This is a genomic window from Bacillus sp. NMCN1 (genome assembly GCF_002998085.1).
Classification (GTDB): domain Bacteria; phylum Bacillota; class Bacilli; order Bacillales; family Bacillaceae; genus Bacillus.
In genome coordinates this window covers 403,701-519,043 of sequence record NZ_PVQL01000002.1, presented here as the reverse complement: position 1 = coordinate 519,043, position 115,343 = coordinate 403,701, and the positions used below count along the sequence as shown (strand labels likewise).

The following is a 115,343-nucleotide window of genomic DNA, read 5'->3' as shown; positions in this document are numbered from 1 at the left end:
AAGGCTTTTTTCGTATCACCCGAAAGACTCTTACTGTTTGTATAAAGAACTGGTCCATTTTTTTGGTGTGCAAGTGGAATCCCTGCTGTTGCATCTGCATACGCAGTTTTCCCTACTAAAACGACTGTACTTGCAGTTCCCCATCCCTTTTTCGCTACGTTTGCTGCTACAGCATATCTGCTTCCGCCATCAATTCGTGAGACTGAATTATCTGCTGAAGCTGTCGGAACAATAACGAAAATGGCGATGAGGCTGAGGATGGCTGTTTTCATGATTGAGCGCATCATCTATGTCCTCCTTTAACCCTTTAATAGTTTGTTAGTTTTGTACCTGGATAGTAGAACGAAAGTATGGAAGAATATGAGTTTCCAGATTCCGCTCTAGCTTTGGCTCCGTATTGGCTCATGCCAATGCCGTGACCATATCCTTTTCCTGAAATCGTAAAGTCATTTGTATTGTTTTTGACTGACGCAAATGTGCTTTTCACCTTTGTTGCGCCCATGACGGATCTAAACTCGGTCATTTTCATACTTGCCGTTGTGCTTTTGTTTACTGCATACGTGCCTGTTTTATTTTTCAGATGATATGTCAACTTGATCGATACCGTCTTCGCACGCTGTCCTTTTGTTTTTCCTGAGAACGTCAGGCTTGAAATTGAGGCAATCTTCATATCAGATGCAGCAGTTTCTTTGTTTTTGAGTAGCCATGATTTGAGACCAGCAAGGTCCGCTGCGTTTGTCTCTTTTGCCTTAGACCACTGAGATGCTGCTGTGCTAGCAGTCAATGTTGTGCCTAGTTGTTTTTTAGAGAGTTTTAGTGTCCATGGATTGACTGGATCTTTTGTATCCTTTTTGGCCACTAAGTATGGCAGTGCATTTCCCCATACTTCTTCACTTGCCTCTGTATAGCCGCCATTGCTAGAGTAATAGGTTGCTGAAATGAGCTGATTGTTGTATTTCAGAACCTTCCCTTTTGTAGCATCGACAGCTTTTGTCGAATTTGTGTACCAGTTATATCCTCCATATACTTGGAAGGCAGTTGTATCAGGTACGTCTTTTCCAATACTTTTCACTGAATACGTTCTAGCGGCAACTGCCTGTGCTTTTAGTGCTTCAACATGCCAGCTTGCAGGCATTTCATTTGGTACTACGCCTTTTAGATAGTCTTCAAATGGAATATTTTCGAGAGTCGGCCTGATATAACCTGATTCAATTGCAAAGTTGACGTTGCCTAAGTACGGCTTCCCTGCAATTTGAAGGACATTTTTCGTTGAATATTTCTCAGGAACAACTCTTACTGTGTTATACGTCTTTATGCCTTTTAATGAAATTTTTCCGTTAGAAATATTCAATTGGTAGTTTTGATTTTTTTTCAGATAGACTTGTTTGGCTAATGAGTTTTTCAAGCTATCTTTAATCGCACTTGTGCTACCAGCAAGGTGATAAGCATATGTACCCTTTTCTTTCAGCAGTGCTTTTAGTGACGCTGTGACAGAATCCGGTTTCACATACACAACGGTACTGTTAGACTTTGCAGCCAATTGAGACAGCGGCATAGCATAAATATAGCTAGAGGCTTTTGCCAAATAAACTTTATCTGCATTGATATTTAATTTCTTCATAATATTCACAGATAGTTCATAGCGATTGGCACCACTGATTCTTGTCACCTGTGACGTTTTTTTAATTTGATTCTCTACTTTTTGTCCCGTACTTTTCGTACTGCCGATGATGATGACTTTACTTGGCAGCTTGTAAGTCGGAATGGAATCTTTTTTTGTTAACAGGATTGGGTATCCCTTTCTCGATGCATAGGATGCAATCGCAATCCCATTCATAAATGAGTTTCCGCCGACAACGACAGCTTGCTTATAGTTACCCATTTCTTTAGCGATTTTTTGGGAGATTTCAAACTTGTCTTTTCCACTAATGCGTCTGACTTTGCCATACTTTTTAATAGATTTCTCAGCAGCTGTTGAAATACTTTTCGTGTTACCGACGATCAGGATGTTATCCGGCTTCATTTTCTTCAGCTGGTTTTCAGTTGTTTTTGTCAGTCTTTCAATGTTCGTATACAAAATTGGTGCGCCTAGTTTGTAAGCTAACGGTGATACAGAAATGGCGTGATCAAATGCATCACGGCTCACAATGACAACAGTTGATGGATTCTTCCAGCCGGCAGACGCGATGCTATTGGCAACTTCGTAGCGATTTTTGCCATCATATCTTTTCGTGACAGCCACATTCGATCCTGACAGCTTGTATTCTCCAGCTGTGGATAGATCCATCGTTTTTTTATTTCCGATATAATTAGACAATTTCACTGAAATTGTCGAGCTAGCCATGGCAGACTGAAAGGGTGCGATTATTAGAGTCAGTGTCATGAGAACAATAAGTGTAACGCCTGTTTTCTTCAATTTTGTTCATCCCGCCCATCTTTTTTACTTCTGTTTTTCAATCTTTTGAATTTCCTTTTGACCACTGTCATTGATAAAGTAAGAGATTTCTACTTTGTCTCCTGGTTTGAATTCATTTAACACATCTTTAAAATTATCCGTAAATTCATAGCTTAAGGTCGTATTCACTTTTTTCACTTCGACTGTATGTGCATCAGCCATTCCAATAAATTCAGCTTTTTCTTCCAGCACCTGAGGAGTTGAACTGCTTGTCTTGTTTTCTCCCGAGGACTGCTCAGCCGTTCCACATGCTGTGAGCACGATACCAAGTAGTAGTATTAAGAACGGTAAAACGACGATTTTCTTCATTTTTTTCACCTCATGTCTTTGTATCGTCTTATAACTTATTATTTTAAGGTAAATTTAAGGTTTTTTGAAACCTTTTTTTTGTTACAACGTCTATATCTAGGTTCAGAGTAAAAAAATAACTTGTTTATCAACATTCGTAAACCTATAATCATGGAAGAATCATAGAAAAGGTGAGGGACATTATGAGAGCTGAAAGAAAACGAAAGAAGAAAAAGGTTCTTTGGATTGTTTTATCGATTATTGGCTTATTCGTATTAGCAACTGGCGGATATGCATATCATCTTTGGAATACAGCAGCATCAACCGTGGCAGGCATTCAGGAGAATTTAAAGAAGTCAGATAAGCGTGACAAAGATGTCGATTTAAATAAGAAAGACCCGATTTCTATTTTAGTCATGGGTGTTGACGAAAGAAAAAATGACCGAGGCCGTGCGGATACATTAATATACATGACCGTTAATCCAAAAACCAAAACGACCGAGATGGTGAGTATCCCGCGTGATACGTATACGAAAATTGTCGGAAAAGGCACAATGGATAAAATCAACCACTCCTATGCATTCGGCGGCACACAAATGGCAGCTGATACAGTAGAGGAATTGCTTGATGTACCTGTTGATTACTTTGTGAAAGTCAATATGGAAAGCTTTAAGGATATTGTCGATACACTTGGCGGCATTACAGTCAACAGCACATTTGCTTTCAGCTATGACGGCCATTCATTTGGTACAGGAGAAATTAATCTAAGTGGTGATCAAGCTCTTGCCTACACAAGAATGAGAAAGCAAGATCCAAAGGGTGACTTCGGACGTCAGCAAAGGCAGCGCCAAGTTATTGAAGGCATCATTGCAAAAGGGGCGAACATTTCATCTATTACGAAATTCGGCGATATGTTCAAAGTCGTGGAAAACAATATGAAGACCAACATGTCATTTGACGATATGTGGACGATGATGAATGACTATCGTGATGCAAGACAGCATGTGGAGCAACATGAACTGAAAGGAACGGGAGCACGAATCAATAATATCTATTATTATCAGCTTGATGATAATAGTTTGGCTAAAGTGAAGAAGGAATTGAAGGAAAGTTTGGAGCAGTAAAAAAGAAGACTACATGACTGTAGTCTTCTCAGATTGTTGACAAAGGGCTAAAATGGTTTTTATTTTAGCTCTTTGTCTTCTTTTTTTATGATGTAAATGGGGCAGGTTTTTCTTCACTTAATCCAAAACGATGGAGGAGCTCTTCGACAATTCGTCTCGATGCTTGTCCGTCACCATAAGGGTTAGACGCCTTCGACATGCTGTCATACTCTTTCTGATCTACTAGCAGCTCTTTTGCCATTTTGTAAATGGTCTCTTCATCTGTACCTGCAAGCTTAAGCGTGCCGGCTTTCACGCCTTCTGGACGTTCTGTTGTATCACGGAGCACTAATACTGGCTTCCCTAGTGAAGGCGCCTCCTCTTGTACACCGCCAGAATCCGTTAAGATAAAGTACGAAGCGGCAGCGAAGTTATGGAAATCAACGACTTCAAGCGGTTCAATTAAGTGTACACGATCGAGACCGCTAAATTCTGTCTGAGCTGCATCACGTACAGCAGGGTTTAAATGAACAGGATAAACGACCTGAACATCTTCAAACTCTTCTACAACACGTCTAATGGCTCTAAACATATTTTTCATCGGCTGTCCAAGATTCTCTCTGCGATGGGCCGTTAACAAGATCATTTTATCGGTGCCTATCTTCTCTAAAATAGGGTGTTGATACTGCTCAGTAACCGTTGTTTGCAGGGCGTCAATCGCTGTATTCCCTGTCACACAAATGGTCTCTTCTTTTTTATTTTCAATTAAAAGATTCTGCTTCGCTTCGTCTGTAGGAGAGAAATGAATATCGGCAATAGTGCCTGTCATTTGACGGTTCAATTCCTCTGGGAACGGCGAGTACTTATTGTGTGTTCTCAATCCCGCTTCGACGTGACCGACTGAAATTTGGTGATAAAATGCAGCCAAGCTTCCTGCAAAGGTCGTTGTAGTATCCCCATGGACAAGAACAATATCAGGTTTTTCTTCTTGGAATAATTGATCTAGCTTTAACAGTGCATTTGATGTAATTTCAGATAATGTCTGGCGCTGCTTCATGATGTTTAAATCATGATCTGGCGTAATCGAAAAAGCCTCAAGAACTTGATCAAGCATTTCTCTGTGCTGGGCTGTTACAGTGACAATTGAATTTATCTGTGGATGTTTATTTAATTCAAGGACAAGTGGTGCCATTTTGATTGCTTCAGGTCTAGTACCGAAAATAGTCATTACATTTAGTTTTTTCACTTGTTTATGCCTCTTTCCTAGTATAGTACTTTCAATTATACACAATTGGGAGGATAAAATTAATGATATAAAAAAAGAAATTTACATTGAATTAACGTTAAATTTCTCTTTCCTTTACATTTAACATATAAAATATGAATTATCTAAAATTCATTTTAGTGAAATCATTTGTCTTTCCTATGATTTGTAAGTTACACTTTAAACAGACGACCAAGAACAAACATTGAAATATGAAATCGGTTATCTATGTAAGGAAGGTGCAAAGTTCATTGAAAAAAGTACGTAAAGCCATAATACCAGCTGCAGGTCTTGGGACACGTTTCCTCCCTGCAACAAAAGCGATGCCTAAAGAAATGCTGCCAATCGTTGATAAGCCAACCATTCAATATATTATTGAAGAAGCTGTTGAATCAGGAATCGAAGACATTATTATCGTCACTGGAAAAGGAAAAAGAGCCATTGAGGATCATTTTGATTTTGCACCAGAGCTAGAGCGCAACCTGGAGGAAAAAGGGAAGAGCGAGCTTTTAGAAAAGGTGAGAAAATCCTCTAACATTGCTGACATTCATTACATACGTCAAAAGGAACCTAAAGGACTTGGACACGCGGTTTGGTGCGCACGCAACTTTATCGGTGATGAACCTTTTGCCGTTTTATTAGGTGATGACATTGTTCAAGCCGAAACACCTGGGCTTCGCCAGCTGATGGATGAATACGAAAAAACGCTTTCATCTGTGATCGGTGTTCAGCAAGTAGCAGACAGCGATACGCATCGCTATGGGATCATCGACCCTCTTACACAAGAAGGACGCCGCTACCAAGTCAAAAACTTTGTTGAAAAGCCGCCGCAAGGAACAGCACCATCCAATCTCGCCATCTTAGGGCGCTACATTTTCACGCCAGAGATCTTTATGTACCTTGATCAGCAAGAAATTGGTGCAGGCGGAGAAATTCAACTGACAGATGCCATCCAGAAGCTGAATGACATCCAGCGCGTATTCGCCTATGATTTCGAAGGAAAACGATACGATGTCGGCGAGAAGCAAGGCTTCATCGAGACAACGTTGGAGTTTGCCCTTCAAGATGAGGATCTGAAAAAGAAACTCATTCCATTTATGAAACAGCTTCTCGAAAAAGAAGAAGTGAATTAAAAAAAGCTGCCGGGATCGGCAGCTTTTTATTTGATCACTGAAATCGTCAGTGTGTGCTGTTCATTATCAATGACAAACAGGTTGTTTTCGCCTTTCACTGCGAATTTCGTTTGTTTCTCATTCATCCAAACGTTCTGTTCTGTCAGTCCAAGTGTTGAAGGAGAGATTAACATGATCTCACGGAATACCATCGTATTCGCCTGTCCATTTTGAATCACATAATCAGTTTTCTCCGTGGTCAGCCGCTCAATAGCAGCACCTTGTTCACTTTTGATCGAACTCAGGGTTTGCATTCTTTGCTTAAGCACAGATTCTTCTTTTCCAAGGAAAGAAAGTAAATACTCATATGAGCCTGCAGATGCAGGCGATACATAGGAATTGAACTGACCTGGTCCAATGGATAATGACTTTAATTCCTCTGCATGTTGAAGCCCATCAGGTTTGACAAAATACGTCTCTGATGCTGTTTTGATTTGAACGGTTTGTTTATTTTCAGCGACAGCTTGTACCTCTTGCCCAAATGGCAAAGTGACATCCGCCTTTTTTTTCATGGCTTGATCTTTGTACACCGCGAGTGAATCTGCTGTGACAATTGCCTGTCGATCCACCTTTTTCATATCAGGTGCCCCCTTCGTCTGCGGGTTCTTTGTATGAGACGTTTCTGTCTGATCTGATGGGATTGCACCAAATGTCGCCAGTGTACGAAGCGGGCGATCCGAAAACATAGATAAAGCAAGTAAGATAGTTAAAACAGCAATAATCGTCACTTGAAAGGCTGGTCCAAAAAATGAACGTCGTTTCCCACTTTCTTTATAACGGGTGACTTTTTCTGTCTTTTGTACACCTTTTCTACCTTCCTTGTGTTCCATTTGGTATTTTTGTTTCTCTTTTTTGGAAAGCTTGTTAAACCAGTCGACAAACTCCTTATACTCTTTTACGACTTTGTTCGTATCATCAAACATACGAAGCTCACCATAATGCATCCAAGCCACTCGGTCACAGATTTTTTGAATTTGGCTAATGGAATGGCTGACAAAAAAGATCGTCTTCCCTTGTTCCTTGAATTCTGTGATTCGATCCACGCATTTTTGATAGAAGGTTTGGTCACCAACAGACAATGCTTCATCAATAATGAGGATATCTGGATCGATATGCGCTGAAATGGCGAAGCCAAGACGTGATTTCATTCCGCTTGAGTAGCTCTTGACAGGCTGATCAATAAAGTCACCAATATCCGCAAACTCTACGATTTTTTCATAAAGCTCGTCTATCTCTTTATTTGTCAGCCCCATCATTAAACACTTGAGGCGAATGTTGTCTTTCCCGCTCAACTGATTGTTCAGCCCTGCCGCAATGGCAATTAACGAAGGCTGTCCATCCATATCAATTTCACCACTTGTTGGTGGAATGATTTTCGCTAAGAGGTTTGACATCGTCGATTTCCCAGATCCGTTGATCCCTACAAAACCAATCGTCTCACCTTCATATACATCAAAGGACACATCACGAACAGCAAAGAAACCTTTTTCATTTTTATTAGGAAAAAACAGCCCTTTAATTTTATCTGACTGCTTTTTATATAGGACGTATTGCTTGGATACGTTTCGAAACGAAACCTTTAGTTTCATCGTATAATCTCCTTACTTTTTAAAGAAAATCGACAAATTTATCCCTAAATTTCATATGAAGCAATGAACCGACTGTTAAAAGAAGCAGCGTGATCAGCCAAAAATAAAGCGTATATTTCACATCATGGAAGAACCATTCTCCCTTTAACAAGCTATTTCTAAAACCATCAATAATGTAGAAAAGAGGATTCAATCTTAATATATCCCCGATCCATGCTTTGTCTCCAGTAAGCTTCTCTGAGATATTCCAAAAAATCGGCAACAAAAAGAAAAGTAAACGTGTCACTGATTGTAAAAGAAATTGATAGTCTCTCACGAGTACGCTAATCGTGGAATTAAACAAACTAAACGAAAACATAAACGCGATCATACAAATAAAATAGTATATAAATTGCAGCCAGTGCGCATCAGGATATATGCCATAGGAAATGAGCACAATCAGATAGACACCCATCATCACAAAGTAGCTGAACAAGTTGGACATTATCACTACAGACGGCAGCGCACTAATCGGAAAATTCATTTTCGATACCATATTAATGCGTTTAAACACACTGTTTGATCCATCAAGTATCGTCGGACTAATGAAGAACCAAGGGATTAATCCCGCAAGCATCCAGATGATAAATGGAACTTCCATCCCTCCAATGACAATTGGCTGTCCTCCGCGAATTCCCAGACCAAAAACAAACCAGTAAGCCAGCATTTGAATCAATGGATTTAAAAACTGCCATAAAACACCTAAATAATTCATCTGATATTTTGATTTTGTTTCATAAACAGCAAGTCGCATAATCAGCGGAAATGAGCTGATTTGCTCCTTTAGTATCGTCAACATTGCGTTCATTCTAATCTTCCTTAGATATAAGTTTTTGGGATTACTTTTTTAAAAAGCACCGCTCATAATTGTAACAGATAACGATGCACATTTCACCTTATAACAAAAGTCATGCAAGTCAAACTAAAAAACAAAAAACCCCTGAATCCTTTCAATCGTTGATTCAGGGGGTCCTAACATATTAGATAATTTGATGCTCTTTTAAGAAATCCGTAATTCTTTTCGTATTCTGATTATCGTTAAAGCTGTTGATTTTCAGATATTTTTCTTTATATTCATCTTCCACAACATACTGACGATCGATCGCATGTTTAACAATCTGAATCAGCTCTTGTGTATTATATGCTATCGGTCCTGGTGCATTTTCATCGTTTACAGGAGGAATCGCCTTATACTGTCTAATCAAATAATCTTTTTCTTCCCAATAAAAAATAGGGTAGGCACCTCTATATTGTGCATCATAAATAGCAGAAGAATAATCAGTGATAAACACTTTTGACACTTTTAGCGCTTCCGATGGGTTATCAGAAATAATATGTTTATACTGAGGCAGGTTTTGATAAACGTACTGAGAAAATTTGTTATGCGGTACAATTAACAGACGATCAAGAAGACCTGCTTCTTCAAAGCTTTTAATGATTTTGATCAGGACTTTATAGTAAGATGTTTCTTCAATTCTATTCGTATAAATAAGCCCCTCTTCCCAATATCGGTAAGTTGGCATAAAGGCGATCTTATCTGCACCATCTACTAATTTGGCATGATCAAAGGTTGCCAGCCCTGTCAAAATCAAATCCTCACGGTCATATTTCATTTTGTAGAATTCACCAGCCTCTAGTTCAGAGCTGATGACTGATTTATAAATATTATATTGGTTCTTGTCTTTATGGAATCCAAAGGCCATTGGATTATCAACCGGTTTTGCAAACATAATTCCATGCTGCAAAAAGACAAGTGGAACACTCATAATTCTCTCTCTAAGGTGATCAATATATAATCTATCATTCAGAACATGGTTAGATAACTCACTTGAAATAAAATAGCTGGCATTAAAGATACTTAAATAATGTCTGAGACTATATTTCGGTATGATACCCTTTCCATATTTCGCTTTCAATGCTGGATAAGCACTTGATTTCTTATTAAGAATAAAGTAATTTTTTGAGTCTGTTTGACAATTGTCCTGTACGTAGTCATACACTCTAACAGCTGATTCATCTGCTTTATCACTCTTTTTCTCAAAAAACAAATTCACACCATACTTCTTGTCTTTATAGAATGATGATAAGATACTCGCTATTTTTATTTTTACTTTACTAAATAAAGAATATTCCTGTGAATAAGGAATAATGGTTGATGTCACATTTCCAAATAGATTTGTTCTTAGTACTTGAAGCTTGTCCCCATTCTTTTTCGTGATATATGTTTTGACCTTTTTATCCCTCTTTTTCAACCTTAAACTATGGATAATTCGGTGATCATTTCCTACGAACAAGTTATTGTGGATTCTGCTGTCTAAATCAAGATCATTTAACGAAATTTTAAAGAAACCATATCTTTTCAATAATTTAATCTTTCTAAATGGTCTTATAAATTTCGCCAGCTGGTGCTCAGAGTTTCTAATGTAAAGATATTCATATTTTTGGTCTGAATTATACGCATAATGCGTCAATCTTCCATAAACATAAAAACTATTAAACATACTAAAGATGCGTAATCTCGACGTATGTTTTGTAACGAGATATGGGTTTCCTCTCACTAAGTAAACGCCATTCGTTCTGACATAGATGTAATATCTTTGCTTATTAATCACCAAGATATTGAGAATATTGTCATCTTTGAACTGCTCTAAGGTATCTTTACCAAAAACCTTAAGCGGCTGATATCTAGGTACGAGTCTAAAGTTGACGATTTTCTTTTGATCCGTCACTTTATTTAAAATTTTGATTTGATTACGATTATTCACAGTCACTTCAATATCTTTATGTTCCTGTATCACATCAAACAAAATTTTCCTTACATTTAGTTCTTTATTTTGACAGTCATAGGTAATCACAAAGTGGAAAGCACTGTATTTAATAAAGGAGATATCCTCAAATCGTCTATCTGCCTCTTCGATAGCCAAATCTATTTTATAATTTTGATTGATCTCATCTACATTCAGCAGCCCTGAAAATAATAACAGTTCCTTTTCGCCGCTGTATAAGCCATAGCGATCTAACCCTAATTGCTTGACATAGATATCCTCAAATTGATTATTAATTTCAATGGGAAGTACTTGATCTGGCTGGATCATGTCTAAGCTTTCTTTGACAATATATAAGTGATGATCCTTAGCATAGAGATAGATCATTTCATTAGAATTGTCTATTGTGGATTGAAAAATCATCTGATCCTTTACATCAATTTCGCAAATCCACTTTGATTTATTTACATTTAGCTCTTCAAATTCAAAAGTGCACAATTTCTCTATGTTATCAATATATAAAACTAACTTGTGTTCATCTAAATTAAGAATTTCTAAAAAATTATGATAAAGTTTATACATTGAAGCACCTCTATATTATTTTCAGCAAATTTACATTACCGGATAATCTTATCTAAATTTAGCATGTTTAATGTTAAATTTCTATGTTTTTTTATTTTTACCATAACTTTTAAATATGTGTACATTGGAATAATAAACACAAAAAAGTACCGTTCAAAAGGCGAAGAACGGTACTTTTTAAACTATTTTTCAGAAAACACTACTTCCACCACACGCTTCGAAGACTCCCCGCTCTCTAAATAGCAGAATTTTTCATAAAACGGTGCGAATGACGCTGGCAAAGTAAAGGTTGGCTGTTCTGTTTCTCTTACCCAGTCAATGACGCTGGCTGTCTCTTTTACAAGAGGTCCTGGTGCTTCTTGTTCAAAGTCGAAGTAGAAGCCTCTCAGCTTGTCACGATATGTTTCGATGTCTGGCACATAGAACAGCATCGGACGTTTGAGGTTTGCATAATCAAAGAACACGGATGAGTAATCTGTAATGAGCAGATCAGAAATCATATACAGGTCTCTAATGTCTTCATAACTAGAGAAGTCATAGGCAAAGCCTTCATATGGTCCTAAATCAAAGTTTTCAGCGACTAGATAGTGCATACGCAAAATGATGATATATTCGTCTCCGATAGCTGCTCTCAGCTCATGCAAATCAAGGTCTAAATCAAATTTATACTGCCCTTTTTTATAAAATTGATCGTCTCTCCATGTCGGTGCGTATAAGATCAATTTTTTATCAAGCGGCAGGTTCATCTTTTGTTTGAGCGCTCTCATCGTTTCTTCATTGTTTTGATTATGAAGGAAGTCATTTCTCGGATATCCTGACTCAATCATAGTCTTTTGAAATTGGAATGCACGTGTGAAAATTTCAGTCGAGTAAGCATTTGGAGAAATGAGATAGTCCCAATTCGATGCTTCCTTCGTGAAATTCTTTTTGTATTTCTTCGTGTTTGTTCCAGGCATATGCACCTCGTCCATATCCATCGCCAGTCGTTTTAATGGCGTACCGTGCCATGTCTGCAAGTATGTTGTATGCTCTGGTTTTGGAATCCACAGCGGCAAACGGCTGTTGACGACCCAATACTCGGCTCTTGCCATCGCAAGAATCCATTTCAGTGACAGACGATTGATATAGTAGATGTCCTTTTCCTTAAACGGTGCTTCATGCCCTTTTTTCACGCTCCAGATCAGCGTATATTCAGGATGATTTTCTTTCATATACTCATAGATCCCACGCGGATTACAGCTGAATTGTTTTCCATTAAAGCTTTCAAAAATAACGGTTTTCTTTTTTACAGACAGCTTACTCGCCAGCTTAAAGGTTGTTTGGAAGGTCCTTGTCACAAGGCGGTTACGGACTTTTTTTATTTTGCCGATTTGCTTTTTGAACTTCTTCCACTTGCTTTTGACGTAGTACTTCGCACGTGTTTTCATTGTGTAATCATTAATGCGGATGCCAAGCGTTTGTCTTTTTTTCTTTCGGTACACTTCATATCGAATGGGTACATCGTTTCGTTTATGAATTTGAACAAGTCCTTTGAGTTTGTTCGAGCGGTCTCCAAGGACTAAAGAAGTGGTCGTTAAAGTCTCCTCTACTCCACCTATATCGCAAATAAATTCAAAATAGAAGCGATATACTAAACGTTTGTTTAACGAATAGGTCAATTCCTTTAAAGGAACTTCTGTTAAAAATCCATAAAGCTGTGGTACCTGTTGATCATCACGGTATTTGACCACTTCCTCTTTTATTGGGGTCATATTTATCGGAAAGCGATGCTCAATTGGTTCTTCACCATTTCTCTTCAATAGAAGCTTTACTTCTTTGATCTCATAAGGATGCTCTGCGCTGAGAACGCCTGCATACCCAGATAAAGATAACGTACATTCTTTGTTGAGCTCGATATGATTGAATTTCACAACCTTTAGCTCGCGCTTGATTTTAAACGATGCATTCCCTTTGTCTGTGCGATACGGGATGACATACAGCATCGCGTCTTTATTTTCTAAAAAAGTCAGCTCAGGCTTCTCTATTTCCATTTTTAAACGGCGTTTATAGTATGGTGTCTTCTCTTCTACTTCGGCGTTATCCGTTTCTTTTAGTTCTTCTTCCTCTTCTTCTGAATCAGAATCATAGGCTGAGTCCTCAAGCTCGTCTTCATCCTCTTCTTTGTTTGCGCTGAGATAGTCCGTGACATACAGGTTATATGTCTGGCCCTGCTCTAACGCAAGCGGAAGCGATGATTCACTCAATACGAATTTGAATAGATTCTCTTCTTGATGAACAAGCGGAAGGAAAAGCTCTTGTTTTGATACCCTTTCCCTCATAAACAAATAAAATTCTCTATCTGTTAATGGCATGTCATCGTCGATGCGAATAAGCATTTCTAGTTTCTCATGATGATTTTTTAACCCTTCAACGACACTCTTCTTATGAATTCCCTCTTCAATCATTAATCGTTAATCTCCTCTGTTCAGAAATCTTACCATTGTGTTGTCACGCTATTTCATTTTCCAAGAATAGTTTCCTTGTTTCGTTTGATACGACCATCCATCGATTGACGACGGTTTATTGGTGAGCAGCTCTCCCTCTACTTCTAGACGCTGCAAAACTTCCTGAAGTTCTTCTGTTTTAAAACGAATGTAAAAATCAACGTATTTTGTTTGATTGGTTTCAATGTTTTTCTTTGTTTGAAAATGGCCAATTGGGAAGCTGACTAGATGGTTTTCGTCGATTGTTTGAGCGATGATTTCAGCTCCATTCACTCGATCATATCCTGCGAAATCGATTTGCACATGATCCGCATGACTCATTTCGTCCTTCAGCTCAAGCTGAAGATGAAGAACATGATGTTCAGAGCTTAGATCACGCAAAACCCATTTCGTACGGTCTACGATCCTTCTCAGTTCATCTTTACGCCCACGATTTTCGAGCATATGATGAAGTGATGTATTCCAAAGAGACATTTCATCATAAGGCACAAGATAAAAATAGGCTTGTTCTCCCAATACCTTCTCAACATCTACCTTATGCTTAGTATCTCCAAAGAAGACGGCATCGACTTGCTGTTTTCTTATTTGTTTAAATAATTCTCCGTAATGAGAATAGAGTTGATGCGGATCTTCTTCATAATGTGCGTCATGTACAAATGCAGCGTAATACGTTGTTTCAAGCTGATCGATTTTAAACAGGTGGCGGTCCTGTTCCCGGTCTTCTGTGATCATCAGTTTTAAACGGTCATTTTGTGTTTGAATACTAGATAACCATAGTTGCTTTATATCTGTTTTCTTTGTAAAAGTTTGAACTCCTGTTTTTTTATACCAATTAATATGCCGAACTGGATTCTTTTTTGCATCTCCAGAGTAGATGATCTCCATATAGATATTGCCATCGTCACTGATTAGTTCCTCCAAGTATAGAGCACCTGTATGAGGAACAAAGCTTTGTACTCTGCACAAGTAGCCCTGCCAATTGTACTCTTCCCTCTTCACTAATTGCTGCTCTTCATTATATTGATCAATAAAACAAATAGGTGAAGAAGGCAGTTCATATCTCGTCACCTGCACTGTTGATTCATCTGCTGGCAACACTGCTTCATTGATCGAATGAAAGGATTTACCGATGATAAATTCCGAGTATCGTCTTTTACTTCCGCTTTCCGGTAGAATATAGTGTTCAAATACATTCAAGATGTCAACTTGGCGAAGAAAGGTCTCCTCCAAGCTATGAATATGTTCTTTCACATTTGCATCATAATTCAAAGTTAATATTGCCGTACGTTTATGTTTGTCAGCCAATGGCTTTAATCTCGTTTTTAAAGACTTCGTTAAGCGCTCATCCTGTTTTGGTACATCACCCATGATAAAGTAGTAGTCCATATCAGGCATGTCAACTGATGTCATTGTTTCATGTTGTTCAGGTTGATCCAATGTGTGTTCAACTTTTTTCTTCATCCAATTTTGAAACAAAGGAAGCTCTCCTTAAAAATAATGATAACTTGCTCATTGTATTTTACATGAAAAAGTACTTCTCACCAAAAGATAAGAAGTACTTTTTTTCGATCTATTAAAGTCCAGCAATTTCTTCCTTAATTTGTGTTGTCGAGATGCCTTCTGTTCTTTTCAAGTACACGACTTCGCAATGCTCTTTTAAGAAATCGAATTTACCTTCCCAGTCATCTCCCATGACAAACACATCAATATCGTGCTCTTGCACATCACGGACTTTTTGATCCCAGCTGTTTTCTGGAATGACTTCGTCAACATAACGAATCGTTTCAAGAATCAGCTTTCGATGCTCGTAGCTATGATAAGCTTTTTTTGATTTTTGTAAGTTAAATTCATCTGTCGAAATGGCCACCACTAAGTAATCTCCAAGCTGCTTTGCACGTTCGAGCAGCTTAATGTGCCCCCAGTGTAATAAATCAAATGTACCGTAAGTAATAACTTTCTTCATTGCAAACATGAACTCCTTTCTTCATTCCTTTTTCAACTGCTTTCATGCAGTAATGTTTATCCGTAATCCTATGATCTTCGTTCGTATTTTTCGCTCTTCGGAACCTCATTATATCACAGCGCCCATCAAACGTTAAGCAGATGTAAAGACAAACTATTTCCAATTTATTGGGCGCAGAAGCGAAAGTCCGAAGAATCAATGTTTCTCGCAGCATCCTTCATATGAATTGATGAAAATGTCATGAAATTTAAAGGTTTGTAAAGTTATTGTTAATATTTCATGGAGCATCTGTGATAAAATGATGAGTAGACGAAGAATGAATTTACAATGAACGTTCATAGATAACAAGATGAAAAAGGAGGTCTAAACAATGCAAACAGAAGTGGTCTCTAACCTTTCTTATGTAAACGGCGACCTAGATGAATTTATCAGCTATATGAATCAGCATCATATTTCTCAAAGAAGAGGCGCCATGATTGCGACTGTCAATCCAGAGATTGGCTATGCTGTTATGAAGGATCATACGTACCATCAAGTCGTCTCTTCTGCGGATTATGTTCTGCCGGATGGTGTAGGCGTCGTCTTGATGTCACGTTTGACACAAAGTCCGCTGAAGTCAAGAATTGCAGGCTTTGATGTCTTCATGTCTATGCTTGATCTAGCAAACAAGCAGTCTAAAAGTATCTTTTTATATGGGGCGAAAAAAGAAGTGCTGGAGGCTGTTAAACAGCGAATTGATACGGAATATCCAAATGTGGTTATCGCAGGCAGCTGTGACGGCTATCAAGCCGATAAACGTTTCGTAGCGAAGCAAATCGCCCGCTCGAAAGCAGATATGGTGTTCGTTGCTTTAGGCTATCCAAATCAGGAGAACTTTATTTATGAATACCGCCATTTATTCCCGCAGGCTGTTTGCATCGGTTTAGGCGGAAGCTTTGATGTATTTAGCGGAACGGTGAAGCGTGCACCACGATGGATGATTAAGACAAATACAGAATGGCTGTACAGACTGATTGTGAATCCATGGAGATGGAAACGAATGTTGAACATTCCTAAATACGCTTTTGCCGTATTAAAAGAAAACAAAGGGAAAAAACGTTACTATCCTGAGCAAGTAAAGGATCAGACGAAGCAGCTGTGAGAGACTGACCAATGATGAATATACTCTCAATGATCATTTCATGCTATGCAGCTTTCGTTTCTTTTATTGGATGGCTGATGAGCGGCGTGAAACCGTGTGAAAACCAGGTGACGCTGCTTGTTTCATTTCAAGAGAATGCAGCTACTCTCATTGATACTTATCAACAACAGGCGAACATGACGATGAAGCTTACTGTCCTCTATACGAAGCATGTTTCTGCGATAGAAAAGGACGAGTCTCATCTGTCATTTCGCTATTTTCATGAAAAAAATCCTCTCCATCTCATTCAATGTATTTACACGATGTTTAAAAGCAAGGTTGTCGTGACAGATAATTACTTTCTCATGACAAGCGTACTCAGAAAACGGCCTTCTACCACCTGTATTCAAGTATGGCATGCCAATGGGGCGTTGAAAAAATTCGGTCTTGAAGATGCATCAAATTCGGAACGAAGTCCTCGTGATATCAAACGCTTCAAACGAGTCTATGCGTCTTTCGATTATATCGTTACAGGCTCAGATCACATGCGCGAGATTTTTAAGTCTTCGTTTGGAGTCAATGATGAACGTTTTTTACCAACAGGTGTGCCGATGACGGATGTGTATTTTGACCAGTGCCCGCCTGCCTTGAAGCCGAAATATTTTCCTAAAGGGAAAAAGATCCTGCTTTATGCACCGACCTATCGAGACTTTGCAATGGACGGTCTTGTCCTGCCTTTTTCAAAAGAACAATTGCAAACAGAGCTAAATGGAGACTATATTCTGCTCGTCAAGCTTCATCCTGCGGTCAAACATTTAGCGAAGGCGGAAACAGACGGTGAATGGATATTTGATGTGTCCGATCAGCCGCTCCATCCATTGCTTTGTGCATGCGATGTCCTGATCACAGATTACTCTTCGATCGTGTTTGAATATGCGCTGCTTGAAAAGCCTGTTTTGTTCTTCACTTATGACTTAGACACTTATCGAGAGAAACGCGGCTTAGTCGATCGGTATGAAGACCTCATTCCTGGAAAGGCTTGTGTCACACAAGACATGCTCTTGAAGGAACTGCTTCATCTAAACGAATCAGACCACCAAGAGCGACTCAAAACCTTCGCTGAGGAATGGAACCAATATTCAAAGGGAAGGTCGAGCGAGCAGCTCTTATCCTTTATTGAACAGCAGCTCTTACACAAAAAACGTCCGGCTTCTCATTAGGAAGCACGGACGTTTTTTTATTTGTTATAAACCGGGATATCGTAATAGAGCGTATAGTTATCAAGTAAGTTATACAAGCTATACATACGAGTAACTTGCTTATAAGCCCAGCCAATATCTGTTGCATATTGGTGAGTCGCTGAACTAGACCAGCGCATTTTATAAATCGTATCTTGCTTGTATGTGGCGTGATTGATATAGCTGTTGCCAATGAATTTTGCTCCGCCAATAATCGCTGCTTCTGGCGTGAACCATTGCTGTTCATACGCATACTTTGCACCGAGGTAATTCGGATTGCTGTCGTATGCGCCAATGCCATACATGTTATATACTTTCTTTCCATTAAACATCGTACCATTCGCTAAAATGGAACCTCCGTTACCTGTTTCAAGCAACGCGTGAGAAATGAGATAAATTTCGTTGATATGATACGTTTTCGCTGCCGTAATAAAGGCTTGTCCTCTACCTGCTAGAATCCCTTTACCTGCTAAAATCTTTGAATTGACTTCTGCCGGATTGAGATTCGCAGCTTCAGAGAGTTTCAGAAATTGAAAATAAGATTGAGTGCCCTCAGCAATATTGGCTGGGTCTACATATTTTTGCACCTCTGCTGAACTTGCATTTCTCCAGCCAAGGCTGATCTTGATCCAGTTTCCTTCTTTCCCAAGCTGTCTTACTTTTGTTCCTTTGTTCAGCTGCGCCACGATGTTGCTCGCAGAGCTCGAATCAGGTGTAGAACGAACATTTAAGCCGTCCGTATTCACAGTTGACGTCGCCGGGTCTACATATGCTGCATAGACATAGGCTGCACCGTCTGTCTGTGGTGACACCTTCATTTGCTTGTTCACCATCTCATTGACAGTGAGGTTGTAGTTCGTTTGCATGACCATTGGGCCATTTTTGATTTTTACGGCTGTGGCTGTCCAGCCGTATTGGCTTTTCACAAAGGCAATCGCCGCATTTACGGTTGATAATCCTGTGAATTGCTGTGTAATGTTGATTTTGTAGGTTGGTTTCGTTGTTGTTTTATAAGCAGCTGGTTCATTCCGTTTTTTGAAAAATGCCATGCCTTGGTCGCGCAATGTAGCTGTGGAAATGACACCGGTTTTAATCTGATATTGACCATAATCAGTTGTACCTGTTTTTTGAGCAGCTGCTTTCATTTTTTGTTTCGTTAAATAACTTAGCGCTTGATTCAGTTTTGTCTGATTCACCGTCGGCTCTGTCGTGATCCGGTATTGCTTAACCGCTTCTGTCAGCGTTTTTGTACTGCTGGCAACGCCATTTTTCTTGATAATTTCTTGAGCCTGCTTGACTTTACTTTGCTCATATACAGGTGTTGTCTTAAGACTATACGTTTTGCTGACAGCTTGTCCCTTACTTGTTGTGATGCTGCTTGTCACCTTCTGCGTTTTTAAATAGGCGGCACCTTTATTCATTTTCGCTTGGTCCGCTGATTGATTGACGACAAGTCGATACGTGCTGTCAGATACTTTACCTGTTTTTTTCGTTGTCGCTGATACCTTTTTCTTTTGGAAGAAAGCCGTTGCTTTTTTCGCTTGATCATCTCCTAATAGGTTTCCAGTCACTACTTGATATGGCTGTGTAGAAGAGATCTTTTTGGATGTGTAGCGCCATTTCTTTTTCTTGAAAAAGGCTAGCGTTTTTCCGTAAGCTGCGTCGTTCAATTGATTGAGCTTCACGATATAATTTTTTGTTTTTCCCACCCGCTGCACAGTACCTACAGCACCGGTTTGTTTCTTGATCTGAGCCGCAGCTGAGGCTGCTTGTTTGTTGTCTTTGAAATAGCCTGATTCCAAGCGATAAACATTTTTTAAAGCGCCTGTCTTTTGAATCTTCCCGCTGATCTTCGCTTCTCTTTGCAGCTGGGTAAGGAGCGTCTGTGCTTTCGACTGGTTGGCTTGTGCAGCTGATGTGACGACGTAATATGGCTTGCCTGCTGTCACCGTTTGAAGCGCTGCTTTTAAACCAGAGGCCTTTTGAAAGCCTTGCAGGATGGTATTCGCCTTACTTTGTCCAACGATACCGCCTGAAATCAGCTGATACACAGTGCCAGCTTTGTTTTCAGTTTGGTATGTACTGGTGACACCTGCCTGCTTTTGTAATTCGGTTTGAATATTTTTGACTTTCGTTTCAGAATCAATGGTTCCTGATATGACCTGATAAGAAGGTCTGCTTTGATTGATGACTTCATAGGTGCTATTGAGCCCTGATGTTTTCGTTAGCTCGAGCGAGAGCTTTTTTGCCTGAGCTTCATCATTGACGGGGTCAGATACGACCTTTTGTAAAGGAAGGCGGTCACCTACTGGAGACACCGTACCGCTCATGCCCGTTTCTTTTTTTAATGCAGCTGCACTTGCACTCGCTGCTGCTTGCGACTCATATCCTGAGGCAGTGAGCTGATAGGTCGACGTGTTTCCTGAGGTTTGATAAGTGGCTGTCCACTTTTTGTCCTTCTTCAATGTTTCTACTGCTTTTTTCACTTCTGATTCTGTTGTAAATACCTTTGAGGTGTTCATCGTATAAATGGATTGATCGACATAGGAGGCTGCTTGTGCTTCTTTGCCCGTCTGTACTGTCATACCAAAGGCAGCTGCGAGTAACATAATCTTGATGGTTTTTTTCACGTTCCCTGTCCCTCTCTTAACTTTGCATAATAGTCTACTAATCTCTTTATCGACAAAAACAAGTACTCTTTCAAGTCATTTATGCAATAGAAAAATAGAGGACCCCTTCGAAGTCCTCTTTTCCTTTATATATGCGACACAATCAGTTCACAAGTTCCTTCAATTGAGAAGCTCCCTGTTTCAGCCGGCAGGATAAAATGAGCTCCTTTAGGCAGTGGATATGTATGTCCCTCATGCGTTAAAGCCCCTTCTCCATCAATCACACTGCACAGCAAAAACGGATAATCTTGCGAAAACTCTACTCGTTGATCAATTTCCCATTTATACACAGAGAAATACTCTGCTTCAACAAATGTTCGAATGGTCAGCCCTCGGCGTGTTTCGACTGATTCATCTGCATAACCGTCTACATGAGGAACCGTTGTGACATCAATGGCTTGCGCAAAATGCAGTTCACGTTCATTGCCATTCTGATCTTTTCGTTCATAGTCATATACCCGATAGGTTGTATCTGAGCTTTGCTGTGTTTCAAGGACAAGCGTTCCTTCGCAGAGCGCATGAATGGTTCCGCTTGGCACATAATAAAAATCACCAGGCTTAATCTTCACACGACGCAAAAGACCTTCCCAATCCCCACTATTCATCATGGTCACAAGCTCAGTTCTTGTTCTTGCATTATGCCCATAGATCATTTCTGCTCCTTCTTTGCAGTCAATGATATACCAGCACTCTGTTTTTCCAAGCTCTCCATTTTCATGTCTTTCCGCATAATCATCATCTGGATGGACTTGAACGGACAAGTCTTGGTTTGCATCTAAAATTTTGGTTAAGAGCGGGAATCGATCGCCTTCTATTCCCCCGAACAATTCTCTGTGATTGTCCCATAGTTCGATCAGCGTTTTCCCTTTATATGGACCGTCTTGCACGACACTTGGTCCGTTTGGATGAGCAGAAATTGCCCAGCATTCTCCCGTTTGATCAGAAGGAATATTATAGCCAAATTGATCCCTTAAGGCTGTACCTCCCCATATTCTCTCCTTCAATTCAGGCAGTAAAAAAATTGGTGACTGCTTCATTCAGGATGACTCCTCCCTTTGCTACCCTGTGATAATCCTTGCCAAGCTTAATGAAAACTAGCAAGTCTTAACTTTTATTATGACGCTATCTAAAGAGAAGTCAATCCTTTCAGTACACCAAATGAAAACGATAACACGAAAACCATTTCATCCTTTGACAGAGCCTGCAAGAAGCCCTTTGACAAAGTATTTTCCGAGCAGAATATAGACCAAAAGTGTCGGCAGTGCGGCCAATATTGCCCCTGCCATTTGAACGTTCCATTGGACAATTTGACTGCCTGATAGATTTTGCAAGGCGACCATCACCGGCTGATGCTCCGCAGTGGTCATCGTGACTGCAAATAAGAACTCATTCCACACATTTGTGAACTGCCAAATGGCGACAACAACAAATCCTGTGATCGAAAGCGGAAGAATCATATGCCTGAAAATCCCGATAAACCCTGCGCCGTCCATTTTCGCCGATTCAATCATTTCATCAGGGATGCTCACATAGAAGTTTCGAAACATGAGCGTTGTGATCGGGAGTCCATATACGACATGGACAAGCACCAGACCTGGAATCGAATTATATAATCCGACTTCACGCAAAAATTGAATGAGTGGAATGAGGATGCTTTGATATGGAATAAACATCCCAAACAGCATCAGCGTAAAGACCACTTCTGATCCTTTGAAACGCCATTTTGATAGGACATAGCCATTCATCGCACCTAAGACAGCTGACAATAAGGTAGCCGGAATGACGAGATAAAGAGAATTCATTAAATTGGGCGCTAGCTTTTCAAACGCAATTTGATAGCTTGAAAAATCAATTGTTGATGGCAGTGCCCACATTTCCTCGAGAGTCACTTCACCTAACGGCTTCAAGCTTGTGACGAGCATGACATAGACTGGCATCAGAAAAAAGAGACTGCACAAAATCAATAAAGCATAAAGGACTGGGCGGACAAACCACCTGGCTGTCATGAGGAAGCCCCCTTCCGGCTCGACAGGAGATACGGCACGATAAAGACCGCAACAGAGAGCAGCATCACAATCGCAATGGCGGCACCGCCTGCATAATGGTTTCCTCTAAAGGTCATTTCAAACATGTAAACGCCAGGAACATCCGTCACAAAGTTCGCACCCGGTCCTGTCATCGAGTAAATCAAATCGAAAATCTTTAACGAAATATGAGCCATGATGATAATGACACTTGCAGTAATCGGTTTTAATAGAGGAAAAATAATCTTCCGGTAAATCTGCCACTCTGTTGCGCCATCCATTCTAGCAGCCTCTCTTACTTCCTCTGGAATTCCTCTCAAACCCGCCAAATACATCGCTAGAGAAAATCCAGTCATTTGCCAAACAGCTGCAATCACGACTGCAATCATTGCCGCTGGGACACCAAACTCAATTTTCCCCCAGACAAATCCGGCTAAAATGTTCGTATCCGTGTACCACTTAGGTTGGATACCAAGCGTTTTTAAAAACAGATTCACCCCAGTGGACGGGTTTAAAATCCATTGCCAGACGACTCCTGTCACAACAAAGGAAAGGGCCATTGGAAAGAAAAATAAATTCCGAAATAGAGATTCACCCTTGATCTTCTGATCTAGTAATATCGCAAGCGTGAGACCAGAGGCAATGACGGCTCCAATAAAGAATAGAGTAAAAAAGACCGTGTTTCGAAGATCTGACTGAAAGCGGAAATCTTGAAACAGCATGAAATAGTTTTGAAGACCTGCAAAAGAGAAATTCGGAACAAGCGAGGTCCAGTTTGATAATGACACATACCCTGTCCAGCCAATAAAGCCGTAAACAAAGATGAATAATAAAACAGCCGACGGGGCTAAAAATAGCAGCGCAAGCAGCTGATCCCCATTCCATTTTTTCCGAACACGTTTGACTTTGGGTGTTGCTGCTTTTGTGATTGGCGATGTGTCCATGCGCATGAAGCTACACTCCTTTTCAAAAAAGAGGCGGTGCTTAGTCGCCGCCTCCTCGTCTTTATTTCATTGAATCTTTTAAAGATGATACAAACTGGCTGCTGTTTTTTTGCGTGACGAAGATATTGACGGCTTGATTCGCTTTTGTCACAAACCCTTCTTCAGCAGCTGAACCATGTGCGAGAGACGGCGCCAGCTTTGATTCTTTAAATGCCTTCATCGCCGATTTTCCGTATTCATCATATTTTGATACATCTGCATCCACACGTGCCGGAATCGATCCCTTCAGCGGATTAAACGCATCCTGTCCTTCCACAGATCCTAAGACAGATAAGAATTTCTTCACGTTTTCTGGCTGTTTCACGCCCTTTGGAAGTCCAAATGTATCGGTGATTACCATAAAGCTTCCCTCTGTTCCAGGAGTCGCCGCGTATCCAAAGTCTTCATTCACCTTCAGATCCAGATCATTCACAAAATACCCCTTCGCCCAGTCGCCCATGACATTCATTGCTGCTTCCCCTTTTGCCACGAGCTGAGAGGCATCCTGCCAGTTACGTGAGCTGTGATCATCATTGACGTATTCAAGCATGCGTCCAAAAATGTCTGCCGCTTCCTTCACTTTTGAGTCATCCATTTTCATATCGCCAGCCCAAAGTTTTTGATATCCGTCAGCTCCTAAAACGCCCAGCAGCACACTCTCAAACAAATGTGTCGCTGCCCAAGGCTCTTTATCCCCAAGTGCAAGCGGTGTAATCCCTTTTTTCTTTAATGCATCTGCTGTTTTGAAAAATTCATCAAAGGTCGTTGGCGGCTCTAAGCCTGCATCATCAAATACCTTCTTGTTATACCAAAGCACATTGCCTCGGTGAATATTCACTGGTACTGAATAAATTTTCCCATCTTTGCTGACAAGGTCAATCAGTGATTCTGGAAATTTGTCCTTCCAGCCTTCTTTTTCATATAGATCATCCAGCGGCTCCATTTTGCCTGCTGCGACCCAGCTCTCATTTAGCTCCGCTCCGCCATGGACTTGGAATGTAGCTGGCGGGTCATTCCCTTGCATCCGGCTAGTCAGAACAGCCTTTGCATTCGTACCAGCACCACCTGCGACGGCTGCATTTTCAATTGGGATGTCTTTATTTTTCTCTTCAAACAATTGAATGAGTGCTTTCAGTCCGTCCTCCTCACCTGCTCCAGTCCACCAAGAGAAAATGTCGAGCTTCTCTGCTCCGCCCTCTTTTTTTTCATCTGAGCTCGTCGATGAACTACAGGCAGTGATGATAAGCATACAGAGCGCTAACAACGTAAAGCCTAATTTGACCTTCATGATTGATCCCCCATCCCTATTTTGTAAGCGTTATCAAAATAAGTATAATGGCAGATCCTTGCTTTTTTTCAGACAAACTTCTTCACTTTTTTATGAAATTCTTCATTTTTTTATGGTCTGTTTTCGATATTCCTTCGGTGAACAGCCGACCATCTTCTTAAACACACGGCTGACGTAGTTGGGGTCTGTATATCCTGCCTGATAGGTAATTTCTTTTAAACTAAGTGAACTGTCTTTGAGAAGCTTTTTGATTTTATCCAGCCGGCAGGTTGTCACATACTCTTTAAATGTCAGCCCTGTCTCGTCTTTAAACCGCTTTGTGAAATAGGTTGGACTTAAATCAACATAGGCGGCAGTCTGCTCAAGCGTGATCTGTTCACAAAAATGCGTTTTGATGTAGCGTTTTGCCCGCTCAATATCATTCACAGTCTGGGTTCTCGCTTCGTACACGTCAAATAAATGTTCACAGCACTGACGGCATTCAGCTGCGGTGCTGATCTTTAATATTGGCCAGTCTGTTCGGAGCCGTGATTTAAATAAAATCAGCAGCTCTTTTAGTTGTGAAATGGTCGCTCCCTCTAGTTCAAAGGCATCGAATAAAGCCAGCGCATCCTCTCTTCTCCCTTCTTCCATTGCCTGCATCATATCGTCTGCAAGCTCCGGCAGATGGATCAATGGATGGGACTGTTCTTCTGTTTGGTAAAAACCATAACGAACAACGCCGGGACTCTTTTTTCGCTGATAATAGGAAAGCTTCGCCTCTGCTGCACTTTTCTGAAGGTAAAGCGGGTTTGAGACCGGGTGTCCTATGCCAACGACAGGTGAAGGCTGATCGTTTGTTGTGGCAGTTCGAATCGACTGCAGGACATCTGCCTTTAACTGACCAGGCGCTTGGTGACGATAAATGAGACATGTAAACAGCTCACCACTCACCTGAATCGGCACCGTATGAAAAAGAGCAGATGCCTGTAAATCAATCAACAGCTGATCCCCGCCTGTCCGCTGACCAGCGATGACAAGACCTGCTTCATATTCGTGAAACAGTTGTTGAAACTCCATGGAGGTATAGGATTGACCGTTTATGACATGAGCTTCGAGCCACTTTGACTGCTGACCGGCCGCCACTGCCTGCCGCTGAGACGCCTCCTGCTGAATCTCTGCCGCTACCGTTCGAATGGCGGCGATGGTTTCATCTTTGTCAGCCGGTTTGACGAGGTATTGCTTCACCCCTTCCTGCATCGCTTGCTTGGCATAATCGAACGTATCGTATGCTGTCAGCATAATGAATTTTGTATGAGGACTGCTCGCTTTGATTTGCTTAATCGCTGTCAATCCATCCATTCCGGGCATCTGAATATCCATGAGAACAAGATGAACGGGCTTGGTTCGTACGAATTCAACCGCCTTCTTTCCATTTTCAGCTTCTCCTGCGATATGACACTCTGGAAGCCAATCGGTCATGAACTTCCGCATCGCTAGTCGTTCTATTTTTTCATCATCCACAATCAGCACGTTCAGCATGCCGGTCCCTCCTTCATCGGAATAGCCAATTGAATGGTGGTGCCTTCGTTTGGCTTTGAGTCAATTTGAAGGGCATCTTTTACCCCGTAAAACAAATGCAGCCTTGACATCACATTTCGAAGACCGATCCCTGTCGAGTGCCCTTTACTCAAGGTGTTTGGATCTCCCTCTTCTTTTTCTGATAGCAATCTTCTTATCTCTTGTTCATTGATCCCCATCCCATTGTCCTGAATCCGAATCATCACATAGCCGCCTTCTTGATAGATCGAGAGCTCGACAAGCCCGTCTTCCTCCTTTGGTTCAACGCCATGAATAAAGGCATTTTCGACAAGCGGCTGTAAGGTAAGACTGGGGATATGTACAGATAAACACGATTCATCTATGGTCGTTTTGCATGTGATACGATCGGCAAATCTTGTTTCTTGTATATGAAAATATTCTTTGACCACTTTTACTTCTTGCTCCAACGTAACAGATGCACTAAGAGCAGAGAGCGAATACCGCATCAGCGTGGAAACGGATTGGATCAACCTCGATGTGGCATCCGCTGATTCTAAGTAAGCCATGCGCGAGACGATGTTTAATGTATTAAATAAAAAATGTGGATTCATTTGGTTTTGCAGCGTTTTCAGCTTCATGTCTTTGATTTTTTGATCTAAGGCTGCCTTTTGTTTCATCTCTTCAATCATCATTTTCATCTCTTGACGCATTCGCTGAAAGGCCTCATTTAATACAGAAATTTCATCCTTTGAGGTGACATGAAAGTCCGCTCCATCAAAATTCCCTTCTGATACTTCCTTTACGCTTCGAGAGAGATGGACGATCGGCCTTGATATCCCGCCAGCAATCATATACGCCATCCATAATGCAACCCCAATGGATAGCGTAAACAAACATAAGGTAAAGAGCGCATAGGTTTGGTGTCTTTTTTGCAGAGATTGATAGAGCACTTGATACTCAGACAATTCATCATCAAGCAGGGTCATTGTTTGCTCTTGTATGTAGGAGGAGACGGTTCTTACTTCCTTCACACTTGCTGCATATTCTTTGATTTTCCCTTCTTTTACATGTGTCATGGTCGCATCACTTTCATTGATGAGCGTCCGCATCATATATTGGTATTTTTCGATAGAAGGAATGGCCGCATGAAGCCCGGCATCTTTTTGCAATGCCTGATCGTAGGATTTCATTTTCTGTTTTGAAGCCAGATATTCTTTGGCAAACTGCCGATCCTTTTCAATCGCATACGCATTGACCTTTTCATACATCGTTTTTGCCTCTGTCGATATATCATTGAGCAGGAGAAAAGAACGAAAGCTTCTGCTATATTCTGATGTGATATTCGAGCTGCTCCAATAGACGAAAAAAGCGGCCACGTTGCCAATGAACACAAGGATTAAAAATGCCAATAACAGCTTACTTCGAATCCTTCTCATGGCTGCACCCCCTGCTTTCTGTCTGTTTGCTGCAAAGGCAGATCCTCGCGCCGAATCACACTCGTTCCTGTGTACTGGAGTGGTTCTTCTTTTTCACCTTTCTGCAAACGCACAAGCGATTCCACTGCTTGATAGCCCATTTCATAAGGGTGCTGAACAACCACTGCATCAATCTCTCCATCATCGAGCGCCTGAATCGTATCAGGCAATGTGTCAAATGCAAGCACATAAACATCCGTGGACGATCGATATTGTGCTGTTGCTTGAATGATGCCTGCACCATCTAATGCACTCGTGCCGTAAAATGCGGTGAGCTTCGCATGATCGTTTAATAGTTTATACGCGGCACCTGAAGCCCCTGATTTCGTAATGGCTGATTCTTCTATTCCAGCAATATGAATGCGTTTTTCAGCGGCGACGGCATCTCGAAATCCTTTGACGCGCTGCTTTTGATGAACGGCATCAAGTCTGCCTGTGACAATTCCTACATACTGTTCGCCTTTTGTATCTGCGATGAGTGCCTGTCCTGCGATAAAGCCTGAATAATAATTGTCCGTGCCTACATACACTTGACGCTTGCTCCCCTCTGCATCCGTATCAACGGTGACAACATCAATACCCTTATCCCTCGCCTTCTGAAAAAGCGGTTTGTATTTTTTCGCATCAAGTCCCTGCGTCATAATGCCATCGACATGCCCTGCGATCGCCATATCAATGGTTTTCAAATGATCGTCTATATCTGCTTGCTTCGGACCCAAATATTCTAGATACACGCGATGAACGTCTGCCGCATCAACAGCTCCCCTTTGTACCAGCTGCCAATATTCATTATCAAGTTCCTCCGGTACAAGGACAAAGTGATATTGATAGGTTGATGACGCTTTTTCGGAAGCGCTTTCAATTTTAAATAAATCTTGACCTAATAATGTTAGAAAGATGACTGATACGACACAAAAAGTGAGAAATGCGCCCATCCCGATCCACTTTGATACTTTCACCACATCCTCCCCCTTTCTAATATAGCCGCATAAAAAAAGAGCTGCTTATAAGCATACTCTCTCGACCTCTATAATTCCTTTGTCATAAATAAACTGTTTGGATCTTCTTGATATGAATCGAAAGGCGGACAAACATAAAAACCAACACTCTCATATAGTTTTCTTGCTGGCTCGAAGAACGACATCGCCCCTGTCTCTAAGCTGACACGTGTATAGCCTCGCCGTTTTGCCTCTTGGAGAAGATGGTTCAGCATATACCTTGCTACACCTTTTCGCATATGGAGAGCTGCGGTCCTCATTGATTTGATTTCGCCGTGCTCACTTGACAGCTCCTTTAACGCTCCGCAGCCAAGAAGCTCCTCTCCTTCCCGCACACTCCACACTGTGACATCTTGCTTTTTCAAATCAGCTAACGGTAGGGCATGAATGCTTTCTAGCGGGGAATGCTCTTTCATTTCTTCTATATGAGCGGTAATCAGCTGCTCTATTTGTCCACCCGTGAGTGTATCTAGTTGAATGTACATGTCTATCACTCCTTCACGATCATTGTACGTGAAGAGTCAGCATTCACCTGCTGTTATGTCAGATAAACGAACAAACAACCGGCATCCATCTGCCAGTTGTTCGTTTGATCTCAACTATTTATGAAGAAAGTACCGCTTGTAACTCTTCTGCTGTACTGCTTTCAAGCTGACTTCCGACTCCTACTGCCACAGCACCTGCTTTCAGCCATTTCGGAACATCGGCTGGATGAATACCGCCCGTCGGAATAAATTCAATCTCTGGAAATGGGCCTTGTAAGTTTTTCATATAGGATAAACCGAAGGAGCCGCTTGGAAAAAGCTTGAGCAAGCAGTAGCCAGCTCCTTTTGCCTGCATGATTTCACTTGGGGTGAGGACACCTGGTACATAGAGTGTGTCGTGAAATGAGAGATGCTCTCCAATGACAGGGAGATATCCTGGACTGACAATAAATTGTGAGCCTGCTTCAATGGCTGATTGTGCCTGCTCAAGGTTTGTAATTGTGCCTGCTCCTATAATCAGATCTTGCTCATGCTGAAAGGACGCGATGATGCGTTCGGCATTGGGCGTGGTATACGTCACTTCAATGGCACGAACACCTTTTTTCTTTAAACGCTCAATCATCTCAATGCCTTCTGCTTCACTACTCGCTCTCACCACCGCAATCAGCTTACAAGACGCGAGCCGCTCTTTAACGCTCGAACTTGCTGACTTTCCCATATCCTTCATCCCCCTTCATATATTCCCGTCTGTGATATCGTTTGGCTTCTTTCATAAAAGCCTGAAGCTCTTCCCGAGTAGGCAGTCCATCCTTATCGCCTGGAGACATCACCGCAAGAGCCCCTACAGCATTGCCTCTTGTCACAGATTTTTCATATGATAAACCGTCCAATAAGCCGCTGATGACCCCCACGGCAAATCCATCACCGGCACCGACTGTATCAACGACATCCTGCACATGAAATCCGCTCACAATCCCCTGGCTGTCTGCACTTTTATAAAAGGCACCTTCTTCACCAAGCTTAATGACCACAAGCTTGACGCCTTTTTGCAAATAAACATCGGCAATCTCTTCCGGCTCGTGACAACCTGTGAGTCTTTGCCCTTCTGCAAGACCCGGAAAAAACCAATCTACTTGAAAAGCCATTTGATTCACCGTATGAATCATATCTTCCTCCTCTTCCCATAGCTGAAGCCGAAGGTTTGGATCAAATGAAATGGTTTTGCCCGCTTCTTTCATCTTTTGAAGGGCATGAAAAGAAAACGCTCTCATTTCACTGGATAGTGCAGGCGGGATACCTGTCATATGGAGGTGTCCTGCCTGTTTGAAATAGCTGGCGGGAAAGTCGCTTGGACTCATTGTGCTCGCAGCAGATCCTTTACGATAATACGTGACGTCAGGGTCTCCATCCATCACTTTTGATTTAAGTAAAATCCCAGTTTGAGATCCATCATTTGAACGGAGCACTGCACTTGTATCGACCCCTTCTTTTTGAAGCTCTTCTAAAATAAATGTGCCAAGTGAATCTGCTCCGACTTTGCTCATCCATCCCACATCAAAACCTAGCCTCGCCAAGCCAACAGCCACGTTACTTTCGGCACCAGCAAGCGCCTTTTGGAATGTATGCACTTGATGAAGCTCTCCGGCTTCTTTTGCGTAAAACATCGCCATTGATTCCCCAAATGTGACCGCATCCAATGCTTTCACTCATTTCTCCCCTTTCTTGGTACCGGTTTCAAATCAGTTGAAAAAGAGAGAGCATCCACGTATGTATACTCTTCTCTGTTTGTCGTTTATAAAGATTTTCTTACGATGATTTCTCCATCAAGCTGAATGGTTTGGGGCGCACTTTCATCCCCTTCTAGCCGTGTCTTGATTTTTTGCATGGCTGCTTTCCCCATTTCATGAGATGGCTGGGCAACCGTTGTAATTCCAGGCCCAATCAGCTTATACCATTCTGTATCATCAAACCCTGCAATGCCTATCTCCTCTGGAATCTTTATCCCAAGCTCTACAAGCTCACTTATCAGCTTCAGCATGAGTAATCCATTGGCTGCTAAAATCGCTTTTTTCTGTTCGTTTGATTGTACAAAACGGACAAGCTCTTCTCGCAATTGTTCCTTATGCTTCAAATCAATTTCTACAGTGAGCGGCTTCTTATGTTTACTCATGGCTGTCTGTTCATATGCTTCTTTTCGTTCTTCACGAGGACTAATCCCATCGACCGGCTCGGTAAAGAAGGCGATGTGCTCATAGCCTTTCTCATACATTTGTTGAAGCAGCTGGATCGTGATATCACGGTTATTCGTTGTCACTGTGTCGACTTTTAGTTCAGGTAATTTCCGGTCAACAAGGACAATCGGTACACCGTTTTTCTTAAAATCCTGCAAAATGTCATTGTTCTTGCCTGTCGTATTGATGATGAGCCCTTCAATATAATGCGCATTCAGCTTAAGGAGCATTTCCCGTTCTTTTTCTGGACGGTTATCTGTGTTGCACACCATAATGCTGTACCCATATTCATCACAAATTTCTTCGACTCCCCGAAGTGTCGCTACAGAGAATGGATTCGTAATGTCGGCTACAATAAACCCAATGACTTTGCTTTTTCTTACTTTCAATCCTTGAGCGAGCTGACTCGGACGATAATGCATTTCCTCAATGGCTTTTTTGATTTTTTTTACCTTTTCAGTAGAAATTTCATTTGTTTTGCCATTGATATATCTGGATACAGTTGATTTTGAAACACCTGCATAAGCGGCCACTTCGTTGATGGTAACTTTCGTTTGCTTTTTCTCTTTCATTCAAAAAACTCCCACAATCAATGTCTTCTCATTTGTTTCGAAACCGATTTCAAATAACTTAAAAAGATCATATCATAATTTCATGTTTTCCAGAAGATTTTTTTGCATGAAGAGGGCAAAAAATCATCTAAATAAACAAAAAGAAAACGATTTCAAAATAACGGTTGACGACACTCTCTTTTTCCTCTAGAATTTTCCTTGAAACCGATACCAAATAAAACAACAATATTTTGTTTCAGATGGAAAGGGAGGCTTATCTTAAATGGAAAATCGTTATGCTGTACACCCTGAGCAGGTCAAACGTTTTACAACAGAGGAACTTCGTCGTCATTTTCATATTCCTACGCTATTCGTCAGTGGTGAATTAAAGCTCTACTATTCGCATGAGGATCGCGTAGTGATTGGCGGAGCCATACCGGCAGCAGAGCCGCTCAAATTAGATGCCGGAGACTTTTTACGTACGGAGTATTTCCTTGAAAGACGAGAGATCGGCATTGTGAATGTCGGCGGACAAGGAACGGTCACTGTCGATGGTGAGACCTTTGTACTGGAGCATAAAGATTTCTTATATATTGGACTTGGACACAAAGATGTACAGTTTGCTAGTTCATCAGGCGAAGAAGCCAAGTTCTATCTTGTATCAGCCACGGCTCATCAAGCGTACCCTACACAAAAAGCAGCCATCACTAAATTAACACCGAACCACTTAGGGGAAGCGTCTGCTTCAAACGTACGAAACCTGTATCAAGTCATCCATGCAAACGGCATCCAAAGCTGTCAGCTCATGATGGGAATGACTCAGCTGGAAACCAATAACACGTGGAATACGATGCCCGCTCATATTCATGATCGGCGTATGGAAGTTTACTTATATCTTGATATCGAAGAAGATGCACGTGTCTTTCATTTTATGGGAGAGCCATCTGAAACAAGACATCTCGTTGTTGCCAATGAGGAAGCGGTCATTTCTCCTGCCTGGTCTATTCATTCAGGCTCGGGTACAGCGAATTATTCATTTATTTGGGCGATGGCAGGCGAGAACTATACGTTCAAAGATATGGATTTTGTCCCAATGGACCAGCTGAGGTAATGTGATGACGACAGCATCCTATGTAGCGTCCCTCTTTTCTCTTGAAGGCAAAACAGCTCTTGTGACAGGACCTGGAACCGGCATTGGGCAGGGCATTGCTGTGGCGCTTGCCAGGTCAGGCGCAAATATCATCGGCACATACCATCACACACCGCTTGAGGAAACGAAAGCACTAGTCGAACAGACGGGCCGATCGTTTCATGCAGTTCAGGTTGACTTTTCCGATCCTCAAACGGCAAAACAGGCTGTCGATGCCATGTTACAAAAGCATACGATCGATATTTTAATCAATAATGTTGGAACCATTAAAAGAGAGCAGGCCGCTCATTATTCAGAGGAAGATTGGCATACGGTCATGAATGTGAATATCAACAGTCTCTTTTTTCTCACCCAAAAGGTTGGACAGCAGATGCTGAAAAACGGGCAAGGGAAAATCGTGAATATTGCCTCCCTTCTATCGTTTCAAGGCGGCGTCTTTGTCCCCGCTTATACAGCAAGTAAACACGCAGTCGCAGGGCTGACGAAGGCTTTTGCAAACGAATGGGCGAACCAGTATATACAAGTGAATGCGATCGCTCCGGGTTACATTGCGACCAATAACACGCAAGCCATTCGGGACGATGAGAATCGAAATGAAGAGATACTCAAACGAATCCCTGCCGGGCGCTGGGGAAAGCCCGAGGATCTAGCCGGTGCTGCTGTTTTCCTAAGCTCACCAGCCTCTGATTATATGAACGGTCACATTTTAGCTGTTGATGGCGGCTGGCTTGCGAGATAAATCTATCGGGAGAATTCCTATTTTTAGGGATTCTCTTTTTTCTATTTGCATAATTCTCCTCCTTCCGAGTCACTCTATAAAAAAACATGACATGAGGGTGAGGTATTATGAAAAGTCGTATTGAACAAGATATAGCATCCGTCATCAAGCGCGTCAAAAGCTTTGCTGGGAAAAGTGATGATATCGTGTTCCACTCATTTTCATTTGGCCCTTCCGCTATCTCTGCGTGTCTCATGTACGTTGAAGGACTCACAGAATTTGAGATGCTTTCCAAGCAAATCATTTCACCCATGCAAAAGGAACTGGACATCACCGAGGTTGATCCTACTACGCTTTCCTCCCTGTCTAAAACGTTCTTTGGCATACAAAATGACGTGCTGGAGGATATGAACCTTGCCATCGAGCAGTTATATAGCGGCAGGGCTATTTTATTTATAGATGGCGCGGCTCAAGCACTTGCGCTCCAAACGAACCTTTTTCAATTTAGAGAAGTAGCAGAGCCGCAATCGGAAGTACTTGTAAGAGGGCCGCGGATCGGTTTTATTGAAAATCTTGAAAAAAACACGGCTTTAATCCGTGAGCGGGCAAACGACCCTAACCTTGTCATTCAAAAGGTAAATGTAGGTACTCGCAATAAAAAGTCTGCTGTCCTTGTGTACGTTCGTGATATTGTTGATCCCAAATTAGTAGAAGATGTTCTATCACGCATGACCGAAATCAAAATGGATGACATCCCTGAAACCGGTTATATTGAACAGCTGATTGAGGACAGTCACATCTCCATTTTTCCGCAGATTCAAAACACAGAACGTCCTGACAGGGTGATCGCATCCGTGCTTGAAGGCAAAGTCTCCATTTTGCTCGACGGCACACCTTTTGCCCTCATCATGCCTATGACACTTACAGCCTTGATGCAATCACCGGAGGATTATTATCAAAGATGGACAAGTGCGACTCTTTTGCGCCTACTCCGGTATTTTGCCGTACTGTTAACGATTTTTTTACCAGGGCTCTATATCGCTCTTGTCTCTTATCACCCCGGTTTATTACCAACACGAATGGCAATTACCATCGCAGGCAGCCGGCAGAATGTTCCGTTTCCTCCTGTGGTCGAGGCGATTCTTATGTCTTTTACGATTGAGCTGCTGCGAGAAGCTGGCCTTCGGCTTCCTAGAGCCATCGGGCAGACAATTGGGCTCATTGGCGGCGTCATCATTGGTCAGGCGGCTGTCCAAGCCAATATCGTCAGTGCGTTAATGGTGATTATCGTGTCGCTGACCGCCTTAGCCGATTTCACTGCCCCTTCGTATGACTTTAGTTTCCCGCTGCGTATCTTGCGGTTTATGGCCATTTTCAGTTCAGCGATGTTTGGGTTATATGGCTTAATCATGTGTTATTTATTTGTGCTTTGTCACCTGATGCAATTAAAGACCTTTGGTTTTGACTATTTCACACCTGTTTTGTCCTCACCGTTTTCAGATTTAAAGGATACGTATGTACGTTTACCAATTGGTCTATTTAAATCGAGACCGAAAACAGCAAAAATAAAAAATCTCAAAAGACAAGGAGATTAAACGATGTACAGAGCTGAGAAGCTATCATTGTTACAAGTCACCATTCTGTGCAGCTCTACAATGATAGGCGCTGGAATTTTAACCATTCCACGCAGTTCTGCCGATTCAGGGTTCCCTGATGGCTGGATCATTGTATTGATACAGGGAGTCATCTTTGCATTCGTTGCTTTTTTGTTAGGATGGATTGCTGAAAAAAATGCACCTGACACCATTTTTGAGTCAAATACTAAAGGAGCCGGTGCAATCTTTGGCACGTTCTTTAACTTAATGCTGATTGCCTATTTACTAGGCATTGTCGGCTTTGAAGCGCGTGTTCTCGGGGAGGTTGTTCAGTTTTTCCTGCTGCAATCGACTCCTATGGCAGTGATTGTGATGATTTTTCTTCTTGTGGCTATCTATCATTTGAAAAGTGGTATCTTTCCAATAGTGAAAATGGTGACATACATATATCCGATAACGATGATCATTTATATTGGGCTCATGCTGTTTAGTTTGAAAATATTCGATTTTGATTACTTACGCCCGGTGATGGCGCACGGGTTTAAAGATTTCAGTAATTTGTTCTCTCAAACATTTATTCAATTTACAGGCTTTGAGGTCATTTTGTTTGTTGTACCACTCATTTATAAAGACAAATGGTCGAAGGCGAAATGGGCCGCTGCAATCGGGGTCGGAATTACTTCTCTTATCTATTCTCTCACGCTCTTTATCGTGATTGGTTCCATGACCGTTGGAGAAACGAAATCCCTCACCTGGCCCACTGTCTCACTCATTCAAGCACTAGAACTTGAAGGGGTCTTCATTGAACGATTTGATATTTTTTTACTGACGATCTGGACTTGCCAGCAGTTTATTTGCATGCTTGGCTTTTTCCAATTTGCCATTAAAGGGTGCCACACAGTCTTTAAGACGACCAATGTAACGGGACTGCTATGGCTGCTGTTTTTAATTACCTCTGCACTCTCCCTTTTTCCGAAAAATATCAATGAAGTCTTTTACTTCTCTACTTTACTCGGCTACGCATTGTTCGCGATTTTAGCCATTCCTTTTATTACAGCTGTTCTGTTGATGATACGTAAAAAATGGGGAGGTCGTTCTGCATGAGAGGAAAGCGTGTATTGTTCATCTTTTTATCCTGCTGTCTTTTCCTTTTATCAGCAGGGTGCTGGGATTTAAAGGATATTGAGAAATTATCATTTGTGCGCGGCATTGGCATTGACGAGGAAGATCAGCAAGGAATCAAGCTCACCTATCAAAATCTTGTGCCGAAATTGGGCGGGACACAAGAAGCGGATTCTCCTGGCTATGTGAATGTCGTCTCAAAAGGAAAAAATGTGCTGGAGGCTGTCAGTAATGTCGCCTTAAAGGACCCGCCGATTTATAGTGATCATCTGAAAATCTTTTTGTTCGGCAAAAATCAGGCAGAGCATCACGATATTCAAGGAGCGCTCAATCATTTTATACGAGATGATGAGGTTCGGCGAAGCAGCTATCTTCTCGTGTCACGAGATGATGCGTCAAAAGTGATCAACCAAAAATTGAAATCACAACAAAAGATTCCGGTTGAACATATCTTTGAAACATCCAAAAACCGAAGCTTTAACGGAAAGATTTTGCTGCCAACCCGTATTGGCCGGGCATCTGATTACTTCCAGATGGGCGCTAGCTTCCTTGTCCAAAGTGTAGATGCGATAAACGGTGAACTTATTTATAATGGGGCAGGAATTATAGATGGAAAAACACGAAAACTGATCGGTTTCATCCCTGCGAAGGATGTCCAATCTTTAAATTGGGTGATGGACCGAATTTCAGGCGGCGTTGTACCTGCCACCTACAAAGACTTTCCGATCACGTATGAAATTAAGAAAGCAAAAACCAAGGTTGAACCCTATCTGAAAGATGGACATATTTCCTTTAAAATTAATGTCAACACCCAAGGAAAGCTCTCTGAAGATCAGTACCCTGCAGAAAATTCCTTCGATGAGCAGTACATCAAAAGATTTGAGCATATTTTTGCTAACAAAATCAAACAGCGAATTCAAAAAGCGGTCCATCATGTGCAAAAAGAGGTGGGCGTTGATCCCATATTTTTAAGCCGGCAGTTTCGTATTAAATACCCTGACTATTGGGAAAAACACCGAAACGAGTGGGATACGCTCTTTCAAGAAGCGGATATCGAATATGATGTCAAAGTCAGCATTTTGAACTTTGGGGCAGAAGGTGCAACGAAAAGCTTCAAATGGTAATGCAAAAGGCGGTTATCCCGAGGGGGATCCGCCTTTTTTACTCACGACAATTAAAAGCTGATATAGAGTTACTTGTTCAGACAACGCTTTTGTTTGAAAGCCAAGTGACACTCCTACTCTCGCCACCTCGTCAAAAAACAATTGGACGTTTTGATCAATCGGAACATTGATCCGCTGCTCGTTCACCCGTTCAAATAAATGGTCCGGGAAAAGCGAACGCATGGTGTTTGGTGTGAAGAACCTCAGGTGACCTCGGTCTAAAATGCCTACATCTTGATACGTAAAATCCCCTGTCATTAACGGGAGAAGCACCTCCGCATGCATCATGTTGGGCAAGCAGCAAATGATCACGCCGCCCGGTTTTAAAGATGCGTGCGCCTGTTCAATGATGTGCCAAGGATCTGACACATGCTCTAAAACATCCGAAAAAATGATGGCATCAAAAAAGGCCTCTTTCTCTAACCATGGGTACTCATCCGCTTTTGCCTCGATGACTTCTTCGTAATATGCCTTTGCGATTGCTGCTTTTAATGGATCGGTCTCTACCCCGTACATGTCAACAGACTGCCGATTCATTATTTCAAGTCCTGTTGCCCCTTCACCGCATCCCACATCAAGCACACAAGCAGCGTCTTCAGGCAGCAGAGCTGCAAAGTACGGATGAGGGGCCATCAGATTGAGATCAATGCCCCATTTATCTAAAAACCGAAGCCTGTTCTCTGCAAACAGTGTAGAGATGTTCGTTTCTTCATTCGCACGAAAGGTTGCGTGACCGTGATGATGCACAAATGAATCGTGGACGATTTGCAGCTGATATCCCTTGAGCAAGGATCTCAAACAAAGATCGTCATCCTCAAATGATCCATACACGAACCGTTCATCAAATAATCCCACATCCTCGATGAGCTCTCTTTTCACAAGCAGACAAAAACCTACAAGCCGATGTACATATGTTCTCTGACCTTTTCTCTCAGCCGTATAATTCCTCGCAAAGGCCGGGAGCTCTTTCACATCTGTATACGATGGCTCGACCATTTGAGGACCGCTCACATAATTGGAGACTGGTCCTACCATACCAATCCGTTCTGATGCAAGTAACGCCTCTTTTAATGGAGAAAGCCAGTTTTCCGTCACGATCGTGTCATTATTTAAAAAGAGAATGCTATCTCCTGTCGCTTTTTTCGCTCCTTGATTACAGCCCTTTGCAAAGCCTTGATTCTCTGTGTTTTCAATGAAAATCACATCTTTCAGCTCTCTCACATATTCCTTCGTACCGTCGGTTGACGCATTATCAACGATGATGAGTTCATATTGGTCACTTACGGTATGCTGCTTAATGCTGTCGATACATTTTTTCGTTAAATGCAGTTCATTGTACGTCAGCATGACAATGCTCGTTTTTCCTTTCATCTCATTTCCACCTTTCGTCAGCCTGTTCCATATGTATGTCATATGCAGCACGTTCAGAAGATGAGAGATTGTCCTTTCTTAATTAAACGTTTGTTTAACAAAGAAAAACCAGTTGGTCATTGTTCACACCGTTTTTCCTTCGTCACTTGCGATGGCACGGTTCCTCTTTTTTAAATCTTCTTCAATTTCTTCAAGACTTTTCCCTTTCGTTTCCGTCACCAAATATTTCACAAACAAGAAGGTGCCTACGCCGATGACCGCGTAAATGAGGAAAAGATTACTAATACCCATCGCGCTTAGTAAAGTTGGGAATGTAAGCGAGATGATTAAATTCCCTGTATGAAGGAGAAAGGTAGAGACACCTGTACCGATTCCTCGGACATGTACTGGGAACAGCTCAGGAAGCATTACCCAAACGACAGGCCCCCAGCTGACGGCAAAGATGACGATGAAGAGCCCTAAACAAATAATGGTTGTCCACCCTGCAGCTGTTGACCCCTCGAAAAATCGATTGACCACTGACAGGACAATTAAACTTAGGACCATGCCAGCATTCCCAAACAGAAGCAGTGCTTTACGCCCTACCCGGTCAATGATTTTAATCGCCACAAACGTCATGACGACATTCACTGCCCCAATTCCGACGGTTCCTAAAATTGCCGCTGAATTACCAAAGCCAACGCTTGTAAATGTTTTTGGCGCATAGTAAATAATCGTATTGGTTCCGATAAACTGCTGTAAAAAGGCAAGACCGACACCAGCGATTAATGCTGGGCGTACCCATGGCTCAAATAATTCCTTAAAACCGCCTTTTTCTTCACTTTCTGCCTGTTGAATATCTGAAATTTCTTCTTCAACTTCTTGCTTACTCTTTCTGAGATTAGATAATATCTCTTTCGCACGGTCTGCCTGTCCATGGACAAACAGCCAGCGGGGACTTTCTGGCATAAACAAAATCCCACATAATAAAAGCACAGAAGGCACGACCGCAATTCCAAGCATCAGGCGCCATGCCTCTGCATCCGCTAAAGCGTAGTTCACAATATAAGCGAGAAGAATACCAAATGTGATCATGAGCTGGTTTAATGAGGACAGTGCACCTCGAGATTCTTTTGGAGCAAGTTCAGATAAATATAATGGAACAATCGTTGTCGAGCACCCGACAGCAAGCCCTAGTACAATTCGGAATAAGACCATCACTTCCGTATTCGGAGCAAGGGCTGTACCAAATCCGCCGATAATAAACAAAATCGCTGCGGCGATGATGGCTTTTTTCCGCCCGAATTGGTCTGTCAGCTTACCAGAAAGAGAGGAACCAAGCATCGCCCCGATTAAAATCGAACTGACAACAAGTCCCTCTGTAAACGCGTTTAACCCTAAATCCTCTTTCATAAATAAGATGGCGCCAGAAATAACACCTGTATCATAGCCATATAAGGCGCCGCCAAGTGCGCCGAAGAAATAAAGCCATCCATTCCGATTTTTCATGTTCATAACCCCTCTTTTGTTCTGTATGTACTGGATGTTTCTCTATGGAAAATCATTTTCCTCACTTTCTGTCACTTCAAACATTTCAATGTTTTATGACAAATATATTTCATTTGCGTATCATTGAAACTTTTTAAGATAAGGAAACGTCAATTAAGCGTTAGTGGAAAAAATGTCGCACTATATCCCGTTTTAAGGTATATTTGTTTTAGTTTGTAAGCAAAAAGAAGGGCATCTTTACTATAAAAATCATAGCGAGGGTTTAAAATATATGGATCAATCTAGAACGAAACGCAAAGGAAAAAAGCGTTTAAAGCCATGGGTGAAAGTCACTCTGTTTATCATCGGTATTCTTTTACTGACAACCGCTTCTGTCACAGGCTATGCCTACTACAAAGTGACAAATGCTGCCAAAAAAGCGCAAGTATCTCTAGATCGCGGTGCACAATCTGTGAAACGGATTGAAGCATTCGATCCCGGGAAAGACAGCTTTTCTGTCTTGCTGCTTGGCATTGACAGCAGACCGGGCGAAACAGTGAAACAAGCACGAAGCGACGCGATGGTCTTAGCAACAGTCAATCGTACAAATAAAACCGTGAAATTATTAAGCATTCCAAGGGACTCATATGTGAATATTCCAGGGCATGGCTATGACAAAATTACGCATGCACATGCATTTGGCGGTGCAGATTTAACCTTGAGTACAGTCGAAGATTTACTAGATATTCCGGTTGATTTTGTGATCCAGAGTAATTTCAAAGCATTTAAAGAGATCGTGAATGAACTAAATGGGGTTTCTATTAACATCAAGGATGAATATCTTGTCAAACAGGTTCTAAAAGATACAAAGGGCAAGGTACAGCTTCAAACAGGAACTCATACGCTAGATGGTGATCAAGCTCTCGCATATGTGAGAACAAGAAAAGCAGATAGTGATTTAATGCGCGGACAGCGTCAAATGGAAGTATTAAAAGCCATTTTTGATAAATCAAAATCGTTAACGTCTATTCCGTCATATGACAATATCATTGATACACTTGGTGAGAATGTCTCCACCAACCTTTCAATGAAAGAGCTAGTCGGGCTTTTCCCGCTGCTGACGTCATTGAAATCGGTTGATACCATTCAGCTTAAAGGCTCTAATTATCAGCCAAACGGGGTTTATTATTACCAATTGGATCAAAACCAGCTAAACGAAGTGAAGACTGAATTGAAGAAGCAGCTTGAATTATCATAAACAGAAAGCGTCCCAAAGGGGGGCGCTTTTTTGATTGTTGACAAAGGGCTAAAATGGGTTTTATTTTAGCCCTTTGTCTTCTTTTCAGCGTGATAGAAAACCTTTGCACTCTAGGAAGGACGAGCACCGAAGCGGAGCGAATTTAATATTCGTGAGCATCGGCGCACAGGACTGACACCGAATGCGAGGGTTTGTCTACACGCTGAAAGCGTCCCAAAGGGGCGCTTTTTTACTTGTTGACGATGATGAAGATTTTAGCCCTTTGGCTTATTCCCTTGATCATTCGGTCATTTTTGTTTAGCCTTGATAGAGAGGAACAAGCATCCTATTGCTTATGATAATGAAGGAAATCGTACATACTTTGAAGAGGCTATTGCATGCATGAAGGAGGATTTGACAGCGATGAAAAAAATGATTGCGATTGATTTAGACGGTACACTTTTAAATACAAAAAGTGAAATATCTGCTCAAAACCGGGAGGCATTGATTCGTGCGAAAGAAGCGGGATATATTGTCACCATCTGTACAGGGCGGGCGACTTTTGATGTAAAGGAGCTGCTTGGCGATTTGGACATCCCGATTATTGCAGCAAACGGCGGGACCGTTCATACAGAAGGTTACAAACTTTTCAGCCGTATCACCCTTGACCAAGAAGCAGGAAAACGAGCTGCTAAGGTATTAGTAGAACGAAACATTTACTTTGAGGTCTATACGGACGATGCGCTCCTCTCTCCTTTTGATGGAAAAGAGAAGCTGAAAGCAGAATTTGATGTGATCAAAAGTGCGAACCCAAATGAGGATGTAGCTGATTTATGGGAAGGAGCGATGACTCAATTCAAACAATTTGGCATCAAACCAGTAGATGATATTCGCCAGATTTTTGAGTCGAATGAAGCGACCTATAAATTACTCTGCTTCTCATTTGATATGAACAAATTACAGGAAGCACGAGATCTACTCGCGGAAATGCCTGAGCTTTCATTGACCTCTTCTGGAAAACATATCATTGAGGTACTTCCAAAAGAGTCTGGGAAAGGACATGCTCTTAAAAAGCTCGCAGCTTATTATGACGTAGACCGCTCACATATTTATGCGATTGGCGACAGCCCCAACGATCTATCCATGTTTGAGGAAGCAGGCCACCGCATTGCAATGGGGAATGCCGTTGATGTCATTAAAGAAAAGAGCACCTACATCACAAAAGGCAATCATGAAGACGGTGTTGCTTACTTTATTGATTTGCTTTTACAAAATCAATTCCACGAAAAAAAGACGCTTGTCTGATCAGCGCCTAGAGAAAAGTCTAAAAGTCCGATACGAGCGTTAATCGGGCTTTTTCTTTATTTTTTGATTCTAATAGCCGTCTCATATTTATTCTTCCAGTACGTACTTGTTTTCATATTCGTAAGCACGACACCATTTGAGACGGTCATATGAATAACTTGATTTGATCCTGCATAAATCGCCGGCATCAATGACGTGCCACTAAAGAAAACGAGGTCTCCCGGCTTCAGCTCCGAACGTTTCACAGGCGTACCTGCCTTGACTTGACCTGACGCATAACGAGGCAGCTCAATACCAATACCAAGCACTTCTCGATACACGTACTGTGTGAACCCTGCTGTGTCAAAGCCTTGCTTTGGATTCGTACCACCTTTGACATAAGGAACTTCACCAATATACGTAGCGGCTTTTGAGACAATCGGGTCTTCTTTTGCTAATTTCAGCTCTGTTAACCGTTTCGCACCTGTCCATTTCTCGCGCCAATACGATTCAGACAAATAAGAAATCGTGACACTTTCCGAACGGCTCGCATGAATAAAACGGTCGCCCCCAATATACATCCCTACATGAGAAATGCCTGGCTTATATGTGTTGCTAAAAAAGACAAAATCCCCAGGACGTATATCCTCTAATGTCACTTTTTCTCCAACCATCCACTGCTGTTCAGCACTTCGAGGTAAATAAATCCCTAGTGACTTTTCAAATAAATATTGTAAAAAACCTGAACAATCAAAGCCAACCTTAGGGTCTGCTGCACCAAATACATAAGGAATACCTACATATTTCATCGCATCTTTCACAAGACGGTCATCAGAGATTTCCTGCTTGCCAGGCAGTCGTTTGACGGCATAAAAACGGTCCGTCCAGTATTTGCTTTTGCTGACATCTGTTTTCACCACACCTTGACTGAGGGTAATATGGATGACCTGATCGTTACCAGCGTACAACGCCACATGTGTCGGGATATCCTTTGTTTCTTCAAGGCTGCGAAAATATACAAGGTCACCCGGCTGGGCTTTGTCCCATGATACCTTTTTTCCAATCTGATACTGGTCGATCACCTTACGCGGCAAATCAAATGCTCCTGATGTCTTGTACACATATTGAATAAACCCAGATGCGTCAAAGCCCGTTTTTTGATCGGTTCCTCCTTTATGATAAGGTGTTCCAATCAGCTTTTCCGCTTGCTCCAAAGGAGACGATGCTTGAGCAGATACTTCTGATTGAGACATGAACATCAGCCCTACGAGCGCGCACCCACCAATCAAGATTTCTTTCCATTTCATGATCTTTCCCCTCCTTTTTTCTATAGTTTCGACATGACACCTTTCATTTTACACCTTTTTTCGACAAAAAAGAGCACGCAATGCGTGCCCTCTATGCTCTTTAGAGTTATTTACTTGCTTCTGCTTTTGACTGCTTTTGCTGTTCGATTTTCTGCATTTCAACCGAGATCTTTTGTTTTTCATGATCTGTGAGGCTGTCACTAAATTTAAAAGCAGACATAAAGACAAAGACTAAAATTAACGCAACAAACGGCCAGCTTGCTTTTAGGAATTTCATTTCTTCTCTTTCCCTCCGTTTTCTTTTAAGTGTTTAACTTTATCAGCGTGATCTACTTCAAAGAAAATGTGTCCGTCTTTTTCTTTCCAATCCGCATTCGTACCATTTGTCAGCATACGAATAATGGATTTTGATTCAAAAGATCCTGCTTTAACCGGAGCAGGTGTTGCTTCCTTGATGTACATTGGGACAACTTCAAATGTCGCTTTTCCATCTTCATTCAGATGATACTGAACAATTGCAGAATCACGTGTTCTTGACCAGCCTTGGTCAAAAATAAAGTTCCCTAAGCTATAGAAGATCGCCGTGCCGTTATAGACTTCCATTGGCTCAAGAACGTGCGGATGAGCACCGATAATGATATCAGCCCCAGCCTTTGACATCGCTCTTGCCAATTCTCTTTGTCTATCGTTTACCTCATTGTTGTACTCCTGTCCCCAGTGAGCATGAACAACGACGATATCTGCCTTTTCAGCAGCCTGCGAAATCATCGGAATAAAGATAGATGGATCGGCTGGCAAGATACCCGCCTGGCGATTCGTTGCTTTAAAATCTTTCCCATACACATCAGTAAAACCAAGTGTAGCGATTTTGACACCATTTACTTCTTTGTACGAAATGTTCTGCTTCGCATCCTGAAGGTTACGGCCTGCGCCTGTATAATCCATGTCAGCATGTTCAAAGGCACCAATCGTGTTGTTCAGCCCTTTTTCACCATAGTCTGCCGCATGGTTATTCGCAAAGTTTAATACAGAGAAATTCAAATCCTTCAACGCTTTGACAGAATCTTCGTCTGTTCTCAAATGAATATTCTTTTGTGCCGCTTGTTCCCGGTCTGATGCGACTGGATGCTCAAAGTTACCAGTCACATAATCTGACACATCAAAATATGGCTTGGCGTAGCGAAAGAGATGCTGTTTTCCATAACGGTCTGTTACTTTCTCTACGTTTCTTCCAAACATAATATCACCGACAAACGAAGCGGTCAGGATGTTTTCTGGATTCTTTTGTACAGTTGGCACTTGTGCCTTCCCGATAAACGTAAATAGAAATGTACAAGCAATGACAATCGGTAAAGCAATCAGTACATGTTTATTCGTCTTTTTCTTTTGGTTCTTTGTGATTTTCAGCAGCTTTTCCTGAAAGCTCAATTTTTTATTCATCATTGGACACACCTTATCTTAAAATAGATAGTAAACATACATGATGGCAAATGTTGCACCACTTAGAAGTAACGTGCTTCCAAGGGTAATCGTAAGACCTTGCTTTTGAATCGTATTCGCAATCAATCCAGGAACGATAATACCGATTCCGCGGAATTCTGCTATTTCAAACGGAACCACTGGATAGAAGAAATCAAATACAAGCTTTAAGGCAATCCCTGTAATCAGCATCGCAGCAAACTTTCTGCGTCCGTATAAAATCATAAATTTCGATAAACCAAAGCGCACGATGACATACGTAAGCAAGCTGACAGATAAGACAACTAAAATGAAGACTGGCTGGTTAAATACAAGCGCCAGATAACCTGGGACAACGAGTCCAGCTGGTACGATTCCTGTTTTTTCTGCAAAGATTAAACTAAGTAGAACACCTAAAATTAACGAGATATAAAGATCTGATCCGAACATTTTCTATATTTCCTCCTAGCTGACAAGCTGCTTAATTTTGTATTCTTGAATTTTTTCGATTAACGGTTCAGCGGCACCATGAATATTGCCGACTCCATAAACCACTCGATTATGAAGCTTTTTCTTAAGCATGTTCATAATTTCTTCTGTAGATTGATATTCAAGGTTGTGTAAGTGGTCAGCTGGAATTTTTCCATCCTCATATGCCTTCACAATTGGATCTGTTGTTTCACCAATTAAGACAAGATCACTTGCTTCAATATAAGGAAGTACATCCTCCGCAAACTGGATCGTTCTATCTACACGATCCGCACGGCAGTTCATGATAATAATCGGTTCATCTGTTGGATATCCAATTTCTTTCACACGCTTCCAAATGTTCAATGTAGATGATGCGTCATTTGCCGCAAAACCATTTACAAAGTGTCCAGGTGTTTTCGCGTCCATTAATGGAAGAATTCTCATCGCTCCTGGATCAGGCGGTGCATTTAACATTCCTCTGAATGCTGTATCTTCATCAATTCCTAATGCCTGTGCAACACCAAGTGCAAGTGAGGCATTATCTGGGAAGACCATGTACTCAAATTTCCGTAAATACTCATCAGAAATCTTGGAATTATCTGCAACAATGACTTCTGTATTGCGTTTTTTCGCAATCTCTTTAAAAAATTCCGTATATTCACTATCCGTAATAACCAAGTGTCCATTGTAAGGAATTGTCGCTGTAAAGGCTTCTGCTATTTCATCAAGTGTCGGCCCCATTACGTCCATATGATCTTCAAGAACGTTTACGATCACGCCAATATTCGCTTGAAGCAGCTCTTCCTGAAAGATAATTTGGTAATCTGGATTTACCGCCATACATTCACTGACGATGGCATTTGCTCCTCTTTCAACGGTTTCTCTCATAACTTCCTTCTGCTCACCGATATTCGGTCCTTGCGGTTTCCTTTTAATCGGTTTCTCCTCTGGCGTATCCCAATAAATCATTCTTGCATCTGTTCCCGTTGTTTTGCCGACAGTTTTATAACCTGCCTCCATTAAGATACCGGTTGTCAATCTTGTCACGGTAGACTTTCCGCGAATACCATTAATATTGACGCGCACCGGCAGGGCATCGATATTTTTCTGGTGACGCTTCTTTTCAATAAAGCCAATCCCTAACATGATGACACAGGCTATAACGATTAACCACATCGCTTATCTACATCTCCTTTTTTTATGAGTGTGATATGTAAATTCAATCAACAGTATATCTGTTCAGCATAAAATCACAATCGGTATTATGTAACATAATCTTTCACTTCCTCGTATGCCAAATTCCTCTAATCAGAAGGCGAATTTGCCTAGCCCCTCTTTAAATGAAAAGGCCAAAAGGCGGACAAAAATCGGCATGAATTTCGGCTTCTATCGAGAGAAAGCGTTACCATCAAGCATCAAAAAATCTTTTGTCCTTTTCTCCCTAAATTTTTTGACAATTATTAAGATGTATTTCGAATCAATGTTTTAAAGCCCTTTAAACTCTATAAGATCAGTCATATCAGCGCTTTAAATGAATAGTGCGTGTTCTGGAATGTTTTCAATTTTTGAAAGAACAGGTTAGAAAGTCATCCTCATCGGTCAGAACGCTACACGTTGACCTATGACAAAGGTCACCTCTAAAAAAATCAAGTCATATGCTTATTTTCAGGTCACAAAAAATTGGAATAAGATGTAAACTATTGATCATTTCGAAATACCTTCTTTTTACGATATTCACTCCTTATGGCCTAAACAATGAAACATTATTCATTTGTTTTTATCAAGATTCATCATTTCTTAACATTTTTAATATGATTTTAGTTGAAAGTTGTCAATTCATGTCATGCTTTCCCCAAAGGTGACGAATAAAATCAGCTTCTCCGCTTACACTAAGGTTAAAAAATCTGTGAGAGGAGGCTAAAGATGCCAAACAGCAATGAGCAAACACGGTTGCATTTTTTATCAGGCAGCTTCGAGGAAAAAATCCGGATTCTGAAAAAAACATTTCAGCAAAGCGGCGATTTTGAATACCGAGAGTTAATGGTGAATGAAACGAAATCTGTTCTGTTTTTTATTAAAACAAGAATAGATGAAGGCAAACTAAATGATTTCATTATCGGCAACTTGTTAGGTCCTCCTGGAAAGCAGGACTATACAAAGTCTCTTAGTGCACTTGAAACAGGTGATTTGACACTGATCACTGACAGTATTATTGCAGGAAGCATTGCCTTTCTTGATGAAAATTCCTCGCAGATGAAATTGTTTGCTGTTGGACAGCCGCCGCTGCGCTCTATTTCTGAGCCTTCTTCTGAAAGTATTATTGCGGGCGCACATGATGGATTTGTCGAAAGTTTAGATACTAATTTATATTTGCTGCGTTCACACTTAAATGATCGAAAACTGGCTATCCAATATCATAAGATTGGTACAAAATCTGAAACAAAGCTTGCGACTGTTTATATATCTGATATCGCTAATCAAGAAAAGGTAGAAGAGGTAAACAAACGGATTTCTTCTATTAAAGTAGACACGCTGCTAAGTCCTGGCTCTATTGTTGAGGCGATTGAGGATGATTCATTTTCTATTTTCCCGCAGCTTATTGATACAGAGCGCCCTGATAAGGTGAGATCTGCAATCCTTGAAGGGCGAATTGTGGTGATGATGGATGGCAGTCCGATGGCCATCATTCTTCCTGTCACCTTCTTTAGCTTCTTTCAATCACCTGATGATTATAATAGCCGCTGGATTCCGGCTACGTTTATCCGTGTTCTCCGCTATCTTGCCTGTATCATCGCAGTCATTTTGCCATCTTTTTATATCGCTGTCATTGGCTTTCATTATGAGGTCGTCCCAGATGAATTAGCCATAACGATGAAAAATTCAATTATCGGTATCCCATTTCCCCCTTTGATAGAAGCGATGCTAATGGAGATCACCATTGAACTCATACGCGAGGCAGGGGTACGTCTGCCAAAACCAATTGGTCAGACGATTGGAATTGTAGGAGGTTTGGTCATTGGGGATGCCGTTGTAAAAGCAGGACTCATTTCGAATGTTCTTATCGTTGTGGTCGCCGTGACCGCTGTTGCTTCCTTTGTTCTTCCTTCGTTTGAAATGACGTCTACCATCAGGATGCTGCGTTTCCCACTCATGTTCATGGCTTCAATGTTTGGCTTTATTGGCATTTCATTTGGACTAGCCATTGTCCTCATGAATTTATGCCGCCTAGAATCACTAGGTATACCGTACTTATCACCAGTTGCTCCCTTTAACTGGCAGGATTTAAAAGATACTGTGATACGACTGCCTATGTGGATGTACAAACGGCGCCCTGTTTATTTAAATCCGCAAAAGAAAAAACAAATTGAACAATTGAGAGGGTGGGAAAAGAAACATGAAAAATAAAATATCTCCATCTCAAGCGGTCTTTTTTATCATCCAATCTCAAATTGGTGTAGGGATTTTAGGACTTCCTCATCTGCTGATGAAGGATATGGGGCACGATGGGTGGATGGCAATTATTCTAGCCGGATTATTCATCCAAATCATCAACACCATTTTCATTTACATTATTTATAAATATCCTGACACATCTTTTTTCCAAACGTTAATCAACGTATTCGGAAAATGGATCGGTCGTACTTTGATAGTACTCTATACAGTATACTTTGCCTCAGTCTGCATTGTTGTTCTATCGATTTTCACAAGAATTCTTGGAATATGGGTGCTGCCGCTTACGCCAAATTGGGTCATTGATTTATTGCTGATGTTATGTATTGTCTACATCGCAAAGGAAAAGATCACAGCAATTGTCAGGTTTAACTTTATATTGACTCCCTTTTTGCTCATGCTGTCTCTATTGATGATTTATGCATTAAAAGGAACGAATATCGACTACCTCATGCCTTTTTTCCAAACAGATTTTTCTCAATTTCAAATTGGATTGAAGGACGTTGTTCTGTCCATGAATGGATTCGAGATGATTCTTATCATCTCTCCATTTATGAAGGGTACCACCAAGGAACGTTATAAGGTCATGACCATTTCCAATATATGCACAACCCTTTACTACCTATTTATCACATTAATTTGTTTTATGTTTTTCAGCCCAATTGAGCTTAATATCATTCCCAACCCTGTTCTCTATCTATTAAAGACCATGTCATTCGGTGTCATTGAGAGGACAGACTTAATTTTTCTCAGTTTTTGGGTGTTTAACATTCTTGCCACACTTAGCAATTATCTTTACTTTTGTGCAAATGGCGTATCCAGCATTTTGAAGAAAAAAGAGCATAAAAAATATGTCTATTATTTTGCCATTTTGATCTATGTCGCTAGCTGTTTTCTTGCAGAAGATAATTTTAGAATTCAGCGCTTTAATGACTTTACGACTTTTTCTCAATATTCAGTTATTTATACACTTCCGATCATTATGGCCATCACCATCTTGATCAAACATCGCAAAGGGAAGGTGAAATCACATGCGTCATAAGTACATACTGACGCTGCTTATGTGTATTTCTCTTATATTCATGCCTGGCTGCTGGGATCAGAATTTGTTAAAAAACATCTCTCTTGTCTTAACTTCAGCTGTCGATCAAGGAGAAGAAGACAATGCGAAATTCTCAATTACCTATCGAAAGGTGCAGCAGTCTCAAAGTATGGAGCAAGGAAATACAGGCAGCTATTCAACCACTGTTCTTACAACTGAAGCACCGACTTTAAGAAAAGCAAGGACCAACTTTAGCCGGATTGTCGACCAAAAAATTGATATATCGAAAATGCGGGTCATGCTGATCGGCGATGAATTTGCTCAAAATCGCCTTCTTCCCTATTTAGATATGTTTTATCGAGATCCCAAAAGCCCTTTACTCGCAAACCTTGCTGTGGTTCAAGGGGGAAGCTGTGTGGAATTGATCAACCAGCTGCTCAAGGAAAAACTTATTGTGAGCGACTATTTAAACAACTTAATCACTACCGCATCACAGTCCTCCCTAGTAGCACCTAAAAACATTCAAAATGTCCGGTCCAAAATGCTACAAACGGGAGAGGATTTCACACTGCCGTTACTTCACTTCGATCAATCAAAGCAGTTAATTAGTGTAAAAGGTGTAGCCCTATTTGATAATGAAAAAAAGAAAGGCGAACTGTACGGTCAAGATGCGATTCTGCTCACCGTGATGGACGGGAAAATGGGGAGCTATGCAACCTTCACAAAAAAAGTTGGAAGTAACATGAAATCTAAAGAAAACAATTATATTACCATTCAAGTGACAGGTGCTAAGAGAGATATCGAGATTGTGAATCCTGATCATCGAGATTTAACATTTTCTCTCAATTATGAATTCACGACCTCTGTACTCGAGTACCCGAAAGATAACCTAGATACAGATAAGACCATTGAAATGCTCAACAAAAGGCTTTCAGCCATTTTGACAAAAGAAGCCGAAAAAGTCGTTGCTGCGCTGCAAGAAGCAAATTCTGATGTCCTAAGCCTTGGCAGAAAATATCGAGTAAGACATTATGATGAGTATATGAAAATGAACTGGGTAACCGATTATCCAAAGGTGAAAATTATTCCAAAAATCAATGTGAATATTAAAAAAACAGGTATTACTAGCTAAGAAAAGGAAGAAGTCATCTTTCTTTTCTTTTTTTATTTTTTTAAGATTGTCATTTCGATACTTTCGTGATAATCTATCTATGTAAACGGTTACACATTCACGAAGGGAGGCACTCCATTGGCTACAATTAAAGATGTTGCAAAAGCCGCACAAGTGTCTGTTGCTACTGTTTCACGCGTGCTCAACGATACTGGATATGTCCATACAGATACGAAAACCCGCGTGACACAAGCGATGCAGGAGTTGAACTACTTTCCCAATGAAGTGGCTAGATCCCTTTTCAAAAGAGAATCCCGCTTAATCGGTTTGATTTTACCTGATATTACGAATCCCTTCTTCCCTCAGCTCGCTAGAGGCGTTGAGGACGAAATTCATGCGCATGGTTTTAGGTTATTATTTGGAAACAGTGATGAAGATCGAGAGAAGGAAATGGCCTATTTACAAACCTTTAAACAAAATCAAGTGGTCGGTGTCATCGCTGTCACAAACGAACCTGAATCAGATCTATACCATGCTGATGATTTACCGGTTGTGTTCTTAGATCGAACCGTTCCACATGCACCTTCTGTATCTGCAGATGCTGCAGCTGGCGGGAAAATGGCCGCAATGGAATTAATCAGGCGCGGCAGCCGGCAGATCACACTGCTAAAAGGACCTGCTCACCTTCAAACAGCGAGGCAGCGATTCAAGGGCGCACTCGATGTACTGACCGAAAAAGGTGTTGACTTTCATGTGATGTCTAATGCTTCGTTTTCTTTTCAAGAAGCCCGCAAGAGCGCCAAGGCTCTTTTCCAGCTGTACCCTGAAACAGATGGCATCATTGCCAGCAATGACATCGTTGCAACAGCAGTCATACACGAAGCACTTCGATTCGGAAAAACAATTCCAGATGATGTTCAAATCATTGGATTTGATGATATCCCGCAAAGTGAGCTGCTCTTCCCTTCCTTATCTACGATTCGGCAGCCTGCCTATGAAATGGGAAAAGAAGCGGCACATCTGTTAATTAAAGCGATTCAGAAACAACCTATAGATCAACCAGTCATTCAAATGCCCGTCTCTTTTATTGAACGAGAGACCACAAGAAAGGTGGATTCACAATGAGTCATATTGTCGTAGTAGGAAGCTGTTCTATGGATTTAGTCGTCACATCGGATAAACGGCCAAATGCCGGTGAAACAGTTTTAGGCGAATCATTTAAAACCGTCCCAGGCGGAAAAGGCGCCAATCAAGCAGTCGCAAGTGCCAGACTCGGTGCAGATGTATACATGGTCGGCCGGGTCGGTGATGACGCTTATGGTCAGGATATTGTCAGCAATCTACAAGATCAAGGGGTCCGCACCTCATATATGAAACCGGTTACCGAAATGGAAAGCGGCACCGCTCATATCATTTTAGCAGAAGGTGATAACAGCATTGTCGTGGTCAAAGGGGCAAATGACGAGGTCACTTCTGACTATGTAAGAGAGGCACTTTCTACAATAGATGATATTGGGATGGTGCTCATTCAGCAGGAAATACCTGAAGAAACGGTCGAGGCTGTATGCTCCATTTGCAGCGACAAAGAAATCCCTGTGATTTTAAACCCTGCACCTGCCCGCAAAGTCACACAGCAGATCTTAGACCAGGCTGCCTATATTACACCGAATGAACACGAAGCTGTTCTCATGTTTGATGGACTCCCAATTAAAGACGCTTTGCGTCAATACCCTAACAAATTACTGATTACAGAAGGGAAAAATGGGGTTCGATATTTTGACGGATTGAAAGAAGTGCTAGTTCCAGGCTTTCCAGTCGAAGCAGTTGATACAACAGGAGCAGGTGATACCTTTAACGGAGCCTTGGCTGTCGCCTTAACAGAAGGCAAATCTCTCTATGACGCGCTCGCCTTCGCCAACCTTGCAGCATCAATGTCTGTCACAAAGTTCGGTGCACAAGGCGGCATGCCAACAAGAGAAGAACTGGAGAGAAAGAAATGAAAAAAAACGGCATATTAAACAGTCATATCGCCAAGGTACTTGCTGACCTTGGTCATACAGATACAATCGTCATCGCAGACTGCGGTCTGCCGATTCCAGAAGGTCCAGTCAAAATCGACCTGGCGTTATCAATCGGCACACCGTCCTTCCAGGAGGTCACCTCCCTCCTTCTTCAGGAAATGGCGGTTGAAAACATGACTGTGGCTAGTGAAATCAAAGAAGCCAATGAGCGAGATCATCTATTTCTAAAGAAAGCGTTCTCACAGCCAATACATGATGTAGACCACGAGACGTTCAAAGACATGACCAAACAGGCAAAAGCAGTCATTCGAACGGGTGAAGCCACCCCATACGCAAACTGCATTCTTCATGCCGGTGTCATCTTTTAAAAGGAGGAGCCAGATATGAACATTGAGATGCATAACATCCATAAGGCCTTTGGAAAAAACACCGTTCTTTCCGGGGTCTCCTTTGACCTCGTCACAGGTGAGGTCCACGCGCTCATGGGCGAAAATGGCGCGGGAAAATCAACTTTAATGAACCTGCTCACAGGTCTTTATTCATTAGATCAAGGAACGATTCAAATCGACGGAAAAGAAACCGCTTTCAAAAATCCGAAGGAAGCCGAACAACACGGCATCGCCTTTATTCATCAGGAGCTCAACATCTGGCCGGATATGACCGTCTTGGAGAACCTATTCATCGGGAAAGAAATCTATACGAAGTTTGGATTGCTAGACACAAAGAAAATGAAGGTTCTTGCCCAAAGCCAGCTGGATCGATTGTCTGTGAACCTCTCGCTTGATCAAGAGGCAGGCAGCTGCTCTGTTGGGCAAAAACAGATGATTGAAATTGCAAAGGCATTAATGACGGATGCGAAGGTCATCATCATGGATGAGCCAACAGCTGCTCTAACGGACCGTGAGATTGAAAAGCTCTTTCAGGTCATTGAATCTCTCAAAAAAGAAGACGTATCCATTGTCTATATTTCTCACCGTATGGAGGAAATCTTTGCGATCTGTGACCGGATTACCATCATGCGCGATGGGAAAACGGTCGATACGAAAGCCATACCTGAAACAAATTTCCATGAGGTTGTCAAAAAAATGGTCGGCCGTGAATTAACAGATCGATACCCTGAGAGAACGCCTTCTCTAGGAGATATTGTCCTTGAAGTGAAGCAAGCGACAAGAAAAGGACAATTTCAAGATATCAGTTTCTCCGTTAAAGCTGGAGAAATCGTCGGTGTTGCAGGCTTAATGGGCGCTGGCAGGACCGAAATGATGCGGGCGCTGTTTGGTCTTGATCCTCTTGATCAAGGTGAAATCTGGGTCCATGGAAAAAAGGCTATCATTAAAAAACCAAGTGATGCAGTCAAGCTCGGCATCGGCTTTATCACAGAGGATCGCAAAGATGAAGGACTCATGCTGGATGCATCCATCCGAGAAAACATTGGTCTGCCAAACTTAGAAAGCTTCTCTCCAAAAGGACTGATTGATAAAAAAAACGAACAGGATTTTGTCGATCTGCTCATCAAAAGACTGACGATTAAAACGGCTTCCTCTGAAATATCTGCTCGAAGTCTCTCTGGTGGAAATCAGCAAAAAGTCGTCATCGCCAAATGGATCGGCATCCAGCCAAAGGTCTTAATTTTAGATGAACCGACAAGAGGTGTCGATGTCGGAGCGAAACGAGAAATCTACCAGTTAATGAATGAACTGACTGATCGAGGTGTTGCCATTTTAATGGTCTCCTCTGAGCTCCCAGAAGTTCTAGGGATGAGCGATCGAGTGCTTGTCATTCATGAAGGAACCATCAGCGGAGAATTAAATAAAGCAGAAGCAACACAAGAACGAATTATGACACTTGCTACAGGAGGGAAGTAACATGAAACCACTTACTTCAAATGGACGATTTGACAACATCATGCAAAAGCTTGGGCCATTCTTAGGACTCATCATCCTTGTCGCCATTGTTTCTATTTTAAACCCGGCCTTTTTAGAGCCATTAAACATCTTAAACTTACTGAGACAAATCTCCATTAATGCCCTCATTGCCTTTGGAATGACGTTTGTTATTTTAACCGGAGGAATTGATTTGTCTGTCGGTGCCATTTTAGCACTTTCTAGTGCTCTGACTGCCGGATTTATCGTGTCTGGTATGGACCCGATTTTAGCTATTATTGTTGGCTGTATCATCGGCGCTATTCTTGGGATGGTCAACGGTCTTTTAATCACAAAAGGAAAAATGGCCCCTTTTATCGCAACACTTGCCACGATGACAATTTTCAGAGGATTAACACTTGTTTATACAGACGGAAATCCGATTACAGGACTCGGTTCTAACTATGCCTTTCAGTTATTCGGCCGCGGATATTTCTTAGGCATTCCTGTTCCAGCGATCACGATGCTTCTCACCTTTATCGTACTTTGGGTGCTGCTTCATAAAACACCTTTCGGCAGAAGAACGTATGCCATCGGCGGAAATGAAAAAGCTGCGCTCATTTCAGGAATCAAAGTACCGCGCGTAAAAATTATGATCTATTCATTGGCAGGTTTCATGTCTGCTTTAGCAGGTGCCATTTTGACCTCTCGCCTAAACTCAGCTCAGCCAACAGCTGGCACATCCTATGAGCTTGATGCGATTGCTGCTGTTGTACTTGGCGGGACAAGCCTGTCTGGCGGAAGAGGGCGAATTGTCGGCACACTGATCGGGGTGCTCATCATCGGTGTCCTGAACAATGGTATGAACTTACTTGGTGTATCATCATTCTATCAATCTGTTGTGAAAGGGATTGTCATCTTGATTGCAGTCCTACTAGACAGAAAGAAATCTGCTTAAGGAGGCAGCTGCTATGAAAAAATATCTCATTCTCATTCTGACTCTCTCATTATTCATGCTTTCTGCCTGCTCGCTAGAACCGCCAGAGTGGGCCAAATCAACAAAAGATGGGGAGAAAAAAGACATCAAAATCGGGCTGTCGATCTCGACCTTAAATAACCCATTCTTCGTTTCTCTCAAAAACGGTGTGACGAAAGAAGCGAAAAAGCTCGGCATCGAAGTGGTCATTGCCGATGCACAAAATGATTCAGCTAAACAAACAAGTGACGTAGAAGATTTAATTCAGCAAGGGGTCGACGCATTACTCATCAACCCAGCGGATTCATCTGCCATATCAACTGCTGTCGAATCAGCGAATGCTTCAGATATTCCTGTCATCACATTAGACCGCTCAGCAGAAAGCGGTAAGGTAGAAGCACTGGTCGCCTCAGATAATGTCAAAGGCGGCGAAATGGCAGCTAACTTTATCATCGACAAGGTCGGTAAAGGAGCAAAAGTTGCTGAATTAGAAGGTGTACCAGGCGCTTCCGCTACACGTGAGCGCGGAAAAGGATTCCATCAAATAGCGGATAAAGATCTAAAAGTGACAGCAAAACAAGCGGCTGACTTCGATCGGACAAAAGGATTGAACGTCATGGAAAACCTCCTTCAAGGAAACCCTGACATCAAAGCCGTTTTTGCCCACAATGATGAAATGGCACTTGGCGCTCTAGAGGCGATCCAAAGCTCTGGGAAAGACATTCTCGTCGTTGGCTTTGACGGAAACGAAGATGCACTCAACTCGATCAAAGCAGGAAAATTATCTGCAACAGTCGCCCAGCAGCCAGAGCTGATCGGGAAACTAGCAGTCGGCGCTGCAAACGACGTCTTAAAAGGGGAAAAAGTAGAAAAGAACATCGCAGCGCCACTGAAACTAGAACAGAAAAAATAAACATAAAACCCCCGATTTCCCTCGGGGGTTTTTCCTATTATTCTGGTCTTTTCAGCACAAATGACGTCCCTAAATGAGCATAATCATTTCCCGCTAAACGGGCGACTGGCTTCAATTCATGAGTCGAAACATATCCTTTTTCCGCATCATAAACAGCCTCATCTACATGCGCACACACAACCCGGCCAATGATATGATCGACTGTGATCTCCCCTTCATCATTTTGAAAGGTGAGATGCTTTTCGAGCTGACATTCAAAGCGAATGCGCGCTTCCTTTATCCCCGGCACTGAAACGACATGGCTCTTTACTTGATGAAGACCGGTTCGATCCAGCTCACTCTCTTCCTGCGGCAGCGTAGCAGCTGTTTCATTAATATCTTCTATCATCGCTTCATCACTCACATGGACCACAAATTCTTCTCTGTCAATAATATGCTGTGCTGTGTCTTTCATTTGTCCTTCGCGTCGTCCAATAGAAACTGCGAGGAGCGGCGGGTGTCCGCTGATGACATTAAAGAAACTAAATGGTGCGGCATTGACGACATCATCTTTAGACAGACTTGTAATAAACGCAATCGGTCTTGGAACAATAGAGCCAGATAATAATTTATATGCTTCTTTCCGTGACAGCTGATCCACTTGCAACGTAATCAATTCAGACACGCCTCCTTTTGGTGTAACGACATCATACCATACCCTTTTTCTATGCCTTTGATTCCGACTCGGTGCGATGCAGGATATGGTGGACAAGATGAAATAAAGCAGGATTATGATTTTCTCGTCTATAGGAAATCGTCCATTCCGCCAGAAGCTGTTCACCTTCAATGGACCGATACTCAACATCTAGGTTAAATAAACGCCGGGCTGATTTTGGAATGACCGCAATGCCGATACCCGCTGTGACAAGGCCAATGACCATTTGATATTCCGCCGCTTCCTGCACGATATTCGGAGAAAATCCGTACTTTTCACATAGCAGTACAAAGTGCTGATAAAGGGACGGCCATGATTGCTTTGATAAAGAAATAATCGGTTCATGACGGATATCTTCGATTGTGACTGCCTCTTTTTTCGCCAGCGGATGATTTTTCGGAATCGCAAAAATACATTCACTTTGCTTCATCAAACGGCTGACCAGTTCTTCATGCGGAGATGTAGGATGTAAAAAACCGATATCAATCTCCCCATTTAAAAGCGCCCCTAGCTGCTGCGGAACAGAAAGCTGCTTCAGTTCAATACTGACAGAGGGATACAGCTCTCTGAATTCGCGTACAACTGGCGGCAGAATATCATACGTCGCTGTTCCCACAAACCCTATGATAATTTTCCCCAGCTCTCCTCTTGCTGTATGCCGGGCATGATCAACGGCTTTATCAAGCTGCTGCAGCACCCCCCGCACCTCATGTAAAAAGACCTTTCCTGCAGCTGTTAACTCCACCACTCGCTTCGACCGGTGAAACAAAGGAAACCCCAATTCTTCTTCAAACTGCTTAATTTGCTGACTAAGTGGAGGCTGTGTCATATTCAACCGTGCGGCTGCTCTGCCAAAATGCAGCTCCTCCGCTACTGTGACAAAATACTGCAAATGTCTCAGTTCCATCCTTTCACCCCTCGCACACTTATTCGTGAAACATATCAAAACCACGTTAAACATATATTGGAAATCTTACTTTTTGAAATGTATAGTAAATCATATCATGAAAATATATTTTCATAAAAAATTTTACTTGCCGAAAGGAGTGCGGGGTAAATGAATTCTCAAGCACAACCCCTAACAAGACGAGGAGCAGAATTGATTGTCGATACGCTGATTGCTCAAGGTGTGACCCACGTTTTTGCGATTCCAGGTGCAAAAATTGACGCCGTATTTGATGTATTAAAAGACAGAGGTCCAGAACTTGTCCTATGCAGACACGAACAAAATGCAGCCTTTATGGCAGCCGCTGTCGGCCGCTTAACCGGCAAACCAGGTGTTTGTCTCGTCACATCAGGTCCTGGTGCATCTAATTTAGCGACAGGTCTATTAACAGCCAATACAGAAGGTGACCCTGTTGTTGCAATCGCTGGAAACGTCATTCGTGCGGATCGGCTCAAACGAACACATCAATCACTCGACAATGCGGCATTATTCAAACCAGTTACAAAATACAGTGTTGAAGTACAAGACGTTCATAATATACCCGAAGCCTTAACAAATGCTTTTCGCGCGGCACAAAAGGGGCAGGCTGGAGCAGCATTTATCAGCTTTCCACAAGATGTCGTGACAGAACACACCACACAAACACCAGTGTCTGCTCACCCTTCTCCAGAACTAGGTCCTGCACCAGATGCTCTCATCAGTTCGGCCATTGCCAAAATTCAAAATGCACACTTACCTGTTGCGATTGTGGGAATGAAAGCAAGTCGTCCAGCTGCTGCAAACGCCACAAGAACATTATTGAAAACACTTGGGATTCCATTTGTCGAAACGTACCAAGGAGCCGGCGTTCTCTCAAGAGAGCTTGAGTCTCAATATGTAGGCAGAATCGGCTTATTCCGTAACCAGCCGGGGGATCTACTCATTGAACAAGCAGATGTCCTTTTGACCATCGGCTTTGATCCAATTGAATATGATCCGAAGCATTGGAATATTCAGCCGCAGCAGCGCCAGATCATCCATGTGGATGACATGCAGGCAGATATTGATCATTTTTATGAGCCAGCGCTTGAGCTTGTCGGCAATATAGCTGAAACCGTTAAACATCTAGCCCATGACAGTGTTCCACTTTCTCTATGCAAAGAACAAATTGAATTAGTCACTGAATTACAGGAACTGTTATGCGACATCGAAAAAGCACCGAAAAGAGAAAGTCATCTATCTCACCCGCTGGATGTCATTCATACATTAAGACGCCAGATTCCTGATGACACGAAAGTGACATGTGATATCGGATCGCACGCGATTTGGATGTCTCGTCACTTCCGCGTCTATGAGCCAAACACATTTCTCGTGAGCAACGGCATGCAAACATTAGGCGTTGCCTTACCGTGGGCAATTGCGGCTTCCATACTGAATCCAGATGAAAAGATCATTTCGGTCTCAGGTGATGGCGGTTTTCTCTTCTCTGCAATGGAGCTAGAAACAGCCGTCCGCATGAAAACCAATCTCGTTCACCTTGTTTGGAATGACAGCACATACGACATGGTGGCGTTTCAGCAGGAAATGAAATATGACCGCACATCCTGCGTTGAATTCGGGCAGATCGATTTAGTGAAATATGCGGAAAGCTTTGGAGCGACTGGATTACGGGTTAACTCACCTGAAGAGCTTTCAACTGTCCTTCAAAAGGGTATAAACATAGAAGGACCCGTTATTATTGATATTCCGATTGACTATCAAGACAACCCAGACCTCGCCAGTCAAAAATGGCCAGAAGTCTTTCGCGCAAAACACACAATGAACGTCAGATAAGACTTCGATACATTACATTAAAGGAGTGAGCGGATATGGGTATGATGCACCCAATGAATCAACAGAACGACACAAGACAACATGACAAACAGCAAGAGGTTTATCAAGTATCAACGATGACCTCTTTGCTGGAAGCCGTATATGATGGAGATTTCTCCCTTGCACATATTCCTGAACACGGTGATTTCGGCATTGGTACATTCAATCAATTAGATGGAGAGCTGATTGGCTTTGACGGCGCATTTTATCGACTGCGCTCGGATGGAACAGCGACACCGGTTACCGATCAAGACTATTCACCATTCTGCTCTCTAGCATTCTTTGAAACAGATATCGTTCATCGAATTGATGCAACCATGACGAGCAAAGAGCTAGAAGAAGAAATCGACCGCATTTTACCTAGTAAGAATGTTTTTTATGCGATCCGCATTGATGGATCATTCAAAAAGGTTCAAACACGTACGGTCGAAAAACAGAAAAAACCTTACGTTCCGATGGTGGAAGCAGTCAAGTCACAGCCCATCTTCGATTTCGAGGATATTCAAGGAACGATCGCTGGTTTCCGTACACCGCAGTACGCACATGGTATTGCGGTGAGTGGATATCATCTTCATTTCATTGATGACGATCGAAGTGTCGGCGGACACGTATTTGATTACACCGTTGATCAAGTGACCATCCGAATTTCTCAAAAACGTCATATGAATTTACATCTGCCAAATACGCAGGAATTCTTCAAAGCAGACATTGATCGAGCTGACCTCGCACAGCAAATTGCCAGTGCGGAAAGCAGTCCAGATCAATAAAATAAAGACACCTCGGTGATTCCGGGGTGTCTTTTTATGCAAAAAGACTACTTATCATTTCATGTCATTTCATTTCGTTAGTAAATTGAAACTCAATCATTCTATTCGTAATGAAATATGATAAAATATCAACAGAAGAAAGGTGGTCATATGATGTCCAACGACTATAGCATTTCGAACCTAACATTAGATGAAAGGGATAAACAAATTTTATCTCTATTACACGAGGACGGGCGTATGTCCTATACAGATCTCGGGAAACAAGTCGGTCTTTCACGTGTAGCTGTGCAAGCCCGCATTCAGCAGCTGATTGAAGCAGGCGTCATTGAACGATTCACAACTGTCATCAATCCTGCTAAGATCGGCATTCATGTTTCTGTCTTCTTTAATGTAGAGGTTGAGCCGAAATTTTTAGAAGCAGTAGCCCTTCAGCTTGAGCAGGAAACAGCTGTCACAAGCCTTTATCACATGACAGGGCCAAGCAAGCTGCATATGCATGGCATTTTTCAAAATGAACAAGAAATGGAAACATTCCTGACAAAAAAGCTATACCCGCTAGAAGGCGTCGTGAGTGTGGACTGCCAAATGCTCATTAAACGGTACAAAAGCCGAATGGGCATGAAATTGTAGACAGGAGTTGAAGCACTTGCAATCATATATCGAACTCATCATCGCTATGATGCGAACCGGTATTCTCGGTTTTGGCGGAGGTCCCTCCGTCATACCGCTCATTCGCCATGAGGCGGTGGTGAAATATCAATGGATCAATGATGACGAGTTTGGAGAAACACTCGCCATCGCCAATGCATTACCAGGTCCGATTGCGACCAAAATGTCGGCATATCTCGGCTATCGATTGAAGGGTGTATCCGGCGCAATTGTCGCAACAGCTGCTCATATTTTACCGACATGTCTCGCCATGGTGGCACTCGTCACACTTGTCAGCGTCTTAAGCTCCTCACAAATCATTCAAAATATGATTGGCGCCGTGACACCAGTTATTGCCGTCCTGCTCGGGATCATGGCATACGAGTTTGGACAAAAAACGCTGAAAGGCTTCGGAATGATCTTCGGGATCGCTCTGTTCCTCCTTGCCTTTATCGGACTGCAGGTGCTGTCCATTCATCCAGGAATCATTGTCATCATCTTTTTATTCTATGGCGCTTTTCATTTCAAACTGAAACAACGCTGGAATCGAACAAATAAAGAGAAAGGAGTGTCTTCATGATGCTGATTCTCTTTTTATTCTGGGCATTCTTCTTGTCCAATCTATTAGGATATGGCGGAGGACCTGCATCCATCCCGCTTAATTATGAAGAAATCGTCAATCATTTTCATTGGATGACGAACGAAGGGTTCTCCAATATGCTTGCTTTAGCCAATGCACTGCCAGGACCAATTGCTACGAAGATCGCAGCATATGTCGGCTATGACGTCATGGGCTGGCCGGGCTTTATCGTGGCACTGCTTGCAACTGTACTTCCATCAGCCATTGGATTGATTTTATTGCTCAAGCTGATTGACCGCTTTCGCCAATCCCCTGTCGTAAAAGGCATGACCTTATCCGTACAGCCTGTCATTGCGATGATGATGCTTTTATTAACATGGGAAATCGGCGGAGATGCAGTGAAAGCCATCGGCTGGACGCAATCACTCGCCATTGCCGCGATCTCCTTTTTCTTTATGAGCAAATTCAAAATGCACCCTGCCTTCCTCATTGTGGCTGCCTTTTTATATGGCGGATTCATTCTGCCGCATTAAAAAAACCGATAACATGACCTGTTATCGGTTACAAATTGTTGACAAAGGGCTAAAATGATCTTTATTTTAGCCCTTTGTCTTCTTTTCAGTGTGATTGAAAACCTTTGAAGTCTAGGAAGGACGAGCACCGAAGCAGAGCGAATTTGACATTCGTGAGCACCAGCGCGCAAGACTGCGGGCGAATGCGAGGGTTTGTCTACACGCTGAAACCGATAACATGGCCTGTTATCGGTTTTCTTTTACATATATATTGGAGAAACCGGTTTGCGCCCAATCGAATGATACTCGACTCCTGCTTGTTCTGCCGCTTCAAGCGTATGGCAGTTTCGCCCATCAAAAATAAGCGGCTGTCTCATCCATTCCTTGTAGGACGTGAGCGGAAACGTCTGAATCTCCGTCCACTCTGTTAATATACAAACTGCATGGACATCCTTTATCGCTTCTTCAATCGTTTGGGCAAATAAGACTTGATCCGGCAGTTCACGAGCGGCATGGCGTGCGGCAACAGGATCATAAGCCACAAGCTCCGCGCCTAATTGATGGAGTGCATGAGCGATCGGAACCGACGGCGCCTCTCTCATATCGTCTGTATTCGGTTTAAAGGACAGGCCAAGAAGCGCTATTTTCTTCCCTTCAAGATTTGCACCAAGGCGATCCTGAATGCTTCGGATAAAACCAGCTCGCTGCTCATTGTTTACTTTAATGACAGCCTTTAGCAGCTCAAAATCATGGGACACATGCCCTGCGATTTGGACAAGTGCATTTGTATCCTTTGGAAAACAAGAACCTCCGTAGCCAATCCCCGCCTTGAGAAACGAAGCACCGATCCGCTGATCGAGCCCCATCCCCTGCGCAACCCATTCAACATCAGCACCTGTTTTTTCACAAATGGACGCAATCTCATTCATAAAGCTGATTTTGGTCGCAAGAAAAGCATTTGATGCATACTTGATCATCTCGGCACTTTTTCGGTCTGTTCTGACCACTGGCAGGTGGAAATCAGCATACATCTCCTCTAGCCGGTCTAATACAGCTTTTGTTTCAGCCCCAATGACAAGCCGATCTGCCCTCAATGTATCTGAAATGGCAGAGCCTTCCCGTAAAAATTCTGGGTTAGATGCAATAGGTAACAGCTCATTCCTTCCTAATTCTTGATGGATCATCTGTTCGATTTGATCACCCGTTCCAACAGGCACCGTACTTTTCACTACAAGAACCGCACCTGATTTCGCTTTTGTGCCCATCTCCTTTGCAGCTTGAAATACATATTGTAAATCAGCTTGGCCATCTGCCTGCTGCGGGGTACCGACCGCAATCATTAACACATCAGCCCGCGGGTAGGCTGCCTCTCCATTTATGTGAAATTGAATTCGTCCTTGCTCAAGATTGCGTGTCAGCAGTTCTTTTAATCCTAGCTCATACATTGGCGGTTGTCCCTGTTTCAGCTGCATGACCTTTCTCCGGTCAATATCAATACACGCCACATCGTGCCCTGCCTCCGCTAAACACACACCTGTGACCAGCCCCACATATCCACAGCCTGCAATTGCAATATTCATGACACCATCAGCTCCCCATACGCCTTATGCTTGTAATGACATCGTATGCCGGGAGCTTTCGTTCCATTCATAAAAGCATACAAAAACCCCCTGCCATCACTAGCAGGGGGTCACTTTTATGAAACAAGACCATTTCGAATATGAGCAATCAAATTTTCAAGCATTTCTTTTGTGGTGAGATCATTTGAATTCTCACCAATATCATGAGCGTACATCAAAATTTTTAAAAACTCTTCTTGATTTAAACCCTTATTATCCATGTCGGTATCCTTTCGATTCCACTAATTTCATTATTATATGCTGTATGGTTGGTTTATGCAATACTCTAATACATCATTCGACAGCTTTTGAAATTTATGACCATTTTCATGAAAAACTTTTTTATAAATCACCATTGAGCTATAATAAAAGAATTGGAATCTTTTACTTGGTTAGGAGCGGATCAAATGCTTCAGCACAACATCAACGAGGAAGAAATCAAACAAACAGCCGAACAGATCAAAGAACTTCTTCCTGCAACAGATGAAAACAAACAACTCATCAAAAAAGCATTGATTACTTATAGACAGGACAGTGTATATCGTCTCAAGCAAGAATCTGATACGGAATGGTCAGCTTATGTACATGATGTCATGGCAGCAAGAGTCCACCTTCATGTGCTGTTTCCTGTGAGAAGCAGTTGCTCATGTCCGGCAGATGGACTTTGTAAACACATTCTCGCTGTCTTCTTTTCGCTGTACGCTCAAGTGGAGAGTGTGACCGGATTTACTGAAAATTGGTCAGAAAAGGATGAATTACAGCGCAGCAAAGAATTGATTCGCCAGCACTTCCAAGTGAAGCGCCCAGACGAACAATCACTCCAAAGCTGGCTGAATTTTTTCCAAGAGGAATTTAACCTCTGGCTGAAACGGACACCAAAGCACCAGCAAACACCGCAGCATTTGTATTATGGCTATTTATCGATCCTAAAAAAACACGCACCTCATTCACCTGAATTCAAGAGTTTGTATGCGATTCATACGTCGATCGATGTGTGGTTAAGGATTCATGAATTGATCGACCTCGGCCGGCTTGATGCCGAGAAGGACTTTTATTCCATGAATCCATATGTAGAACAGCTCATGAACACCATTTTCGATTCAGTGGATCACTTGAAGACATACGCCCTTTCCTTTTCCCTCGATCCGTTTCTTGAAAACACACCAACTGCCGTTCGGACACTTCTTCAAATAAACGGACCTTTCCAGCATGAACGAGTAGCGGTCTTTATGGAGATTTGGGGCACCATATTAAATAGAGGGAAATGGGTTAAAAAAGAAACAGAATTACTGAAGAACGCTCAGCAGCAAGAACAAACGGTTGAACGTACCATCGGACTGATGCACATGGATTATTTACTGAAAGAAGACGAAAGCCTCTTTCAGCAATTACAGCTGCTCAATGCAGATATGCTACCAAATGTACTCAATTGGCTGAAGGATCTTACAAACCGCAAGGACTGGAAGCGGCTCAAGCTCTGGTATCATGAGATCACCTATATTTTAGAGGAATATTGCCAGCTCGACCTTTCCTATAGAGAACTGCGAGGAGTCGTCAGTGATTTCTTCTTTTATTTAGACGCATACTTTAAGCAGACGAAGGATCATCATTTATATGAACGCTACCTTCAAATCTGCATGCCCTATGCGTTTACTGAATATAGTCAGCTATTATATGCACAGCAGCGTTATGCAGAATGGATTGAGATTCACAGCCTTGTTGGTTTCTCCATCAGTGAACTGGAGAAGGATCTGATCAAACAGATTGCAAAAGAGGAGCCTGAAGCGCTCATTCCATCGTACCACCGTGAAATCTCACAGCTTCTCGATCAAAAGAATCGAAGTGCTTATCGAGAATCTGTGAAAATGCTAAAAAAACTGCGCACGCTTTATCATAAAACGAAAAAAACCGCGATTTGGGAAAGATATGTCAAGCAGCTGCAGGATTCAACGAAACGGCTGCGTGCGTTCCAAGAGGAAATGAAGAAAGGAAAATTAATTGATGACACGCCATAAACAAATTGTCATTCATGCAGAACAAACAGAAGATTTCTCTTTCACCATTTCAGCGCAAGCAGAGGACGGACACCCTGTTCCGCTTAATGAAATGAAGAGGCAGCTTTTCCAATGGCACGAATCGTCTTTTTACGGAACATTTTTAGAAGATGTGAGCTTTATTGGCACACCTGCCTTCCTGCTAAGCCCTTGGATGACCGTTGAGCTGTTAGGAAAAAATTCGTTTAATACCTTTAGTCATGTGACACTAACCGATGAAACGGAACCACTGATGAAGACAGCCTCCACCATTTATGAATTCATCGAGGATGAAGATTTCATTCCCGATTACGAGGCGTGGACAAAAGGTGTGCTTCGTTTTAAAGACAAAGAAGGACTATTAGATGGCTATACGGCTGATTGGTTCTCCTTTGCCGTACAGGATTACATTCAATATGATGATGCCTTACAGCACAAATGGAACCGCATGACAGCACAATCGCCTGCGCTCTCATCCTTCCAAGGACATTTTTTAGATGAGCAGGATTTCTTGGAAACGATTGGCTGGATTGATGACGAAACGCCTTTCACTGTCGGCTTGCGCTTAAATGAACCGGATTTCGACGGAGATGAGTGGAAAATCGAATTATTTTTGCGTGATAAGAAAAACAGCGATCTTCACTTTTTTGAGGGCATCCGTTCATTAAAAAGGTCTTGGCATCCGTATCAAGATAAAATCTCAAGAGAGCTGGAGCGATTCGGTCAAATTGTACCTTGGCTCTCTTTCACTTCTGGCACAACGCTCATGTCAGAAGACGAGGCATGGCTCTTCCTATCTGAAGCAAGTGAAACACTTGTGAATATGGGCATTGAGATCCTGCTCCCATCGTGGTGGCAAATCGTCAAAGAAAGCACCATGATGCTAAAAGCAAGGATTTCCTCTACCCCGCGAGGCGAGTCGCATGTCGGAATGGATGCATTAATGGATTTTAATTGGCGCTTTGCTACAAACGGCATCGAGCTGACAGAAGATGAGTTCAACGAGCTTGTCCAAAGTAAACGGCGCCTTGTCAACATTCGAGGGCAATGGATCAAAATCGATCCAACCTTCATCCAGCAAATGAAAAAATGGATGGAGCGTGCCGAAAATGAAGGGCTTCACATGTCTGATATTTTGTCACGCGAACTGGCAGATCAAGAAGCATCCTCTGAATCGATTCCAGAGCTACTAGACAGCTCAGCATTTGCGCATATTCAATTTGAACTTTCGTCTCAATTAAGAGGGCTTGTCCATCAGTTAAATGATACACATGAGCTGCCTTCCTACGAAATGAGTGAGTCCTTCAAAGGCACACTAAGGCCGTATCAGCAGCATGGTGTCAACTGGCTGTTATTTTTAAGATCTCATGGATTTGGGGCTTGTTTAGCAGACGATATGGGCCTTGGAAAAACGATTCAAATGATTGCGTATTTCACATACTTGAAGGAGCAAGAGCAAAATGCCGCTCCCTCTCTCATCATTGCGCCGACCTCTGTTTTAGGAAACTGGCAGCGAGAGCTTGAAACCTTCGCACCACATTTGAATGTTGCCTTGCATTACGGGCCGTCACGCCCTCAAGGGGAACACTTTACAAAGGCATACGAGTCAACAGATATTGTCCTGACGTCTTACGGACTCTCACATTCTGATCGTGATGAATTAACGTCAGCAAAGTGGGATACGATTTGTTTAGACGAAGCCCAAAACATCAAGAACGCCCATACCAAACAATCGAGAGCGATCAGACAGCTCAAAGGTCAGCATCACATTGCCCTTAGCGGGACACCTATGGAAAACCGTTTGACAGAGCTTTGGTCCATTTTCGACTTCGTCAACAAAGGATATCTCGGCAGCCTGACGAGCTTTCATAAAAAGTTCGTCCTGCCGATTGAAAAAGACCGTGATGAAAAAAGAATTGAACAGCTGCAACAGCTGATAAAGCCCTTCCTATTAAGAAGAACAAAGCAAGATGAAGAGGTCGCCCTGAACCTGCCTGAGAAACTCGAAGAAAAAGAATTCATTCCGCTATCCGCTGAGCAGGCTTCTTTATATGAACAGCTCGTGAAGGATACATTCGAACACATGGCTTCGTTAACAGGAATGCAGCGGAAAGCCATTATTTTAAGTATGCTCGGCAGACTCAAACAGATTTGCGACCACCCGGCTCTCTATTTAAAAGAGAGTGGAACAGATGTGAAACTGCTGAAACGTTCCTTAAAAATGGATAAACTCGCAGAGCTGTTAAAAGCAATACATGAGCAAGGAGAAAGCTGCCTCATCTTTACGCAGTATATTGGAATGGGGAACATGATCAAGCAGCTGGCAGAAAAAATGTTTGGAGAACCAGTTCAATTTTTAAATGGCAGTCTGTCAAAACAGGAGCGGGATAAAATGGTGGACCGTTTCCAGAAGAAAGAATTCAACATCTTAATTCTCTCTTTAAAAGCAGGAGGAACAGGACTTAACCTAACTGCCGCAAACCATGTCATTCACTACGACAGATGGTGGAATCCTGCTGTGGAAAACCAAGCAACCGACCGTGCTTATCGGATCGGACAAAAACGTTTTGTTCACGTCCATAAGATGATCACAACGGGCACGATTGAGGAAAAAATCGATCAAATGCTCGAAACAAAACAAACGTTAAATGATCAAATTATCCAAAGTGAAAGCTGGATTACAGAGCTATCGACGAACGAACTAGAAGATTTATTCACATTAAGTGCCGCCGCTCAATCATCTTAATCCAAGCAAAAAGAGGACTTTTCTCAAGCATGATGAAAAGTCCTCTTTTTTCATTTCATATGAACATAGGTTAAATGTGCAGTTTTTTCAATGCAGATTTCACGTTCATATACGTATTCAATTCACGGAAGTCCTCTTTCATTTCTCCCATTTTCATCGCAAGATTCGGTTTAATTCCTGTCACAATGAGTTCAGTACCAGTCATTAAAATCAAATCGTTCAGCTTAAAGATGGCATCTGCCACAAATGAATCCACTTCTAATAAACCAGACAGATCGACGATAAAATAATCGTCCTTGGATTGAGAGATATAGGTGGAGACTGTTGTGATAATTTTATGAAATCTTGGCGCTGTTAACGTACCAATGATCGGTAACACAGAAATACCATCTTTCACAGGAACAATTGGAACAGAAATATTCAGCACTTCATCAATCGATTGCTCAAGAAGCTCCTGCTGTTCCTTCTCTTTCGTGACATCTTTTTGCAGACCAACGAAATAAAGACGTTTCCCTTCATTTTCGTCAATCCAAAGAGGAGCCACACTTAACTCATTCCAAAACATCTGTCCAGATTTTTTATAATTTTTCAGCTGAACAGTGACAGCCTCTTTGTTCTCAATAGCTGTTCTAATTTGTTGGAGAGCGATTTGCTCAGTTTCATTTCCTTGAAGGAAACGACAATTCTTCCCCAATACTTCGGGTTCTTGATAGCCTGTCATATCTAAAAAGCCCTTGTTCACATATATTAAAGGATTATCAGGTAAAGACGGGTCCGTTACCGTCAGGCCAACCTGTGTATAGTCTAAGGCTTCCTTGATTAAATGCAGATTTTCGGACTTATAAGATTCCAGCGCCATTCGTTTACTCTCCTTAATTTCTTACAAGCGGGTTATGTTCATAATTAAATTATATGATGTTCCACATCAGGTGTAAATAGAAGTAGTTCTGACTTCCTCTTTTGTAGAATGCGCTTTATCCTATGTGATTTATACAACGACATCCGATTCATCTATTTCAAAAGGTGTCGAATCATATACGCCACACCATGTTCATCATTTGTTAACGTGACATGATCAACGATTTCCTTGATATCCTCTCTCGCATTGCCCATCGCAACCCCAACACCAGCTGCTAGAAGCATCGATTCGTCATTTAAACTGTCTCCTACAGCCGCTGTCTGTCTTAAAGGAATACCAAGTCGTTCTGCCAGCCTTGTTAATGCCTGCCCTTTAGATGCGTCCTTTGAACCAATTTCAAAGTTATGATCGGCTGAACTGACCATTGTGACATCTGAATCATCACCAAACATATCCCATCCTGCCTTCAATCTGTCTTCAAAGAAAGAGAAACCTAAGATGTTGTAGAATGAAAGCTTTCGATTCTCACGAAACAACTCTTGATATGTATCAATATAAGAAAAACCTGACTGACTGTATTGAACTTCTGCCGCTTGTTTTAAAACACTTCGATCCGTTTCTGGATTTGCACTTTTTAAACGGTCCATTTCAATTGCAAGAAGCTCTCTGCCGCGATTCGGTGTGAAAATGGCTTCGTTTGTAAAAACTTCATAATAATAATCACGTTCTTCAAGCCATGACAATATGCGTTTGGCCTTTTCTTCTTGTAAAGCAGCTGAATGGTATACTTGTCCAGCCGGATCATGAATCACAGCTCCATTGGCACTAATCACCCATGTATTCATACCAAGCTGATCAAAAATCGACCTCACATCAAAATACGCTCTTCCTGTTGAAACGACAACTTCCATTCCATTCGCCGCTGCTTCCTTTAATGCCTGCTCATTTTCCTGACTCACCTTGTGCTCACTGTTCAATAAAGTTCCGTCTAAATCCGTTGCGATCAATTGAATGTTTGTCATCGTTCTCTCCTTTTTGTCTTTATTTTCGGCTACCATACCGCTGATAAAATCCATCATCATTATGAAATGAGTATCCACAATTTGCAAGAGGTGATCGGTTTATCAGTGAATAAAAGAGTACCCGGCCACGCTACATGACCGGATACCACAAGGGGATTTACAGGGGACACATGACCTATACAAAGAAGCTATGGTTCTATTACGCAGTGTTCTTATGCACAAGGCAGCGTCTATCAGCTTTAGCTAGAGGGGGGCTGTCAGATGCTAGACGTTACCTTTTGATTCAGACCTTGCCTCCTTTCCTTTCAACTACCCCTAGTCTACTGAGAAAGGTCGTATGTGACAAAACATGAAAATGACAAAATGATCTCTCAAATTCTCTATTTCCTCTTTAATTTCTGTTTTTTACCGCTTGAGTATAGAACATCATCTTGTTTTGTTTGATGAAAAACTTATTTTTCATAAATTGATAAAAAACGTCTGAATGAATCCAATTACTAGAAGGCATGTGAATATAATCAGATCCGTCCCACGCAAACCAATAAAAACAAAGCTGCCCGTCATGAATCGACAATTGAAATTCAAAGCAGTCCATTTGATCCTCGGTGACGTATTGAAACGTAAGTGACTCGCCTTCTTCCATGTACACATCACAAAATGAAAGAATGTCTCCCCACGAATAAACGCGCATTGTGCTCTTTGCCTTCTCCTCGCCAATATGTATGTTTCGCAATTGATAGGACTCCATAAAGCATCTCCTTTCCCTCATATGCAGCTAGTTCTAAGCAGGCAGCGGTTTCATTTATACAGATGTTGTATGCTATAATGATACTTACGAATAATGAACGCTTGTGAGGTGATAAATATGAAAACCTTTAGGCTGATTGATTTAAAAATCGAACTCGATCCAAAGCAAGATAAAATGTCCAGCATTCCCCTTCGCGACGGTTTAATCATTAATAAAGAAGATGGTGAAAATCACTGGATGATCGAGGCACTCATTCCAAAGAAACATAGACAGGTGTTTGAGGTGCTCTTTCAGCAGCACACTGAAGTGAAGATTCTTGTGACGATCACAAAAGAAAACAACCGCCCTGTTCATCTATCTGTCCAAGTCAAAAACATTGTTGCCTTAGAAGAAAACATTTCTGTGCTGCTCGATGGTAAAATGATTACAAATCGTTACAGAACAGAAACCGAAGAAGTACTAAAAGACCTCGTCAAAGAGGGGCTTTCCGGAGAAAAATTGCTGGATGCATTTAAACAAAACACATAAAAAAGAGCGGGATTAGCCGCTCTTAGATTGCTGACAAAGGGCTAAAATGAATCTTATTTTAGCCCTTTGTCTTCCTTTCAGCGTGATAGAAAACCTTTGAAGTCTAGAAAGGGCGAGCACCGGAGCACAGACCTGACAACGAATGCGAGGGTTTGCCTACACGCTGAGAGCGGGATTAGCCGCTCTTTTTCTATTGCACATCTTTCGATTGGCTTTGATTTTTCAATAGATCTCTAATTTCAGTTAGTAAAACTTCCGTTTGATCCGGCGTTTCTATAACCTCTTCTTCCTCTACCTTTTTCCGTTTTAATTTATTCAAATAACGAATAAAGATAAAAATGGAAAACGAGATAATCAAGAAATCAATCACTGTTTGAATGAAGCTTCCATATAAAATTTGAGCAGATCCGATCTTAATAGATAGATCGCTAAAATCATGTCCCCCAATAATAATTCCGACGAGCGGCATGATCAAATCATTCACAAGAGAAGTGACAATTTTGCCAAATGCTCCCCCAATGATGACACCTACAGCCAAGTCAATGACATTTCCCTTGACTGCAAATTCTCTAAATTCTTTCAGCATCTTTTATCACCTTCATCTTTTTGTCTAATATGACGTTTTTCTATCAAAAATGCAAGTCCTGATCCGTTCAGGCTGGTCGTTTCCATCTAAAAAGCGATTCATCCTTGATGAACCGCCAGGCAAATCATGATACTTTAGGACCGATAGAAAATGTTAGTTCTGCTTCACATGCCACTTCGCCATCTACGGTAGCTACTGCTTTCCCTTTTGCCACTGGACCTCGGAGACGCGTCACTTCCACCTCTAAACGAAGCTGATCGCCAGGCTTCACCTGTCTTTTGAAACGGCAGCCGTCAATTCCTGCAAACAAACCAATTTTCCCTTTGTTTTCTTCTTTACCTAACATAATCACCCCAAACACCTGTGCAAGTGCTTCTACAATAAGCACACCCGGCATGACTGGGTATCCTGGGAAATGACCATTAAAAAATTCTTCGTTCACTGTGACATTTTTAATCCCAACCGCTCTTTTCTCTCCCTCAACCTCTAAAATACGGTCCACCAATAAGAATGGATAACGGTGTGGAATAATGTCTTGAATTTGCTGAGCATCAAGCATATCTTGATCTCTCCTTTTTTCTATATCGATGATCTTCATTTGATTCCTATAGAAGTATATTATGAATGCTCGTATTTTTCAACGTCTGCTCCGCATATATGGTAAAAAATAGAATCTACTATTACCTATTGTCATCAAATATAATCCACACTACACTCATTGTTTTTTCACAAATATGGTAATATATATTACATCATTGATTGAATAAGAGGGTAAAAATGAATTTTATAAGTGATAAATCCATTAAAAAACTTCTCCATTCGTGGTATACAATGCTGAAGCATCGACATTTTTCGAAGGCTGAAGAAATCAAAACAACTCTATTAAAACATAAACGTAAAATATCAAAAAAACAGGAACTCTATTTACATTATCAGCTGTTGCTTTTTCGCCATCAGCTCTGGATGAATCAGACAGAGGACTTAGAAAAAATCAAACATGAACTGATGCAGCACAAAGATGATATGAACGAAGAACTGGCCTATTACTTTTACTTCTTTCTCGGGCTCTACGAAGCTTTAAACAGCGATCAAAATGATGCGATCTACTATCTCGAAAAAGCGGAAGAACGACTGCCATTCCTTAACGATGAGCTGGAGGAAGCAGAGTTCCATTTCCGTACAAGTGGTGTTTATTATAACAACCGCTATTCGTTGTTATCGATTCGTCATATTCAAAAAGCCATGGATATCTTTGCAAAGCACGGGGATGACCATAGCCTCTATCGTTGTAAAATTGTGCTCGGCCTTAATTATAGCGACCAAAAAAAATATGAGGAAGCAGAAGCTATTTTTATTGAGATCATCGAATACGTGAACATCATTGATGATCAAGAATTGCTCGGTATCGTTTATTATGACGCTGGCTTTATTCAATCTAGACAAAATCGTCACAAGGAAGCGCTGGATTACTTTAGAAAAGCACTTCGTCTCCCAGCATACCGGAAGGCAGCACACTCCTATGTGTCGTGCCTCTACGAAACGGTGCGTTCCTGTTATAAAGAAAATTTAACCGATGAAGGAATGAAGTATATTCAAAAAGGATTAAAAGAGGCCGTTGCTTCTCAGTTTGATATATTAAGAATCAAGTTCCAAATCTTATTTCTTCTCTACAGCCAAACGCCAAAGGCAGATGAGCAGATCGCAAGACTCGTCACATGTCTTGAACGAAAAGAAGCTTGGATTGATCTTGAAGATCTGCTTGCCGATGTCTCAGATTTTTATAAAAAAAAGGGCGACTTTGAGAGAGCCGCCTTTTTTATCATGAGAGGCTGATATCAGCCTGCTCATTATCGAATTGTATTCACTAATCCCAGCATCTGATCACCCATCGTAATCGTTCTTGAGTTCATCTGATAGGAGCGCTGTGTTGTCATGAGATCTGTTAATTCTTTAGACATGTCCACATTCGACGTTTCAAGTGCACCTTGCTGAAGCTGAATCGCTTGGCGGTTTGCTCCATTTAGTGCCGTTAATGCGCCTTGATAAGTACCGTCAACTGAGAACAAATTATCTCCTTCAGAGACGAGTGCTGAAGAGTTATTGACTTGTACAACACCTAGATTCACCTGCTGATTCGGTTGATTATCTCTTGAAATGGCTGTAAGACGTCCTTTTTTATCAATTGAAATATCACGGAAATTCGCATTTAAGACGATTTCATTTCCGTTTTCATCAAGAATCGGATAGCCTTCGCTAGTGACAAGCTGCACTTGATTACGATTATTGCCTGGCTGTAAGTAAAGAGAACCATCTCTTGTATAACGGATATTACCGCCGGCATTGACCTGCATATACTGCGATGGCGCTCCAAATGCAACATCAAGATCCCGTCCTGTTTCTTTAATCGAACCTTGGAGCGAATTAATGGACGCATTGACCATCGTTCCCGTACCAAGACTTAGCCCATCAGGTGTCAGACGACTGTTTGCCACCTGCTCATTTTTTTCATCTACCTGATTGAACTGTTGTCTGATCAGCTCTGAAAAACGGGTATTTTTCGCGCGGTACCCTGTTGTTTCACTGTTTGCGATGTTGTTGCTGATCATATCAAGTTGCTTTTGCACTTCGTTCATCGATACAGCTGCATTAATCATCGTTCTAAGCATGATAATCCTCCTTTCTTTTTCATTTCTTGATTAGTACACTCTGCCAATTTCATTTACTGCTTTTTCTAAGCTTTTATCATACGCCTGAACCACTTTTTGGTTTGTTTCAAATGCACGATAGGCGGTTGTCATTTCTGTATATGATTTCGTCACATCCACGTTCGACAGCTCCGATACACCTTGACTTAACGTATAGGACATTTGACCGTTATTGACTGCACTTGGCAGAGGCTGGTTATCAGCTGTACGGTATAAATCATTTCCTTCTCTCGCTAAGTTCCTTGTATCCATCGCAACACGTACATCGATTTGCCCGAGATTTTGTCCATTTTCACTCACAGTACCATCTGCATTCACTTTGAAATTCTCACTCTGAACCGTAATCGGCTGACCTGTCACGGAAAGAAGGGCACGGCCACCAATGGTCAACTGATTTTGTGCATCCAATGTAATGGAGCTGCTTTTCGTATAACGAACGCCTTCTGGTGTATTGACCGCATAAAAGAGCGCTGATTTCTGATTCGTCTCCGGGTTGATCGGCACATTATTTTCGACTAGTGCGACATCCGTTGTTTGATCTGTTGTTTTTAAAGTTCCCTGTGTAAATTGAGGGATCAGTTCCTGCATATATGTCCCCGTATTAATGCCGCCAATCGGCGTTTGCTGAGGAACACTAAAACCTTTGCCTGAGGATGTGTGGAAACGTCCTGATTCCATTCGGCTTAGCAGCATTTCCGGAAATGCCCGCATGGTTCCCTCATCCGCTTTATAACCTGGCGTATTCGCATTTGCGATATTATTTGAAAGCATTTCTGTCCGCCGCTCTTGAGCGATCATGGCAGATGTTGCGGTGTATAGTCCTTTTAACACGTGCTCACCTCATTAAAATTCTTTCACATGACCTAAACACAATCTTCTATGAAATATATCGGCATATTTGCAGGGTTCTTTAATAAAAATCCCCCATTCTTTCGAAAAAGAATGAGGGACATCATTAGCTGAGTTTACGCTTTGGCAGCTTGTCCATATTATCAAGCATGACGCCAGTACCAACAGCTACACAATCCATCGGATTCTCGGCAACGAAAACTGGTACTTTCAGCTCTTCTGCAAGCAATTGATCAAGCCCGTTTAGAAGAGCTCCGCCACCTGTAATGATGACGCCGCGATCAATAATATCAGCTGATAATTCAGGCGGTGTTCTCTCAAGAACTTGCTTCGCAGCCTGAACAATCGCAGATACAGATTCACGCAATGCTTCTTCTACTTCTTTGCTTGTGACGGTAATCGTTCTTGGTAATCCTGTCACCATGTCTCGTCCACGAATTGAAATCTCTTCATGACGTGCGTCTGGGAATACCGTTGCAACTTGGATCTTAATATCCTCAGCCGTGCGCTCACCGATCAACAGCTTGTACTCTTTTTTAATGTAGTTGAGAATTTCCAGATCAAATTTGTCTCCAGCCATTTTAATAGAAGAGGCGGTTACAATGTCACCCATTGAGATGACAGCGATATCTGTCGTTCCGCCTCCAATATCTACGACCATGTTTCCACTCGGCTGAAAAATATCCATACCAGCACCGATAGCTGCTACTTTTGGCTCTTCTTCAAGAAATACATGCTTACCACCGCTTTTTTCAGCAGCTTCTTTGATCGCCTTTTGCTCAACAGATGTAATGTTTGTCGGGCAGCAGATGAGCATACGCGGCTTAGAGAACAGCCCTTTCACATTTAATGAGTTAATAAAATGCTTGAGCATCGCTTCAGTTACTTCAAAATCAGCAATTACGCCATCTTTTAATGGACGAATCGCAACAATATTCCCAGGCGTACGTCCAACCATACGTCTAGCCTCTTCTCCAACAGCCAGAACTTTCCCGCTGTTTTTGTCAAGTGCTACAACAGATGGTTCATTTAACACAATTCCTTTTCCTTTGACATGAATCAGTACATTGGCAGTACCAAGATCAATTCCAATATCCCTAGCAAACATCTATATATATCCTCCTTGAAAATCTGTTTCCATAGCAAATACCACATTCTGCCCTAATTATATATTCTATCATAATTTGCAGAAAAAAAGATATTTCTTTACAAAAGTCTTTACAAAATTTGTGGTTAGAAACTACCGATATGAGGAAGATATATATATCATGTTTATGAACAAAGAACTAAGCTTACTGTTTCACAGGCTCGCCTTCTAAAATTTCTTCTTTTTTGTACTTTAATTTAGTGGCTTCTCCCCCTCGCAAGTGTCGGATTGATTTATGATAATCCAGTATCTCCTTCACTTCATTAGCCAGATCTGGATTAATTTCTGGCAGCCTTTCTGTTAGATCCTTGTGTACAGTACTTTTAGAGACTCCAAATTCTTTCGCAATTACACGAACGGTTTTCTTTGTCTCCACGATATACTTTCCTATCTTGATTGTTCGCTCTTTGATGTAATCGTGCACACCACTCGACCTCCCTAAAATGGATGTGAGAAGTGTGAAATGAGATCCGTATAAATATTATCCATTTTCAGCGCCGCTTGTTCGTCTTAATTTCTCATCCATTAGGTAGTAAATGCCAAACACGATCCCTCACCTCAAACACTCTCTTTGTCAGGTTTGTAACAGTGTATTAGCATTGCATAGGGAATATGCTAAAAATGAAGATGGGACAAGGGATTTATCAGAAAATGCAATCATTTCGAGTGGCGAAAATTTTTACTTTACAAGGTTGGGTCAAGCACGTAAAATAGAAAAGGTGATTTTATTTACCTAGCTAAATATTTAATAAAGGTGAGCATATGGATACGTTAAATAGAGAGTGTTTACATCAAATACATCAAGGCGCACGACTGCTGTCTAAAAAGGCGAACGAAGCGCTTGCTGCTTATGACTTGTACATGTCCCAATGGACTGTACTTTTTTGTTTGGATACATTCGGCCCGAAAACCCAAAAAGACATTTGGACATATTTGAACGTCGAAGCCCCAACCATTACCCGAACCGTCACCCGTCTAGAAGCAAATGGCTGGGTGAAACGTGTACAAGGAAAAGACAAACGTGAAAATCTGATCGTGATGACAGATGATGCTAAGGCCCGATTTGAAGAAATCAAACGCACGATGGAACAATTTGAAGAAGAATGTCTTTCAGATTTCACCCACGAAGAAAAACAACTCCTCCATACACTTTTACACAAATTATCAACTGAATAGGAAGTGACATAACATCATGAACGAACGCATTTGGACGAGAGACTTTATTATGATTGTCCTGGTGAATTTATTTACGTTCACCTCTTTTTATGCCCTTTTGACATTACTGCCCATTTACACAATGGATGAACTAAATGGAACAGAATCACAGGGCGGCCTCCTTGTGACGGTCTTCTTATTGTCCGCCATTGTGACAAGACCGTTTTCTGGAGCCATTATTGAGAAATTCGGTAAAAAACGGATGGCGATTTTCTCATCAACGGCATTTGCCTTACTCACTTATTTATACATCCCAATTGATCAATTCCAAACGCTTCTCATGCTGCGTTTCGTGCAGGGGATCTTTTTTAGCATTTTGACGACAGTAACCAGTGCCATTGCGGCAGATATGATCCCAAAACATAAACGCGGGGAAGGGCTCGGCTACTTTGTGATGTCCATGAACCTCGCTGTTGTCATCGGTCCATTTATCGCACTGAATCAAGTAGGAAAAGTAGGGTTCCATTCATTATTCCTTCTCTTTTCCATTATCGTTACCATTGGTGCAGCTTTTACGATGCTGATCAGACAGCCAGAGCTTGAAGATGGGGGAAGTGTCGTCTTCCGATTTACTTTTTCTCACCTGTTTGAAAAAGGCGCATTAAAAACAGCGGCAGTCGGCATCATTATTTCCTTCTGTTATTCGCCGATCATTTCATTTATTTCAGTCTATGCCAATTCCCTTCACTTGATGGGTGCAAGCAGTTATTTCTTTATTGTGTTTGCTGCAGCGATGCTTGGATCACGTCCATTTACAGGCAGACTTTTTGACCGAGTAGGACCTCACATTGTGATCTATCCTTCCATTGCTCTTTTTGCGATTGGTTTATGGATGCTGACAGCTACACATTCAGCTACAATGCTTCTTCTATCAGGTGCTGTCATTGGACTTGGCTATGGATCGCTAGTGCCATGTTTACAAACACTTGCCATTCAGCACTCACCAGCTCACCGTACAGGCTATGCGACGGCTACTTTCTTTACCTTATATGATACGGGTATTGCTGCTGGATCATTTGTATTTGGCCTTCTTGTCAGCTTCACAGACTTTTCAAATGTATATCTCATTGCAGGTATTGTTGTCTTGCTAAGTATGGTTGTTTTTTATTGGAGCGAACGAAAGCCCCAAGAAGCAAAAGCACAGAAGGTCTCCCTATCAAAATAGGATACTATTTTAAACTTCATCGGAAACATGCTAAAATATAGGATATTTCAAATAGACGATTATTTGAAAAATAGTTGGCATTAAGCAAAGGTATAGGTGATGTTTTGAATTACGAATTGTTTAAAGTCATACATGGGATGGCTCATCATTCTGAGTTTTTAGATCAGGCCATGATTTTCATTACGAAAAAGGCCATTCTTGTGTATGCCCTTGTCTTATTGATTTGCTGGTTTTTAGGTAATCACAAATTTAAGAAGCACGTCTTCTTTTCCGGTGTAACGGGCATCGCGGCACTCATCGTCAACTTTGCGATTACACTGTTTCATTATGAAGAGCGGCCGTTTGTGGCGCATAAAGTCGACACACTCATTCCGCACTCAGCAGACGCTTCCTTCCCAAGTGACCATACAACAGGTGCACTGGCTCTTTCACTTGCCATTCGATCTCGTAATAAAAAGCTTGGCAACATCTTGCTCGTCTTTGGATTACTCACAGGATTCTCCCGCATCTGGGTCGGTCACCATTATCCATTTGATGTCTTAGGCAGCTTGGTCGTATCGATTGTGGTTGTCTTTATCATGAATAAATTATGGAAGTTCTTTGACTCTCCAATTGATCGCATCGTCACTTTCTATGAGACAATTGTAGGGAAAATATTCAGAAGGAAGCAAAAGGATCAGGGCTCTGACCTGTCCAACTCTTAAGCGGCTTGCGATAACGTGATGAAGATTCTTCTTCCACTTATCGCGCCGCTTTTTTTATTGGCTGTCCCCCTCTGACCTTATTAGAAAAATAAAGACTAACACCAATGCCGGTTAGGGAAATCATGATCAACGTCCAGCCTAACTGCTCAAAATGAGGACCAGCAATTTCATCCCCAAACAGCATACCGAGGACAGCAGACGACAGAATAGAACCAAGGTAGCGGCATGTTTGAAAAAGCCCAGAGGACGTGCCAATCATATGCTGAGGACTTGCCTTGAGCATCGCAGCTTGCAGCGCAACATTCCCAATCCCGTAACTCAGTCCAAGCAGCGCTAGAACCACCCCTTTTCCCCATAATGGTGCCGGAATAAAAAAGAAGGTCATCGCAGATGCTCCAGCCAGCATCAATACCGCACTGGCTAATACCGGATGGCGTTCATCCCCGCGATCCACCCACTTTCCTGTCAGCGGCGACACAATGATGCTCACCCCAGACATACACAGCATAAAAAGACCCGTCATCTCCACACGCCAGCCTAATTCATCCTGGAAATAGCTCGGCAAACCAAAGAAAAGACAATAGAAAAAAATATTTAAAATGATAAATTGCACATACACGAGTGACAGCCGCTGCTCCTGTCTGAACATCCGAATTTGAATAAACGGTTCATCCACCTGATACTCCCACCAGATAAAAGCGCCTGCACTCACGAGACAAAGAATCCCCTGTACATATTGAATGCCATTACCTAGTGATAATAAAAACGAAAGCAGCAGAACAATACAAACTGTAAAAAGAAGCATCCCTGGCAAATCGAGCTTCCGTACCGTTTCACCTATTCGAAGCTTTCTCTTTTTCTGCTCCTTTGGAAACAAAGATAGTCCAAGAAAGAAGCTGATCAAAATAAAAGGCAGGTTCACTAAAAAGATAGCCGGCCAGCCGCCGATTGTCATCAAAAAGCCACCAAGCGTCGGTCCAAGCGCCGTCATCGCCGAAGCAAAGATGGACAATACCGCTAATGCCGAAGCCTGCTTTTCCTGAATATGATCCCGAATGAGTCCGACACCAGAAGGATAAATGGCACTGCTCCCAATTGCCTGCAACAGCCGGATTACAATCAGCACCGCAAACGTTGGGGCAAACGGTGCACAGATGGCTGAGACCGCCACAAGACCCAGTCCGAATAAAAATAAAGTTCTCCGGCTCATCACATGATCCCCAATCCGGCCGCTCACTGGCTGCGTCACTGCACTGGCTAAATAAAAAGACGAAATCAGCCAAGATACAGTCGTAAATGACAAACCGAATTCATGCTGAATTTGATGCAAAGCCAAAGAAATCATCGAGGAATTCAACGGATTTAACATCGTCCCAAAGGCAATAGCAGTTAAAAAGACTTTTCGGTTGTCTCTCCACTTATTCATACACCGACCCCCTTCTTTGTGATCTGGCATGTTTTTTGCCAATCCTTCCGTTATTATGAGATTCATTTCCCTTTTTTACCCTGACCAATTCAAGTTCTCTCTTGGAAAAGCAAGACATACATTTTAAAAAGGGCGAGTGTTAGAAAAACACATATAAAATTGAGAATATGAGGAACAAATGGTAAGATGCTACACATATTTAAAAGCCTACTTTCTCCTTATATGGAGAACGGCTGAAAAGGAGGAGAAGCTTATTATTAAAAAAAGACGGTTTTGGGTCCCAGCCCTTTTCTCGGTTGCAGTATTACTTCTGTCTTCGTGTGGTTCAAATGAAACAAATGGGAACGGAGATAAACGTAATTCTACAGCGAAAGGGTCGCCAATTTTGGAGGATGGAAAATTTATATTTGCAGCATCAGGTGAATTTCACCCGTTCAGTTACATGGATGGAAACCAGATGTCAGGCTTTGATATCGATGTAGGCAATGCGATTAGTGACAAACTAGGTCTTGAGCCTATACAGAAGAAATATAAATTCGCAGGCATCGTCGAAGGTGTGAAATCAGGGAAATTTGATGCGGCAGTTGCAAGTCATACCATCAATGAGGAACGAAAAAAACACGTCCTTTTTTCTAAGCCCTACTACTACTCTGGTCCGCAAATTTTCACAAGACCTGAAGCAGACATTCAACATGCTGATGATTTAAAAGACAAAGAAATCGCTGTATCAAAAGGCTCGTCCTACGCTGATATTGCAAAGAAACATAGCGGGCAGGAACCAAAATATTACGACAGTGATGTAGTCGCTTTAGAAGCACTAGCCAACGGAAAACACGATGCAGTTGTGACGGATTTCGCCACAGGTGCAGAAGCCATGAAGAAAAAATTAAAAATAAAGGCACAGGAAAGACTCGGACAAAGTGAGCAGGCAATCGCTGTATCAAAAGAAAACGAACAGCTCATCGAAGAGATTAACGATGCGATTGACGCACTAAAAAAAGACGGAACATTAAAACAAATTAGTGAGAAATACTTTGATGAAGACATCACTGTTAAACAAGATTAAAACCACGATTGTGCGCCTTTCTTAGGCGCACTTTCTTCAAATGGAGATGATTGTTTTGCCTACCCTAACACACTTTTTTCAGACGCTAATTGATTCTAGAGGCATTTTTTTAGAAGGAATGCTGCTCACCTTACAGCTCACTGTGATCAGCATCTTCATCGGCATGTTCATCGGGCTCTTCTTTGCTCTATTGAAAATATCACGCGTGGCTGTCTTCGGTTATATCGCCAATGCCTATATCTTCCTTGTACGCGGAACACCACTGATTGTTCAAATTTTCATCCTATATTTTGGACTGACGGAATTAAATATTCCCGACTTCTGGGCTGCTTCCATTGCGCTCGCCTTTCATAATGGAGCGTATATAGCAGAAATATTCAGAGGCGCCATCCAATCAATCGATCAGGGGCAAAAAGAGGCTGGACGCTCTCTTGGCATGGGACGTTTCCTAACAATGAGACGCATTATTCTCCCGCAAGCGATGCGGCGCGCCCTCCCCCCTCTTGGCAACCAGTTCATTATCGGCTTAAAAGATTCATCACTCGCCGCCTTTATCAGCGTCAATGAACTATTTAACGTTGCCACGACTCAAGGCTCCAACAGCTTTGACAATATGACCTATTTACTTGTTGTAGCCGTCTATTACTTAGTTCTTGTCCTGCTGTTAACATTCGCTGTCCAAACCTTTGAGAAGAAACTATCGGTCAGTGACCATTAGGAGGAGAAGCATGACAGAATCAAAGGAACTCATTCGTGTTGAAAAACTCAATAAACACTTCGGAGAATTGCATGTTTTAAAGGATATCGATCTCACTGTTTATGAAAATGATGTGGTCGTCTTAATTGGAGCCAGCGGCTCTGGAAAAAGCACTTTGCTCCGCTGTATGAACTTTTTAGAAATTAAAAATGCTGGAGAAATCATCATTGATGGGAGTCCTGTTCATCCAAAACGCGATCAACTAAACAAGATGAGGCAAAAAATCGGCATGGTGTTTCAGCATTTTAACCTCTTCCCGCATAAAACTGTGCTTGAAAACATCATCGAAGCGCCTGTTATGGTGAAAAAAATAAAAAAGGCTCAAGCTGTATCAGAAGCAAACGTCCTGTTAGAAAAGGTCGGACTTGCGGATAAGGCCAACGTATATCCTTCTAAATTATCAGGTGGTCAAAAGCAGCGTGTGGCCATTGCAAGAGCTCTCGCCATGAAGCCAGATGTCATGTTATTTGACGAACCTACGTCTGCCCTCGATCCAGAGCTTGTAGGCGAGGTACTGCAAACAATGAAAAGTCTCGCAAAAGAAGGCATGACGATGGTCATTGTCACACATGAAATGGGCTTTGCAAAAGAAGTCGCCGATCGTGTCGTCTATATGCACGAAGGCCGCATCGTCGAAGAAGGCACCCCATCAGAATTGTTCGATTCTCCTCAAGAGGAACGAACCAAGCTGTTTCTCAGCTCCATTTTATAGGTCAAACGCCCTTTATTCTTCGTGTTCAACACGTTTTCTTCTCATTTTTTACGAACTTTTCATCCATTTATATTGAATATAACCAAAAACTATGTAAGATTAACTTACATGAATATGTTATATATGACTTTTCTCTCTATAATGAAGAATTAAGAAATCAATTAATTCTGAATGATTCGGGGGAATGCAGCATGCAAATGGGTGATACAGTATTTATGTTCTTCTGCGCACTACTCGTGTGGTTAATGACACCGGGTTTAGCCTTATTCTATGGAGGACTCGTGAGAAGTAAAAACGTCTTAAGTACAACCATGCACAGCTTAACTTCACTAGCGATCGTCTCCATCGTATGGATCTTGTTTGGCTATTCCTTGGCTTTTGCTCCAGGCAATGCATGGATCGGAGGCTTAGACTGGATTGGACTAAAAGGTGTTGGCTTTGAACCTGGTTCCTACAGTGAGACCATTCCACATTCATTGTTCATGATGTTCCAAATGACCTTTGCCGTCTTAACAACAGCCATCATCTCAGGTGCCTTTGCTGAACGAATTCGCTACTCAGCGGTCGTCGTGTTTACACTCCTTTGGGTCACATTTGTATACGCGCCAGTCGCACACTGGGTATGGGGCGGCGGCTGGATTGGCGAAATGGGTGCGCTCGACTTCGCTGGAGGAAACGTGGTTCATATTTCATCTGGTGTTGCGGGTCTAGTCGTGGCGATTGTTCTTGGGAAGCGTAAAGAAGCAGCAAGCTCTTCTCCTCATAATTTGATCTATACACTTCTTGGCGGAGCTGTCATCTGGTTTGGATGGTTTGGTTTTAACGTTGGAAGTGCTCTTACATTAGACAGTGTCGCGATGTATGCCTTTATTAACACCAATTCAGCTGCTGCTGCGGGAATCATCGGCTGGCTGTTAGTAGAGTGGATGGTCAACAAAAAGCCGACCATGCTCGGCGCGATTTCTGGAGCCATCGCAGGTCTTGTCGCGATTACACCTGCAGCAGGTTTTGTCACACCATTTGCTTCCATTATCATCGGAATCATCGGCGGAATTGTCTGTTTCTGGGGAATCTTCTCACTCAAAGCCAAATTTGGCTATGATGATGCACTGGATGCATTCGGGCTTCACGGAATTGGCGGGACTTGGGGAGGTATTGCAACTGGACTTTTTGCAACAACCTCTGTCAATGACGGCGGAGCCAATGGCTTATTTTACGGAGATCTCAGCTTACTTTGGAAGCAAGTAGTTGCTATTGTTGCCACCTATGCCTTTGTAGCTATTGTGACATACGTGATCATCAAAGTGGTTAATCTCTTCTTCAAGATTCGCGCAACCGAAGAAGAAGAATCAGTGGGCCTTGATTTAACCATGCACGGGGAAAAAGCCTATCAAGATTAAAGAAAAAGGGGTGTCTCGATGAGCAAAATGTATAAAGTGGAGATTGTTACACGTCCAGCCAATTTTGAAACATTAAAGGTGGAGCTTGGAAAGATTGGCGTCACCTCAATTACCTTTTCGAATGTGCACGGCTGCGGCTTACAAAAGGGACATACAGAGCTATACCGCGGCGTCAAAAAGGAAAGCAATGTGTACGAACGTTTAAAGATTGAAATCGTCCTAAGCAAAGTACCTGTCGAACAGGTCGTTGAAACAGCTCAAAAGGTACTTCGTACAGGCGAACCAGGGGATGGGAAAATTTTTATATATGAGATAGAAAATACAATCAACATTCGGACAGGTGAAGAAGGGCCTGCCGCCCTATAATCCATCCTCCGCTGAGTGCGGGGGATTTTTTTAAGACAGAAAAAAACCTCTGCATAATTCATATACAGAGGTTGCAAGACTTAAGATTGTTTTGTTTCTTCAGATTGACTGCTGTCTTTAGAGGAATCAGAAGACTTTTCTTGATCAGAAGATTTCCCCTTCTCATCAGACTTTTCTTCAGATTTTTCTCCAGCAGGCTCTTTGGCCTTATCTTCAGCAGCAGGTTCCTTCGTTTTTTCATCAGCTTTTGGCTGAGCAGGTTCTTTTGCTTCTTCCGTCACTTCTTGCGCAGCCTTTTCAATAGTAGAAACAGGCTTGTCAATGAAGCTAAGTGGATTGAGCGCTAAACCTTCCATACGAATTTCAAAATGCACATGGTTGCCGCTTTCAGCACCATAAAGATTTTTACCAGAAGCACCGATGACATCATTCTGCTTAACTTCATCGCCTTCTTTGACACTCACTTGTGACAACGATTGATAAACAGTCGATAATCCATCTTCATGTTCAATTTCAACGACGTGACCGAGAACTGGATCTTTTTTCGCTTGAACCACTGTTCCACTAAGAGCAGCTGTGACATCAAACACTTTGCCATCTTTATCTGCAAGATCAATACCTTTGCTCAAGGTATAGGTGTTATTATAGTTTACAAGTGCTGCTTCTTTTTCTTTTTGATCAGCATCTGCTTCATAGAACTTTTTCACGACAGAAACATTATCAGAATTCTGGACCGGCATTGCAACATTTTCAATTGGCTTTCCAACTTCAACGGCATCATCACGCTGTTCTTGCCCTGCTTGATTTCCATCAGATAGTTGGTCTTTCACATCTTTTGATACAGCTTGGTACCAAAGAACGGCTGTTAACACGACCGCTGCGCTGACCAAGTAAATGGCAGGGAATACCCAGCGCTTACGGAAAAATTGCTGAACTTTTGTGATTTTGGAAGTACGTTTCTTTTCTTCCTCTCTCATTTTTCATCACCTCAGCAACATTCTGAACACTTTTCAAACAATATATACACACGAAATCATTTTTCTTTTTATTTTGCGCAATCGCATCAATAATATGTATGATGAATGAAAAAAAGATGGGGGACTTTATTGTGAAAACTTTCAACCGCATAGCAACAGAAGATGACCTCAAAGCGATCGTTGATATTTACAATTCGACCGTTGATTCAAGAGAAGTAACCGCCGATACAGAACCAGTTTCAGTTGAAGACCGCCGGCAATGGTTTTTGAATCATTCAGAGAAAAGACCTCTCTATGTGAAAACAGATGAGGATGGACATATCTGCGGCTGGCTCAGCTTTGAAACGTTTTATGGAAGACCTGCATATAACGGGACCGTTGAAATGAGTATTTACTTAAACCAAGACTATCGAGGGAAAGGCTTAGGGTCACTTTTCTTACAAGAGGCCATTGAGTTGGCACCTTCATTAGGCATTCGAACGTTACTTGCCTTTATTTTCGGGCACAACGAAGCCAGCATTCGATTATTTAAAAAGCACGGCTTTGAGACATGGGGTCACCTGCCACGCATCGCAGAAATGGACGGCAGCAGGTACGATTTAGATATTCTAGGAAAAGAATTATAAAACGAGCGCCTCTCCAACAAAGAGACGCTTTAGATTGTTGACAAAAGGCTAAAATAATCTTTATTTTAGCCTTTTGTCTTCTTTTCAGCGTGATAGAAAACCTTTGAAGTCTAGGAAGGGCGAGTACCGGAGCGGAGCGAATTTGACATTCGTGAGCACCGGAGTGCAGACCTGACAAAGAATGCGAGGGTTTGTCTACACGCTGAAAGCGTCTCTCCAAAAAAGAGACGCTTTTTTATGAAGCATGTAACAGCTGTTCGAACTGTTTCACATTTTGAAGAGATTTTCTTTGCAGGATGATGCCATGTTCATCCATCAGAATCGCTTGCGGAACAACAGTTACCCCATACAGCTCCATGATTTGAGAAGAGCGCACATACACAGCTTGATCAGGCAGCAATTGAAGGAGCAATGCATCATCTCCTTGTTCATCCCCATTGATGAAGATGAATTGAGGATCATTGCTAGAGATGTGCTGACGCATATCAGACAAAATGCTTTTGCATGTCATACAAGTGGTATTTACAAATAACAGCATCACGGCTCTTCCGCTCTGTAAATACTCCTTTAAAATGACCTTATCTCCTAAATGTGTATAGCTTCGAAATAACGGCGCAGCATCACCAACATCCGCTTCCTTTAATTCAATTCCATCAAGTGTTTTAATTTTACTCATAAATTTTCCGATAAAGCGGGCAAGCAAAAACACCACAGCCAGCTGAGCAATAACAATGAATAACACAATAATTAGTAGAATATCTGTCATTTCACTTGGTCTCCTTCTATAAATGATTCAAATTGATTCATCCACTTTCTTTTGAACATCATGATGTCTTTCCCCACCGCTATAATAAAGCAGACAGCCACTGCAATCAGAAAACAAATAATATGAAATTGCCATGGAATTGTTTCTACATAGGGATGCACATAAAACAACCCAATCACAAGAGCCAGCATCGACACATTACGAATCACAATTCCCCAGTGAAGACGGTCATTTTCAAGCAAACCTCCACACCCGCATGAAATATCACGATGTCCTCTCAATAAATTGAAGGTGACCGCTCCAGTATAAATACATAAAAGTGCTGTAAGACCAATCGCAGGTACAAGAGACATGTCCCATACGAACAATAGACCCGTACAAGCCAATTCAACAGTCAAAAACAAATAAAACATTGGCGCCGTGAGCGCAGGAGGCAGCAGCCGATAAGCATTCATCTGCTGCATATGCGCCGTTTGTTTTCTCACTTTATCAAGCCATGCACCTGCAAAGATGATTCCTAAGAAATAGACACCTATAAAATAAAAGACACTCACCTTACGCCATCTCCTTTTGTTGAAATAGTTGAGATTGTGCCTCATAAAGCCTTTTGTACTCTCCATCTAGCGCCATCAGCTCTTCATGGTTCCCCTCTTCAACGAAAGCCCCATCTTTCATCACGATAATGCGGTCTGCTAAGCGGGCCGCTCCCATACGATGAGTGATAAACAAGACCCCTTGATCCTGCGTATGATTGAATAGCTTTCGTATGAGTGAAATCTCTGATAGCGGATCAAGAGCAGAAGTCGGTTCATCTAAAATGATAAAATCACTCTCTCTAAAGAATGTTCTCGCCATCGCAAGCTTTTGCCATTGCCCGCCAGACAGTTCATGACCTTCTTCAAAAAACCGGCCAAGCTGCGCATCGTATGTTTCTTCCATTTGATGAATTCTTTTCTCTATACCTGCCTGCCGCGCAGCTGAGACCATGCGCTCTTCGTTATCTATTTCGTCGATACGGCCAAATCCAATGTTTTCTTTCACAGTGAATTCGTACTTCATAAAATCTTGAAAAAGAACAGCCATTCTCGCATGATATGATTTTTTATAAATGGTCGAAATAGACTCGCCATTGACCTTTTGCATATTCGGTTGATCTGGATCATATAAGCCGGTCAAACATTTGATCAAGGTCGTCTTACCTGATCCGTTATCCCCCACCAATGCAATGTGTTCACCTTTATTGATATGAAAATGTATATGCTCAATGGAAGGCGTTTTCATATTCGGATAAGTAAAAGAGAGGTTTTCTAGTGTAATGGACTGAATACATTCAATCCTCCGAAGCGATGCCCCTTCCTCTGTCTGGTCATCAATTTCTTCTTCTCTCTTTTGAAAAGTTCTCATTTCATCAATATAGAGACTCGTTTCATATAAACTAGAACATTCCCTCGTTAAATCCTGAAAACCACTTTGAATATTTTGCACAGCTTGCAGCACAGCGACAAACGTTCCCGCAGCTAATTTTTTTTGAAAGATAAGAAAGACAATAAAAAGACCGCAGCACACGTAGGCAAATGTCATAAGCAATCCGCCTGCCATCTCCCAGCGAACCTGACGCTTTAGTAATTTATATTTTTCATCTGCACTTTTTACATAATGACCTTTCCATTTTTGAAGAAGGTAATTTCCTATTCCATATAAACGGATTTCCTTCAATGAATCTCGCTGTGCAACAAGGTCGGACACATACATTTCTCTTCGATCATTGGCAGTTAACATGCGGTTTAATTGATACCGCGCGCCTCCAAAGAAGAGCTCAATCCACAAAACAGGCAGGGTAAATAAGATCAGAATGACCGCCAAGCCCCAATGGATACCAATCATATAAATGAGAAGTGATACAACAGTAATCAATGCGCTCATGATTGTAAAAATACTTCTAACCATACTCAGAACATGCTGATGACTGTTCATCACACGTTGACTTTCATTATAAAAAGACGGGTGTTCAAATGTAATATATGGAAGCCTGGTCGCCTTTTGAAGCAATTCACCCTTCAAATGCAAACCAATCAAATTTGTCGCTTTCTGCTGACTAAGCTGAAGAATGAATTGAAGCCCATATCCTAAAACCACAATGACCATTTGCAACCCAAATAACCTTAAGACCTTTTGAATGTCTCCTGAAGAAGTCATGAATAAAATAATTTCATTAATCAATGTTTGAATAATCCAGACACTGGCCAAAGGCATAAAACCAACGATCACTTGGATCAATAGAGTTAACAGAAGATATGATCGACTTCTTTTCCAAGTATAGGAGATTGCATATAAACAATGGTTCACTGTACTCATCAAACGCTCCACCTTACACCATTTAGTATAATTGACATATTTTTGATATTTGTATTATGATAGCTCTGCGTAACTTCATTCTGAGAGGACGATATACGATGAATTCAATCTTACTTTTACAGGTCACTCTTATTCTTTGCAGCCTTTTATTGACGATCGGAATCATCATCTATTTAAAACACCAAATGGAATTGATCGTCTTACCGATCCAGCATGCCGGACAAAAACTTGTTCATCCGCTTCTTGAAAAATCATCGCCTATTCGAATGAATGATTTGCTGCAAACCAATCACAAGCAACAGCTGCTTATATTCACTGACACAGCATGTCCGCACTGCATTCCATCACTTGAACAATTTCTAGAAACGAAAAAGCAGCGTCAATTAGACATTTCTTTTAGTGTTTTGCTAAAGAATGGACAAGAAAAGGATCGAGAATTATATCGCGATAATCAAACTAACATACGAATAATCTCAGTGGACGAACAAATGACAAGCGTATTCCAGATTGAAGAGTTTCCGTATTACATCATGGTAGAAGAAGATGAAACAATCTCATATGCAGCCCCTTTTCCGGATGGACTTTATTCAAGGATTCCTGCAAAATAAACATAAATGAGGCATGTGAACGATCTAACACATGCCTCATTTTTTTATTGGTGTGGTTCTGGCTGAACATCCTGATCCTTTTCCATTGCAGTGATTTCACTCGCTTCACTTGAAGCTGACGCTTGTTCCTCAGCTTGTTCAAACTCACTGCGAGCCTCAGTTGAAATGTCTACTTGGTCACCATGCTGATTCACAGTAACAGACGAAGAAGACGCCTCTTTTTGAACCTCTTTCTCTAGTTCCTTTAATTTAGACACATGAAGCTCTAAATCTTTTCCTTGCTGAACTAAAGTCAGTTGTTGAAATAATGCCTTTCTCTCTTCTGGAGAATGGTCGCCTTGAACAATTTTCGCAGCTTGGTTTAAAAAAGAATTTGATGTTTGGCCCGCTTGACGATTGTTTGACGTCTGCATAGCATTTGTTAAAAATGAAATTGAAGATATGCTCATGCGTTCACATCCTATTAAATAAAATCATTCAATTTAGCAGCCGCATCTAATGCGTTCTTGGCTAGTACAAATCTCACCTGTATCACGATCCACGTAGTAACGGAAAGTTCCAACACCTTGAAGGAAACATGTTGGTGCTGATTTGCATGAAGTGACTAATTTTTGCAAAATACATCTTGAAGCTGCAGGTTGAACATTGGTCATTTTGTTTAAGAAACGATCTAACATATGAATACCACCTTCCAATTTTTATGGTAATACAAAACAATAATAACCAATTATAAGACAACTAACAACATATTTTGATAATTTTACTAATTATTTTTAACTACCAATCTTGTTTATGACATAATTTTTCGTTAAAATTTATAGTAAATGTTACTTTTTTCTTATTCAGAGATAATTTATTTATCCATAAATAGTAAGCTGAAGATGGAAATATTTATAATTATTCTACATTCACTCTTCCTAAAGTACTACTGGCTCAAGTATGATAAAGAGTGAATACATAAAGGAGTGAACACCATTGCAACAAACTGAGAAAATCATTCAATCTCTTCATTCGATCACAAAGTGGGGAAAAGTTGGTAGTATCTTTCTCTATATTACAGGCGGTCTAGCTATTCTGATTGGTTTTTGGCTTGTTCTTCCTGCTGCCCTTGGCGTCTTCCTCATTATGATGGGAATACACGTACAAAAATCTGTAAACGCAGCTGAACAATTAATCCAAGCTCCTGATACTTCTTATGAAGAGTTATTAGAACAATATGCTAAGATGATGAAAATGCAGACGCTGTTTGCCATATCAACTATTGTCACAGCCATTCTCTCATTTATCGCCATTATTTTGATACTGATATTAGGCGGCCTAGCATTTCTCCAAGAAATTCCTAGCGACTTTCAGCAATACGAAGGTGAATACAAACAAGAGCCTGTTGACTTTTATTAATGGAGAGGGGTATCAATGAACATTCGATACCCCCTTTTGTTTGATCATTTGATTGCTCATCCTGTTAAGCTTGACATTCCGTCTAGATCATTTTAAAATACAAATCGTAACTATTACGAATTAAAGGAGGATCCTATTACTGATGCGCGTAAAAATTACCTTAGCCTGCACTGAAACAGGTGACAGAAACTATATCACAACAAAGAATAAAAGAACGAATCCGGACCGGCTGGAGTTAAAAAAATATTCTCCTCGGCTAAAGAAATATACCCTTCATAGAGAAACAAAATAATTTTTAAATTTCAAATCGTAATGATTACTTTTTAAGTGAGGCGGAAATCAAAATGAGTATTGTCAAAAGGACAGAAACAAATGAATAAGCGAATACCTGTTACAGTATTAAGCGGGTTTTTAGGTGCAGGAAAAACAACAATATTAAATCATGTTCTGCAAAATCGTAAAGGGTTAAAAGTAGCTGTGATTGTCAATGACATGAGCGAAATTAATATTGATGCAGAACTAGTCAAACAAGGTGGTGAGCTCTCTCGATCAGATGAGAAGCTAGTTGAATTATCTAATGGTTGTATTTGCTGCACATTAAGAGAAGATTTGTTAATCGAAGTAGAGCGCCTATGTAAGGCTGGCCATTTCGATTATATCGTCATTGAGTCAACAGGAATTAGTGAACCAATTCCAGTCGCGCAGACTTTCTCTTATATTGATGAAGAAATGGGGATAGATTTGACACGTTTTTGCCGGTTAGACACGATGGTCACTGTTGTAGATGCGAACCGTTTTTGGACCGACTTCCAGTCAGGAGAAAGTTTATTAGACCGTAAGCAAGCCGTTTCCGATGATGACGAACGAGAAATTTCCGATTTACTTATTGATCAAATTGAATTTTGTGACGTGCTGATTATAAATAAGTGTGATCTAGTATCAAACTCAGAATTAGACCGACTTGAGCGCGTGCTGACCACACTTCAACCAGAAGCATCTATCATCAGAACCTCAAAAGGGCAAGTAAAGCCAAGTGACATTTTAAATACTGGTTTATTCGACTTTGAAAAATCCAGTGCTTCTGCTGGCTGGATCAAAGAAATCAACGCCGGGCATTCTCAACATACGCCAGAAACAGAAGAATACCGAATCTCATCTTTTGTTTATGAAAGAAGACTCCCCTTCCATACTGGCAGGTTAAATAATTGGTTAGATCAGATGCCGGAGCAAATAGTTCGCGCTAAAGGATTTACATGGCTGGCCACACATCATGATTTAACCATTTTAATTTCACAGGCCGGAAAATCTGTTGCGATTGAACCAATTGCATACTGGATTGCTGCCTTGCCTGAGCCAGAAAAAGCACGGATATTAAAGCAAGAACCAGAGCTTCTTGATGAGTGGGATGCAGAATTTGGTGACCGGCATACAAAACTTGTGTTTATTGGCGTAGATTTGCCTAAAGCAGATATCATTCGCACACTAGATCAATGCTTACTCACACCTGAAGAATTTGATCAAGATTGGACTACATTTGAAGACCCCTTTCAATGGAAAATCCAACATTAAACCAGGAGGGTTTTAAATGGCAAAGAAATCTAAAATTGCTAAAGAAAAAAAGCGGCAGCAGCTTGTATTGAAATATGCAGAATTAAGAAAAGAGTTGAAAGAAAAAGGTGACCATGAAGCTTTGCGGAAATTACCTAGAGACTCTTCCCCTATCCGCTTAAAAAACCGCTGTGAATTAACCGGCCGTCCTAGAGGTTACTTACGAAAATTCAAAATGTCTAGAATTGCTTTTCGTGAGCTTGCCTATAAGGGTCAAATCCCAGGAGTAAAAAAATCGAGCTGGTAAAGATTGAGTTGATCTTATCACAGCTCTCCTAAAAGTAAAGCAGTAAAAAATGTTTAAAATTCTATTTTCTAGGCATATCTCAATCTTTTTGAGTCACAAAATAACATTTTAAAAACCAGCGAGTTTCTGCTGGTTTTTTATAATGACTGGATTCATAAGATGAATAGACCTATTTCCAAAAAAGGATTTTCAGCAATGATTATGACTTTTTCTCTTCTTTTCAAAAATACATGATCATGATACTTTGTTGTCACTACCCACCGATATATGACATTTCAACTTTTTTCTGATCTTTCTTCTGCTCTCTCTCGGCTGAATATTGATCATGTCTATTCGACCATAGTTCCTTCAATATGTTCTTTATATCTTCATTATCTTTTGTCGAGCGAATCACCCGTTTTAGATCAAAACCCGATGATGCAAAAAGACATGTAAACAATTCGCCGCGAGCAGAAAGCCTCGCTCTGTTACATGTTCCACAAAAAGCATCTGAAACAGAAGAAATAATGCCTATCTCTCCTGAACCATCTTGATAAAAGAATCGGTTGGCTACTTCACCTGGATATTGAGGAGGTTCTGGTTTGATAGGAAATGTTGAATCAATTAGACCAATAATCTCTTTCTTTGTCATGACATGCTCTAGATTCCATTTGTTCGTATTTCCGACATCCATAAACTCGATAAATCTGAGAACATGTCCTTCTTTTTTAAAGTAAGCTGCCATTGGTAAAACATCCTGATCATTCACACCTTTTTGAACAACCATATTGATCTTAATAGCAAGTCCAGCTTTTTTTGCAGCCTCAATCCCATCAAACACTTTTTGGATAGAAATATTCCTTCCGTTCATTTGCTTAAAACGGTCAGGATTTAATGAATCCAAACTAATGGTGACTCTCTGAAGACCTGCTTTCTTTAACTTATCAGCATATAAAGGTAAAAGCGTTCCATTGGTTGTCATAGCAATGTCTTCAATTTCTGGAATTTTTGAGAGCTTTTCTATTAAAACAGGCAAATCTTTCCGCATTAAAGGTTCTCCACCCGTGATGCGTATTTTCACCACACCTAAGTCCTTTGCAAAAAGGATAGCAAGCTGTTCAATTTCTTCGAAACTAAGCAGTTCTCCTTTATTCAAAAAAGGATAATCTGGTCCAAAAATTTCAGCAGGCATACAGTACGTACATCTAAAGTTACAGCGATCTGTTACTGATATTCTTAAATCGCGCAATGGTCGATGTCTCTTATCCAATATACTGTCCATACTTTGCCTCCTATTCTGTAATACGCTGATGGTGAGTGTAGATATTAAAAGATTCTCCTCTGACAAATCCAACTGTCGTGATATTTAATTCTTCTGCCATTTTAAGCGCCAGCTCAGTAGGTGCTGATTTTGAGATGACGATCGACACTCCTAGTTTTGCTGCCTTCAATAGAACTTCTGACGATATCCGGCCGCTAAACACAAGAATTTTATCTCTAAGTGGAATTCGATGAAGTAAACAGTATCCATAGATTTTATCTAAAGCATTATGTCTTCCTATATCAGTTCTAGTGATGAATAGCTTCTCTGAGTCACACAGTCCAGCATTATGCACACCACCAGTATGTTGAAATAATTGGCTTTCTTCTTGTAAACATTTCATTAGACGCATACAAGTTTCAGCAGAAATGTTGATTCGATCAATGGCTGTTTTTGCCGTTTTCACATCTTGGAGAAAATAAAAGTGTCTTCCTTTCCCACAACAAGAACCAATCACCCGCTTTGTAAAATCTGATGACTGAAATCCGCTTGAGTGAACTAAATCAACATAGGCAAAGCCCATACTTTCATCTATTGTAAACCTTTTAATCTCATTTTCAAATCGAATGACTCCTTCTGAAGCTAAAAAACCGATAACCAATTCTTTCAAATGATCTGGAGAACAAACAAGTGTCACAAATTCCTCTCCATTCACGATCACAGTTAAAGGGAATTCTTCTACAACTTCATCTGTTTTGCAAGTAAATTGGCCTTCACGGTATTGGTGTATGACTCGTTTCTTTTTAACAGAAGGATTCATTGTATGATCTTCCTTTCAGCACAAATTTAGTTATATGATCCAATCAAATTATGATATTATTTTAAAAAGTCATAAAACTGTAACATATTTCTATCTTATCAAACTTTTTGATTGCTTTATATGGGGGGAACAAAATGAACAAATCGAAAAATCGCTGGCTCATTGCAACAAGTGCTGTGGGAATTCATTTATCTATTGGGTCTGTTTATGCTTGGAGTGTTTTTACGAATCCTTTACATCAAGCCTTTCAGTGGTCATTGACAGAAATAAGCCTGACCTTCAGTATTGCTATTTTATTTTTAGGATTATCTGCTGCTTTCATGGGGCATTTCGTTGAAAGGTATGGTCCAAGGGCATCAGGGCTCTTCTCAGCTATTTTCTTCGGTATCGGAATGACAGGGTCAGGATTTGCTGTCCACATGTCCTCACTCCCACTCCTCTATTTATTTTATGGTGTGCTCGCTGGAATAGGATTAGGGGTAGGTTACATTGCACCTGTATCAACTTTGGTGAAATGGTTTCCGGACCGAAGAGGACTTGCAACCGGCTTAGCTATTATGGGTTTTGGATTTGCGTCTCTTATTTGCAGCCCAATTATCCAATATCTCATTGAAAAAGTGGATATCGCAAATACCTTTTACATTCTTGGAATTTCCTATTTTATGATCATGGTGATCTCATCTCTTTATTTATCAACACCAACATCTGAAGACGTCAAACAATTTGACGTGTTAAAAACAAATCAAAGAAAAATCCCTCAGGATTTATCACAGCTTACAGCAAATGAAGCGATCAAAACACGACGTTTTTATTATTTGTGGCTCATGCTCTTTATTAATATCACATGCGGAATTGCCATTATTTCAGTAGCATCGCCTCTTGCTCAAGAAAGTGTTGGATTCACTGCAGGTGCTGCAGCTACCCTTGTTGGTATTTTAGGTGCTTTTAATGGTTTAGGGCGGATTGGCTGGGCTTCCTTCTCAGATTATATCGGAAGGCCGAATACGTATACAATCTTCTTTGGTATCCAGCTTATTGCCTTTCCTTTACTCCCCTATTTAAAAGAACCGCTCGTCTTTTCAATCGTGATGGCGATCATTTATACGTGCTATGGAGGAGGGTTTGCCTCAATTCCAGCATATATTGGGGATTTATTTGGCACGAAACAACTTGGTGCCATACACGGTTATATTCTGACTGCCTGGGCAGCTGCTGGTTTAGCTGGACCTTTATTTTCATCCTTTATTCGAGATATAACAGGTAACTACACGCAAAGTCTGATGGTGTTCTCTGGCTTATTTTTCATCGCTTTTATCATATCTCTTCTCATACGGAAGGATATTCAGCAGCTTAGAGAAACAAACCTTACTGCTACTTCATCTGTCTCAGCCCGACCTTAATTTGAATTTGACAGAATCACAATCTAAAGGTAATTTTTAGATATGAAAACGCTTCATAAAGTAATAGGAGGGTGATGATATCATGGGGAAAACAAAACATAAGGGACCTATTAAGCTTAATAAAAAACCCTCACCAAAGCTATGGGCCTCTTTTGCGCCTATGGGACTTGGAAAAGTAAAGCCGAAACACATTCGAGATACGATGAAAGTGGCGTGGGAGAACAAGGATAATCTCCCCTATGCATATCGTATTTTAACGCAGGGCGTGTGTGACGGCTGTGCCCTTGGAGTTTCAGGGTTATATGACCAAACGCTCGCAGGACCTCATATATGCACCACAAGGCTAAATGTACTCCGTCTTAATACAATGCCAGCTATTGACCCAAAATGGTTCGAAGATATTCAACAGCTCAAACAAATGGACAGCACCTCTCTTCGCAAACTTGGCCGTATTCCTTATCCACTGATTCGAAAAAAAGGTGACAATGCCTTTATGCGTATTTCCTGGGATGATGCATTAGATCAAATCGCAGCTAAAATTAAATCAATTGATAAACGGCAGCTCGCTTTCTATTTAACGGCTAGAGGAATTACAAATGAAGTCTATTATACCGCGGCGAAGGCAGCCCGATTTATCGGGACAAATCATATTGATAATGCTTCTCGCATTTGTCATTCACCGAGCAAAACCGCTCTTAAACGATCCCTTGGTATAGGAGCCTCCAGCTGTAATTACAACGATTGGATCGGAACGGATGTCTTAATTTTTTGGGGATCTGTCGCAGCAAACAACCAGCCTGTTTCCACTAAATATATGTACGCGGCTAAAAAGAAAGGAACCAAAATTATTGTCATCAATCCGTACAAAGAGCCTGCCATGGAAAAGTATTGGGTTCCCTCTATTCCAGAAAGTGCTTTATTCGGCACAAAAATCGCGGATGATTTCTATCAAGTCAATATAGGCGGCGATATTGCGTTTATGAACGGCGTCATCAAACATTGGTTTGACATGGAGCAGCATGCGCCCCATTCCGCCCTTGATCATGAATTTATTCAAGCCCATACTACCGGCATACAGGATTTAAAGCAGCATGTCGCACAGTTGAAATGGGAGGACCTAGAAACATCATCAGGCTTATCAAAAGAAAGAATGAAAGAATTTGCGATCCTTCTTGCCAATGCCAATTCAGGCGTTTTTATTTGGAGCATGGGTCTTACCCAGCACCGCTTTGCAACTGATAATATATCACAGGTCGCCAACCTTGCTATGTTACGTGGATTTATTGGCAGGAAACATTGTGGTGTCATGCCGATTCGAGGGCATAGCGGTGTTCAAGGTTCTGGTGAAATGGGTGCTGATCCATTCGTTTTGCCGGGCAGTGATTTTGATGAAGAGAATATTGAAAGAATCGAAAAGATTTGGGGGTTTGACATTCCGAAATGGCTTGGTGACACCATTGGGCAATCCTTTGAGAAAATGGCTCTCCCAAAAGAACATCCGCAAAAACTCAAAATGCTGTTTACGAGCGGCGGAAACTTTTTAGAAACGATGCCAAATCCAGATGCGATCGAAAAAGCATTATCTGAGCTAGAACTCCGTGTCCATCAAGATATCATTTTGAACACCTCTACACTTGTAGAGGCAGAAGAGACGGTAATTGTTTTGCCTGCCATGACAAGGTATGAACAGCCAGGCGGCGGTACATCCACTAGTACGGAACGCATGGTATATTTCAGTCCAGAAATTGAAGGACCTCGGATTGAGGAAGCCAGAGCAGAATGGGACATTTATATTGACCTTGCAAAAAGAGTCCGGCCTGAAGATGCTGAACTAATTCATTTTGAAACGGCTGAAGACATTCGTCGTGAGATTGCGGTCGTAAATCGAAACTATGATGGCATCCAGCATTTGCGTCATAAAGGAGACGTTTTTCAATGGGGTGGTGCCTGGCTTTGTGAAGATGGGGAGTGTCCAACACCGGACGGCAAAGGACATCTTCTTCCTGCCCAGCTGCCTCAATACCGAAAAACCGAGGGACATTTTAATATCACGACAAGAAGAGGAAAGCAATTCAACTCCATGATCTATAGTGAAAAGGATGCGTTTAATGGCGGGAAGCGTCATTCTATCTTGATGAATGCCGAAGATGCAAAAGAACTTTATGTCCAAGAAGGTGATCCAGTAGTTTTGTTTAATCAATATGGGTCCTATCAAGGAGTGGCTCAATTTGGGGAGTTGAAACGTGGCAATATCGCTGTTTATTGGCCTGAAGGGAACGTTTTAATTCCTAAGGGTGTGTATGAGAGCTACTCACAGATTCCCGAATATAATACGGCGGCCATATTAGAAAAAGCCGAAACCTTTCATGCAAGAAAAGATCAGCACTACGTGGAGAAACGAATTGATGAATTAGAAACCACTTTGAATTGATCTCCAACTAAAAAACAGCTGGGGAAAACAATCCCCAGCTCCCATTCACATCCTACTGACCAAAAGCGCGCGCTTCATTTTGTAGAATGTGATTCAATTCTTCGGCATTCGCAGCCGGTTGATATTGTCCACCACCCGCTTTTGCAACAGACTTTAGACTTTTTGCTTCTTTTTCATTCACGTCAAAGCCGATGATATTGACGATGGTATCAATTCCGTCTTCATGTAATTCCTTTGCTGCTTGTGAAGGGCTTCCTCCACAAGTTTCTTTACCATCACTGACGACATAGACAATATTTTTCCCTTCAGCCTGATGATCTTCAAAATCTTGTTTCGTATCTGTTAATGCTTTTGCAAGTGGTGTCCAGCCGGTTGGCTTATACACATTCAGTGCTTGCTGAAATGTTGACGGCTCATATGACCCAAATCCATAAACGGCTTCAGAGCTTCCACAAGAAACTGCTTTTCCTGCATTTTTATTGGTTCCTTCATGACCAAACACACGAAGCAGGACTTGTGTATCTTCTGATAAAATACTTGCGAAGCTTTGAATAGAACGTTTGGCGATATCGATTTTCTTTTCGCCTTCAACTGATTGCGCCATGCTGCCGCTTAAATCGAGTAATATCACCACATGAGCTGGCTCCTGTTTTTTTATCACAGCATGAGCTGGTGAAGAAAGAAGCAGGACAAGACTAGCCAAAATGGTTAATACAATATTTCGTTTCATTCATAAAAACCTCCCTTTTTACATTTGTACAGAAAAAGAGAAACGAAAGCATACATCAATCGTTTCCCTTTTGTTCAGCAAGTTATTCGTGTAGTTTTAATGATTCTGCCGACAAGATAGAACCCATTTCTTTACCAGTGCTTGCTTGGTAGTAATGGCCTTTACCCGCTTTGGCTACTTGCTTCAATTGACCTTCATAGCCATCGTTAAAGTCTAATCCAATCACATTAACAACAGTCGATCCTTTTGAGTTATGCAATTCTTTTGCTACTTTTACTGGATCTCCGCCACAAGTTTCTTCACCATCAGTGATTAGGTACACAATATGTTTTGTTCCATCATTAAGCTGCTCATCCGTTTGCTTTGCATTTTCAAGAGCACGAGCAATTGGTGTCCAGCCATTTGGTCCAAGTCCGTTTAAAGAGTTTTCAAAGCTTTCTTTTTCGTAAGGCTGTACGCCATAAACGCCTCTAATGACTTCACATGATTGAGCTTTACCTGAATTTTTGTTGTTTCCTTCAGAACCAAACAAGCTCATACGAATTTTAGCGTCTTCCGGAAGTGACTGAGCAAATTTAAATACCTCTTGTTTTGCGAGGTCAAATTTGCGTTCGCCCTCTACTTTTCTTGCCATGCTTCCACTTGCATCAAGTAAGATGGTGACTCTTACATCTTTGTTATGTTTTTTGACTGTAGATGCTTTTGCAAATACTGGTGAAGAGATTGACATAGATAATGTCAATACAGCTAAGGTTACGAGTGTAAATACTTTTTTCAACATCATTTTTCCTTCCTCCTTATGTATTTAATTGAAACATCTTAATCGTAAAATATTCTGTCTTGGAATGGTATAGGACTCGGTCCCTTTTTCTCTTTCATCAAAATCACTAAAAATCTGTCAGTTGTCTAGATATATTCACCTAACACATCATTTTTTCTCTTGTTTTCTCCTTCTTTCGAGGGGCTTTGTATCGGCCATCGGTTCTTGTCGGGACGTAAATGTTTAAGTTTTCCTGAGGTGCGTCTTAAGTCGCAATTTGACACATTCTGTTCAAACCTCTTGGAACACAAAAAAAAATGCCCCATTTCTGAGGCACCTTTGCTTTATTTTTTAGCCATATACGTGTTGAGAAAACGATCAGCTGATTCAATTTGAATCCCTTTATAATAATGTTTCACGATAGCATCTACTTTTTTGCCTGACTGTGCCATATAGTGCGCACCATACTGACTCATTCCAACACCATGGCCATACCCTTTTGTCGTAATGATAATTTGCTGGCCCTGTCGTTCCCATGTAAAGTCCGCTGAATGAAGTGCTAGTGACTCTCGAATGTCTCTGCCTGTCAGTGTTTTACCGTTTATTACGGCTTTCGCTACTTGATTTCCTGGCGTCCGTTCTACTATCTGTCCTACCTGTGCCTGCTGAGTGAGCGTCACACCTAATTTTTGCTGAAATTCACTAACTGTGATGGTTTTCTTGTTTTGAAATTTTGGCGATTTTTCGTCCCATTTACTTGAGACACTTTTCAAATATGGGATTTCGTTTTTCCAATAAGCTTCGGCATTTTCCGTTTTTCCGTTACTTGTTGAAAAGAATGAGGCATCAATTGGTTTCTCATCATAAGTCAGCACTTTTCCTTGTGTGCTAGCGACAGCTTCTGTGACTTTTTTTAACTTCCAATTGTACGCTTTCCCCCAAATTTTCTTGAGTTCCTGCTTGTTTTTATAAACTTGGAACATTTGGGTGTCATCTACAAGAGAGCCCTTTGGTGATTTGACAGTCTTATCGATGATCATTTGTCTGACGATATACGTTCTTGCGGCGAGTGCCTGTGCCTTGAGTGCTTCCATTTCAAAATCAGCTGGCATTTCAGACGCTACGACACCGATCACATACTCTTCTAAAGGGATGTTTTCTACCTGCTGATGAGCTGAACGATAGACGGGGATGGCGACGGGTGATTGCTTTAATTTGACTGTACCCTTCACTTCTTTTTTAACTGATGGCTCCGCTGATACCTGCTGGCTTGCCTCCGGCTTCCCTTGAAACGTCGGCAACACAAGTAAAGTTGGAATCATTAAAATAATGATGCATATTCCTGCGATTGTCCATATCATTGGTTTCATATTTGGCTGCCCCCATTTGTCATTGAATCTCTTTTATCCTATGGGCGGGGACAAGCTAATATGACAGCTTCTTTCATTCAGTGGACAAGTCTTTGGATGAAGATATGAGGCTGTTTATCAACTGATTTTACTGTTCGTCTTTATGAATAAAATTTAAGATGGTTGGATACACTAATGATAAGCTTTCAAAATAAAGCATTCTATGATTCTAAAAAAAAATCAGCATGCCTCATGGACACACTGATTTCTTTATGATTACGCGTTCAGATCTGATACAACTTGTTCTTGTGTCACATCTGCTGATTCATCGTTTACTCTTTCAATATCTGCACCGATTGCTGCAAGCTTTTGGTGGAAGTTCACATAACCACGGTCGATATGCTTCAACTCTGTGACACGTGTATGACCTTCTGCTACTAATCCAGCAAGTACAAGTGCTGCTCCTGCTCTTAAATCAGTCGCTGACACTTCAGCACCTTGAAGTTGAACCGGCCCGTTGATAATCACAGAGCGACCCTCAATTTTAATATCGCCATTCATGCGGCGGAATTCTTCAGCATGCATAAAGCGGTTTTCAAACACCGTTTCTGTGATCATGCTTGTTCCGTTTGCACGAAGCAATAGCGCCATCATCTGAGATTGCATATCCGTTGGGAAACCAGGATGTGGCATTGTTTTTAGATCGATTGGCTTGAGCTCAGATGGTCCAATGACTCTTAAACCTTCTTCTTCTTCAATGATCTGAATACCCATTTCTTCCATTTTTGCTACAAGTGATGTCATGTGCTCTGGCACTGCGCCTTTTACAAGAACATTTCCTTCTGTAATGGCTGCTGCCACCATGAAAGTACCTGCTTCAATTCTGTCAGGGATGATGTTGTGTTTTGCACCGTGGAGTGTTTCCACACCTTCGATTTTGATTGTACCAGTACCAGCTCCGCGAACCTTACCGCCCATGGCATTGATGTAGTTTGCCAAATCAACAATTTCAGGTTCTTTTGCTACGTTTTCTAAAATCGTTGTTCCTTCAGCTAATGCTGCTGCCATGATGATGTTTTCAGTTGCACCAACACTTGGGAAATCCAAATAGACTTTCGCACCTTTTAAACGGCCTTTTACTTCAGCCTCGATGAAACCATTTCCTACTTGAATTTTAGCTCCCATTGCTTCAAAGCCTTTTAAATGCTGGTCAATTGGTCTTGAACCAATCGCACAGCCTCCAGGTAATGCAACTCTTGCATGACCTGTTCTTGCTAAAAGTGGGCCCATGACGAGCACAGACGCTCGCATTTTACGGACATACTCAAACGGAGCCTCAGTTTCTAGTGCATGAGATGCATCCACTGATACTTCGTTATTTTCAAAATGTACTTCTGCTCCTAAATGACGTAACACTTCATTGATTGTATATACATCGGAGAGCGTAGGTACATCACAAATTACGCTTTTTTCTGTACTTGCTAACAAAGATGCAGCGATAACTGGTAAAACGGCATTTTTTGCGCCTTCTACTTTAACTGTGCCGTTTAACTTTTGACCGCCGCGGACGATAATTTTTTCCAAGGTCTTCCCCTCCGCGTCCCAAATTCTCTATATTAATATTCAGTCGTTACGATTGGTGTGCCAACCGTAATCGTATGATTTTCGTTCATTTCCGAACTTCTGATGGCAATTTGAACATTCATTTTATCATTTGAAGTCATAATGAACTGTTCCCACTTATCTGTGTAAGCGGAAAGCGACACAAAATTAGACTCAACGAGATACTCAACTGGTTTTGCTTGAAATTCATTTGCTAATGTTTCAGCTTTTTTTTGCAAAACAACATCCATCATACCATTTACATGACCATCGAGACAAGTAAAAATTACAAATTTCTCTTGTAATATGCTTTTTGCATGACGTACGAACTGATCATATGTATGCTCCCAGGTATTCAGTGGGCGAGCACCTTTTTGCTCATATAATAAATACGACTTTTGATTGGATTTTGTGTCGGTCTTCACGAGTAAAATTTTCGATAATGTATCATTTTTTTCATCTTTGTAAATTCCTGTGACTTTGGTGACATGTTTCTCTTCTTTTTCGGTCCACTCATACTGTCGTAGTTCGTCTTTCAAACGTTTCACTTTTTTTGAAAATTGTTCAGATGAAATGTCTACATTTGTTTTTGCGTGAAGAGTCCATCCATCTACTTCAATTTGCTGGTTTTTCAGACCTTCTGCTATTTGGGCGAGCGGAGAAGATTCTTCCGCACGAACACCTTGAATCATCAGAACAAAAAAAAGAATAAACGCAAATAATGGCCAACCTTTTACATACTTTCTCACTTGTCATTCCCCCTTGCTACAAGTGTTGCCGCAAGGAGGTGTGTGCATACGTGGAAAAGTCATCAAGGCCATATTTTTGACATTTCTTTTTACGTTCCCGCATAAGACAGTGACCAAACCTTTTATGTTAGAACATATAAGGAATTTGTCTGGAAAAATTTAAGTAATCAAGGAAGAAATTGCTGACTGCAGATGCGATGGCAATGGTAATGAGCATCATCAGCAATCTTGCCTGAACGATTTTCCCTTTTTTAATCAGTGGATCAATATTTATGGCAAGCAATGCCCACCATGTAATCGCAATAAAAAATAGGTGGATCACAATACTCACGATTGCTTGTTGTCCTACGTCTTCCATACAGTTGAATCCTCCTTTTATTTATTTCTGTAAAGGAAAACTCCCTTTCATTATATCCTCGAAAATCGGAAAGATGAATCATTTGGAAAAAAGAGCTACATTTAGAGTAAATCCCCTCTTATCCTGGTGCCAAGGAGATGATATACTGCGTGTGGAAGGAGCTGAACACATTGAAAGATTCTTTTCCTGACTTTGTTGATTTGTACGGAGAACTGGTTCCCTCATTTGATCATGAATGGGAGGCCATTGCTTTCTACTTTGATTATAGACAGACACAGCTAGAAGAATTAGCGCAATTGTGTCATTTTCATAACATTTCTTTGGATTACTCTGAGGAAAGCCTGTATCAGTTAGAATCACTATACTTTGATGCATTTACCAAGCAGCTGTTTGCTGAGTGGAAGATGCCAATAGATGCATTAGAAGCGATGATGAGTGTGTATATGGGAGAGGTTGTCCTCCGTCATCATTCAGATGCTGACTGGGTGGTACGGCCTTATATGGACTCTCCGCATCAATATACGCTTGGTTTGCGCCGGCACAATAAAACGTGGCATAGTACGCAGTTTTGCGAGCACTTATATCTTGAAAAACAGGATTCTCACCCGTATGTGTCGATGTATCAATCTCTCATGTCATTCTAAAAAAAATCCTTCTTATCATTGTGATAAGAAGGATTTTCTGTTTTATTTCCCTGCTACATTTAAACGGTTTAACGCCCGTTTTAATGCGAGTTCCGCCCGGCGTACATCACTTTCATTCGGGTGGTTCAAATGCTCTTCAGCACGCTGTTTCGCTGATTTAGCACGATCGACATCAACTTTTTCTGATGTTTCAGCGGCCTGAGCAAGAATGGTTACTTGTTCAGGGCGAACTTCAACAAATCCGCCACTTACTGCAACCAATTCAGTTGATCCACTATGTTTTAAGCGAACTGCACCGATTTTTAGCGGAGCAACCATTGGAACGTGGCCAGCTAAAATACCAAGCTCACCGCTTTCTGCTCTGACACTGACCATTTCCACATCCGCTTGATACACTGGGCCGTCGGGAGTAACGATATTGACTTGAACGGTCTTCATGCTTTTACCCTCCTAAGGACCAGATTAGGCCTCTACACCCATCTCTTTGGCTTTTTCAACCACTTCTTCAATGCGTCCAACTAAGCGGAATGCATCTTCTGGAAGGTGATCGTATTTACCAGATAAGATTTCCTTGAAGCCTTTAACAGTTTCTTTCAATGGCACGTAAGAACCTTTTTGGCCAGTGAACTGCTCTGCTACGTGGAAGTTTTGAGATAGGAAGAATTGAACACGACGCGCTCTGTGTACCACAAGCTTATCGTCCTCAGATAATTCATCCATACCTAAAATGGCAATGATATCTTGTAGTTCTTTATAACGCTGCAATGTTTGCTGCACTTCACGCGCAATGGCATAATGCTCTTCGCCAACGATCTCAGGTGCAAGTGCACGAGATGTTGAAGCAAGAGGATCAACCGCTGGGTAAATACCCATTTCAGTCAGCTTACGCTCAAGGTTTGTCGTTGCATCAAGGTGAGCGAACGTTGTTGCTGGAGCTGGATCCGTATAGTCATCCGCAGGTACATAGATCGCTTGAATCGATGTAACCGATCCTACGTTTGTAGACGTGATACGCTCTTGCAGCTGACCCATTTCTGTTGCAAGTGTCGGCTGATAACCTACCGCTGAAGGCATACGTCCAAGAAGGGCTGATACTTCAGAACCTGCTTGTGTAAAACGATAGATGTTATCGATGAAGAACAATACGTCTTGACCTAGTTCATCACGGAAATGCTCTGCCATTGTCAAACCAGTTAGGGCAACACGCATACGTGCACCTGGTGGCTCGTTCATTTGACCGAAGACCATGGCTGTTTTTTCGATTACGCCAGAATCTTTCATTTCGTAGTAAAGGTCGTTTCCTTCACGTGTACGCTCTCCAACACCAGCGAATACAGAAATACCGCCGTGTTCTTGTGCGATGTTGTTGATCAATTCTTGAATCAGAACGGTTTTACCTACACCGGCTCCACCGAATAGACCGATCTTTCCACCCTTGATGTAAGGAGCAAGAAGGTCAACAACTTTAATACCCGTTTCAAGAATTTCAACTTCTGTAGAAAGTTGATCAAAAGAAGGCGCTTGTCTGTGGATTGGATCTCTTTGAGCTTCCACACCAAGTGGCTCATCTAAGTCAATGTTATCTCCCAGTACGTTGAATACACGTCCAAGTGTTACGTTACCAACTGGTACTGAAATTGGTTTTCCAAGGTCTACAGCTTCCATACCGCGCTTCACACCGTCTGTTGATGCCATTGCGATGGTTCTGACTGTATTATCACCTAAATGTAGTGCTACTTCTAAAGTTAAGTCGATAGTAACTTCACTTTCGCTTTCCGCTTTATGCGAAACTTTGATCGCATTATAAATCTCAGGCAAGTGACCATCTTCAAAATGAACGTCTACGACTGGTCCCATGATCTGACTGATGCGTCCTGTTTTCATTGCATTCCCTCCTGACAATTATTTCTATTCTAAGGCAGCTGCTCCGCCGACAATTTCTGTAATCTCTTGTGTAATCGCTGCTTGACGAGCACGGTTATAAGAGAGTGTCAGGTTGTCGATCAATTCTTTTGCGTTGTCTGTTGCACTCTTCATTGCTGTCATCCTTGCAGCATGTTCACTTGCTTTGCTGTCAAGAAGCGCACCGAAAATTAAACTCTCTGCATATTGAGGAAGGAGAACTTCAAGAATTTCTTCTTCAGAAGGCTCAAACTCATAAGATGCGGAACGTTTATTTGGTGTCGCTGCGGCCGAAAGGTCCGTTAGCGGCAATAATTTCTTCTCTGTTACTTCTTGTGAAATGGCACTGACAAAGTGGTTATAGAACATGTAAAGTTCGTCAAACGCTTCATCAGAGAACATTTGAACTGTACTGCTTGCTAATTCTTTAATATCAGCAAACGCTACTTCGTCTCCAAGCCCTGTTACTTCAGAAATAACTGGAATACCGCGCTTTTTGAAGAAGTCGCGTCCGATTTTACCAATCACAATCACCGCATATTCATCAGCGGATTGATGACGAGATTGAATGGTTTGGTAAGCGGAACGCAAAATCGAGCTGTTAAAAGGTCCTGCAAGCCCTCGATCAGATGTAATGACGAGATACCCTGTTTTCTTGACAGGTCTTGAAAGAAGCATCGGGTGCTTAGCACTTGTTCCAGTTGCGATTGCCGCGACCACTTCCTGGATTTTCTCCATGTAAGGAACAAAAGACTTCGCATTGTTTTCAGCACGATTCAGTTTCGCAGCTGATACCATTTGCATCGCTTTTGTGATCTGACTCGATTTTTTCGTTGACGTGATCCTTGACTTTATATCGCGTAATGAGGCCAAAGATTTCACCACCTTTTTTCAGGAATCCGTGTTCATTTACGTGAAAAGAGAGAAAAAGAGAATCTTTTTCTCTCGGAAAGATTACTAATTAGTTGCTTGGTGCAAACGTACGTTTAAAGCCTTCGATTGCTGTCTTCCACTCTTCATCAGCAGGCATGTTTCCTGTTTGAGAGATGGTGTCAAACAAGTCTTTATGGTTTTCTTCAATGTACATGAATAACTCAGCTTCGAAACGTTTGACATCAGCAATCGCGACATCGTCTAGGTATCCTCTTGTGAGTGCATAAAGTATCGCTACTTGTTTTTCAACTTTAAGCGGTTTGTTCAAGTCTTGTTTTAAGACTTCAACTGTTCTAGCACCACGGTTTAATTTTGCTTGAGTCGCTTGGTCTAGATCAGATCCAAACTGAGCGAATGCTTCAAGCTCACGATAAGAAGCAAGATCCAGACGAAGTGTACCTGCTACTTTTTTCATTGCTTTGATTTGTGCAGAACCACCTACACGGGATACAGACAATCCTGCGTTTACTGCTGGACGTACGCCTGAGAAGAAGAGATCAGATTGTAAGAAAATCTGTCCATCTGTGATTGAAATAACGTTTGTTGGGATATATGCAGAGATATCGCCAGCTTGCGTTTCTACGAAAGGCAATGCTGTGATAGAACCGCCACCCTTTTCGTCACTAAGCTTCGCTGCACGCTCTAATAAACGAGAGTGAAGATAGAAAACATCACCAGGGAATGCCTCACGACCTGGAGGACGACGAAGCAATAATGAAAGCTCACGGTAAGCTGCCGCTTGTTTAGAAAGGTCATCATATACAACAAGTACGTGCTTGCCGTTATACATGAATTCCTCACCCATCGTTACACCTGCATAAGGAGCAAGGTAAAGTAGCGGGGCTGGCTGTGATGCAGAAGCTGTGACTACGATTGTGTAATCAAGCGCACCATGCTTACGAAGTGTTTCAACAACACCACGAACCGTTGATTCCTTTTGTCCGATCGCTACATAAATACAGATCATGTCTTGATCTTTTTGGTTTAGGATCGTATCAATTGCAACAGATGTTTTACCTGTTTGACGGTCACCAATGATCAATTCACGCTGTCCGCGTCCGATTGGAATCAAGGCATCAATTGCTTTAATCCCTGTTTGAAGCGGTTCATGTACAGATTTACGATCCATAACGCCTGGTGCTTCACTTTCGATTGGACGAGTTTTGCTTGTTAAAATTGGACCTAGTCCATCAACAGGCTGACCAAGTGGGTTCACAATACGTCCGATTAACTCTTCACCTACTGGAACCTCCATGATACGACCTGTACGTTTTACATCGTCACCTTCGCGGATATCTTTGTAAGGTCCTAAAATAACGATACCTACGTTAGACTCCTCAAGGTTTTGAGCCATACCCATTACACCGTTAGAGAACTCAACCAGCTCTCCTGCCATAATGTTGTCAAGGCCATGTACACGCGCGATACCGTCCCCTACTTGAATGACTGTACCGACATCTTTTACTTCAATTTCAGATTGATAGTTTTGGATTTGCTGCTTTATCAGCGCGCTAATCTCTTCAGCTTTGATACTCACTAAGGTTTCACCCCTTCTAACGATTTTCGCCTGCAAGCTGACGTTCAATGCGGGAAAGCTTTCCGCTGACACTGCCGTCATAAATGCGGTTTCCGATACGGATTTTCACTCCGCCTATTAGATCCTTGTCAATCACATTTTCAACACGCAGTGATGTGACTTCGGCTTTTTTGGCAAATACTTCAGATAAAGATTGAATTTCAGCGCCGCTCAGCGGTTTCACTGAATACACGACCGCATCGTCTATTTGTTTCGTGCGGTTTGCAAGTTTCACAAACTCAGACGTCATTTCAGAGAAAATATTCGTGCGTCCGCGGTCAATCAATAAATACATTGTGTGCAATACATGTGTCGAAACACCTTTGAAAGCTTCTGCAATCAAATGTTTCTTTTTGTCTGCCGTAATCTTCGGATGAACAAGGAAGTCATTCAGTTCTTGATCAGCCTTTAGAACTTTTTTGATCTCATTCAGCTCTTTTTCAGTTTCGTCTACTGCCGAAGAAGCAAGAACGATGTCAAAAAGAGCAGAAGCGTAACGCTTAGAGACAATAGTCACGCTCATCGGCTTTCGCCTGCCTCTTTAAGATACTCTTGAATCAATTTCTCTTGTGCTTGCTCATCAAGTTCTCTTTCAATCACTTTAGATGCAATGAGTACAGATAGTGATGCAACCTGCTCGCGCAGTGCAGCCACAGCTTGTTCTTTTTCTTTCACGATTTCAGTTCTAGCAGACTCTTTCAAGCGCTCTGACTCTTGACGTGCTGCTTGAATGATCTCTTCTTTTTGTTTCTCACCAATCTTTTTCGCATTTTCGATGAGTGTATGTGATTCTTCGCGTGCTTCTTTCAATAAGACACGTTGTTCTTCAAGAAGCTTTTCAGCTTGAACGTGCTTTTGTTCAGCACTTGAAATTTCATTTCCTATATAATCTTCACGCTGCTTCATAATACCTAATAAAGGTTTAAGCGCAAATTTCTTTAAAAGTGCAAGCAGGATGAGCATAGCGATAAGCTGGAATAACATATCCCCGGCGTTGAAACTTAAGCCACCTGCTCCTAAAACCACTGGTAACTGAGACATTTAGTACGGCAACTCCCTTCTTTAAATAATATGTTAAGAAACAAAACATAAAGGAATGGCGAAGCTTCGAACTAATCTGATCTTCGCCATTAAAATTCATATTAGAACGCTTCTCACATATTAACCAAAGAATGCCAAGAATGCGATAACGACAGCGATAATTGGAAGTGCCTCAACTAAAGCTACCCCGATGAACATAAGTGTTCTTAGTTCTCTACCAGCTTCTGGCTGACGAGCGATTCCTTCAACTGTTTTAGATACGATTAGACCGTTACCAATACCTGCTCCTAGTGCTCCCAAACCGATTGCAATTGCTGCTGCTATTAAATTCATTAAAAAGCTCCTCCTTTAAAATAACGTCCTTTTTGGACTCTCAATTTTTTTAGTGTTCGTCGCTGACTTTATGAGAAATGTACACCATTGTCAGCATGGTGAAGATAAATGCTTGGATTGTTCCGACAAACAAACTGAATGCCTGCCATACAATCATCGGCACGATGGCACCTAATGTACCAACGATACCAAGTGCAATGTTTTGCGTGTAGAAATTGGTCGCAAGTCCTGCAAGCAAACCAAGAAGAATCTCTCCAGCAAAAATGTTTCCATAAAGACGCAAACCAAGTGTTAGCGTGTTTGCAAATTCTTCAATAAGTTTCAATGGTACTAAAAGCGGAATTGGTCTAAAGTAGTCTTTCGTATATTCCTTGACTCCTTTTGCCTTGACACCGTAGTAATGTGTCAATCCCATGACCATAATCGCTAGTGTCATTGTGATTGCAGGGTCTGCTGTTGGTGATTTCCACCACAAGTTGTGATCGACCGTAATCGAAAATGGCAGTCCAAGCATGTTTGAAACAAATATGTACATGAGTAATGTAACGCCAAGCGCTAGAAATGGGGCTCCTGTTTTCATGTCCATCGAACTACCTATGATATTTCGAACAAAATCAACAATCCATTCCATGAAGTTCTGCGCCTTTGTCGGACGAATAGACAGAACACGAGTAGTCAGCACCGCTATGAGAAGAACGATGATACTAGCAATCGTAATCATGAGAACATTGGATAAGTTGAACGTTAACCCTAAAAATTCTGTAGTTTTTGAACTGTGACCCAAAGAGTATTCACCTCTCTTCCATAGTAGAACGTTTAAGTTGAATGAAGGAATCTATCATAATGACAGGATATATTGTCATTAATCCTATAACAACACCTGCCAGATGAACTTCATTAGGGTAACGCCAAGCAATCGCTACTGCGAGAATTGCGTTGGCCCACCTGGCTGTACTTCCCATTGAACGAATGGATTTTCCTTTTTTAACCGCTCGATCAAAAGCGTGCATTCTCCGTATAAGTAGGAATAAATTAAAGAAAGCAAAAATTGTGCCGATAATCAAACCAAGAAACAGTGGTTTAAAACCAGGCATGGCATAGCCAAACACAAAAATTGCCAATAGATAGAACATGTATTTACTCTGTCTGCGGAAAATCGCGTTTGGATCGTTCATTCATCTGACTCCCGATGAAAAATATTGTAAAAAAGGTGATAATTGGTGATGAAAACTGCG

The 115,343-nt window shown here is 41.6% G+C and carries 111 protein-coding genes (1 of these 111 only partly in view); 46 read left to right on the top strand and 65 right to left on the bottom strand.

Annotation, left to right across the window (positions count from 1 at the left end; all coding sequences use genetic code 11):
* The 3 genes in view from C6W21_RS12435 to C6W21_RS12425 are tightly spaced (at most 24 nt apart) and all read right to left on the bottom strand, a layout consistent with a single transcriptional unit that may run on beyond the window.
* Nucleotides 1-284: the start of an N-acetylmuramoyl-L-alanine amidase gene (locus C6W21_RS12435; RefSeq protein WP_106050969.1), read on the bottom strand. The gene continues 1,207 nt to the left of window position 1, outside the view; the window shows 284 of its 1,491 coding nt (coding positions 1-284); the start codon lies at nt 282-284; the stop codon falls past the left edge of the window.
* A 23-nt stretch (nt 285-307) separates the two neighbouring features.
* Entirely contained in the window at nt 308-2,416 is a 2,109-nt protein-coding gene (locus tag C6W21_RS12430) for a SpoIID/LytB domain-containing protein (protein ID WP_106050622.1), read from the bottom strand.
* A 24-nt stretch (nt 2,417-2,440) separates the two neighbouring features.
* Entirely contained in the window at nt 2,441-2,764 is a 324-nt protein-coding gene (locus C6W21_RS12425; RefSeq protein ID WP_035701604.1) for a hypothetical protein, read from the bottom strand.
* A gap of 182 nt (nt 2,765-2,946) precedes the next feature.
* Between C6W21_RS12425 and tagU the strand changes: the two genes are divergently transcribed.
* The gene (gene tagU / locus C6W21_RS12420) at nt 2,947-3,867 is read left to right on the top strand and encodes a polyisoprenyl-teichoic acid--peptidoglycan teichoic acid transferase TagU (RefSeq protein WP_106050621.1); all 921 of its coding nucleotides are present in this window, start codon (nt 2,947-2,949) and stop codon (nt 3,865-3,867) included.
* Between the two features lie 85 nt (nt 3,868-3,952).
* On the opposite strand, the gene wecB is transcribed toward tagU, so the two are convergent.
* On the bottom strand, nt 3,953-5,092 hold the full coding sequence (gene wecB / locus C6W21_RS12415; protein WP_106050620.1) for a non-hydrolyzing UDP-N-acetylglucosamine 2-epimerase: 1,140 nt from the start codon (nt 5,090-5,092) through the stop codon (nt 3,953-3,955).
* 269 nt (nt 5,093-5,361) lie between these two features.
* On the opposite strand from wecB, the gene galU reads away from it, so the two are divergent.
* A complete protein-coding gene (gene galU, locus C6W21_RS12410; RefSeq protein WP_034660174.1) occupies nt 5,362-6,243 on the top strand; it encodes a UTP--glucose-1-phosphate uridylyltransferase GalU in 882 nt (293 codons plus the stop codon).
* 26 nt (nt 6,244-6,269) lie between these two features.
* On the opposite strand, the gene tagH is transcribed toward galU, so the two are convergent.
* The 6 genes from tagH to tagD all read right to left on the bottom strand — a co-directional run bounded on the left by tagH (nt 6,270) and on the right by tagD (nt 15,703).
* Nucleotides 6,270-7,871: a teichoic acids export ABC transporter ATP-binding subunit TagH gene (gene tagH, locus C6W21_RS12405; protein WP_106050619.1), complete on the bottom strand. Its 1,602-nt coding sequence runs from the start codon at nt 7,869-7,871 to the stop codon at nt 6,270-6,272.
* 19 nt (nt 7,872-7,890) lie between these two features.
* Nucleotides 7,891-8,718, bottom strand: a complete 828-nt coding sequence (locus tag C6W21_RS12400) for an ABC transporter permease (RefSeq protein ID WP_106050618.1) — start codon at nt 8,716-8,718, stop codon at nt 7,891-7,893.
* Nucleotides 8,719-8,890: 172 nt separating this feature from the next.
* On the bottom strand, nt 8,891-11,257 hold the full coding sequence (locus C6W21_RS12395; RefSeq protein WP_106050617.1) for a CDP-glycerol glycerophosphotransferase family protein: 2,367 nt from the start codon (nt 11,255-11,257) through the stop codon (nt 8,891-8,893).
* 182 nt (nt 11,258-11,439) lie between these two features.
* The gene (locus C6W21_RS12390; RefSeq protein ID WP_106050616.1) at nt 11,440-13,701 is read right to left on the bottom strand and encodes a CDP-glycerol glycerophosphotransferase family protein; all 2,262 of its coding nucleotides are present in this window, start codon (nt 13,699-13,701) and stop codon (nt 11,440-11,442) included.
* Nucleotides 13,702-13,749: 48 nt separating this feature from the next.
* Nucleotides 13,750-15,216: an alpha-glucosyltransferase N-terminal domain-containing protein gene (locus C6W21_RS12385; protein WP_106050615.1), complete on the bottom strand. Its 1,467-nt coding sequence runs from the start codon at nt 15,214-15,216 to the stop codon at nt 13,750-13,752.
* 97 nt (nt 15,217-15,313) lie between these two features.
* Nucleotides 15,314-15,703, bottom strand: a complete 390-nt coding sequence (tagD, locus tag C6W21_RS12380; RefSeq protein ID WP_008343212.1) for a glycerol-3-phosphate cytidylyltransferase — start codon at nt 15,701-15,703, stop codon at nt 15,314-15,316.
* 370 nt (nt 15,704-16,073) lie between these two features.
* Here tagD and C6W21_RS12375 point away from each other — a divergent pair, with 370 nt between their 5' ends.
* Together C6W21_RS12375 and C6W21_RS12370 are read left to right on the top strand one after the other, a co-directional pair.
* On the top strand, nt 16,074-16,844 hold the full coding sequence (locus C6W21_RS12375) for a WecB/TagA/CpsF family glycosyltransferase (RefSeq protein ID WP_106050614.1): 771 nt from the start codon (nt 16,074-16,076) through the stop codon (nt 16,842-16,844).
* An 11-nt stretch (nt 16,845-16,855) separates the two neighbouring features.
* Nucleotides 16,856-18,043, top strand: coding sequence for a CDP-glycerol glycerophosphotransferase family protein (locus C6W21_RS12370; protein ID WP_106050613.1), 1,188 nt, complete (start codon nt 16,856-16,858; stop codon nt 18,041-18,043).
* Between the two features lie 17 nt (nt 18,044-18,060).
* Here C6W21_RS12370 and C6W21_RS12365 read toward each other — a convergent pair whose 3' ends face one another.
* The 12 genes from C6W21_RS12365 to C6W21_RS12310 all read right to left on the bottom strand — a co-directional run bounded on the left by C6W21_RS12365 (nt 18,061) and on the right by C6W21_RS12310 (nt 32,307).
* Nucleotides 18,061-20,691, bottom strand: coding sequence for an N-acetylglucosaminidase (locus C6W21_RS12365; RefSeq protein ID WP_106050612.1), 2,631 nt, complete (start codon nt 20,689-20,691; stop codon nt 18,061-18,063).
* Between the two features lie 125 nt (nt 20,692-20,816).
* Nucleotides 20,817-21,767, bottom strand: coding sequence for a mannose-6-phosphate isomerase, class I (gene manA / locus C6W21_RS12360; protein ID WP_106050611.1), 951 nt, complete (start codon nt 21,765-21,767; stop codon nt 20,817-20,819).
* 147 nt (nt 21,768-21,914) lie between these two features.
* Entirely contained in the window at nt 21,915-22,736 is an 822-nt protein-coding gene (locus C6W21_RS12355; RefSeq protein WP_106050610.1) for a carbohydrate ABC transporter permease, read from the bottom strand.
* Nucleotides 22,733-23,704 carry a carbohydrate ABC transporter permease gene (locus tag C6W21_RS12350; RefSeq protein ID WP_189318188.1) on the bottom strand — a complete coding sequence of 324 codons (972 nt, stop codon included), beginning with the start codon at nt 23,702-23,704 and terminating at the stop codon, nt 22,733-22,735. Before C6W21_RS12350 ends, C6W21_RS12355 begins: the two co-directional genes overlap by 4 nt.
* 55 nt (nt 23,705-23,759) lie before the next feature.
* Nucleotides 23,760-25,025 carry an ABC transporter substrate-binding protein gene (locus tag C6W21_RS12345; RefSeq protein WP_106050609.1) on the bottom strand — a complete coding sequence of 422 codons (1,266 nt, stop codon included), beginning with the start codon at nt 25,023-25,025 and terminating at the stop codon, nt 23,760-23,762.
* A gap of 102 nt (nt 25,026-25,127) precedes the next feature.
* Entirely contained in the window at nt 25,128-26,546 is a 1,419-nt protein-coding gene (locus tag C6W21_RS12340) for a response regulator (RefSeq protein ID WP_106050608.1), read from the bottom strand.
* On the bottom strand, nt 26,540-27,982 hold the full coding sequence (locus C6W21_RS12335) for a sensor histidine kinase (RefSeq protein ID WP_106050607.1): 1,443 nt from the start codon (nt 27,980-27,982) through the stop codon (nt 26,540-26,542). Before C6W21_RS12335 ends, C6W21_RS12340 begins: the two co-directional genes overlap by 7 nt.
* Nucleotides 27,979-28,980: a sugar-binding protein gene (locus C6W21_RS12330; RefSeq protein WP_106050606.1), complete on the bottom strand. Its 1,002-nt coding sequence runs from the start codon at nt 28,978-28,980 to the stop codon at nt 27,979-27,981. The genes C6W21_RS12335 and C6W21_RS12330 overlap by 4 nt, the downstream gene beginning before the upstream one ends.
* Nucleotides 28,981-29,048: 68 nt before the next feature.
* Entirely contained in the window at nt 29,049-29,504 is a 456-nt protein-coding gene (locus tag C6W21_RS12325) for a GNAT family N-acetyltransferase (protein ID WP_106050605.1), read from the bottom strand.
* A gap of 118 nt (nt 29,505-29,622) precedes the next feature.
* Nucleotides 29,623-30,222 carry a bifunctional 4-hydroxy-2-oxoglutarate aldolase/2-dehydro-3-deoxy-phosphogluconate aldolase gene (locus tag C6W21_RS12320; protein WP_106050604.1) on the bottom strand — a complete coding sequence of 200 codons (600 nt, stop codon included), beginning with the start codon at nt 30,220-30,222 and terminating at the stop codon, nt 29,623-29,625.
* A complete protein-coding gene (locus tag C6W21_RS12315) occupies nt 30,194-31,210 on the bottom strand; it encodes a sugar kinase (RefSeq protein WP_106050603.1) in 1,017 nt (338 codons plus the stop codon). The genes C6W21_RS12320 and C6W21_RS12315 overlap by 29 nt, the downstream gene beginning before the upstream one ends.
* 86 nt (nt 31,211-31,296) lie before the next feature.
* Nucleotides 31,297-32,307 carry a LacI family DNA-binding transcriptional regulator gene (locus C6W21_RS12310; protein ID WP_106050602.1) on the bottom strand — a complete coding sequence of 337 codons (1,011 nt, stop codon included), beginning with the start codon at nt 32,305-32,307 and terminating at the stop codon, nt 31,297-31,299.
* Between the two features lie 262 nt (nt 32,308-32,569).
* On the opposite strand from C6W21_RS12310, the gene kduI reads away from it, so the two are divergent.
* From kduI to C6W21_RS12285, 5 genes are all read left to right on the top strand, one after another.
* Entirely contained in the window at nt 32,570-33,397 is an 828-nt protein-coding gene (gene kduI / locus C6W21_RS12305; RefSeq protein WP_106056394.1) for a 5-dehydro-4-deoxy-D-glucuronate isomerase, read from the top strand.
* Nucleotides 33,398-33,401: 4 nt separating this feature from the next.
* On the top strand, nt 33,402-34,175 hold the full coding sequence (gene kduD / locus C6W21_RS12300) for a 2-dehydro-3-deoxy-D-gluconate 5-dehydrogenase KduD (RefSeq protein ID WP_106056392.1): 774 nt from the start codon (nt 33,402-33,404) through the stop codon (nt 34,173-34,175).
* A gap of 107 nt (nt 34,176-34,282) precedes the next feature.
* Entirely contained in the window at nt 34,283-35,749 is a 1,467-nt protein-coding gene (locus C6W21_RS12295) for a spore germination protein (protein WP_106056390.1), read from the top strand.
* Between the two features lie 3 nt (nt 35,750-35,752).
* Nucleotides 35,753-36,853, top strand: a complete 1,101-nt coding sequence (locus tag C6W21_RS12290) for a GerAB/ArcD/ProY family transporter (protein WP_106056388.1) — start codon at nt 35,753-35,755, stop codon at nt 36,851-36,853.
* Nucleotides 36,850-37,995 (top strand): Ger(x)C family spore germination protein, encoded by a 1,146-nt coding sequence (locus tag C6W21_RS12285; RefSeq protein ID WP_106056386.1) that lies wholly within the window; start codon nt 36,850-36,852, stop codon nt 37,993-37,995. The genes C6W21_RS12290 and C6W21_RS12285 overlap by 4 nt, the downstream gene beginning before the upstream one ends.
* A gap of 12 nt (nt 37,996-38,007) precedes the next feature.
* On the opposite strand, the gene C6W21_RS12280 is transcribed toward C6W21_RS12285, so the two are convergent.
* Complete coding sequence (locus tag C6W21_RS12280; RefSeq protein ID WP_106056384.1) at nt 38,008-39,405, bottom strand: bifunctional glycosyltransferase family 2 protein/class I SAM-dependent methyltransferase; 1,398 nt, start codon at nt 39,403-39,405, stop codon at nt 38,008-38,010.
* Between the two features lie 123 nt (nt 39,406-39,528).
* Nucleotides 39,529-40,893 carry a sugar porter family MFS transporter gene (locus tag C6W21_RS12275; RefSeq protein WP_106056382.1) on the bottom strand — a complete coding sequence of 455 codons (1,365 nt, stop codon included), beginning with the start codon at nt 40,891-40,893 and terminating at the stop codon, nt 39,529-39,531.
* 271 nt (nt 40,894-41,164) lie between these two features.
* Here C6W21_RS12275 and C6W21_RS12270 point away from each other — a divergent pair, with 271 nt between their 5' ends.
* Nucleotides 41,165-42,130, top strand: a complete 966-nt coding sequence (locus C6W21_RS12270; RefSeq protein WP_106050594.1) for an LCP family protein — start codon at nt 41,165-41,167, stop codon at nt 42,128-42,130.
* A 402-nt stretch (nt 42,131-42,532) separates the two neighbouring features.
* The gene (locus C6W21_RS12265) at nt 42,533-43,414 is read left to right on the top strand and encodes a Cof-type HAD-IIB family hydrolase (RefSeq protein WP_189318187.1); all 882 of its coding nucleotides are present in this window, start codon (nt 42,533-42,535) and stop codon (nt 43,412-43,414) included.
* 56 nt (nt 43,415-43,470) lie between these two features.
* On the opposite strand, the gene C6W21_RS12260 is transcribed toward C6W21_RS12265, so the two are convergent.
* The 5 genes from C6W21_RS12260 to pgsB all read right to left on the bottom strand — a co-directional run bounded on the left by C6W21_RS12260 (nt 43,471) and on the right by pgsB (nt 47,805).
* Nucleotides 43,471-44,700 carry a C40 family peptidase gene (locus tag C6W21_RS12260; protein WP_106056378.1) on the bottom strand — a complete coding sequence of 410 codons (1,230 nt, stop codon included), beginning with the start codon at nt 44,698-44,700 and terminating at the stop codon, nt 43,471-43,473.
* Nucleotides 44,701-44,806: 106 nt separating this feature from the next.
* On the bottom strand, nt 44,807-44,977 hold the full coding sequence (gene edmS, locus C6W21_RS19040; protein WP_008343253.1) for an extrachromosomal elements maintenance protein EdmS: 171 nt from the start codon (nt 44,975-44,977) through the stop codon (nt 44,807-44,809).
* On the bottom strand, nt 44,974-46,140 hold the full coding sequence (locus tag C6W21_RS12255; RefSeq protein WP_106056376.1) for a CapA family protein: 1,167 nt from the start codon (nt 46,138-46,140) through the stop codon (nt 44,974-44,976). The genes edmS and C6W21_RS12255 overlap by 4 nt, the downstream gene beginning before the upstream one ends.
* An 18-nt stretch (nt 46,141-46,158) precedes the next feature.
* Entirely contained in the window at nt 46,159-46,608 is a 450-nt protein-coding gene (gene pgsC, locus C6W21_RS12250; RefSeq protein ID WP_012011488.1) for a poly-gamma-glutamate biosynthesis protein PgsC, read from the bottom strand.
* Between the two features lie 15 nt (nt 46,609-46,623).
* Complete coding sequence (pgsB, locus tag C6W21_RS12245; RefSeq protein ID WP_106050590.1) at nt 46,624-47,805, bottom strand: poly-gamma-glutamate synthase PgsB; 1,182 nt, start codon at nt 47,803-47,805, stop codon at nt 46,624-46,626.
* Between the two features lie 747 nt (nt 47,806-48,552).
* On the opposite strand from pgsB, the gene C6W21_RS12240 reads away from it, so the two are divergent.
* The 9 genes from C6W21_RS12240 to rbsB all read left to right on the top strand — a co-directional run bounded on the left by C6W21_RS12240 (nt 48,553) and on the right by rbsB (nt 58,004).
* A complete protein-coding gene (locus C6W21_RS12240; protein WP_106056374.1) occupies nt 48,553-50,034 on the top strand; it encodes a spore germination protein in 1,482 nt (493 codons plus the stop codon).
* A complete protein-coding gene (locus C6W21_RS12235; RefSeq protein ID WP_106056372.1) occupies nt 50,024-51,121 on the top strand; it encodes a GerAB/ArcD/ProY family transporter in 1,098 nt (365 codons plus the stop codon). Before C6W21_RS12240 ends, C6W21_RS12235 begins: the two co-directional genes overlap by 11 nt.
* Complete coding sequence (locus tag C6W21_RS12230; RefSeq protein ID WP_106050587.1) at nt 51,111-52,253, top strand: Ger(x)C family spore germination protein; 1,143 nt, start codon at nt 51,111-51,113, stop codon at nt 52,251-52,253. The genes C6W21_RS12235 and C6W21_RS12230 overlap by 11 nt, the downstream gene beginning before the upstream one ends.
* A 117-nt stretch (nt 52,254-52,370) precedes the next feature.
* Nucleotides 52,371-53,357, top strand: a complete 987-nt coding sequence (locus tag C6W21_RS12225; protein WP_106050586.1) for a LacI family DNA-binding transcriptional regulator — start codon at nt 52,371-52,373, stop codon at nt 53,355-53,357.
* Entirely contained in the window at nt 53,354-54,232 is an 879-nt protein-coding gene (rbsK, locus tag C6W21_RS12220) for a ribokinase (RefSeq protein ID WP_106050585.1), read from the top strand. The genes C6W21_RS12225 and rbsK overlap by 4 nt, the downstream gene beginning before the upstream one ends.
* Nucleotides 54,229-54,621, top strand: a complete 393-nt coding sequence (gene rbsD, locus C6W21_RS12215; protein WP_106050584.1) for a D-ribose pyranase — start codon at nt 54,229-54,231, stop codon at nt 54,619-54,621. Before rbsK ends, rbsD begins: the two co-directional genes overlap by 4 nt.
* Nucleotides 54,622-54,636: 15 nt before the next feature.
* Complete coding sequence (locus tag C6W21_RS12210) at nt 54,637-56,118, top strand: sugar ABC transporter ATP-binding protein (protein WP_106050583.1); 1,482 nt, start codon at nt 54,637-54,639, stop codon at nt 56,116-56,118.
* A 1-nt stretch (nt 56,119) separates the two neighbouring features.
* Nucleotides 56,120-57,073, top strand: coding sequence for a ribose ABC transporter permease RbsC (gene rbsC / locus C6W21_RS12205; protein ID WP_003215300.1), 954 nt, complete (start codon nt 56,120-56,122; stop codon nt 57,071-57,073).
* A gap of 13 nt (nt 57,074-57,086) precedes the next feature.
* Nucleotides 57,087-58,004, top strand: coding sequence for a ribose ABC transporter substrate-binding protein RbsB (rbsB, locus tag C6W21_RS12200; RefSeq protein WP_106056370.1), 918 nt, complete (start codon nt 57,087-57,089; stop codon nt 58,002-58,004).
* Nucleotides 58,005-58,041: 37 nt separating this feature from the next.
* Here the strand turns inward: rbsB and C6W21_RS12195 are convergent, their stop codons facing one another.
* Entirely contained in the window at nt 58,042-58,659 is a 618-nt protein-coding gene (locus tag C6W21_RS12195) for a flavin reductase family protein (RefSeq protein ID WP_106050580.1), read from the bottom strand.
* Between the two features lie 49 nt (nt 58,660-58,708).
* On the bottom strand, nt 58,709-59,605 hold the full coding sequence (gene alsR / locus C6W21_RS12190) for an acetoin biosynthesis transcriptional regulator AlsR (protein ID WP_106050579.1): 897 nt from the start codon (nt 59,603-59,605) through the stop codon (nt 58,709-58,711).
* A gap of 150 nt (nt 59,606-59,755) precedes the next feature.
* Between alsR and alsS the strand changes: the two genes are divergently transcribed.
* The 5 genes from alsS to chrA all read left to right on the top strand — a co-directional run bounded on the left by alsS (nt 59,756) and on the right by chrA (nt 64,023).
* Complete coding sequence (alsS, locus tag C6W21_RS12185) at nt 59,756-61,456, top strand: acetolactate synthase AlsS (protein WP_106050578.1); 1,701 nt, start codon at nt 59,756-59,758, stop codon at nt 61,454-61,456.
* 35 nt (nt 61,457-61,491) lie between these two features.
* Complete coding sequence (gene budA, locus C6W21_RS12180) at nt 61,492-62,262, top strand: acetolactate decarboxylase (protein ID WP_106050577.1); 771 nt, start codon at nt 61,492-61,494, stop codon at nt 62,260-62,262.
* Nucleotides 62,263-62,415: 153 nt separating this feature from the next.
* Nucleotides 62,416-62,892: a chromate efflux transcriptional regulator ChrS gene (chrS, locus tag C6W21_RS12175; RefSeq protein WP_106056368.1), complete on the top strand. Its 477-nt coding sequence runs from the start codon at nt 62,416-62,418 to the stop codon at nt 62,890-62,892.
* Between the two features lie 7 nt (nt 62,893-62,899).
* The gene (gene chrB, locus C6W21_RS12170; RefSeq protein ID WP_189318186.1) at nt 62,900-63,490 is read left to right on the top strand and encodes a chromate efflux transporter ChrB; all 591 of its coding nucleotides are present in this window, start codon (nt 62,900-62,902) and stop codon (nt 63,488-63,490) included.
* Nucleotides 63,490-64,023, top strand: a complete 534-nt coding sequence (chrA, locus tag C6W21_RS12165; protein WP_106050967.1) for a chromate efflux transporter ChrA — start codon at nt 63,490-63,492, stop codon at nt 64,021-64,023. The genes chrB and chrA overlap by 1 nt, the downstream gene beginning before the upstream one ends.
* A 239-nt stretch (nt 64,024-64,262) precedes the next feature.
* Here the strand turns inward: chrA and C6W21_RS12160 are convergent, their stop codons facing one another.
* Together C6W21_RS12160 and C6W21_RS19035 are read right to left on the bottom strand one after the other, a co-directional pair.
* Nucleotides 64,263-65,582, bottom strand: a complete 1,320-nt coding sequence (locus tag C6W21_RS12160) for a UDP-glucose dehydrogenase family protein (RefSeq protein WP_106050575.1) — start codon at nt 65,580-65,582, stop codon at nt 64,263-64,265.
* Nucleotides 65,583-65,698: 116 nt separating this feature from the next.
* A complete protein-coding gene (locus C6W21_RS19035) occupies nt 65,699-65,842 on the bottom strand; it encodes a YwzD family small protein (RefSeq protein WP_189318185.1) in 144 nt (47 codons plus the stop codon).
* A gap of 186 nt (nt 65,843-66,028) precedes the next feature.
* Here C6W21_RS19035 and C6W21_RS12155 point away from each other — a divergent pair, with 186 nt between their 5' ends.
* Together C6W21_RS12155 and C6W21_RS12150 are read left to right on the top strand one after the other, a co-directional pair.
* The gene (locus tag C6W21_RS12155) at nt 66,029-67,636 is read left to right on the top strand and encodes an SWIM zinc finger family protein (RefSeq protein WP_106056366.1); all 1,608 of its coding nucleotides are present in this window, start codon (nt 66,029-66,031) and stop codon (nt 67,634-67,636) included.
* Nucleotides 67,623-70,400 carry a DEAD/DEAH box helicase gene (locus C6W21_RS12150; protein WP_106050573.1) on the top strand — a complete coding sequence of 926 codons (2,778 nt, stop codon included), beginning with the start codon at nt 67,623-67,625 and terminating at the stop codon, nt 70,398-70,400. Before C6W21_RS12155 ends, C6W21_RS12150 begins: the two co-directional genes overlap by 14 nt.
* Nucleotides 70,401-70,470: 70 nt before the next feature.
* Here C6W21_RS12150 and ytvA read toward each other — a convergent pair whose 3' ends face one another.
* The 3 genes from ytvA to C6W21_RS12135 form a co-directional block, all read right to left on the bottom strand.
* The gene (gene ytvA, locus C6W21_RS12145) at nt 70,471-71,259 is read right to left on the bottom strand and encodes a YtvA family blue-light photoreceptor (RefSeq protein ID WP_106050572.1); all 789 of its coding nucleotides are present in this window, start codon (nt 71,257-71,259) and stop codon (nt 70,471-70,473) included.
* A gap of 152 nt (nt 71,260-71,411) precedes the next feature.
* Nucleotides 71,412-72,272 carry a Cof-type HAD-IIB family hydrolase gene (locus tag C6W21_RS12140; protein WP_223260987.1) on the bottom strand — a complete coding sequence of 287 codons (861 nt, stop codon included), beginning with the start codon at nt 72,270-72,272 and terminating at the stop codon, nt 71,412-71,414.
* 400 nt (nt 72,273-72,672) lie between these two features.
* Complete coding sequence (locus C6W21_RS12135; RefSeq protein ID WP_034660233.1) at nt 72,673-73,029, bottom strand: hypothetical protein; 357 nt, start codon at nt 73,027-73,029, stop codon at nt 72,673-72,675.
* A 117-nt stretch (nt 73,030-73,146) separates the two neighbouring features.
* On the opposite strand from C6W21_RS12135, the gene C6W21_RS12130 reads away from it, so the two are divergent.
* Complete coding sequence (locus C6W21_RS12130; RefSeq protein WP_003215215.1) at nt 73,147-73,557, top strand: YwpF-like family protein; 411 nt, start codon at nt 73,147-73,149, stop codon at nt 73,555-73,557.
* 190 nt (nt 73,558-73,747) lie between these two features.
* Here the strand turns inward: C6W21_RS12130 and mscL are convergent, their stop codons facing one another.
* Nucleotides 73,748-74,143, bottom strand: coding sequence for a large conductance mechanosensitive channel protein MscL (gene mscL / locus C6W21_RS12125; RefSeq protein WP_106050571.1), 396 nt, complete (start codon nt 74,141-74,143; stop codon nt 73,748-73,750).
* Nucleotides 74,144-74,267: 124 nt separating this feature from the next.
* Complete coding sequence (gene fabZ / locus C6W21_RS12120) at nt 74,268-74,702, bottom strand: 3-hydroxyacyl-ACP dehydratase FabZ (RefSeq protein ID WP_012011512.1); 435 nt, start codon at nt 74,700-74,702, stop codon at nt 74,268-74,270.
* A 218-nt stretch (nt 74,703-74,920) separates the two neighbouring features.
* On the opposite strand from fabZ, the gene C6W21_RS12115 reads away from it, so the two are divergent.
* Nucleotides 74,921-75,976 carry a tetratricopeptide repeat protein gene (locus tag C6W21_RS12115; protein WP_106050570.1) on the top strand — a complete coding sequence of 352 codons (1,056 nt, stop codon included), beginning with the start codon at nt 74,921-74,923 and terminating at the stop codon, nt 75,974-75,976.
* 14 nt (nt 75,977-75,990) lie between these two features.
* On the opposite strand, the gene C6W21_RS12110 is transcribed toward C6W21_RS12115, so the two are convergent.
* The 4 genes from C6W21_RS12110 to spoIIID form a co-directional block, all read right to left on the bottom strand.
* Nucleotides 75,991-76,809, bottom strand: a complete 819-nt coding sequence (locus tag C6W21_RS12110; protein ID WP_106056364.1) for a flagellar hook-basal body protein — start codon at nt 76,807-76,809, stop codon at nt 75,991-75,993.
* A gap of 30 nt (nt 76,810-76,839) precedes the next feature.
* The gene (locus tag C6W21_RS12105) at nt 76,840-77,679 is read right to left on the bottom strand and encodes a flagellar hook-basal body protein (protein ID WP_106056362.1); all 840 of its coding nucleotides are present in this window, start codon (nt 77,677-77,679) and stop codon (nt 76,840-76,842) included.
* Nucleotides 77,680-77,803: 124 nt separating this feature from the next.
* Complete coding sequence (mbl, locus tag C6W21_RS12100; RefSeq protein ID WP_012011515.1) at nt 77,804-78,805, bottom strand: cell shape-determining protein Mbl; 1,002 nt, start codon at nt 78,803-78,805, stop codon at nt 77,804-77,806.
* A 184-nt stretch (nt 78,806-78,989) separates the two neighbouring features.
* The gene (gene spoIIID, locus C6W21_RS12095) at nt 78,990-79,268 is read right to left on the bottom strand and encodes a sporulation transcriptional regulator SpoIIID (protein ID WP_008343327.1); all 279 of its coding nucleotides are present in this window, start codon (nt 79,266-79,268) and stop codon (nt 78,990-78,992) included.
* 338 nt (nt 79,269-79,606) lie between these two features.
* On the opposite strand from spoIIID, the gene C6W21_RS12090 reads away from it, so the two are divergent.
* The 3 genes from C6W21_RS12090 (at nt 79,607) to C6W21_RS12080 (ending at nt 81,928) form a co-directional block, all read left to right on the top strand.
* Nucleotides 79,607-80,020 carry a MarR family winged helix-turn-helix transcriptional regulator gene (locus C6W21_RS12090; protein ID WP_106050567.1) on the top strand — a complete coding sequence of 138 codons (414 nt, stop codon included), beginning with the start codon at nt 79,607-79,609 and terminating at the stop codon, nt 80,018-80,020.
* Between the two features lie 16 nt (nt 80,021-80,036).
* Entirely contained in the window at nt 80,037-81,224 is a 1,188-nt protein-coding gene (locus C6W21_RS12085; RefSeq protein ID WP_106050566.1) for an MFS transporter, read from the top strand.
* 104 nt (nt 81,225-81,328) lie between these two features.
* On the top strand, nt 81,329-81,928 hold the full coding sequence (locus tag C6W21_RS12080; RefSeq protein WP_106050565.1) for an undecaprenyl-diphosphatase: 600 nt from the start codon (nt 81,329-81,331) through the stop codon (nt 81,926-81,928).
* 37 nt (nt 81,929-81,965) lie between these two features.
* Here C6W21_RS12080 and C6W21_RS12075 read toward each other — a convergent pair whose 3' ends face one another.
* The gene (locus C6W21_RS12075; RefSeq protein ID WP_106056360.1) at nt 81,966-83,354 is read right to left on the bottom strand and encodes an MFS transporter; all 1,389 of its coding nucleotides are present in this window, start codon (nt 83,352-83,354) and stop codon (nt 81,966-81,968) included.
* A 178-nt stretch (nt 83,355-83,532) separates the two neighbouring features.
* Here C6W21_RS12075 and C6W21_RS12070 point away from each other — a divergent pair, with 178 nt between their 5' ends.
* The 5 genes from C6W21_RS12070 (at nt 83,533) to C6W21_RS12050 (ending at nt 87,655) form a co-directional block, all read left to right on the top strand.
* On the top strand, nt 83,533-84,420 hold the full coding sequence (locus C6W21_RS12070; protein ID WP_106050563.1) for a transporter substrate-binding domain-containing protein: 888 nt from the start codon (nt 83,533-83,535) through the stop codon (nt 84,418-84,420).
* Nucleotides 84,421-84,460: 40 nt separating this feature from the next.
* Complete coding sequence (locus C6W21_RS12065) at nt 84,461-85,138, top strand: amino acid ABC transporter permease (RefSeq protein ID WP_106050562.1); 678 nt, start codon at nt 84,461-84,463, stop codon at nt 85,136-85,138.
* A 10-nt stretch (nt 85,139-85,148) separates the two neighbouring features.
* The gene (locus C6W21_RS12060; RefSeq protein ID WP_106056358.1) at nt 85,149-85,889 is read left to right on the top strand and encodes an amino acid ABC transporter ATP-binding protein; all 741 of its coding nucleotides are present in this window, start codon (nt 85,149-85,151) and stop codon (nt 85,887-85,889) included.
* 191 nt (nt 85,890-86,080) lie between these two features.
* Nucleotides 86,081-87,289: an ammonium transporter gene (locus tag C6W21_RS12055; protein WP_106050560.1), complete on the top strand. Its 1,209-nt coding sequence runs from the start codon at nt 86,081-86,083 to the stop codon at nt 87,287-87,289.
* A gap of 18 nt (nt 87,290-87,307) precedes the next feature.
* On the top strand, nt 87,308-87,655 hold the full coding sequence (locus C6W21_RS12050) for a P-II family nitrogen regulator (RefSeq protein WP_007497589.1): 348 nt from the start codon (nt 87,308-87,310) through the stop codon (nt 87,653-87,655).
* Nucleotides 87,656-87,735: 80 nt separating this feature from the next.
* Here C6W21_RS12050 and spoIIQ read toward each other — a convergent pair whose 3' ends face one another.
* Nucleotides 87,736-88,632, bottom strand: a complete 897-nt coding sequence (gene spoIIQ, locus C6W21_RS12045; RefSeq protein ID WP_106050559.1) for a stage II sporulation protein SpoIIQ — start codon at nt 88,630-88,632, stop codon at nt 87,736-87,738.
* Nucleotides 88,633-88,748: 116 nt separating this feature from the next.
* Here spoIIQ and C6W21_RS12040 point away from each other — a divergent pair, with 116 nt between their 5' ends.
* Nucleotides 88,749-89,258, top strand: a complete 510-nt coding sequence (locus tag C6W21_RS12040) for a GNAT family N-acetyltransferase (protein ID WP_189318184.1) — start codon at nt 88,749-88,751, stop codon at nt 89,256-89,258.
* Nucleotides 89,259-89,493: 235 nt separating this feature from the next.
* On the opposite strand, the gene C6W21_RS12035 is transcribed toward C6W21_RS12040, so the two are convergent.
* Genes C6W21_RS12035 through C6W21_RS12025 form a run of 3 tightly spaced genes read right to left on the bottom strand, consistent with a single transcriptional unit; the run spans nt 89,494 to nt 92,379 of the window.
* Complete coding sequence (locus C6W21_RS12035) at nt 89,494-90,024, bottom strand: TlpA family protein disulfide reductase (RefSeq protein WP_106050558.1); 531 nt, start codon at nt 90,022-90,024, stop codon at nt 89,494-89,496.
* Nucleotides 90,021-90,578, bottom strand: a complete 558-nt coding sequence (locus C6W21_RS12030) for a MauE/DoxX family redox-associated membrane protein (RefSeq protein WP_106050557.1) — start codon at nt 90,576-90,578, stop codon at nt 90,021-90,023. The genes C6W21_RS12035 and C6W21_RS12030 overlap by 4 nt, the downstream gene beginning before the upstream one ends.
* 1 nt (nt 90,579) lies before the next feature.
* Nucleotides 90,580-92,379 (bottom strand): ABC transporter ATP-binding protein, encoded by a 1,800-nt coding sequence (locus tag C6W21_RS12025; RefSeq protein WP_106050556.1) that lies wholly within the window; start codon nt 92,377-92,379, stop codon nt 90,580-90,582.
* Nucleotides 92,380-92,477: 98 nt separating this feature from the next.
* Here C6W21_RS12025 and C6W21_RS12020 point away from each other — a divergent pair, with 98 nt between their 5' ends.
* Nucleotides 92,478-92,987 (top strand): thiol:disulfide interchange protein, encoded by a 510-nt coding sequence (locus C6W21_RS12020; protein ID WP_106050555.1) that lies wholly within the window; start codon nt 92,478-92,480, stop codon nt 92,985-92,987.
* Nucleotides 92,988-93,031: 44 nt separating this feature from the next.
* On the opposite strand, the gene C6W21_RS12015 is transcribed toward C6W21_RS12020, so the two are convergent.
* Entirely contained in the window at nt 93,032-93,436 is a 405-nt protein-coding gene (locus C6W21_RS12015; RefSeq protein WP_106050554.1) for a hypothetical protein, read from the bottom strand.
* Nucleotides 93,437-93,962: 526 nt separating this feature from the next.
* Between C6W21_RS12015 and C6W21_RS12005 the strand changes: the two genes are divergently transcribed.
* From C6W21_RS12005 to rpsN, 4 genes are all read left to right on the top strand, one after another.
* The gene (locus tag C6W21_RS12005; protein ID WP_106050553.1) at nt 93,963-94,385 is read left to right on the top strand and encodes a DUF5362 family protein; all 423 of its coding nucleotides are present in this window, start codon (nt 93,963-93,965) and stop codon (nt 94,383-94,385) included.
* Between the two features lie 142 nt (nt 94,386-94,527).
* Nucleotides 94,528-94,677, top strand: a complete 150-nt coding sequence (rpmG, locus tag C6W21_RS12000) for a 50S ribosomal protein L33 (RefSeq protein WP_003214771.1) — start codon at nt 94,528-94,530, stop codon at nt 94,675-94,677.
* An 80-nt stretch (nt 94,678-94,757) separates the two neighbouring features.
* A complete protein-coding gene (locus C6W21_RS11995) occupies nt 94,758-95,954 on the top strand; it encodes a GTP-binding protein (RefSeq protein ID WP_106050964.1) in 1,197 nt (398 codons plus the stop codon).
* A 16-nt stretch (nt 95,955-95,970) separates the two neighbouring features.
* Nucleotides 95,971-96,240 (top strand): 30S ribosomal protein S14, encoded by a 270-nt coding sequence (gene rpsN / locus C6W21_RS11990; protein ID WP_106050552.1) that lies wholly within the window; start codon nt 95,971-95,973, stop codon nt 96,238-96,240.
* 253 nt (nt 96,241-96,493) lie between these two features.
* Here rpsN and moaA read toward each other — a convergent pair whose 3' ends face one another.
* Nucleotides 96,494-97,501, bottom strand: coding sequence for a GTP 3',8-cyclase MoaA (gene moaA, locus C6W21_RS11985; RefSeq protein ID WP_106050551.1), 1,008 nt, complete (start codon nt 97,499-97,501; stop codon nt 96,494-96,496).
* 10 nt (nt 97,502-97,511) lie between these two features.
* Complete coding sequence (gene fdhD / locus C6W21_RS11980; RefSeq protein WP_106050550.1) at nt 97,512-98,300, bottom strand: formate dehydrogenase accessory sulfurtransferase FdhD; 789 nt, start codon at nt 98,298-98,300, stop codon at nt 97,512-97,514.
* A 134-nt stretch (nt 98,301-98,434) separates the two neighbouring features.
* Here fdhD and C6W21_RS11975 point away from each other — a divergent pair, with 134 nt between their 5' ends.
* Complete coding sequence (locus tag C6W21_RS11975; RefSeq protein ID WP_106050549.1) at nt 98,435-99,700, top strand: L-lactate MFS transporter; 1,266 nt, start codon at nt 98,435-98,437, stop codon at nt 99,698-99,700.
* An 82-nt stretch (nt 99,701-99,782) separates the two neighbouring features.
* A complete protein-coding gene (locus C6W21_RS11970) occupies nt 99,783-102,131 on the top strand; it encodes an FdhF/YdeP family oxidoreductase (protein ID WP_106050548.1) in 2,349 nt (782 codons plus the stop codon).
* A 52-nt stretch (nt 102,132-102,183) separates the two neighbouring features.
* On the opposite strand, the gene C6W21_RS11965 is transcribed toward C6W21_RS11970, so the two are convergent.
* The 6 genes from C6W21_RS11965 to C6W21_RS11940 form a co-directional block, all read right to left on the bottom strand.
* Nucleotides 102,184-102,861 carry a VWA domain-containing protein gene (locus C6W21_RS11965; RefSeq protein ID WP_106050547.1) on the bottom strand — a complete coding sequence of 226 codons (678 nt, stop codon included), beginning with the start codon at nt 102,859-102,861 and terminating at the stop codon, nt 102,184-102,186.
* 82 nt (nt 102,862-102,943) lie between these two features.
* Nucleotides 102,944-103,642 carry a VWA domain-containing protein gene (locus C6W21_RS11960; RefSeq protein ID WP_106050963.1) on the bottom strand — a complete coding sequence of 233 codons (699 nt, stop codon included), beginning with the start codon at nt 103,640-103,642 and terminating at the stop codon, nt 102,944-102,946.
* Between the two features lie 323 nt (nt 103,643-103,965).
* Entirely contained in the window at nt 103,966-104,991 is a 1,026-nt protein-coding gene (gene spoIID, locus C6W21_RS11955) for a stage II sporulation protein D (protein ID WP_106050546.1), read from the bottom strand.
* A 255-nt stretch (nt 104,992-105,246) separates the two neighbouring features.
* The gene (murA, locus tag C6W21_RS11950; RefSeq protein ID WP_106050545.1) at nt 105,247-106,554 is read right to left on the bottom strand and encodes a UDP-N-acetylglucosamine 1-carboxyvinyltransferase; all 1,308 of its coding nucleotides are present in this window, start codon (nt 106,552-106,554) and stop codon (nt 105,247-105,249) included.
* Between the two features lie 32 nt (nt 106,555-106,586).
* Nucleotides 106,587-107,321 (bottom strand): YwmB family TATA-box binding protein, encoded by a 735-nt coding sequence (locus C6W21_RS11945; RefSeq protein ID WP_106050544.1) that lies wholly within the window; start codon nt 107,319-107,321, stop codon nt 106,587-106,589.
* Nucleotides 107,322-107,448: 127 nt separating this feature from the next.
* A complete protein-coding gene (locus tag C6W21_RS11940; protein ID WP_012011544.1) occupies nt 107,449-107,679 on the bottom strand; it encodes a DUF1146 family protein in 231 nt (76 codons plus the stop codon).
* 137 nt (nt 107,680-107,816) lie between these two features.
* On the opposite strand from C6W21_RS11940, the gene C6W21_RS11935 reads away from it, so the two are divergent.
* Entirely contained in the window at nt 107,817-108,323 is a 507-nt protein-coding gene (locus tag C6W21_RS11935) for a hypothetical protein (protein WP_374955720.1), read from the top strand.
* 42 nt (nt 108,324-108,365) lie between these two features.
* Here the strand turns inward: C6W21_RS11935 and C6W21_RS11930 are convergent, their stop codons facing one another.
* From C6W21_RS11930 to C6W21_RS11890, 9 genes are all read right to left on the bottom strand, one after another.
* Entirely contained in the window at nt 108,366-108,761 is a 396-nt protein-coding gene (locus tag C6W21_RS11930) for a F0F1 ATP synthase subunit epsilon (RefSeq protein ID WP_050944437.1), read from the bottom strand.
* A gap of 24 nt (nt 108,762-108,785) precedes the next feature.
* On the bottom strand, nt 108,786-110,207 hold the full coding sequence (gene atpD / locus C6W21_RS11925; RefSeq protein ID WP_106050543.1) for a F0F1 ATP synthase subunit beta: 1,422 nt from the start codon (nt 110,205-110,207) through the stop codon (nt 108,786-108,788).
* A 24-nt stretch (nt 110,208-110,231) separates the two neighbouring features.
* Nucleotides 110,232-111,098, bottom strand: coding sequence for a F0F1 ATP synthase subunit gamma (locus C6W21_RS11920; protein WP_106050542.1), 867 nt, complete (start codon nt 111,096-111,098; stop codon nt 110,232-110,234).
* Nucleotides 111,099-111,186: 88 nt separating this feature from the next.
* Nucleotides 111,187-112,695 (bottom strand): F0F1 ATP synthase subunit alpha, encoded by a 1,509-nt coding sequence (gene atpA / locus C6W21_RS11915; RefSeq protein WP_035389793.1) that lies wholly within the window; start codon nt 112,693-112,695, stop codon nt 111,187-111,189.
* Nucleotides 112,696-112,711: 16 nt separating this feature from the next.
* Nucleotides 112,712-113,257: a F0F1 ATP synthase subunit delta gene (locus C6W21_RS11910; RefSeq protein WP_106056356.1), complete on the bottom strand. Its 546-nt coding sequence runs from the start codon at nt 113,255-113,257 to the stop codon at nt 112,712-112,714.
* Nucleotides 113,254-113,775, bottom strand: a complete 522-nt coding sequence (atpF, locus tag C6W21_RS11905; RefSeq protein WP_034660288.1) for a F0F1 ATP synthase subunit B — start codon at nt 113,773-113,775, stop codon at nt 113,254-113,256. Before atpF ends, C6W21_RS11910 begins: the two co-directional genes overlap by 4 nt.
* Before the next feature lie 120 nt (nt 113,776-113,895).
* Nucleotides 113,896-114,108, bottom strand: coding sequence for a F0F1 ATP synthase subunit C (gene atpE / locus C6W21_RS11900; protein ID WP_003214968.1), 213 nt, complete (start codon nt 114,106-114,108; stop codon nt 113,896-113,898).
* Nucleotides 114,109-114,157: 49 nt separating this feature from the next.
* Nucleotides 114,158-114,892 (bottom strand): F0F1 ATP synthase subunit A, encoded by a 735-nt coding sequence (atpB, locus tag C6W21_RS11895; protein WP_003215198.1) that lies wholly within the window; start codon nt 114,890-114,892, stop codon nt 114,158-114,160.
* A gap of 7 nt (nt 114,893-114,899) precedes the next feature.
* Nucleotides 114,900-115,283, bottom strand: coding sequence for an ATP synthase subunit I (locus C6W21_RS11890; RefSeq protein ID WP_003215321.1), 384 nt, complete (start codon nt 115,281-115,283; stop codon nt 114,900-114,902).
* Between the last annotated feature and the right edge of the window lie 60 nt (nt 115,284-115,343).

Bases quoted from the DNA above. Each gene is read 5' to 3' on its own strand.
- C6W21_RS12425 (WP_035701604.1), bottom strand. From the start codon at position 2,764: ATGAAGAAAATCGTCGTTTTACCGTTCTTAATACTACTACTTGGTATC.
- tagU (WP_106050621.1), top strand. From the start codon at position 2,947: ATGAGAGCTGAAAGAAAACGAAAGAAGAAAAAGGTTCTTTGGATTGTT.
- tagH (WP_106050619.1), bottom strand. From the start codon at position 7,871: ATGAAACTAAAGGTTTCGTTTCGAAACGTATCCAAGCAATACGTCCTA.
- C6W21_RS12400 (WP_106050618.1), bottom strand. From the start codon at position 8,718: ATGAACGCAATGTTGACGATACTAAAGGAGCAAATCAGCTCATTTCCG.
- C6W21_RS12395 (WP_106050617.1), bottom strand. From the start codon at position 11,257: ATGTATAAACTTTATCATAATTTTTTAGAAATTCTTAATTTAGATGAA.
- C6W21_RS12390 (WP_106050616.1), bottom strand. From the start codon at position 13,701: ATGATTGAAGAGGGAATTCATAAGAAGAGTGTCGTTGAAGGGTTAAAA.
- tagD (WP_008343212.1), bottom strand. From the start codon at position 15,703: ATGAAGAAAGTTATTACTTACGGTACATTTGATTTATTACACTGGGGG.
- C6W21_RS12375 (WP_106050614.1), top strand. From the start codon at position 16,074: ATGCAAACAGAAGTGGTCTCTAACCTTTCTTATGTAAACGGCGACCTA.
- C6W21_RS12370 (WP_106050613.1), top strand. From the start codon at position 16,856: ATGATGAATATACTCTCAATGATCATTTCATGCTATGCAGCTTTCGTT.
- manA (WP_106050611.1), bottom strand. From the start codon at position 21,767: ATGAAGCAGTCACCAATTTTTTTACTGCCTGAATTGAAGGAGAGAATA.
- C6W21_RS12355 (WP_106050610.1), bottom strand. From the start codon at position 22,736: ATGACAGCCAGGTGGTTTGTCCGCCCAGTCCTTTATGCTTTATTGATT.
- C6W21_RS12350 (WP_189318188.1), bottom strand. From the start codon at position 23,704: ATGCGCATGGACACATCGCCAATCACAAAAGCAGCAACACCCAAAGTC.
- C6W21_RS12345 (WP_106050609.1), bottom strand. From the start codon at position 25,025: ATGAAGGTCAAATTAGGCTTTACGTTGTTAGCGCTCTGTATGCTTATC.
- C6W21_RS12340 (WP_106050608.1), bottom strand. From the start codon at position 26,546: ATGCTGAACGTGCTGATTGTGGATGATGAAAAAATAGAACGACTAGCG.
- C6W21_RS12335 (WP_106050607.1), bottom strand. From the start codon at position 27,982: ATGAGAAGGATTCGAAGTAAGCTGTTATTGGCATTTTTAATCCTTGTG.
- C6W21_RS12325 (WP_106050605.1), bottom strand. From the start codon at position 29,504: ATGTACATTCAACTAGATACACTCACGGGTGGACAAATAGAGCAGCTG.
- C6W21_RS12320 (WP_106050604.1), bottom strand. From the start codon at position 30,222: ATGGGAAAGTCAGCAAGTTCGAGCGTTAAAGAGCGGCTCGCGTCTTGT.
- C6W21_RS12310 (WP_106050602.1), bottom strand. From the start codon at position 32,307: ATGAAAGAGAAAAAGCAAACGAAAGTTACCATCAACGAAGTGGCCGCT.
- kduI (WP_106056394.1), top strand. From the start codon at position 32,570: ATGGAAAATCGTTATGCTGTACACCCTGAGCAGGTCAAACGTTTTACA.
- kduD (WP_106056392.1), top strand. From the start codon at position 33,402: ATGACGACAGCATCCTATGTAGCGTCCCTCTTTTCTCTTGAAGGCAAA.
- C6W21_RS12295 (WP_106056390.1), top strand. From the start codon at position 34,283: ATGAAAAGTCGTATTGAACAAGATATAGCATCCGTCATCAAGCGCGTC.
- C6W21_RS12290 (WP_106056388.1), top strand. From the start codon at position 35,753: ATGTACAGAGCTGAGAAGCTATCATTGTTACAAGTCACCATTCTGTGC.
- C6W21_RS12285 (WP_106056386.1), top strand. From the start codon at position 36,850: ATGAGAGGAAAGCGTGTATTGTTCATCTTTTTATCCTGCTGTCTTTTC.
- C6W21_RS12280 (WP_106056384.1), bottom strand. From the start codon at position 39,405: ATGAAAGGAAAAACGAGCATTGTCATGCTGACGTACAATGAACTGCAT.
- C6W21_RS12275 (WP_106056382.1), bottom strand. From the start codon at position 40,893: ATGAAAAATCGGAATGGATGGCTTTATTTCTTCGGCGCACTTGGCGGC.
- C6W21_RS12270 (WP_106050594.1), top strand. From the start codon at position 41,165: ATGGATCAATCTAGAACGAAACGCAAAGGAAAAAAGCGTTTAAAGCCA.
- C6W21_RS12265 (WP_189318187.1), top strand. From the start codon at position 42,533: ATGAAAAAAATGATTGCGATTGATTTAGACGGTACACTTTTAAATACA.
- C6W21_RS12260 (WP_106056378.1), bottom strand. From the start codon at position 44,700: ATGAAATGGAAAGAAATCTTGATTGGTGGGTGCGCGCTCGTAGGGCTG.
- edmS (WP_008343253.1), bottom strand. From the start codon at position 44,977: ATGAAATTCCTAAAAGCAAGCTGGCCGTTTGTTGCGTTAATTTTAGTC.
- C6W21_RS12255 (WP_106056376.1), bottom strand. From the start codon at position 46,140: ATGAATAAAAAATTGAGCTTTCAGGAAAAGCTGCTGAAAATCACAAAG.
- pgsC (WP_012011488.1), bottom strand. From the start codon at position 46,608: ATGTTCGGATCAGATCTTTATATCTCGTTAATTTTAGGTGTTCTACTT.
- pgsB (WP_106050590.1), bottom strand. From the start codon at position 47,805: ATGTGGTTAATCGTTATAGCCTGTGTCATCATGTTAGGGATTGGCTTT.
- C6W21_RS12240 (WP_106056374.1), top strand. From the start codon at position 48,553: ATGCCAAACAGCAATGAGCAAACACGGTTGCATTTTTTATCAGGCAGC.
- C6W21_RS12235 (WP_106056372.1), top strand. From the start codon at position 50,024: ATGAAAAATAAAATATCTCCATCTCAAGCGGTCTTTTTTATCATCCAA.
- C6W21_RS12230 (WP_106050587.1), top strand. From the start codon at position 51,111: ATGCGTCATAAGTACATACTGACGCTGCTTATGTGTATTTCTCTTATA.
- rbsK (WP_106050585.1), top strand. From the start codon at position 53,354: ATGAGTCATATTGTCGTAGTAGGAAGCTGTTCTATGGATTTAGTCGTC.
- rbsD (WP_106050584.1), top strand. From the start codon at position 54,229: ATGAAAAAAAACGGCATATTAAACAGTCATATCGCCAAGGTACTTGCT.
- C6W21_RS12210 (WP_106050583.1), top strand. From the start codon at position 54,637: ATGAACATTGAGATGCATAACATCCATAAGGCCTTTGGAAAAAACACC.
- rbsC (WP_003215300.1), top strand. From the start codon at position 56,120: ATGAAACCACTTACTTCAAATGGACGATTTGACAACATCATGCAAAAG.
- rbsB (WP_106056370.1), top strand. From the start codon at position 57,087: ATGAAAAAATATCTCATTCTCATTCTGACTCTCTCATTATTCATGCTT.
- alsR (WP_106050579.1), bottom strand. From the start codon at position 59,605: ATGGAACTGAGACATTTGCAGTATTTTGTCACAGTAGCGGAGGAGCTG.
- alsS (WP_106050578.1), top strand. From the start codon at position 59,756: ATGAATTCTCAAGCACAACCCCTAACAAGACGAGGAGCAGAATTGATT.
- budA (WP_106050577.1), top strand. From the start codon at position 61,492: ATGGGTATGATGCACCCAATGAATCAACAGAACGACACAAGACAACAT.
- chrS (WP_106056368.1), top strand. From the start codon at position 62,416: ATGTCCAACGACTATAGCATTTCGAACCTAACATTAGATGAAAGGGAT.
- chrA (WP_106050967.1), top strand. From the start codon at position 63,490: ATGCTGATTCTCTTTTTATTCTGGGCATTCTTCTTGTCCAATCTATTA.
- C6W21_RS12160 (WP_106050575.1), bottom strand. From the start codon at position 65,582: ATGAATATTGCAATTGCAGGCTGTGGATATGTGGGGCTGGTCACAGGT.
- C6W21_RS19035 (WP_189318185.1), bottom strand. From the start codon at position 65,842: ATGGATAATAAGGGTTTAAATCAAGAAGAGTTTTTAAAAATTTTGATG.
- C6W21_RS12155 (WP_106056366.1), top strand. From the start codon at position 66,029: ATGCTTCAGCACAACATCAACGAGGAAGAAATCAAACAAACAGCCGAA.
- C6W21_RS12150 (WP_106050573.1), top strand. From the start codon at position 67,623: ATGACACGCCATAAACAAATTGTCATTCATGCAGAACAAACAGAAGAT.
- ytvA (WP_106050572.1), bottom strand. From the start codon at position 71,259: ATGGCGCTGGAATCTTATAAGTCCGAAAATCTGCATTTAATCAAGGAA.
- C6W21_RS12135 (WP_034660233.1), bottom strand. From the start codon at position 73,029: ATGGAGTCCTATCAATTGCGAAACATACATATTGGCGAGGAGAAGGCA.
- C6W21_RS12130 (WP_003215215.1), top strand. From the start codon at position 73,147: ATGAAAACCTTTAGGCTGATTGATTTAAAAATCGAACTCGATCCAAAG.
- mscL (WP_106050571.1), bottom strand. From the start codon at position 74,143: ATGCTGAAAGAATTTAGAGAATTTGCAGTCAAGGGAAATGTCATTGAC.
- fabZ (WP_012011512.1), bottom strand. From the start codon at position 74,702: ATGCTTGATGCTCAGCAAATTCAAGACATTATTCCACACCGTTATCCA.
- C6W21_RS12115 (WP_106050570.1), top strand. From the start codon at position 74,921: ATGAATTTTATAAGTGATAAATCCATTAAAAAACTTCTCCATTCGTGG.
- C6W21_RS12110 (WP_106056364.1), bottom strand. From the start codon at position 76,809: ATGCTTAGAACGATGATTAATGCAGCTGTATCGATGAACGAAGTGCAA.
- mbl (WP_012011515.1), bottom strand. From the start codon at position 78,805: ATGTTTGCTAGGGATATTGGAATTGATCTTGGTACTGCCAATGTACTG.
- C6W21_RS12090 (WP_106050567.1), top strand. From the start codon at position 79,607: ATGGATACGTTAAATAGAGAGTGTTTACATCAAATACATCAAGGCGCA.
- C6W21_RS12085 (WP_106050566.1), top strand. From the start codon at position 80,037: ATGAACGAACGCATTTGGACGAGAGACTTTATTATGATTGTCCTGGTG.
- C6W21_RS12075 (WP_106056360.1), bottom strand. From the start codon at position 83,354: ATGAATAAGTGGAGAGACAACCGAAAAGTCTTTTTAACTGCTATTGCC.
- C6W21_RS12070 (WP_106050563.1), top strand. From the start codon at position 83,533: ATGGTAAGATGCTACACATATTTAAAAGCCTACTTTCTCCTTATATGG.
- C6W21_RS12065 (WP_106050562.1), top strand. From the start codon at position 84,461: ATGGAGATGATTGTTTTGCCTACCCTAACACACTTTTTTCAGACGCTA.
- C6W21_RS12060 (WP_106056358.1), top strand. From the start codon at position 85,149: ATGACAGAATCAAAGGAACTCATTCGTGTTGAAAAACTCAATAAACAC.
- C6W21_RS12055 (WP_106050560.1), top strand. From the start codon at position 86,081: ATGCAAATGGGTGATACAGTATTTATGTTCTTCTGCGCACTACTCGTG.
- C6W21_RS12050 (WP_007497589.1), top strand. From the start codon at position 87,308: ATGAGCAAAATGTATAAAGTGGAGATTGTTACACGTCCAGCCAATTTT.
- spoIIQ (WP_106050559.1), bottom strand. From the start codon at position 88,632: ATGAGAGAGGAAGAAAAGAAACGTACTTCCAAAATCACAAAAGTTCAG.
- C6W21_RS12040 (WP_189318184.1), top strand. From the start codon at position 88,749: ATGGGGGACTTTATTGTGAAAACTTTCAACCGCATAGCAACAGAAGAT.
- C6W21_RS12035 (WP_106050558.1), bottom strand. From the start codon at position 90,024: ATGACAGATATTCTACTAATTATTGTGTTATTCATTGTTATTGCTCAG.
- C6W21_RS12025 (WP_106050556.1), bottom strand. From the start codon at position 92,379: ATGAGTACAGTGAACCATTGTTTATATGCAATCTCCTATACTTGGAAA.
- C6W21_RS12020 (WP_106050555.1), top strand. From the start codon at position 92,478: ATGAATTCAATCTTACTTTTACAGGTCACTCTTATTCTTTGCAGCCTT.
- C6W21_RS12015 (WP_106050554.1), bottom strand. From the start codon at position 93,436: ATGAGCATATCTTCAATTTCATTTTTAACAAATGCTATGCAGACGTCA.
- rpmG (WP_003214771.1), top strand. From the start codon at position 94,528: ATGCGCGTAAAAATTACCTTAGCCTGCACTGAAACAGGTGACAGAAAC.
- C6W21_RS11995 (WP_106050964.1), top strand. From the start codon at position 94,758: ATGAATAAGCGAATACCTGTTACAGTATTAAGCGGGTTTTTAGGTGCA.
- rpsN (WP_106050552.1), top strand. From the start codon at position 95,971: ATGGCAAAGAAATCTAAAATTGCTAAAGAAAAAAAGCGGCAGCAGCTT.
- moaA (WP_106050551.1), bottom strand. From the start codon at position 97,501: ATGGACAGTATATTGGATAAGAGACATCGACCATTGCGCGATTTAAGA.
- fdhD (WP_106050550.1), bottom strand. From the start codon at position 98,300: ATGAATCCTTCTGTTAAAAAGAAACGAGTCATACACCAATACCGTGAA.
- C6W21_RS11975 (WP_106050549.1), top strand. From the start codon at position 98,435: ATGAACAAATCGAAAAATCGCTGGCTCATTGCAACAAGTGCTGTGGGA.
- C6W21_RS11970 (WP_106050548.1), top strand. From the start codon at position 99,783: ATGGGGAAAACAAAACATAAGGGACCTATTAAGCTTAATAAAAAACCC.
- C6W21_RS11965 (WP_106050547.1), bottom strand. From the start codon at position 102,861: ATGAAACGAAATATTGTATTAACCATTTTGGCTAGTCTTGTCCTGCTT.
- C6W21_RS11960 (WP_106050963.1), bottom strand. From the start codon at position 103,642: ATGTTGAAAAAAGTATTTACACTCGTAACCTTAGCTGTATTGACATTA.
- spoIID (WP_106050546.1), bottom strand. From the start codon at position 104,991: ATGAAACCAATGATATGGACAATCGCAGGAATATGCATCATTATTTTA.
- C6W21_RS11940 (WP_012011544.1), bottom strand. From the start codon at position 107,679: ATGGAAGACGTAGGACAACAAGCAATCGTGAGTATTGTGATCCACCTA.
- C6W21_RS11935 (WP_374955720.1), top strand. From the start codon at position 107,817: ATGATATACTGCGTGTGGAAGGAGCTGAACACATTGAAAGATTCTTTT.
- C6W21_RS11930 (WP_050944437.1), bottom strand. From the start codon at position 108,761: ATGAAGACCGTTCAAGTCAATATCGTTACTCCCGACGGCCCAGTGTAT.
- atpD (WP_106050543.1), bottom strand. From the start codon at position 110,207: ATGAAAACAGGACGCATCAGTCAGATCATGGGACCAGTCGTAGACGTT.
- C6W21_RS11910 (WP_106056356.1), bottom strand. From the start codon at position 113,257: ATGAGCGTGACTATTGTCTCTAAGCGTTACGCTTCTGCTCTTTTTGAC.
- atpF (WP_034660288.1), bottom strand. From the start codon at position 113,775: ATGTCTCAGTTACCAGTGGTTTTAGGAGCAGGTGGCTTAAGTTTCAAC.
- atpE (WP_003214968.1), bottom strand. From the start codon at position 114,108: ATGAATTTAATAGCAGCAGCAATTGCAATCGGTTTGGGAGCACTAGGA.
- C6W21_RS11890 (WP_003215321.1), bottom strand. From the start codon at position 115,283: ATGAACGATCCAAACGCGATTTTCCGCAGACAGAGTAAATACATGTTC.